General features: G+C 67.2%; 85 protein-coding genes and 2 pseudogenes (1 of these 87 only partly in view). 44 read left to right on the top strand and 43 right to left on the bottom strand.

Going from position 1 to position 115,343, the window contains the following annotated elements:
• Both AC0IZS_RS25920 and msrA read left to right on the top strand, forming a co-directional pair.
• Positions 1–1,289: pseudogene (locus AC0IZS_RS25920) on the top strand (cytochrome c biogenesis protein DipZ) (it extends 503 nt beyond the left edge of the window).
• Between the two features lie 57 nt (positions 1,290–1,346).
• Positions 1,347–2,075, top strand: a complete 729-nt coding sequence (gene msrA / locus AC0IZS_RS25915) for a peptide-methionine (S)-S-oxide reductase MsrA (RefSeq protein WP_471638303.1) — start codon at positions 1,347–1,349, stop codon at positions 2,073–2,075.
• A gap of 10 nt (positions 2,076–2,085) precedes the next feature.
• Here the strand turns inward: msrA and AC0IZS_RS25910 are convergent, their stop codons facing one another.
• The gene (locus AC0IZS_RS25910; RefSeq protein WP_471638302.1) at positions 2,086–5,124 is read right to left on the bottom strand and encodes a PAS domain-containing protein; all 3,039 of its coding nucleotides are present in this window, start codon (positions 5,122–5,124) and stop codon (positions 2,086–2,088) included.
• Between the two features lie 266 nt (positions 5,125–5,390).
• Between AC0IZS_RS25910 and AC0IZS_RS25905 the strand changes: the two genes are divergently transcribed.
• Entirely contained in the window at positions 5,391–6,383 is a 993-nt protein-coding gene (locus tag AC0IZS_RS25905) for a Bug family tripartite tricarboxylate transporter substrate binding protein (RefSeq protein ID WP_471638301.1), read from the top strand.
• Here AC0IZS_RS25905 and AC0IZS_RS25900 read toward each other — a convergent pair.
• The 7 genes from AC0IZS_RS25900 to AC0IZS_RS25870 all read right to left on the bottom strand — a co-directional run bounded on the left by AC0IZS_RS25900 (position 6,380) and on the right by AC0IZS_RS25870 (position 14,861).
• Positions 6,380–7,387, bottom strand: a complete 1,008-nt coding sequence (locus tag AC0IZS_RS25900) for an SDR family oxidoreductase (protein WP_471638300.1) — start codon at positions 7,385–7,387, stop codon at positions 6,380–6,382. The two genes, AC0IZS_RS25905 and AC0IZS_RS25900, sit on opposite strands and share 4 nt — an antisense overlap.
• Before the next feature lie 11 nt (positions 7,388–7,398).
• The gene (locus AC0IZS_RS25895; RefSeq protein WP_471638299.1) at positions 7,399–7,614 is read right to left on the bottom strand and encodes a hypothetical protein; all 216 of its coding nucleotides are present in this window, start codon (positions 7,612–7,614) and stop codon (positions 7,399–7,401) included.
• A 103-nt stretch (positions 7,615–7,717) separates the two neighbouring features.
• Positions 7,718–9,901, bottom strand: coding sequence for a TonB-dependent receptor (locus AC0IZS_RS25890; RefSeq protein ID WP_471639575.1), 2,184 nt, complete (start codon positions 9,899–9,901; stop codon positions 7,718–7,720).
• 33 nt (positions 9,902–9,934) lie between these two features.
• Positions 9,935–11,395, bottom strand: a complete 1,461-nt coding sequence (locus AC0IZS_RS25885) for an ABC transporter permease subunit (RefSeq protein WP_471638298.1) — start codon at positions 11,393–11,395, stop codon at positions 9,935–9,937.
• A 12-nt stretch (positions 11,396–11,407) separates the two neighbouring features.
• Positions 11,408–12,805: an ABC transporter permease subunit gene (locus AC0IZS_RS25880; RefSeq protein WP_471638297.1), complete on the bottom strand. Its 1,398-nt coding sequence runs from the start codon at positions 12,803–12,805 to the stop codon at positions 11,408–11,410.
• A complete protein-coding gene (locus AC0IZS_RS25875) occupies positions 12,802–13,512 on the bottom strand; it encodes an ABC transporter ATP-binding protein (protein ID WP_471638296.1) in 711 nt (236 codons plus the stop codon). The genes AC0IZS_RS25880 and AC0IZS_RS25875 overlap by 4 nt, the downstream gene beginning before the upstream one ends.
• 23 nt (positions 13,513–13,535) lie before the next feature.
• Positions 13,536–14,861, bottom strand: coding sequence for a GTP-binding protein (locus tag AC0IZS_RS25870; RefSeq protein ID WP_471638295.1), 1,326 nt, complete (start codon positions 14,859–14,861; stop codon positions 13,536–13,538).
• Positions 14,862–15,029: 168 nt separating this feature from the next.
• Here AC0IZS_RS25870 and AC0IZS_RS25865 point away from each other — a divergent pair, with 168 nt between their 5' ends.
• Positions 15,030–15,452 carry a Fur family transcriptional regulator gene (locus tag AC0IZS_RS25865; RefSeq protein WP_471638294.1) on the top strand — a complete coding sequence of 141 codons (423 nt, stop codon included), beginning with the start codon at positions 15,030–15,032 and terminating at the stop codon, positions 15,450–15,452.
• A 6-nt stretch (positions 15,453–15,458) separates the two neighbouring features.
• Here AC0IZS_RS25865 and AC0IZS_RS25860 read toward each other — a convergent pair whose 3' ends face one another.
• From AC0IZS_RS25860 to AC0IZS_RS25845, 4 genes are read right to left on the bottom strand one after another with little or no spacing between them, the layout of a single operon-like run.
• On the bottom strand, positions 15,459–16,649 hold the full coding sequence (locus tag AC0IZS_RS25860) for a lipid-transfer protein (protein WP_471638293.1): 1,191 nt from the start codon (positions 16,647–16,649) through the stop codon (positions 15,459–15,461).
• 11 nt (positions 16,650–16,660) lie between these two features.
• The gene (locus AC0IZS_RS25855; RefSeq protein WP_471638292.1) at positions 16,661–18,193 is read right to left on the bottom strand and encodes an AMP-binding protein; all 1,533 of its coding nucleotides are present in this window, start codon (positions 18,191–18,193) and stop codon (positions 16,661–16,663) included.
• A 13-nt stretch (positions 18,194–18,206) separates the two neighbouring features.
• Positions 18,207–19,343: a DUF5938 domain-containing protein gene (locus tag AC0IZS_RS25850; RefSeq protein ID WP_471638291.1), complete on the bottom strand. Its 1,137-nt coding sequence runs from the start codon at positions 19,341–19,343 to the stop codon at positions 18,207–18,209.
• 23 nt (positions 19,344–19,366) lie between these two features.
• Positions 19,367–20,173 carry an SDR family NAD(P)-dependent oxidoreductase gene (locus tag AC0IZS_RS25845; RefSeq protein WP_471638290.1) on the bottom strand — a complete coding sequence of 269 codons (807 nt, stop codon included), beginning with the start codon at positions 20,171–20,173 and terminating at the stop codon, positions 19,367–19,369.
• 195 nt (positions 20,174–20,368) lie between these two features.
• On the opposite strand from AC0IZS_RS25845, the gene AC0IZS_RS25840 reads away from it, so the two are divergent.
• The 9 genes from AC0IZS_RS25840 (at position 20,369) to AC0IZS_RS25800 (ending at position 31,121) form a co-directional block, all read left to right on the top strand.
• Positions 20,369–21,034, top strand: a complete 666-nt coding sequence (locus AC0IZS_RS25840; RefSeq protein WP_471638289.1) for a TetR/AcrR family transcriptional regulator — start codon at positions 20,369–20,371, stop codon at positions 21,032–21,034.
• Between the two features lie 160 nt (positions 21,035–21,194).
• Complete coding sequence (locus AC0IZS_RS25835) at positions 21,195–22,133, top strand: hydroxymethylglutaryl-CoA lyase (protein WP_471638288.1); 939 nt, start codon at positions 21,195–21,197, stop codon at positions 22,131–22,133.
• Positions 22,126–23,328, top strand: a complete 1,203-nt coding sequence (locus AC0IZS_RS25830; RefSeq protein ID WP_471638287.1) for a CaiB/BaiF CoA transferase family protein — start codon at positions 22,126–22,128, stop codon at positions 23,326–23,328. The genes AC0IZS_RS25835 and AC0IZS_RS25830 overlap by 8 nt, the downstream gene beginning before the upstream one ends.
• A 108-nt stretch (positions 23,329–23,436) precedes the next feature.
• Positions 23,437–24,408, top strand: a complete 972-nt coding sequence (locus tag AC0IZS_RS25825; RefSeq protein WP_471638286.1) for a Bug family tripartite tricarboxylate transporter substrate binding protein — start codon at positions 23,437–23,439, stop codon at positions 24,406–24,408.
• 23 nt (positions 24,409–24,431) lie between these two features.
• On the top strand, positions 24,432–25,364 hold the full coding sequence (locus AC0IZS_RS25820; protein ID WP_471638285.1) for an SMP-30/gluconolactonase/LRE family protein: 933 nt from the start codon (positions 24,432–24,434) through the stop codon (positions 25,362–25,364).
• Between the two features lie 132 nt (positions 25,365–25,496).
• Complete coding sequence (locus tag AC0IZS_RS25815; protein WP_471638284.1) at positions 25,497–25,958, top strand: putative pterin-binding protein; 462 nt, start codon at positions 25,497–25,499, stop codon at positions 25,956–25,958.
• Between the two features lie 13 nt (positions 25,959–25,971).
• Positions 25,972–28,998 carry a response regulator gene (locus AC0IZS_RS25810; RefSeq protein ID WP_471638283.1) on the top strand — a complete coding sequence of 1,009 codons (3,027 nt, stop codon included), beginning with the start codon at positions 25,972–25,974 and terminating at the stop codon, positions 28,996–28,998.
• On the top strand, positions 28,995–30,185 hold the full coding sequence (locus AC0IZS_RS25805) for a response regulator (protein WP_471638282.1): 1,191 nt from the start codon (positions 28,995–28,997) through the stop codon (positions 30,183–30,185). Before AC0IZS_RS25810 ends, AC0IZS_RS25805 begins: the two co-directional genes overlap by 4 nt.
• A gap of 3 nt (positions 30,186–30,188) precedes the next feature.
• A complete protein-coding gene (locus AC0IZS_RS25800) occupies positions 30,189–31,121 on the top strand; it encodes a response regulator (protein WP_471638281.1) in 933 nt (310 codons plus the stop codon).
• Positions 31,122–31,185: 64 nt separating this feature from the next.
• On the opposite strand, the gene AC0IZS_RS25795 is transcribed toward AC0IZS_RS25800, so the two are convergent.
• From AC0IZS_RS25795 to scpA, 11 genes are all read right to left on the bottom strand, one after another.
• Entirely contained in the window at positions 31,186–31,989 is an 804-nt protein-coding gene (locus AC0IZS_RS25795) for a hypothetical protein (RefSeq protein WP_145696718.1), read from the bottom strand.
• A 272-nt stretch (positions 31,990–32,261) separates the two neighbouring features.
• Positions 32,262–33,269, bottom strand: a complete 1,008-nt coding sequence (bioB, locus tag AC0IZS_RS25790; protein WP_471638280.1) for a biotin synthase BioB — start codon at positions 33,267–33,269, stop codon at positions 32,262–32,264.
• A gap of 331 nt (positions 33,270–33,600) precedes the next feature.
• Entirely contained in the window at positions 33,601–33,990 is a 390-nt protein-coding gene (locus AC0IZS_RS25785) for a phosphopantetheine adenylyltransferase (RefSeq protein WP_471638279.1), read from the bottom strand.
• Positions 33,991–34,085: 95 nt separating this feature from the next.
• Complete coding sequence (locus tag AC0IZS_RS25780; protein WP_471638278.1) at positions 34,086–34,442, bottom strand: hypothetical protein; 357 nt, start codon at positions 34,440–34,442, stop codon at positions 34,086–34,088.
• 14 nt (positions 34,443–34,456) lie between these two features.
• On the bottom strand, positions 34,457–34,930 hold the full coding sequence (locus AC0IZS_RS25775; RefSeq protein WP_471638277.1) for a VOC family protein: 474 nt from the start codon (positions 34,928–34,930) through the stop codon (positions 34,457–34,459).
• A 39-nt stretch (positions 34,931–34,969) separates the two neighbouring features.
• Positions 34,970–35,791 carry a YdcF family protein gene (locus AC0IZS_RS25770; RefSeq protein ID WP_471638276.1) on the bottom strand — a complete coding sequence of 274 codons (822 nt, stop codon included), beginning with the start codon at positions 35,789–35,791 and terminating at the stop codon, positions 34,970–34,972.
• 25 nt (positions 35,792–35,816) lie between these two features.
• Complete coding sequence (locus tag AC0IZS_RS25765; RefSeq protein ID WP_471638275.1) at positions 35,817–37,865, bottom strand: acetyl-CoA carboxylase biotin carboxylase subunit; 2,049 nt, start codon at positions 37,863–37,865, stop codon at positions 35,817–35,819.
• A gap of 155 nt (positions 37,866–38,020) precedes the next feature.
• Positions 38,021–39,553 (bottom strand): acyl-CoA carboxylase subunit beta, encoded by a 1,533-nt coding sequence (locus AC0IZS_RS25760; RefSeq protein ID WP_471638274.1) that lies wholly within the window; start codon positions 39,551–39,553, stop codon positions 38,021–38,023.
• Positions 39,554–39,584: 31 nt separating this feature from the next.
• Positions 39,585–40,631, bottom strand: a complete 1,047-nt coding sequence (gene meaB / locus AC0IZS_RS25755) for a methylmalonyl Co-A mutase-associated GTPase MeaB (protein WP_471638273.1) — start codon at positions 40,629–40,631, stop codon at positions 39,585–39,587.
• Entirely contained in the window at positions 40,628–41,092 is a 465-nt protein-coding gene (locus AC0IZS_RS25750) for a GNAT family N-acetyltransferase (protein ID WP_471638272.1), read from the bottom strand. Before AC0IZS_RS25750 ends, meaB begins: the two co-directional genes overlap by 4 nt.
• 37 nt (positions 41,093–41,129) lie before the next feature.
• Positions 41,130–43,301, bottom strand: coding sequence for a methylmalonyl-CoA mutase (scpA, locus tag AC0IZS_RS25745; protein ID WP_471638271.1), 2,172 nt, complete (start codon positions 43,299–43,301; stop codon positions 41,130–41,132).
• A 118-nt stretch (positions 43,302–43,419) separates the two neighbouring features.
• Between scpA and AC0IZS_RS25740 the strand changes: the two genes are divergently transcribed.
• On the top strand, positions 43,420–44,055 hold the full coding sequence (locus AC0IZS_RS25740) for a GntR family transcriptional regulator (RefSeq protein WP_471638270.1): 636 nt from the start codon (positions 43,420–43,422) through the stop codon (positions 44,053–44,055).
• A gap of 24 nt (positions 44,056–44,079) precedes the next feature.
• On the opposite strand, the gene AC0IZS_RS25735 is transcribed toward AC0IZS_RS25740, so the two are convergent.
• A complete protein-coding gene (locus tag AC0IZS_RS25735) occupies positions 44,080–45,243 on the bottom strand; it encodes a GGDEF domain-containing protein (RefSeq protein ID WP_471638269.1) in 1,164 nt (387 codons plus the stop codon).
• Between the two features lie 213 nt (positions 45,244–45,456).
• Between AC0IZS_RS25735 and AC0IZS_RS25730 the strand changes: the two genes are divergently transcribed.
• The gene (locus AC0IZS_RS25730) at positions 45,457–47,310 is read left to right on the top strand and encodes an AMP-dependent synthetase/ligase (RefSeq protein ID WP_471638268.1); all 1,854 of its coding nucleotides are present in this window, start codon (positions 45,457–45,459) and stop codon (positions 47,308–47,310) included.
• Positions 47,311–47,630: 320 nt separating this feature from the next.
• Complete coding sequence (gene dusA / locus AC0IZS_RS25725; RefSeq protein ID WP_471638267.1) at positions 47,631–48,662, top strand: tRNA dihydrouridine(20/20a) synthase DusA; 1,032 nt, start codon at positions 47,631–47,633, stop codon at positions 48,660–48,662.
• Here the strand turns inward: dusA and AC0IZS_RS25720 are convergent.
• Positions 48,637–51,450: a bifunctional diguanylate cyclase/phosphodiesterase gene (locus tag AC0IZS_RS25720; RefSeq protein ID WP_471638266.1), complete on the bottom strand. Its 2,814-nt coding sequence runs from the start codon at positions 51,448–51,450 to the stop codon at positions 48,637–48,639. The genes dusA and AC0IZS_RS25720 overlap by 26 nt on opposite strands.
• Positions 51,451–51,691: 241 nt before the next feature.
• Between AC0IZS_RS25720 and AC0IZS_RS25715 the strand changes: the two genes are divergently transcribed.
• The 3 genes from AC0IZS_RS25715 to AC0IZS_RS25705 all read left to right on the top strand — a co-directional run bounded on the left by AC0IZS_RS25715 (position 51,692) and on the right by AC0IZS_RS25705 (position 55,268).
• Positions 51,692–52,756 carry a GTP pyrophosphokinase gene (locus tag AC0IZS_RS25715; RefSeq protein WP_471638265.1) on the top strand — a complete coding sequence of 355 codons (1,065 nt, stop codon included), beginning with the start codon at positions 51,692–51,694 and terminating at the stop codon, positions 52,754–52,756.
• A 218-nt stretch (positions 52,757–52,974) separates the two neighbouring features.
• Entirely contained in the window at positions 52,975–54,564 is a 1,590-nt protein-coding gene (locus AC0IZS_RS25710) for a polyhydroxyalkanoate depolymerase (protein WP_471638264.1), read from the top strand.
• Entirely contained in the window at positions 54,561–55,268 is a 708-nt protein-coding gene (locus AC0IZS_RS25705; RefSeq protein WP_471638263.1) for an RnfABCDGE type electron transport complex subunit B, read from the top strand. Before AC0IZS_RS25710 ends, AC0IZS_RS25705 begins: the two co-directional genes overlap by 4 nt.
• Before the next feature lie 23 nt (positions 55,269–55,291).
• On the opposite strand, the gene AC0IZS_RS25700 is transcribed toward AC0IZS_RS25705, so the two are convergent.
• Positions 55,292–56,779 (bottom strand): methyl-accepting chemotaxis protein, encoded by a 1,488-nt coding sequence (locus tag AC0IZS_RS25700; RefSeq protein WP_471638262.1) that lies wholly within the window; start codon positions 56,777–56,779, stop codon positions 55,292–55,294.
• A 203-nt stretch (positions 56,780–56,982) separates the two neighbouring features.
• On the opposite strand from AC0IZS_RS25700, the gene dapC reads away from it, so the two are divergent.
• From dapC to AC0IZS_RS25640, 12 genes are all read left to right on the top strand, one after another.
• Positions 56,983–58,188, top strand: a complete 1,206-nt coding sequence (gene dapC, locus AC0IZS_RS25695; RefSeq protein WP_471638261.1) for a succinyldiaminopimelate transaminase — start codon at positions 56,983–56,985, stop codon at positions 58,186–58,188.
• Between the two features lie 4 nt (positions 58,189–58,192).
• The gene (gene dapD, locus AC0IZS_RS25690) at positions 58,193–59,026 is read left to right on the top strand and encodes a 2,3,4,5-tetrahydropyridine-2,6-dicarboxylate N-succinyltransferase (protein ID WP_471638260.1); all 834 of its coding nucleotides are present in this window, start codon (positions 58,193–58,195) and stop codon (positions 59,024–59,026) included.
• Between the two features lie 72 nt (positions 59,027–59,098).
• Positions 59,099–60,262, top strand: a complete 1,164-nt coding sequence (locus AC0IZS_RS25685) for a PilT/PilU family type 4a pilus ATPase (protein ID WP_471638259.1) — start codon at positions 59,099–59,101, stop codon at positions 60,260–60,262.
• A gap of 57 nt (positions 60,263–60,319) precedes the next feature.
• On the top strand, positions 60,320–61,495 hold the full coding sequence (gene dapE / locus AC0IZS_RS25680; RefSeq protein WP_471638258.1) for a succinyl-diaminopimelate desuccinylase: 1,176 nt from the start codon (positions 60,320–60,322) through the stop codon (positions 61,493–61,495).
• Entirely contained in the window at positions 61,492–62,394 is a 903-nt protein-coding gene (prmB, locus tag AC0IZS_RS25675) for a 50S ribosomal protein L3 N(5)-glutamine methyltransferase (protein ID WP_471638257.1), read from the top strand. Before dapE ends, prmB begins: the two co-directional genes overlap by 4 nt.
• The gene (locus AC0IZS_RS25670) at positions 62,391–63,443 is read left to right on the top strand and encodes a glycosyltransferase family 2 protein (RefSeq protein WP_471638256.1); all 1,053 of its coding nucleotides are present in this window, start codon (positions 62,391–62,393) and stop codon (positions 63,441–63,443) included. Before prmB ends, AC0IZS_RS25670 begins: the two co-directional genes overlap by 4 nt.
• 3 nt (positions 63,444–63,446) lie before the next feature.
• Positions 63,447–64,901, top strand: a complete 1,455-nt coding sequence (locus AC0IZS_RS25665; protein WP_471638255.1) for a DUF2142 domain-containing protein — start codon at positions 63,447–63,449, stop codon at positions 64,899–64,901.
• Positions 64,902–64,946: 45 nt separating this feature from the next.
• On the top strand, positions 64,947–65,294 hold the full coding sequence (locus AC0IZS_RS25660; protein WP_471638254.1) for a DMT family transporter: 348 nt from the start codon (positions 64,947–64,949) through the stop codon (positions 65,292–65,294).
• Positions 65,291–67,834 carry a DUF7657 domain-containing protein gene (locus AC0IZS_RS25655; RefSeq protein WP_471638253.1) on the top strand — a complete coding sequence of 848 codons (2,544 nt, stop codon included), beginning with the start codon at positions 65,291–65,293 and terminating at the stop codon, positions 67,832–67,834. The genes AC0IZS_RS25660 and AC0IZS_RS25655 overlap by 4 nt, the downstream gene beginning before the upstream one ends.
• Before the next feature lie 384 nt (positions 67,835–68,218).
• The gene (locus AC0IZS_RS25650; RefSeq protein WP_471638252.1) at positions 68,219–70,288 is read left to right on the top strand and encodes an ABC-F family ATP-binding cassette domain-containing protein; all 2,070 of its coding nucleotides are present in this window, start codon (positions 68,219–68,221) and stop codon (positions 70,286–70,288) included.
• A 734-nt stretch (positions 70,289–71,022) separates the two neighbouring features.
• Positions 71,023–71,685 carry a hypothetical protein gene (locus AC0IZS_RS25645; protein ID WP_471638251.1) on the top strand — a complete coding sequence of 221 codons (663 nt, stop codon included), beginning with the start codon at positions 71,023–71,025 and terminating at the stop codon, positions 71,683–71,685.
• 226 nt (positions 71,686–71,911) lie between these two features.
• Entirely contained in the window at positions 71,912–73,069 is a 1,158-nt protein-coding gene (locus AC0IZS_RS25640) for an ABC transporter substrate-binding protein (RefSeq protein WP_471638250.1), read from the top strand.
• Between the two features lie 131 nt (positions 73,070–73,200).
• On the opposite strand, the gene phbB is transcribed toward AC0IZS_RS25640, so the two are convergent.
• The 4 genes from phbB to dnaE form a co-directional block, all read right to left on the bottom strand.
• The gene (gene phbB, locus AC0IZS_RS25635; RefSeq protein WP_471638249.1) at positions 73,201–73,938 is read right to left on the bottom strand and encodes an acetoacetyl-CoA reductase; all 738 of its coding nucleotides are present in this window, start codon (positions 73,936–73,938) and stop codon (positions 73,201–73,203) included.
• Between the two features lie 346 nt (positions 73,939–74,284).
• Complete coding sequence (clpA, locus tag AC0IZS_RS25630; protein ID WP_471638248.1) at positions 74,285–76,633, bottom strand: ATP-dependent Clp protease ATP-binding subunit ClpA; 2,349 nt, start codon at positions 76,631–76,633, stop codon at positions 74,285–74,287.
• Positions 76,634–76,690: 57 nt separating this feature from the next.
• Entirely contained in the window at positions 76,691–77,059 is a 369-nt protein-coding gene (clpS, locus tag AC0IZS_RS25625; RefSeq protein ID WP_322593572.1) for an ATP-dependent Clp protease adapter ClpS, read from the bottom strand.
• Positions 77,060–77,202: 143 nt separating this feature from the next.
• Positions 77,203–80,757, bottom strand: a complete 3,555-nt coding sequence (gene dnaE, locus AC0IZS_RS25620; RefSeq protein WP_471638247.1) for a DNA polymerase III subunit alpha — start codon at positions 80,755–80,757, stop codon at positions 77,203–77,205.
• A gap of 188 nt (positions 80,758–80,945) precedes the next feature.
• Between dnaE and AC0IZS_RS25615 the strand changes: the two genes are divergently transcribed.
• Positions 80,946–81,743 carry an outer membrane protein assembly factor BamD gene (locus AC0IZS_RS25615; protein WP_471638246.1) on the top strand — a complete coding sequence of 266 codons (798 nt, stop codon included), beginning with the start codon at positions 80,946–80,948 and terminating at the stop codon, positions 81,741–81,743.
• A 13-nt stretch (positions 81,744–81,756) separates the two neighbouring features.
• On the opposite strand, the gene AC0IZS_RS25610 is transcribed toward AC0IZS_RS25615, so the two are convergent.
• Positions 81,757–83,796: an ATP-dependent DNA helicase gene (locus tag AC0IZS_RS25610; RefSeq protein ID WP_471638245.1), complete on the bottom strand. Its 2,040-nt coding sequence runs from the start codon at positions 83,794–83,796 to the stop codon at positions 81,757–81,759.
• A 192-nt stretch (positions 83,797–83,988) separates the two neighbouring features.
• Here AC0IZS_RS25610 and AC0IZS_RS25605 point away from each other — a divergent pair, with 192 nt between their 5' ends.
• Positions 83,989–84,834 (top strand): PP2C family protein-serine/threonine phosphatase, encoded by an 846-nt coding sequence (locus AC0IZS_RS25605; RefSeq protein ID WP_471638244.1) that lies wholly within the window; start codon positions 83,989–83,991, stop codon positions 84,832–84,834.
• An 88-nt stretch (positions 84,835–84,922) separates the two neighbouring features.
• On the opposite strand, the gene AC0IZS_RS25600 is transcribed toward AC0IZS_RS25605, so the two are convergent.
• From AC0IZS_RS25600 to AC0IZS_RS25580, 5 genes are all read right to left on the bottom strand, one after another.
• Positions 84,923–85,615 (bottom strand): hypothetical protein, encoded by a 693-nt coding sequence (locus tag AC0IZS_RS25600; protein WP_471638243.1) that lies wholly within the window; start codon positions 85,613–85,615, stop codon positions 84,923–84,925.
• Positions 85,612–86,709 carry a cell division protein ZapE gene (gene zapE, locus AC0IZS_RS25595; protein ID WP_471638242.1) on the bottom strand — a complete coding sequence of 366 codons (1,098 nt, stop codon included), beginning with the start codon at positions 86,707–86,709 and terminating at the stop codon, positions 85,612–85,614. Before zapE ends, AC0IZS_RS25600 begins: the two co-directional genes overlap by 4 nt.
• Before the next feature lie 97 nt (positions 86,710–86,806).
• On the bottom strand, positions 86,807–88,234 hold the full coding sequence (gene lpdA, locus AC0IZS_RS25590) for a dihydrolipoyl dehydrogenase (protein ID WP_471638241.1): 1,428 nt from the start codon (positions 88,232–88,234) through the stop codon (positions 86,807–86,809).
• A 263-nt stretch (positions 88,235–88,497) separates the two neighbouring features.
• The gene (gene odhB, locus AC0IZS_RS25585; protein ID WP_471638240.1) at positions 88,498–89,784 is read right to left on the bottom strand and encodes a 2-oxoglutarate dehydrogenase complex dihydrolipoyllysine-residue succinyltransferase; all 1,287 of its coding nucleotides are present in this window, start codon (positions 89,782–89,784) and stop codon (positions 88,498–88,500) included.
• A gap of 49 nt (positions 89,785–89,833) precedes the next feature.
• Positions 89,834–92,713, bottom strand: a complete 2,880-nt coding sequence (locus AC0IZS_RS25580; RefSeq protein WP_471638239.1) for a 2-oxoglutarate dehydrogenase E1 component — start codon at positions 92,711–92,713, stop codon at positions 89,834–89,836.
• Between the two features lie 259 nt (positions 92,714–92,972).
• Here AC0IZS_RS25580 and AC0IZS_RS25575 point away from each other — a divergent pair, with 259 nt between their 5' ends.
• Positions 92,973–94,040 carry an AI-2E family transporter gene (locus tag AC0IZS_RS25575; protein WP_471638238.1) on the top strand — a complete coding sequence of 356 codons (1,068 nt, stop codon included), beginning with the start codon at positions 92,973–92,975 and terminating at the stop codon, positions 94,038–94,040.
• A 123-nt stretch (positions 94,041–94,163) separates the two neighbouring features.
• Here AC0IZS_RS25575 and AC0IZS_RS25570 read toward each other — a convergent pair whose 3' ends face one another.
• The 4 genes from AC0IZS_RS25570 to hrpA all read right to left on the bottom strand — a co-directional run bounded on the left by AC0IZS_RS25570 (position 94,164) and on the right by hrpA (position 100,125).
• Positions 94,164–94,892, bottom strand: coding sequence for a pentapeptide repeat-containing protein (locus AC0IZS_RS25570; RefSeq protein ID WP_471638237.1), 729 nt, complete (start codon positions 94,890–94,892; stop codon positions 94,164–94,166).
• 36 nt (positions 94,893–94,928) lie between these two features.
• Positions 94,929–95,270: an SMR family transporter gene (locus tag AC0IZS_RS25565; protein ID WP_110537496.1), complete on the bottom strand. Its 342-nt coding sequence runs from the start codon at positions 95,268–95,270 to the stop codon at positions 94,929–94,931.
• A 26-nt stretch (positions 95,271–95,296) separates the two neighbouring features.
• Positions 95,297–95,863 carry a TetR/AcrR family transcriptional regulator gene (locus AC0IZS_RS25560; protein ID WP_471638236.1) on the bottom strand — a complete coding sequence of 189 codons (567 nt, stop codon included), beginning with the start codon at positions 95,861–95,863 and terminating at the stop codon, positions 95,297–95,299.
• 98 nt (positions 95,864–95,961) lie between these two features.
• The gene (gene hrpA / locus AC0IZS_RS25555; RefSeq protein WP_471638235.1) at positions 95,962–100,125 is read right to left on the bottom strand and encodes an ATP-dependent RNA helicase HrpA; all 4,164 of its coding nucleotides are present in this window, start codon (positions 100,123–100,125) and stop codon (positions 95,962–95,964) included.
• Positions 100,126–100,272: 147 nt separating this feature from the next.
• Here hrpA and AC0IZS_RS25550 point away from each other — a divergent pair, with 147 nt between their 5' ends.
• The 4 genes from AC0IZS_RS25550 (at position 100,273) to argA (ending at position 106,240) form a co-directional block, all read left to right on the top strand.
• A complete protein-coding gene (locus AC0IZS_RS25550) occupies positions 100,273–102,156 on the top strand; it encodes a serine hydrolase domain-containing protein (RefSeq protein ID WP_471638234.1) in 1,884 nt (627 codons plus the stop codon).
• Between the two features lie 320 nt (positions 102,157–102,476).
• The gene (locus tag AC0IZS_RS25545; protein ID WP_305745697.1) at positions 102,477–102,722 is read left to right on the top strand and encodes a hypothetical protein; all 246 of its coding nucleotides are present in this window, start codon (positions 102,477–102,479) and stop codon (positions 102,720–102,722) included.
• 8 nt (positions 102,723–102,730) lie between these two features.
• Positions 102,731–104,803: an AAA family ATPase gene (locus AC0IZS_RS25540; protein WP_471638233.1), complete on the top strand. Its 2,073-nt coding sequence runs from the start codon at positions 102,731–102,733 to the stop codon at positions 104,801–104,803.
• A 90-nt stretch (positions 104,804–104,893) separates the two neighbouring features.
• On the top strand, positions 104,894–106,240 hold the full coding sequence (gene argA, locus AC0IZS_RS25535) for an amino-acid N-acetyltransferase (RefSeq protein ID WP_057204284.1): 1,347 nt from the start codon (positions 104,894–104,896) through the stop codon (positions 106,238–106,240).
• Between the two features lie 39 nt (positions 106,241–106,279).
• On the opposite strand, the gene AC0IZS_RS25530 is transcribed toward argA, so the two are convergent.
• Positions 106,280–106,615 carry a hypothetical protein gene (locus AC0IZS_RS25530; protein ID WP_322593590.1) on the bottom strand — a complete coding sequence of 112 codons (336 nt, stop codon included), beginning with the start codon at positions 106,613–106,615 and terminating at the stop codon, positions 106,280–106,282.
• 191 nt (positions 106,616–106,806) lie between these two features.
• Here AC0IZS_RS25530 and AC0IZS_RS25525 point away from each other — a divergent pair, with 191 nt between their 5' ends.
• Genes AC0IZS_RS25525 through AC0IZS_RS25515 form a run of 3 tightly spaced genes read left to right on the top strand, consistent with a single transcriptional unit; the run spans position 106,807 to position 110,048 of the window.
• A complete protein-coding gene (locus AC0IZS_RS25525) occupies positions 106,807–107,946 on the top strand; it encodes an alpha/beta fold hydrolase (RefSeq protein WP_471638232.1) in 1,140 nt (379 codons plus the stop codon).
• A gap of 51 nt (positions 107,947–107,997) precedes the next feature.
• Positions 107,998–108,930, top strand: coding sequence for a bifunctional enoyl-CoA hydratase/phosphate acetyltransferase (locus tag AC0IZS_RS25520; RefSeq protein WP_471638231.1), 933 nt, complete (start codon positions 107,998–108,000; stop codon positions 108,928–108,930).
• Positions 108,927–110,048: an acetate/propionate family kinase gene (locus AC0IZS_RS25515; RefSeq protein ID WP_471638230.1), complete on the top strand. Its 1,122-nt coding sequence runs from the start codon at positions 108,927–108,929 to the stop codon at positions 110,046–110,048. The genes AC0IZS_RS25520 and AC0IZS_RS25515 overlap by 4 nt, the downstream gene beginning before the upstream one ends.
• An 8-nt stretch (positions 110,049–110,056) precedes the next feature.
• Here AC0IZS_RS25515 and bla read toward each other — a convergent pair.
• Positions 110,057–110,948, bottom strand: a pseudogene (gene bla, locus AC0IZS_RS25510) (class A beta-lactamase).
• Positions 110,949–111,045: 97 nt separating this feature from the next.
• Here bla and AC0IZS_RS25505 point away from each other — a divergent pair.
• The gene (locus tag AC0IZS_RS25505; RefSeq protein ID WP_471638229.1) at positions 111,046–111,903 is read left to right on the top strand and encodes a LysR family transcriptional regulator; all 858 of its coding nucleotides are present in this window, start codon (positions 111,046–111,048) and stop codon (positions 111,901–111,903) included.
• Between the two features lie 4 nt (positions 111,904–111,907).
• Here AC0IZS_RS25505 and AC0IZS_RS25500 read toward each other — a convergent pair whose 3' ends face one another.
• Positions 111,908–113,548: an HD domain-containing phosphohydrolase gene (locus AC0IZS_RS25500; protein ID WP_471638228.1), complete on the bottom strand. Its 1,641-nt coding sequence runs from the start codon at positions 113,546–113,548 to the stop codon at positions 111,908–111,910.
• Between the two features lie 91 nt (positions 113,549–113,639).
• Here AC0IZS_RS25500 and trhO point away from each other — a divergent pair, with 91 nt between their 5' ends.
• Positions 113,640–114,620, top strand: coding sequence for an oxygen-dependent tRNA uridine(34) hydroxylase TrhO (trhO, locus tag AC0IZS_RS25495; RefSeq protein ID WP_471638227.1), 981 nt, complete (start codon positions 113,640–113,642; stop codon positions 114,618–114,620).
• Complete coding sequence (locus AC0IZS_RS25490) at positions 114,617–115,303, top strand: glutathione S-transferase (protein WP_471638226.1); 687 nt, start codon at positions 114,617–114,619, stop codon at positions 115,301–115,303. The genes trhO and AC0IZS_RS25490 overlap by 4 nt, the downstream gene beginning before the upstream one ends.
• The last annotated feature ends 40 nt before the right edge of the window (positions 115,304–115,343 follow it).

The raw sequence follows: 115,343 nt of genomic DNA, 5'->3' as shown, positions 1-115,343 counted from the left end.
CCACGTCGATGGCAGCGGCCCTGCTGCTCGGCAGCCGGGTGTTTGCCGCGCTCAAGCGCTCGCTGGGCATGGGGGAATGGGTGCGCCGCGGCCTGGGTGCCGCGATGCTGGCCGGCGTCGCGGCGATTGCGCTGGGGCTGGACACGGGCGTGCTGGCCCGGTTGTCCACCGCATCCACGGGCGGCATCGAACAGGCCCTGGTGAACCGGCTGGGTGGCGAACCCCAGGGCGGCGCCATGGCCATGAGCGGGGGACCGTCGATGACGATGCAGGGTGGTGGCGCCATGGTGGCCGCCAATAGCGGTGGTGCCGGGACCTTGCCCGACCAGGGCGATGTGCCCTCGCTCGACGGTGCCGTGCAGTGGCTCAACTCCCCCGCCCTCACCACGGCCGGTCTGCGGGGCAAGGTGGTGCTGGTGGATTTCTGGACCTATTCGTGCATCAACTGCCTGCGTGCCATGCCCTACGTGAAGGCCTGGGCCGAGAAGTACAAGGACCAGGGCCTGGTGGTGGTGGGGGTGCATGCCCCCGAGTTCGCCTTCGAGCGCGATGCCGCCAATGTGGGCAAGGCCGTGCGCGACCTGGGCATCACCTACCCCGTGGCCATCGACAACAACTACGCCATCTGGCGCGCCTTCCAGAACCGCTACTGGCCCGCGCACTACCTGGTCGATGCCCAGGGCCGCATGCGCTACCGCCATTTCGGCGAGGGCAACTATGCCGAGTCGGAGCGCGCCATCCAGCAACTGCTGCGCGAAGCCGGTGCGGCTGCCCCGCTGCAGGACGGCCTGGCCCAGGTGGCCGCCCAGGGGGTACACCAGCCGGCCGACCTGGGAACGGTGCGCTCGCACGAAACCTACCTGGGCTATGAGCGGGCCGAGCACTTCGCCTCGGCCGAGCCTGCGGTGCGCGACCGGGCGGCCACCTACACCGCACCCGCCCGCCCGGCGCTCAATGCCTGGGGCCTGGCCGGCCAGTGGACGGTGGGCGCCGAGCGTGCCACCCTGGCCGCCGGCAACGGCCGCATCGTCTACCGCTTCCAGGCACGCGACCTGCACCTGGTGCTGGGGCCAGGCACCGGCGGCAAGCCCGTGCGCTTCAAGGTCACGGTCGATGGCCAGGCCCCTGGCGAGGCGCGTGGCATCGACGTGGCCGCAGACGGCACGGGCACGGTGACCGACCAGCGCCTGTACCAGCTGGTGCGCCAGAGCGGAGACATCCGCGAACGCACCTTCAGCATCGAGTTCCTGGATGCCCCTGTCGACGCCTACGCCTTTACCTTTGGCTGAACGCATCCAATCCTGTCCGCATCACACTTCACTCCCCTTCCACAAAGGCGCTCCACCATGACAACAACCTCCTCATCTCCCAGCCGGCGCAGCCTGCTGCAGCTCCTGGCCGGTGGCGCCACGCTGGCCGGCGGCGCCCTGCTGTTCCAGAACCTGGCCCACTCCGCCGAAGAGGCCGTGGTGATCCCGCCTCCCGCCCAGGATGTGCCCGCTGGCAGTGCCAAAGTGGAAAAGGCCATCTTCGCCGGCGGCTGCTTCTGGGGCGTGCAAGGCGTGTTCCAGCATGTCCAGGGGGTACAAAAAGCCGTCTCGGGTTACAGCGGCGGCTCGGTAGCCACGGCCACCTACAGCCTGGTGAGCAGCGGGCGCACGGCGCACGCCGAATCGGTGGAAATCAGCTACGACCCCACGCAGGTGAGCTACGGTGCGCTGCTGCAAATCTTCTTCTCGGTGGTTCACGATCCGACCCAGCTCAACCGCCAGGGGCCGGACACGGGCACGCAGTACCGCTCGGCCATCTTTGCGACCAGCCCCGAACAGGAGAAAGTGGCGCGCGCCTACATCGCCCAGCTCGATGCGCTCAAGGTGTTCAAGAAGCCCATCGCCACGCGCGTGGAAAGCGGCCCGAGCTTCTTCGCGGCCGAGGCCTACCACCAGGATTTCCTGACCGAGAACCCGCGCCACCCCTACATCGTGGTCAATGACCTGCCCAAGGTGGCCCATCTCAAGCGGCTGTTTGCTGCCCGCTACCGTGCCGAGCCGGCGCTGGTCAAGCGCTCCGCCTGAAGGCACCCCGTCAGGCCCGGCGGCCCCGGCCTTGCGCCTTGGCGCGGTAGACCATGGCATCGGCCCGGGCCACCAGGCCTTGCCAGCCCTGGCCGTCATCGGCGCCCTGGGCTACGCCCACGCTGGCACCAATCTCCAGCGTGAGCGTTCCGGCTTGAAAAGGGGTGTGCGCAGCCTCGACCACCTTGTCGGCCACGATCTCCGCATGGGCCTTCTCGCGCACGCCCGACAGCACGATGGCGAACTCATCCCCGCCCAGCCGCGCCACGGCGTCGCTGGGCCGCACGGCGGCCTGCAGCCGCGCGGCGAACTGGCGCAGCACCTCGTCCCCGACCGGGTGGCCATGGGTGTCGTTGATGGGCTTGAAGCGGTCCAGGTCGATGTACAGCAGGGCCAGGCCGGCCGCGCCGCCCTCCTGCACCTTGTGCTGCAGGTAGCGCTCGAACCCCGCCCGGTTGAGCACGCCGGTCAGGGCATCGCGCTCGCTGAGTACCAACAGGCGCTGAGCCTCCTCGCGGTGCTCGGTGATGTCCTGGGCCATGGCCACGAAGCCTTCCACCGCACCCCCATCCACCCGCAGGGGGATGAACGAGATCGCCATGTGCCGGTTGTGCGCCTTGCCGGCGTACTCCTTTTCGAAGCTCACGGTCTCGCCCGCCAGCACGCGCTGCACCCAGGGCAGGCTGCGCCGGTAGTCGTCTTCTCCCAGCACTTCCTGCAGTGACCGGCCCACGACCATTCCGCGCGGCCGGCCGCACCACAGCTCGAAGGCCCGGTTGGCAAAGCGGTAGCAGCCGTCGCTGCCGACCACGGCCACCACGGCAGGGATGGTCTCGGCAATGGAGTGCAGGATGCTGGTCTGCAACTGCAGGTGCTGGCGAGCCTGCACCTCGGCGGAAATATCGCGCATCACGGCCGAGTAGCGCGATATGCGCCCCTGCGCATCGCGGTGCGCAATCACCATGTGGTCTACCGGCACGATGCGCCCGCCCTGCCCCAGTACCGTGGTCTCGCCCAGCCACACCCCGTCCCGACGGACGGCCGGCATGATCTCGTCCTTGTGGCGGCGAAGGGTTTCCTCGGTATTGAACTGTTCGAAATCGTCCCCCCGCACCGGCGCATCGGGCGCCAGGCCCCGGGCGCGGCGCGCGGCAGGATTCATGTACTGCAGCTGCCCACGCCAGTCGATCTGCACGACGAAGTCGGGGGTGTGGTCGAAGATGTCGCCGATCTCACGCAGCGTGCGCTCCGTGGCCTTGCGTTCGGTGACATCGATGCCGATGGTGAAGACACCCTTGGTGCGGCCGTCGGCCCCGGTATCGGGGATGAGCTGGCTCTCGATCGTCCGGGCCTGGCCACCGGCCTCCTCCTTGAACTCGAAGCGCTGTGCCGTGCCGTCGATGGCCGCCTGGAACGCCTGCGCCACGGCGGGGTCGTCGGGGCCGCCCAGCAGCTCGGTGCGCGTGCGCCCGATGATTTCCTCGCGCGGCCGGTCGAAGCGCTCGCATTGGCGCAGGTTCACGAAGCGGTAGCGGCCCTGTGCGTCGAGGTAGGAGATGCGCAGCGGCAGGTTGTCGGTGATCTCGCGCACGAAGCGCTCGCTGTTGGCCAGGCGCTGCTCCAGCGCCTTGCGCTCGGTGATGTCCTGCAGGGCACCCACCAGGCGCCGCGGTTCGCCGTGCTCGTCGTACTCGGCCTCCCCCACGGCGCGCACGCAGCGGCGGCGACCGCTGGCAGTGACCAGCTCCAGCTCCAGGTCGAATGCGTGCTGCTGGCTGCCCTTGCCGACCATGGCCTCCTGCAGCATCTGCGCGGCCTCGGGTTCATAGAACGACAGCACCGAGTCCAGCGTGGGCTGGTAGCCGGGCGCGACATCGTGGATGCGGCGCATCCCGTCCGACCAGCGCACCTGCAGGGTGTGCAGGTCCAGCTCCCAGCCGCCCACCCCCGCCACCCGGCCCGTGCGCGCGAGGAAATCCTCGCTGGCCTGCAGGGCCGCCTCGGCCCGCTTGCGCTCGGTGATATCGCGCCCCACGGAATGCAGAAGGCGCTCGCCGTCAGGCGCCAGTCGCACCCGGTTGGTCCATGCCAGCCATTTCTCGGTGCCGTCGGGCGTGACCATGCGGTTTTCACCGAAGGTGGTGGTGTCGGTTGCCATGATCCGCGCGATGCGCTCGCGCACCACCTCGCGGTCCGCCGGGGCCACGTAGTCGTACAGGCTGGTGCCCAGCATGTCTTCGGTGCTGCGCAGGAAGATGCGGGGGTACGCCGGGTTCAGGTAGACCAGCGTGCCGTCCGCACGGGCCAGTGACACCAGCTCGGCCTGCTCTTCGATCAGGCCGCGGTGCTGGGCCTCGCTCGTGGCCAGGGCCTTCTGGTAGCGGCGTTGCCCGGCCAGCAGCTGCACGATCTGCACCCCGCTGAGCAGCACGAAAAGCAGCAATGCAGCCACCGTCCAGGTGGCCAGGCGCCGGCTTTGGGCACTGCCTTCGGCCACGGCCAGGTTCAGGCGGTCGCGCTCCGCGCGAAGGGAGTCCAGCACGGCGTGGAGGTTGCTGCGCGCCTGGTCCATGTAGCGCGCGCCGGCATCGGTGCGAACCATCGCCAGGGCCTCCTCGGGGGAGCCTGCTTCATGCACCCGCAGTGTTTCCTGCAACTCCGAGAGCTTGAGCCGGATGGCTTCGCGCGCCTGCGCCGTCCGGGCTGGCAGCTGGGCGTCGTTCAGCGGGATGCCGTCCAGGCCCTTGAGCTGGCCAGGAAGGCGCTCCAGTGCGGCATGGTAGGGCGCCAGGTAGCTCGACTGGCCCGTGAGCAGGTAGCCGCGCTGCCCGGTTTCCGCATCGCTGAGCGAAACCAGGACGGTCTGCAGCATGCGCAGGCGGTTGGACAGGTCGGCCTGCAGCGCCGCGCGCAGGCTGTTTTCATCGGCCTGCCGCGAAAAAAGGACGGTGCCCACCACCAGCGCCGCCAGGGACACGGCGAGCGCCGCAGCGGTCAGATAGAGCCACCGGCCGGTCGCGGGCATGCGCGGCTGGAGCGCCAGGTCCATTGCTTCCCACTCCTTGTTGTTGGGCCCTGCCCCATCCTGCAATGTACAGATGGTGGCCTTGTGGTGGGATCGTAGCGAGAAAAGCAGGGGTTGGGCTCAGGTGAAGCGAGGATGGCGCCAATTGGCCACCGTATCCGACGGCTACCGCACCGCCTGTGACGGTTGGGCGCTGAAAACCCATTTGGCACAAGTCGGTGCCGAACAGGCACTCCTGGCCCCGCGCGCGATGCAACCATGGGTAACCCAATTCACCTGCAGGGATGCCCATGGACACGATGATTTTGAAGAAGGTCCGGACCGTTGTTTCAGTGCATGTACTGGCCCTGTCCAGCGTGGCCACCTGGGCGCAGGACTACCCGTGGAAAGCCGTCTCCCTGGTGGTCGGCTACCCGGCCGGCGGCAGTGTGGACCTGGTGGCGCGGGCCATCGCGCCAGGCCTGGCGCGACGCCTGGGCCAACCGGTGCATGTGGAGAACATTCCCGGCACCAGCGGCGCACTGGCGGCGGCCCGGGTGGCCCTGGCCGAACCGGACGGCCACACCCTGCTGCTGGGATCGCCCGCCGAGGTGGGCATCAACCACCTGGTGAGCCGCCGGCGCGACGGCTACAACCCGCTCAAGGACTCCACCCCCATCGGCCTGGTTGGCAGCCAGCCGCTGGTGCTGGTGGCCAGCGGGAAGACGCAGGTGGCCACCATCGACGAATTCCTGCGTGCCACCGCCGAGGCGCCCGCAGCCATGCGCTACGCTTCGTCGGGCATGGGCACGCCGCTGCACCTGGCGGGAGAGACCATCCGCCAGCAATCGGGCGTGCGCATGGCGCACGTGCCTTCACGCGGGGCCGGTGCCATGCTCGCCAACCTGGAAGGTGGTGAGGTGGATTTCGCCGTGATGGTGCTGTCCAGCGCCCTGCCCCACATCAAGGACGGGAAGGTCAAGGCCATTGGCGTGACAAAGCCGGAGCGCTCTGCGGCGGCGCCCCAGATTCCGGCCCTGGCAGAGAATGCGCGGTTCAAAGGGGTGGATGCGGGCGTTTGGTTTGGCCTGCTGGGCCCCGGCAAGCTGCCGCCCGCCACCACCACCCGGCTGCGCGAGGCACTGCAGCAGTCGCTCAAGGAGCCAGGACTGCGCAAGACGCTGGAAGCCGCGGGCCTGACCATGATGGACGGCACGGATTTCGGGTCTTTTCTGCAGGCAGAAATTCAGAAGTTCAGGCGCGTGGTGGAGTTTGCGAACATCCGCAACGGAGCGCAGCCTTAGCCCCCGTCGCCTGCATTGCCGGTGATGGGCAAAACGATGCCGGTGATGTAGCTTGAGCAGCACGGCGCGGCCAGGAACACATAGGCCGGCGATATCTCCTCGGGCTGGGCCGGCCTCCCCATGTGTGTGCTGGCGCCGAACTGGGCAATGTCCTCGGGCGTCTTGTCTGCCGGATTGAGTGGCGTCCACACCGGGCCGGGGGCCACGGCGTTCACGCGGATGCCCTTGTCGGCCAGGTTGTGCGCCAGGGCCTTGGTGAAGGCATGGATCGCCCCTTTGGTGGCCGAGTAGTCGAGCAACTGCTTGCTGCCGCGCAGGCCCGTGACGGAACCGGTGTTGATGATGGCATCACCCCGGTTCAGGTGCGGCAGCGCCGCCTTGGCCATGTGGAAGTAGCCGTAGATATTGGTCCTGAAGGTCTCGTCAAAGCGCTCTTCGCTCAGGTCTTCGAGCGAGCTGGCATGCTCCTGGAAGGCCGCGTTGTTCACCAGCAGGTTGAGCTTGCCAAAGGCCTTGACCGTCTTGGCAACGGCAGCTTTGCAAAAGCGTGCGCTTTTCACATCGCCGGAGATGGCGATGCAGCGCCGGCCTTCCGCCTTCACCAGTTCGGTGGTGCGCTTCGCATCTTCGTGCTCGTTGAGGTAGACGATGGCCACGTCGGCGCCCTCGCGCGCGAACAGCACGGCTACGGCCCTACCGATGCCGGAGTCGCCGCCGGTCATGATTGCCGACATGCCTTCGAGCTTGCCGCTGCCCCCGTAATGCGGGGCCTCGAAGCGCGGCGGCAGCGACATGCGCGCCTCGATGCCGGGCTTGGACAGCGGCTCGCTGGGCAGCGGGATGCCCGGCTCGGCACGGCCAGGGCCAGGTGCTGCGGTCTTTTTCTTGGGCTGCGCAGGCTTTTTGGCCGGGGATGCCTTCTTCTTGCTTGCATCCTTGGCATCCTGCTCGGCCTGGATGCGCTTTTGCTTTCTGGCGGTCTTCTCCGCAGCGGATTTCTTCATGCCTGCCTCCCCTACTTGAGCCATTTGCGCTGTGGTTTGGGTTGCACGGTGACGTCCACCGCCTTGTGCACGCCGGGCTGTCCTGTCGCGGGGTCGGTCTCGACGACGTCCTCCAGGTCGATGTCCTTGACTTCCGAGTTGGTCTCTTCTTCCAGGTCTTCCAGGATGTTGTCGATCTTGCGTTCGGCCTTGTCGACTTCGGCTTTGGGGAGGGGGGTGATGCGCATGGCTGCTGCTCCTAGGGGATTGCACCATTCTTGCCAGCCCACCGCCACCCGCCTGTCATCCATTGCCGACGATGGGCCGCCCTTCTACACCGACAGCGCCGCCTCAGAAGTCGAACTTGGCCGATAGCTCAAAGGTGCGCTGCGGCGCCAGCAGCACCTGGCTGGTGGCCCGCCCGGCATAGTTGGCATACAGCTTGTCCGTGAGGTTGCGGATGCGAAAGGTCAGCAGCGCAGGCTTGATGCGGTAGCTGGCCGCGATGTCCGCCGTGGTGTAGCCGTTGATGCGGATCTGGTTGGCGTTGTCCGTGTACATCTTGCCGGTGTTGTTGATGGACAGCAGCAGGTCGAGCGGCAGGCCCTTGAAGCGGTAGTTGGCGAACAGGTTCACGATGCGCTCGGGCACGTTGGGCGGGGTATTGCCCACGCGCGACACGCCGCCCGCCTCGACCAGCGAATCGAAGCGCGCATCGAGCGCCGCCACGTTGCCCGACAGGGTGAGCTGCTTCGTGGCACGCCAGGCCGCGGAAAATTCCACCCCGCGCGAGGACTGGCTGCCATTGTTCACGGTGAGGTTGGCGTTGTTCGCATCGCGCGAGAGCACGTTGTCCAGGGTGATGTGGTAAGCCGCGGCCGTCCATTCCACCTCGGCCAGGCTCTGCTTGAAACCCACTTCGAACTGCCTTCCCCGGGACTGCGGGAACGGGGCATTGCCCGCCGACAGCAGGAACAGCGAACCCACCGGGATGGTCGCGTTGGTGTACTGCGCATAGACGGAGGATTGCGCAGACAGGTCGTAGACCGTGCCCAGGCGCGCCGAGTTGGCCGTGTATTTCGTGCCGAAGGCGCTGAAGCTGCCCAGGTTCAGGTCGGTCACGCTGCGGTCCACGTCCACCCGGTCGTGGCGCAGGCCGCCCACCAGCGTCCAGGCCCGGGTGAGCTTGAGCGAGTCTTCGGCAAACACCGAGGTGCTGCGCACGTCCGAGGTGAAGTTGGTGCGGTTGCCGCCGCCGGCCATGAGCGCCGGGTCTTCGTTGAAAGTGCCCACGGCCGGGTCGAACAGCGGCACGCGCAGGGCGGCGTTGGTGCTGGCCGAGCCGTTGGAGAAGCGCCGCGTGTTGTCGAAATCGGTCTTGCTGACCTCGCCGCCCACCACGAACTTGTGGGCCATGCCGGCCAGGCGCCCGTCATAGGAGGCGTCGAGCCGGTTGGACAGGTAGCGCTGGTCGTGCGCGATCAGGGTCTGGTCGCGTGTGATGGATGCAGGGGCGGTGAACACCGCGCTCTCCGAATTGCGCCACAGCCGCTCCACCTTGTTGGCCGTGAATTCGTTGCGCAGGGTCCACTCGGGCGTCACGCGGCTGGTGAGGCGCGCGCGCAGCCAGTAGGCCTCGGACTGGTTGCGGTCGTCCAGGATGTTGTAGTTGCTCTGCGCGATGCGTTTGTCCACCACCCGGCCGTCGGGTGTGCTGACGACGCTGGTCGGCTGCGTGGCCAGGTTGCCAGGGATCAGCGGCGTGCCCCAGTAGGCATGCCCTTCGTCACGGGAGTAGTCGAACGACAGGTCGAGCCGCGTGGCGCGCGCCACGTCGAACGCCAGGCCCGTGGTCAGGTGTTCGAGCTTCTCGCTGGTGCGGTCCACGGTGCCCACGCGCGTGTCATTGCGGCTGTAGTCGAGCCGGTAGGCCCCGGTCTCGCCCACGGCACCGCCCAGCCCCACGGCGGCACGGGTCGACCCGTAGCTGCCGTAGGACAGCAGGGCCTCGCGGCCCGGGTTGTTGCGGTCGGGGCGCTTGGTCTGGAAGTTGACGATGCCGCCGATGGCACTGTCGCCCTGCAGCACCGAGGCCGGGCCCTTGAGCACCTCGATGCGCTCGTAGTTCCAGGTGTCCTCCACCCGGTTGGTCACGCCCGCTCCCGACATGCGCACGCCGTCGTACAGGTAGAGCACGTTGGTGAAGCCGCGCAGCGACAAGGTGGTGGGCGACGACGGCGGACCGCCGCCGGCCATGCCGGCGGTGCTGCGCAGCGCCTCGCTCAGGGTGCGCGCTCCGCGCTCCTGCATCAGGTCTTGCGAGAGGATCTCCACCGAGGCGGGTGTTTCGCGCAAGCTGAGGCCCAGGCGTGAGGCGCTGGTGCTCTTGTTGTCGAGCTGCAGGCTGTCGCGGTCCTGCCCGCCCTGGATATGGATGGCCGGCAGTTCGCGTTCGGGGGCGGCCTGCTGGGCCCAGCCGCCTTGCGTGGCGGCGGCTGCCGCGAGCGCCACGGCGGTGCGGGTGAAGGGGGTCATCATGCTCTGAGTCCTCTCTTGAAGGGGGGTGGTCTATGCAATGGGGTAGCGGCGCAACCGCCAGGCGGCGATGCCCAGCAGCACCAGGGTGGGCGCCAGCAGCTGCAGCACCGCCCGCGCGGCCTGGGCCTGGATGGTTCCCGGCGCTTCGTCGCGCCAGTGGAAGGCGGGGATGTCCTTGAAATCGGCCTCGGTGAGGGCCAGGCCGCCATCGATGCGCGGAAAGAAGAAGTCTTTCCACGCCTGGTGGTAGGCCGTGACCTGCGCCATGAACCAGGTGTTGCGGCTGTTCCCGTTACCTGCCAGTGCGGTGATGCCCTCGTAGGCCACCGCCGCGGGCGAGAGGGCGCTCCAGCGTGCCACCAGGGCCTGCTGGCGTGCCTGCTGCGCGTCGAAGCGCTCGAGTTCAGGCTGCAGGGTCTCGTCCACCTGGCGCTGTATGCGGTAGTTGGCCATGGCGCGGCCGCTCATCGCCAGGCGGCCCTCTTTGGGTAGCAGCACCTCGGGCTGGTCCACATGCGCATAGTCGGTGGCCAGCAGCGCTGCGTTCTGCGACATGGCCTGGGCCGTGACCACCCGGGTGCGCGTGGCCAGTTCGGCGCGCGAGGGGGCCGGGCTGGCCTGAGTGACCGCGATGTTGAGCAGCACCGGCACCACGAGCACCAGCACCACCCAGCCGATGATGAGCACCATGGCATTGGTGGCCGAGGACCGGCCGAAGGCGTTGACCGCCACCACCGCCGTGAACCAGAAGAGCGCATAGGCGCCCACCAGCAGCGCCCACCACCCGGTGGCGCCAGGCGCGGCCAGCGCCTCTGCTCGGGCGGCGAGCAGCACCACCAGCGGCACCAGCACGGCCGCCCCGAGCAGCACCGCTGCGCGCACGGCGACCTTGCCCGCCACCAGCGTGGGCAGTGCCAGGGGTTGCGAGAGCAGCAGGCGCAGCGTGCCGTCCTCCTTCTCGCCCGACAGCAGGTTGTAGCTGAGCGCGAAGATCAGGAGCGGCAGCAGGTAGACGATGACGAACGCCAGGTCAAAATGCCCGCTCTGCAGGTGCCAGGGGTTTTCGATGTCGTTGTTGTGCAGGAAGTTGACCTTGCTCTGGTGCGTGACCTTGAACTGCGAGGGAAACAGGTCGGTCTGCCCCAGGGCCACGGGCGCCAGCGCCGCGCTGGGCATCACCGCGTAGTGCGCGCCCAGGCCGCCTGCCATGTTGGCGGGATTGGCCGGGTTGCCGAAAGGCGTGGGCGCCTCTTGGCCGGCCATGATGCGGTTCAGTTGCGCGAGCTGGCCAGTGCGCACCGTGGCATCGGCCGCCAGCAGGGCCGCCTGCGCCCGGTCGCGCTGGGTGGTCTGCAGCATGCCGTTGAACAGCGCATAGGCCACGAGCAGCAGGAACAGGCCGCCCACCAGCCACAGGCTGCGCTCCCTGAGCAACAGGCGCAGCTCTTGCCGCGCGACCATGCGAAAACGTTGGAATTGGGATGCGTTCATGGGTTCTCCTGCCTATATCGCCCGCTGCCGCGCCACGGCAACCCAGGCAAAGGCCACCGCCAGTGCCAGGCTGGCGCACAGCACCAGCGCGCTGGTGCCGCTGCGCGCCAGCGCCCAGCCCACCGGCGGCGCGTGGTAGGCGAAGGCCGGCACGCGCGCCCACAGCGATGGGCTGGCCTGGTAGGCGAAGTGCTGGTGGCCCAGTGGATCGGCGTGGTCCACCAGGTCCTGGCTCACGATGTCCTGGATCACGCGCCGGTGGCGCTCGGCGGCGGTGGTGAAGTCACGGTGGTGCGCGAAGTCGGTGCCGGCCATGGCACTCGAGAAGCTGCGCATGGCCAGCAGCGGCAGCAGCAGGCCGCCGGCTTCCTGCACGGCTTGCTGCTGCTCCCAGGTGTCCCACAGCCGGCCGAAGTGGCGGTCGTACACGGCGTAGCTGGCCTGGTCGTCGAGCTTGAGCGCAATGCCCCATTGGTTCAGGGGCACATCCTTGCTCCAGCGCTCGGTGGTGCCGAAGGCCTGCATCCAGGTGGTGTCGGAAGTGGCCTTGAGGTCGTCACCGAGCGCCTGGTTGAATTCGAGCCGAGTCGGGCTGGGAAACACGGCGCGCGAGAGTTCGGACACCACGCGCGGCGCCACCACGGCATTGGCGATCCACAGCGCCAGCAGCACGGTGATGGCCACACGCGAACTGCGCGATGCGGCCGACACGCCGAGCGTGGCGAACACGAAGATGGCCAGGTACAGCGCATAGCCCAGCGCCAGCCCGGCAAAGCGCAGCAGCGCGTCCAGGCGCTCGCCGCTGCCGGCGGACAGCGCCACGGCCACCGCGGCGATCAGCGCGGCCGGCACCAGCAGCACCGCCAGCGCCATGGCCAGCGCCAGCGCCTTGCCCCACAGCAGGCGCAGCGGCGGCACGCCCAGGCTCAGCGTCTGGCGCAGCATGCCCTGCTCGCGCTCGCCGGCAAAGGCATTGAAGCCCAGCACCACGACCAGCAGCGGCCCCAGCACCTGCAGGATCCAGCCCACCGACAGGTCCCCAAAGCGCTGCAGGCCGGTGGCGTCCTGCGCAGGGCGGAACTTCACCTCGCTTTGCCGGTGCGCCTGCAGCCACACGGTGCTGCCGATGTAGGGGTTGATGCCCGGGTCCAGCAAGGCCAGCGCGGCCTCGGGCTTGAAGGCATGCATGCCCTGGTGCGCCGCGTCGTGCGGGTGGCGCGCGCCCTGGGTCAGCCAGCCCTGGTAGTCGGAGTTCTGGGCGATAGCCTGCTCGGCGCGTGCCTCGCGCTGGTGGCCATGGCCCACGGCAAGCGCCGTGAGCAGCAGCCACGCGACCAGGCCCCCCGCCCAGTACAGCCGCCCGTCGCGCAAGCGCTCGCGCAGGTCCTTGAAGGCGACGAGCCAGATCATGGTGTACCCCGCATGTGCTGCAGGTACAGCGCCTGCAGGTCGGTGTCGCTGATCTGTGCGCCATCCAGGCTCTCGACCAGGCGGCCCTGCTTCATGATGCCGATGCGCGTGGCCGTCTGCCTGGCGTGGAACAGGTCGTGCGTGGTGGCCAGGATGGCCACCCCCGCCTCGCTCGCGCGCTGCAGCAGGCTGGTGAATTCGGCCGCTGCATGCGGGTCCAGGCCCGAGGTGGGCTCGTCCAGCAGCAGGGCCTTGGCCTCCTTGGCCAGCGCCACGGCAATCCAGATCTTCTGGCGCATGCCCTTCGAATATGCGGCCACGCGCTTGTCGGCGGCGCTGGCATCCAGCCCTACTTGCGCCATCAACTCCAGCAGGCGTGCGCGCGAAGGCGGCTCTCCCAGCGCCAGCGCGGCAAAGTAGCGCAGGTTCTCCAGCCCGGTCAGCGTGCCGTACAGGTTCACCTGCTCGGGGATGTAGGCCAGGTACTGCTTGGTCGCCACCGGTTCGCGCGTGACGTCCACGCCATGGATCAGTGCCTGGCCGCCGTCGGGCGCGATGAAGTTCAGGAACAGGTTGACGGTAGTCGTCTTGCCCGCGCCATTGGCGCCCAGTAGGCAATAGATCTCGCCCGGACGGATGCACAGGTCGAGCGGGTGCAGGGCGGTCTGGTCGCCGTAGCGTTTGGTCAGGCCAATGGCTTCGAGCACGGGAGGTCCTTCGGTCGGCGAGGTCAAGAATGGGGGCGCCGCTCTGCGGCGGCACAGGCTGCCGCCCATCCCCCGTGGGGGACAGGCAAAGCCACTGCTGGCGGGGATTTCAGTTCACGCGGGGAGCGGGTGGTCCACCCGCTCCCAGGGGGAAACGGGTCGCTCAGCAGACGCCAGCGATCCGGGGGCAGGCGGCGCTCGGCATCGGTCAGCTGGGCGCTGTACACCGCCTGCTCGATGGCGCCCCGGTCCAGGCCAATGCCGATGAACACGATTTCATTGATCCGGTCGCCCCAGGGTTCTTCCCAGCGCTGGTCGATGGCCCGGCGCTCCGGGCTGCCGGGGGGCGGCAGGTTCTCGGGCGCCGAGGCTGCCCACCAGTGGCCCACCGCCTCCACCGTGGCCCGGTTGCCGGCGCGCGAATAGGCCACGGCCCACTGTGGGCGGCTGGCCAGCCACACATAGCCTTTGGCACGCAGCAGTCCAGGGATAGGCGCTTCGGCCAGCGCGGCGAAGCGCGCCGGGTGGAACGGCGTGCGCGAGCGCAGCACGAAGCTGGCGATGCCGTACTCCTCGGTCTCAGGCGTGTGCTGGCCCGCCAGCTCGCGCGCCCAGCCGGGCATGGCGCTGGCGCGCTCCAGGTCGAACTTGCCCGTGCCCAGGATGCGCGCCAGCGGCACCTGGCCCCGCTGCGCCACGACGATCTCGGCCACCGGGTTCAGCGCCTTCACGGCGCCCATCACGGCCATCAACTGGTCGGCGTCCACCAGGTCGGCCTTGTTCACCACCACCACGTCGGCAAACTCGATCTGCTCGGCCAAGAGGCCCGCCAGGGTGCGCTCGTCGCCCTCCCCCGCCTTCTCGCCGCGCTGGGCCAGCAGGTCGGCGCTCGAATAGTCGGCCAGCAGGTTGGCGGCATCCACCACCGTGACCATGGTGTCGATGCGCGCATGGTCGCTGAGCGACTGGCCGTTCTCGTCCCGGAAGTCGAAGGTGGAGGCAATCGGCAGCGGCTCGCCCACCCCGGTCGATTCGATCAGCAGGTAGTCGAACCGCCCCTCTAGCGCCAGCTTGCGCACCTCCAGCAGCAGGTCTTCTCGCAGGGTGCAGCAGATGCAGCCATTGCTCATCTCCACCATCTTTTCTTCGGTGCGCGACAGCGCTGCGCCCGCGTTGGCGGCACCACGCTCCAGCAGCGAGGCATCGATGTTCACCTCGCTCATGTCGTTCACGATGACCGCCACGCGCAAGCCCTCGCGGTTGGCCAGCACATGGTTGAGCAGCGTGGTCTTGCCCGCCCCGAGGAAGCCGGAGAGAACGGTGACGGGCAGGTGTGGGTTGGTACGCATGGTGCATAAATGATAATGCGTTATCAATATCAATTACAACCAGGTGCAAAAAAAATGCTGCGACCTTGGGTTCAGGGAGTTGCCGGCGCGGGGCACAGGCGCGTGCGCCTGTGCTTTTCACTGATAATTGGTTATCAACAACAAGCCCTGCGGCACCGGCCCCGCTCCATGGAACGATCCACCCGACAACGCGCCGCCATCCTGGCGGCCATTGCAGACGCCCAACGCCCGCTCACGCCCCAGGAGGTGCTGGAGAGCGCACGCGAAGCAGTGCAGGGCCTGGGCATGGCCACGGTCTACCGCAACATCAAGGCCCTGCTGGAGGATGGCTCGCTGCAGGCCGTGCAACTGCCCGGCGAAAGCCCACGCTACGAAACGGCCGAGCACGAGCATGGGCACCACCACCACTTCCAGTGCACGGTGTGCTCACGGGTGTTCGACGTACACGACTGCCCGGGCGACCTGCGCGGCCTGGCGCCCAAGGGCTTCACGGTGGAGCGCCACGAGCTGACGCTGTACGGCCGCTGCGCCGACTGCGCGAAGGCGGCAGCCACCCCGAAGCCCCGGGGCAAAACAGCGGCTACGGCCTGATCGGCTTCAGGCGGACTGGTAGAGCGTGACCACGCAGGCCCCGCCCAGGCCCAGGTTGTGCTGCAGCGCAGTGCGTGCGCCGGGCACCTGGCGATCCTTGGCCGTGCCGCGCAGCTGGTGCGTGAGCTCATAGCACTGGGCCAGCCCTGTGGCCCCGAGCGGGTGGCCCTTGGAAAGCAGGCCTCCCGATGGATTGGTGACCACCTTGCCGCCATAGGTGTTGTCGCCCGCATCGATGAAGGCCGCAGCGCCACCCGGTGGGCACAGGCCCAGAGCCTCGTAGCTGATGAGCTCGTTCTGCGCGAAGCAATCGTGCAGCTCCACCACATCCAGGTCCTCGGGGCCGATGCCGGCCTGCTCGTACACGCGCCGGGCGGCTGCTTCGGTCATGCCGTAGCCCACCAGGCGCATCATGTCGTGGCTGTCGAAGGCGTCCGGGCGGTCGGTGGTCATGGCCTGGGCGGCAATGAACACGTCGGTGCGCAGGCCATGGCGCTTGGCAAAGCCTTCGGACACCAGCACCGCCGCAGCCGCGCCACAGGTGGGCGGACAGGCCATGAGCCGGGTGAGCACGCCAGGCCAGAGCATGGGCGCGTTCATCACATCGTCTACCGACAGCTCCTTGCGCAGCAGCGCCAGCGGGTTGCGCGCGGCATGGCGGCTGGCCTTGGCGCGCACCTTGGCAAAGGCTTCGAGCGGCGTGCCGTGCTTCTGCATATGGCTCTGCCCTGCCCCGCCGAAGTAGCGCAGCGCCAGCGGTAGATCGGGCATGCCGACCAGCGCCTCGGCCTCGCGGTCGAAGTCCTCGAAGGGGCTGGGCCGATCATTGAACACGGTGTCGATGGCGCCAGGGTTCATCTGCTCGAAGCCCAGGGCCAGCACGCAGTCGGCCGCGCCGCTTTCCACCGCCTGGCGCGCCAGGAAGAGCGCTGTGGAGCCGGTCGAGCAGTTGTTGTTGACGTTGAAGACCGGAATCCCCGTCATCCCCAGGCCGTAGACGGCCTTCTGCCCGCTGGTGGAATCGCCGTAGACGTAGCCCACATAGGCCTGTTCGATGGCGCCGTAGGCGATGCCCGCGTCCTGCAGCGCCAGCCGCCCGGCCTGGCCTGCCATCTCCGGGTAGGGTGCGTTGGCGCCCGGTTTGGCGAACGGGACCATGCCCACGCCCGCGATGAATGCCTTGTGTGCCGTAGCCATAGCCTGCTTTCTCAGTGTGCCAGCATGGTGGCGCGGATGTCCTTCTTCATCACCTTGCCCACCTTGGAGCGCGGCAAATCGGGCCAGATCTCGACCTGCTTGGGCGCCTTCACGCTACCGATGCGCGCCTTGGCGAAGGCAATCAGCTCGTCGGGCTGCACGGTGCGGCCTGGGCGCAGCTGCAGCACGGCCACCACCTTCTCGCCCCATTTGTCGTCGGGCAGGCCGATGACGGCGCTGTCCTGCACGTCGGGGTGCTGCATCAGCGCCTGCTCGACCTCGACCGAGTAGACGTTGAAGCCGCCGGTGATGATCATGTCCTTGGCGCGGTCGACGATGAACAGGTAGCCGTCAGCGTCCACCCGGCCGATGTCGCCCGTGTGGTGCCAGCCCCCCTTGCCCGCCTCGGCCGTGGCCTTGGCATCCTGGTAGTAGCCCATCATCACCAGCGAACTGCGCACCACGATCTCGCCGGTCTCGCCTGCTGCAAGCAGCTTGCCGTCGGCATCCATGGTCGCCACCTGCACCAGTGGGCCAGGCCGGCCGGCGCTGGACAGGCGCTCACGCGCCACTGAGCCATCGGCGTGGAAGTGTTCGCGCGGCGCCATCATGGAGATCATCATCGGCGCCTCGGTCTGGCCGAAGAGCTGGGCCATCACCGGGCCAATGGCCGTGAGCGCTTCTTCGAGCCGCGCCGCCGAGATCGGTGCCGCCCCGTACCAGAAGCACTGCAGCGAATCGAGCCGCGTGCTGGCCAGCTTCTCGTGCTGCAGCAGCATGTAGATCAGCGTGGGCGGCAGGAAGGTGTGCGTCACCCGATGCCGTTCGATCAATGCGAGGAAGTCGCCCAGGTCGGGCTTGGGCATGATGACGATGCGCCCACCCAGGGCCATCACCGGTAGGCACAGCACACCCGCTGCATGGGTGAGCGGCGCCAGCGCCAGGTACACGGGCCGGCCGTCGAAGGGATAGCCCATGAGCGTGAGGGCGGACATGGTCTCCAGGTTGCGGCCCGAGAGCATGACGCCCTTGGGCTGGCCCGTGGTGCCGCCGGTGCCGGCGATCATGGCCAGGTCGTCCACGGGGGCGATGGCCACAGGTTCGTCGCTCACGCCCTCCACCCACTGCGCCCAGGAGGGTGCCCACCCGAATGTCGCATCCAGGCAGACGAACTGGCGCACCTTGGGCAGTTGCGCGCGCATCTGCTCCACCATGGGCGCATAGGCGCTGTGGAAGATCAGGCAGCTGCAGTCGAAGGCGTCGAGCACGAAGCGGTTTTCGGAGGCCTCGTTGCGCGGGTTCACCGGGCACCACACGGCACCTGCGCGCGAGATGCCGAACACGCAGGCAAAGGCCAGGGCGTCGTTGCTGGAGAGCACCGCCACCTTGTCGCCAGGCGCGATGCCCGAGCGCTGCAGCGCCCGCGCCACGCGGTGGCTGGTGCGCTGCACCTCGCCATACGAGAGGTCGGCCGTGCCCATGGTCAGACACGGCGACCCTTCGCCCAGCATGGCCCCCTTGTCGAGGTAGTCGATCAGGCGCATGGGGACCGCCCGCTCAGCGCTGTACCGTGAGCACGGGCGGCTGCACCAGGCCGAAGCTGCGCAGCGCGCCCAGCAGTTCGTGGTGGCCGAAGGCCTGGCAGCCCGAGGCAAAACCCACGCGGCGCGGCGCCTGCTGCAGCAGCGAGGCTGCGGCAAACGCCTGCATCAGCCCGGTCTGCTTGTAGTTGCAGTTGCCGTAGATCACGCAGTGGGCGCGCGCCAGTGGCCCCGAGGCATGCACCGAATCCACTGACTTGTTGATGCGCGGGTTCTCGCGCGGCGGCATGGAGCCCATGACGGCGGCGGCCGTCTGCGCCAGGGCGGCGTAGCGGTCCTCGTCGTTCATGCCCTCGGTGGCCTTGAGCGCGGCGGCCACGATCTGCGGCACGCCCAGCATCAGCGGCTTGTTGAACACGCCGCCCAGCACCTTGACGTTGGCCACACGCGGGTCCTTCTTGAACCACACGGGGTGCGAGGTGCCGCCCCAGGGCAATGCCAGCGCCGCCTCGTGCTGGCCCGGAATGGCCAGGCTGTACAGACCGGCGTCGGGCTGCCATTCCACATACTGGTTCTGCTCCAGGTAATAGGCCTTGGACGTGGCGGCGTTGACCAGGATGGTCTGCGTGGAGGCCACCGTGGGGCTGCCGCCCCAGAACACCGCGATGTCCAGGGTATCGAGGCCGGGGGTCTCCAGGCACAGCTGCGCCGCGATCTCGCCCGTGGTGTACATCTGCGCCAGGCCCGGCGACAGCAGCAGGCCGGTGGCTGCGAACTGTGCACCGTACTCGGCCTCCAGCGTGATCAGCCAGTCCTGCTCGCCCGTGGTGTCGGTGTAGTGGCATTTGGCGGCCAGGCAGGCCTGCACCACCTCGTGGCCGAACTTGGCGAACGGCCCCACGGTGTTGAGCACGACCGAAGCGCCGTCGAACAGCGCCGTGAGTGCCTCCAGGGTGTGCGCCACCTCGACCACCTCGTAGCTGGCGGTCTCGATGCCGGGCACGTGCGATTGCATGGCTTCGTCGAGCTTGTCCTTGCTGCGCCCGGCCGCGATGAAGGGGATGTTGTATTCGCGCAGGTACTCGCAGACCAGCCGGCCGGTGTAGCCGGAGGCGCCGTAGACCACGACGGGTTTCTTGGTGTTGTTGGCCATGTTGTTGTCTCCTGGTGTGCTGCTCACATGCCCATGCCGCCGTCGACCGGCAAGCCGGCGCCGTTGATGAAGCGCGCCGCGTCGGAGCACAGGAAGACCACGGCATCGGCCATGTCGGCCACCTCGCCCAGGCGGCCCGAGGGCGTCTGCTCGATGATGGCGCCCACGGCCGCCTCGGGTGACGCGAACAGGCCGGCCGCCACCACGTCGGCGGCCAGCTTCATGCCCATTTCGGTGGGCACCAGGCCGGGGTAGATGCAGTTCACGCGCACGCCGTAGCCGAGCCTGCCCGACTCCATGGCGGCCACGCGGGTCAGCCGGTCCACGGCCGACTTGGTGGCCGAGTAGCCAGCGATCGCCGGGAAGGCAATGGTGGCCGCCACCGACGAGATATTGACCACCGCCCCGCCCTTGCCCGCGCCGCCGCCTGGGCGCATGGCCCGAAACGCGTGCTTGAGGCCGAGCGCCGTGCCCACGATGTTCACGTCCAGCATGCGGCGCAGCGATTCGGGTTCGATCTCGGTCACCAGGGCCGTGACCTCGATGCCGGCGTTGTTGATGAGGATGTCGAAGCCGCCCAGCGTGTCGACCGTGGCCTGCACGGCGGCGGCCCAGTCGGCCTCTTGCGTCACGTCGAGCTTGACGAAGCCGGCCTTGGCCCCGCCGGTCACCGGCAGCTTGCCCGCCGCCTCCTGGCCCAGCGAGGTGAGCACGTCGCCAATCATCACCGAGGCCCCGGCGGCAGCGAGTGCCTGGGCCATGCCTTCACCGAGGCCGCGCGCGCCACCGGTGACCAGGGCCTTGCGGCCGGTCAAATCGAACTTCGTCATGTCTTTGTCTCCTGATGGATAGGTATCGATCGCTGATGCACTGATCGTGTTCTTCGAGGAACGGGATTGATTCTGGGAATCGACTTGACAACTGTCAAGACATTTTCTTGACAGTTGTCATAAATTCAATCGCCCTGCCGTGGCCCATGCATGAAAAGACATGGCAGCGGGCCCGGCACTGCCTACAATGGCGCGATGGAAAGAGCACCCCGCCGTGACAAATACGCCGAACGCCGCGCCGAGCTGGGCGAGGCCGCGCTGCAGACGCTGGCCGACCTGGGCTATGCGCGCACCAGCCTGCGCGAGATCGCACAGAACTCCGCCTTCTCGCACGGTGTGCTGCACTACTACTTCACCGACAAGCTCGACCTCATCCTGTGCAGCGTGCGCCAGTACAAGGCGCGCTGCGTGACGCGCTATGACGAGGTGACGAACAACTCCACTACCTTCGGTGAGCTGGTCGATGGCTTCGTGGCGGTGCTGGGCGAGACGGTGCGCAGCGAAGCGCCCATGCACCGGCTCTGGTACGACATCCGTTCGCAGTCGCTTTTCGAGGACGCCCTGCGCGCCGACGTGGAGGCCATCGACAAGAGCCTGGCCAACATGGTCTGGCGCGTGCTCACGCGCATGTCCGAACTGGCCGGCTTGCCGGTGCGCGCGCCCATCGACCTCACCTATGCCATGTTCGATGGCGTGTTCCAGCAATGCCTGCTGCGGCACATGGCCGGCGACGCCAAGGCCATACCGGTCATGCAGGGCCATGTGCGCCTGCTGGTGGAGCAACTGATCGGTGTGCCTGCCGCTGCGGCAGCACCTGCCAAGGCCATTCGCAAACGCAAGCCGGTCGCAATCGCCGCGTAGCACCTGCACCCCACCCCGGGCTGCGCCCTGCGAAGCCGTTCTGTTCTGCAGAACGGCTTTTTTGTGGGTGCGCGAATGCTTGACCCCAGCAGGGATGCTCCTCATAATTTCATGAGACAGATCCAAGTTCTTTCTTATAGAACAACAAAGGAAATCCCCAGTGCCCCATGCTTTCGATGTTCTGATCAGCGAGGTCGGCCCGCGCGACGGCCTGCAGTCCGTGAAGGCGACCATGCCCACGGCCGACAAGCTGCGCTGGATCGACGCGCTCTACGCCGCCGGCGTGCGCGAGATCGAGGTCGCCTCCTTCGTGCCGGCCCGGCTGCTGCCGCAGATGGCCGATGCGGCCGAGGTGGTGCGCCACGCCATCACCCTGCCCGGCCTCACGGTGATGGCCCTGGTGCCCAACCGCAAGGGCGCGCAGGCGGCACTGGACGCGGGGGTACACAAGCTCACCATGCCCGTGTCGGCGAGTGCGGCCCATTCGCTGGCCAATGTGCGCAAGACGCGCGAGGAGATGGTCGAGGAAGTGCGCGCCATTGCCGACCTGCGCCGCGACATCGCCCCGCATGTGAAGCTGGAGGCCGGCATTTCCACCGCCTTCGGCTGCACCCTGCAAGGCCTGGTGCCCGAGGACGAGGTGATCTGGCTGGCCGCCCAGTGCGTCGAGGCCGGTGCCGACGAGTCGGGCCTGTCCGACACCGTGGGCTATGCCAACCCGGCCCAGGTGCGCCGGCTGTTCAAACGCCTGCGCGCAGAGCTGGGCGACAAGGCCGGCGCCGCCCACATGCACAACACGCGCGGCCTGGGCCTGGCCAACTGCCTGGCGGCGTATGAAGAAGGCGTGCGCACCTTCGATGCCTCGCTGGGTGGGCTGGGCGGCTGCCCCTATGCGCCGGGCGCCTCGGGCAATGTGGTCACCGAAGATTTGGTGTTCATGTTCGAGGCCAGCGGCATCGCCACCGGCATCGACCTGCAGCGGCTGATCGACGCGCGCGCCCCGCTGGTGGCCGGCCTGCCCGGGGAGCCGGTGTACGGCATGACGCCCGAGGCGGGCCTGCCCAAGGGCTTCGTACAACAAGGAGCGCGCCATGTCTGAGGCCGGCCAGAACGACAAACCCCTGCCCTACGCCGGCATCCGCGTGGTGGAGTTCACCCACATGGTCATGGGCCCCACCTGCGGCATGGTGCTGGCCGACCTGGGCGCCGAGGTCATCAAGGTCGAGCCCATCGAGGGTGACAGCACGCGCCACCTGCTCGGCTCGGGCGCGGGGTTCTTCCCCACCTTCAACCGCAACAAGAAGAGCATTGCGCTCGACCTCAAGAAGCCCGAGGGCATCGAGGCCGCGCTGCGCCTGATCGCCACGGCCGACATCGTGAGCGAGAACTTCAAGCCCGGCACCATGGCCAAGCTGGGGCTGGACTACGCCTCCCTGCGCAAGCTCAACCCGCGCCTGATCTACGTGAGCCACAAGGGCTTTCTGCCCGGCCCCTACGAGCAGCGCACCGCGCTCGACGAGGTGGTGCAGATGATGGGCGGCCTGGCCTACATGACCGGGCGCCCCGGCGACCCGCTGCGCGCGGGCACCAGCGTCAACGACATCATGGGCGGCATGTTCGGGGCCATTGGCGCCATGGCGGCGCTGCGCCAGCGCGAGCTGACCGGCGAGGGCTCGGAGGTGCAGTCGGCGCTGTTCGAGAACAACGTCTTCCTGGTGGCCCAGCACATGATGCAGTTCGCCAGCACCGGCAAGGCGGCCAACCCCATGCCCAGCCGCATCTCGGCCTGGGCCATCTACGACGTGTTCACCGTGAAGAATGGCGAGCAAATCTTCCTGGCCGCCGTGAGCGACAAGCAGTGGGCCATCTTCTGCGAGGCCCTGGGCCTGGCTGACCTGCTGGCCGACCCGCGCCTCACAACCAACAACGAGCGTGTGCAGGCGCGCGACTGGATGATGCCGCAGCTGCGCTCCCACCTGGCCAGCCGCAGCGCGGCGGAGCTGGCGGCCATCTTCGAGGTGAACGAACTGCCATTCGCCCCGATCACCAGGCCCGAAGAGCTGTTCGACGACCCGCACCTCCACCAAAGCGGGGGCCTGGCGCCCATCCGACTGAACAACGGCACCGAATCCAGGGTGCCGCTGCTGCCCCTCACCCTGGGCGGCGTGCGCCCCGGCGTGCGCCTGCAGCCGCCGCGCGCGGGTGAGCACACGGCCGCGCTGCTGCGCGAGCTGGGCTACTCCGGCGCCCAGATGGCGGCCCTGCGGACGCGGGGCGCCGTGGCCTTCGACTGACGGCAAATACCCCCCACCTTCCAGCCGGCCCCCGGCCAGGCTGGGCGCCGCTGTGCGCCATGTGCGCGCACTGGTTTGATTTTTGACTACACCAAGGAGACAGACACCATGCATTTGCCCTCTCTCAAAGCCATCCTGGCGGCCACCCTGGCATTCGGCGCGACAGCCGCCCAGGCCCAGGCCGCGTGGCCCGACAAACCGGTGCGCCTGGTGGTGCCTTACTCGCCCTCGGGGACCACCGACTATGCGGCCCGCCAGATCGCGCAGAAGCTCACCGAGCAGACCGGAAAATCCTTCTACGTGGAGAACAAGGTCGGTGCCAGCGGCACCATCGGTTCGGACCTGGTGGCCAAGGCCGCGCCGGACGGCAGCACCTTCCTCATCAACGACACGACGTACGCGATGCTGCCGCACCTGTTCAAGAAGCTGCCTTGGGACCATGCCACCGGACTGGTGCCGGTGACGCGCATCGTCGACACCCCGTTGGTGGTGGTGGTAGGCGCCAATTCGCCCTACAAGACCATGCAGGAGCTGCTCGACGCAGCCAGGAAGAACCCCGACAAGCTCACCTTCGGCTCGGGCGGAATGGGCAGTTCCTCCCACCTGGGCGGCGAGCTGCTGCGCCAGCACGGCAAGATTGCGCTGACCCACGTGCCCTACAAAGGGGCCGGCGAAGCCATGCTGGGCGTGATTTCCGGACAGGTGGACCTGGTGGTGACGGCAGCGCCCACGGCCATCCCGCAGGTCAGGGGCGGCAAGGGGCGTGCGCTGCTGGTGACCTCGCCGCAGCGCCTGGCCGCCCTGCCCGATGCACCCACCAGCGCACAGCTGGGACTCAAGGACTTCACCGCCACCAACTGGTTCGGCATTGCCGCGCCCAAGGGCACGCCCCAGGCCATCATCGACCGCATGCAGGCCGAGGTGAAGAAGGCCGTGGAATCGCCGGACCTGGCCAAGCGCTTCGCGGACCAGGGTGCCAGCGTCGGCGCCATGGCCCCGGCCGAATTCCAGAGCTACGTGCGCAGCCAGACCGAAGACTGGGGCCGGGCCATCAAGGCGGCCGGCGTGCAGGCTGAGTGAGCCCCCCAAAAGGAACAGCCCCCATGTGGAACCTGAGTTTTACCCCGCCCGAAGTCATCGAGGCGACCGTGATGACCCGCCTGCCCGACGCGCTGCGCCAGCCGCGCCGTACCGAGTGGGTGGATGCCAACAAGCCCGGCCATGTGATGGACAGCTTTCTCGAGGGCCCCGTCTTCGACGGCCAGGGCAACCTGTACGTCACCGACATCCCCTACGGCCGCATTTTCCGCATCGCGCCAAACGGCCAATGGCAACTGGTGGTGCAGTACGACGGCTGGCCCAACGGCATGGCCCTGCATGCGGACGGCAGCCTGTGGATCGCCGACTACCGGCGCGGCATACTGCGGCTGGACCCGGCCAGCGGCGAACCTCCGGCCCCGGTGCTCGCGCACCGCAACAGCGAGTCATTCAAGGGCGTCAACGACCTGACCTTCGACGCCGCGGGCAACCTGTACTTCACCGACCAGGGCCAGACCGGCATGCACGACCCTACGGGCCGCGTTTACCGCTACACCCGCGGCGGCCGACTCGACCTGCTGCTGGCCAACGCGCCCAGCCCGAACGGCCTGGCGCTCAGTGCCGATGGCGCAGCCCTGTTCGTGGCGGTGACGCGCGGCAACCAGGTCTGGCGCGCACCGCTGCTGCCCGATGGCAGCATTTCCAAGATGGGCGCCCTGCAGACCTTCTTTGGCACCAGCGGCCCAGACGGGCTGGCCGCCACGGCGGACGGCGGCCTGGTGGTGGCCCACGCCAGCCTGGGGGGCGCCTTTGTACTCAATGCACGGGGTGAGGTGACGCACTTCGTGCGCAGCCCGGCGGGCGCCACGGTGACCAATGTGGCCTTTCGGCCCGGGACGTCCGAGCTGGTCATGACGGAATCGTCCACCGGCACGGTACTCCGGGCCTGGTTGCCTGTCACCGGCGCAGCCGTCGGTGGACATTTCTTGAGTGCATGAATGCGCGCCGGCTGTTATAACTCCACCTAGAAACGGCCGCAAAGGCTGGCGAGGGGGAACACCATGACCGATGCGAAGGGGGCCACTGGCCCGTTGTCACGCCTGGCAGCAGGCGTTCTGGTGGCGGCGTGCATGCTTTTTCAAGCCCAGGCACAGACGCTGGAGAAGCCCGCAGGGCCTGTGGTGTTGACCATCCAGGGGGGCGTCAGCAAGACCAACCAGGGGGAGAAGGCCCAGTTCGACATGAAGATGCTCGAAAAGCTGCCCCAGAAGAGCTTCACCACCCAGACCCCCTGGTACCCCAAACCCGTCACCTTCACCGGGCCGCTGCTGCGCGATGTGCTCGCGGCTGCGGGCGCCAAAGGCAGCAAGATCACGGCGGTGGCGCTCAACGACTACAAGACCGAGATACCGTTCGACGATGCCACGCGCCACGAGGTGATCGTGGCCCGGCTCATGAACGACCGCCCCATGCCGATCCGCGAGAAGGGCCCGCTGTTCATCGTCTTCCCCTTCGATACCAAGGCCGAATTGCGTACCGAGCTGTACTACAACCGTTCTGCCTGGCAGCTCAGCACTCTGCAGATCAACTAGCAGTCTGCTGCCCATGCTGCGCAGCAAGCACCTCCTGCCCCTGATCATCGCCAGCCTGGTGGTGGTGTACGTGTCCATTGCGGCCGTCCAATACCACCAGTACCGCAGCGTCGAAGCCGTGATGCGCCGGGGCGACGTGAACGCCCTGTGGTCCTTCCTGCAGCTCAATGTGGAGCACGAACGGCTGGACCACGCCCTGCACCAGTACGAGTTCGACCCAGAAAGCACCTCGATGGATGCGCTGCAGCTGCGCTACGACCTGTTCCTGAGCCGCTTCAGTGCGCTGGAGAGCGGCACCGCGCGCACCCTCATGCAGAGCGAGCCAATCTACGCCAAGGCCCTGGCAGAGCTGCAGGAATTCGTCGAAGCCGGCGACAGCTATTTTGGCCTGGCCGCCGACGTGCGTACCAGCCAGGCCAACATGCGGCTGCTGCGCGAGCGCCTGGTCGATCTGCGCGCAACGGTGCAGGAGCTATCGCTCAACGCCTCGCGCATCTCGGCCTTGCTGGGAGACCAGCGCAACGCCGAGGTGCAGCACCAGACCCTTTTGACCACCGGCCTCACGGCCTTCCAGGCGGTGCTGACCTTCCTGTTGGCAGTGGCGATGGGCCGGCAGTTCTTGAAGCGCGAAAAAGCCAAGTCGCTGGCCCTGGCCGCGCAGGCCGAGCTGGTGGAGGCCTTGAAGCGCAGCGAAGAGGTGCTCGAAGCCCGGGTGGTCCAGCGCACCGAGGAGCTGGAGCAGGCCAATGCCACCCTGCGCGAGCACGAGGACGAGCTGGAGGTGGCCCGCGCCCGCGCCGAAGACGCATCGCAGATGAAGTCGGACTTTCTGGCCAACATGAGCCACGAGATCCGCACCCCCATGAACGCCGTGATCGGCATGAGCCACCTGGCACTCACCACCGACCTCTCGCCGCGCCAGCGCGACTATGTCGAGAAGATCCAGCGCTCGGGCCAGCACCTGCTGGGGCTGATCAATGACATTCTCGACTTCAGCAAGATCGAGGCCGGCAAGCTGGAAGTGGAAACCGTCGATTTCGGGCTGCGCGGCGTGCTGGACAACGTGGCCAACCTGATCGGCGACAAGTGCTCGGCCAAGGGCCTGGAGCTGATGTTCGACGTGGACCCTGCCCTGCCGGATGACCTGCTGGGCGACCCGCTGCGCCTGGGCCAGATCCTCGTGAACTATGGCAACAATGCCGTGAAGTTCACCGACACCGGCGAGATCGTGGTGCGCGTGCTCGAAGTGGCGCGCGATGCCGATGGCCTGCTGCTGCGCTTCGAGGTGCAGGACACGGGCATCGGCCTCACGCCCGAGCAGCAGTCGCGGCTGTTCCGCTCGTTCGAGCAGGCCGACACCTCCACCACCCGCAAGTACGGTGGCACCGGGCTGGGGCTGGCCATCTCCAAGAAGCTGGCGGGCCTGATGGGCGGCGAGGTGGGCGTGGACAGCACGCCGGGCCAGGGCAGCAGCTTCTGGTTCACCGCCCGGGTGGGCCTCGGCACGCCCTCGGCGCGCCCGCTCATGCCCGAGCCCGACCTGCGCGGGCGCCGCGTGCTGGTGGTGGACGACAGCGAACAGGCGCGCCAGATCCTCTCGGGCCTGCTGGCCAGCATGAGCTTTGCCGTGACCACGGCCGCCTCGGGCGAAGAAGCCATTGTTGCGGCACGCGATGCCGACAAGGCCGGCCTGCCCTGCGAGATCGCGTTTCTCGACTGGAGAATGCCGGGGCTGGATGGCTTTCAGACAGCCGCCCAACTGGCCCTTTTGCCCCACCCGCCGGTACCGGTGATCGTCACCGCGCATGGCCGCGAGGAGGTGTTCCGCGAGCTGGAGAAGGCCGGCATCGCCCTGATGTTGACCAAGCCGGTCAGCCCGTCCCAGCTGTTCGACACGGCCATCCGCGCCCTGGGTGGGGTGCAGGATGCCGGCCTGGCAAGCCGCGCAGCAACGCGGCGGACCACGGCGCCCGACCTCGGCCCCATCCGTGGTGCCCGGGTGCTGCTGGTGGACGACAACGACCTGAACCAGCAGGTGGGCGCCGACCTGCTGGGCGACGCCGGGCTGGTGGTGGAAGTGGCCGAGAATGGCCAGGTGGCGCTGGACATGCTGCAGCAGCGCGCCGCCTACGACATCGTGCTCATGGACATGCAGATGCCGGTGATGGATGGCCTGACTGCCACGCGGCGCATCCGCGAGAACCCCGACTGGCACAAGCTGCCCGTGCTGGCCATGACGGCCAATGCCATGAGCGGCGACCGCGACAGCTGCCTGGCCGCCGGCATGAACGGCCATGTGGCCAAGCCCATCGACCCCGATGAGCTGTTTTCGCAGCTCCTGCAGTGGGTGCCTGCGCGTGCCGGGGCCCCGGCCCTGGCTCCTGCTGCGTCCGTATCGGCGGCGGAGCCTGCATTCGCCCTTGAAGCCCTGGCCCGCATCGAGGGGCTGGACGCAGCCGCCGGCCTGCGCCGGGTGCTGGGCAAGCCCGCTGCCTATGAGAGCCTGCTGCGCAAGTTCGTGGCCGGCCAGGCGGCCGCAGCGCAGAACACCAGCGCCCTCCTTGCTGCCGGCCAGCGTCAGGATGCCTTGCGCGCCATGCACACCCTCAAGGGGACTGCGGGCACCATCGGCGCCGCGCCCCTGGCCCAATTGGCCGAGGTGGTGGAGCACGCGATTGCGGCCGATGCCGATGTCCAGGTGGTGAACACGCTGCTGGAGCCGGTGGACACTGCCTGTCAGGCCCTGGTGGCAGCATTGCGCAGCGCACTGCCCACAGAGGAGGCCACGGCCCAGCAGGCACCGGTGGACGCCGCAGAGGCGCAGCAATTGCTCGCGCGCCTGGAGGCGCTGCTGGCGGACGACGATTCGGACGCCGTGGAACTGTTCAAGGACTCGGGCCCCGCCCTCAAGGCCTTGCTTGGCCCCGTCTACGGCGAGATGAAGCGCGCGCTGGACAGCTACATCTTCACCGACGCACTGGCGCTGCTGCGTGCAGCCCCCCTGCCCGGCCCCGCGATACAAGGAGGACCCACGTCATGAGCAATCCCATGGAAACGAGCGGCAAATGCACCGTGCTGGTGGTGGACGACATGCCCGACAACCTGTCGGTGATGAGCGGCCTGCTGCGCCCGGACTACAAGGTCAAGCTGGCCAACAGCGGCGAGCGGGCCCTGCAGATCGTCGCGGGCGACGGCAAGCCCGACCTGATCCTGCTGGACATCATGATGCCCGAGATGGACGGCTACGAGGTGCTGCGCCGCCTGCAGTTCAACCCCGAGACCGAGGACATCCCGGTGATCTTCCTCACGGCCATGAGCGCATCGGACGACGAGACGGTGGGCCTGGAGCTCGGAGCGGTGGACTACATCACCAAGCCCATCAACCCGGCCATCACCCTGGCGCGGGTGCGCAACCACCTGCTGCTCAAGCGCGCCCGTGACCTGCTGGCGCGCCAGAACCAGTACCTGGAGGAAGAAGTGGCCCGGCGCACGCGCGAGGTGGTGGAGCTGCAAGACGGCACCATTCGCGCCATGGCCTCGCTGGCGGAAACGCGCGACAACGAGACCGGCAACCACATCCGCCGCACGCAGCACTACGTGGAAGTGCTGGCGCGCAAGCTGCAGCACCATCCGCGCTTCAGCGAGGAGCTCACCGAGGCAGCCATCGAGATGATCTTCAAGTCGGCGCCGCTGCACGACATCGGCAAGGTGGGCATCCCGGACCGCATCCTGCTCAAGCCGGGCAAGCTCACGCCCGAAGAGTTCGAGATCATGAAGACACACACCACGCTGGGGCGCGATGCCATCGTGGCTGCGGAGCGTGAAGCCTCGCAGACCAACCCCTTCTTCCGCTACGCCAAGGAGATCGCCTACAGCCACCAGGAAAAGTGGGACGGCTCGGGCTACCCCGAGGGACTGGTGGGCAACACCATTCCCCTGTCCGCACGCTTGATGGCCGTGGCCGATGTGTACGACGCGCTGATCTCCGTGCGCGTCTACAAGGAGGCGTTTCCCCACGAGGTGGCCGTGGAAATCATCCGCGACGGCCGGGGCAGCCATTTCGATCCCGACATGGTCGATGCCTTCCTGGCGCTGTCCGAGGAATTTCGCGACATCGCCCAGCGCTTTGCCGATGGCGAGCAGGCGCTGCACGCCCAAGTGGACCGCATGGCCACGGACCTGCCCGCCGAGCACATCGAACTGACCGCACAAGACACCCCATCCTGAGGCATGCATCCTTCCAAGACCACCGTGCTGCTGGCCGAAGGCGCCAGCGCCATGCGCCAGGCCCTGGCCAACCAACTGCAGACCTTCGGCTTCGGCCAGGTGCTGCAGGCCCGTGACGGCACACGCGCCCTGCAGATGCTGCGCGCCGAACCCGTGCACGTGGTGATCTGCGACCTGGACATGCAGGGCATGGACGGCCTCAGCGTGCTGGAGGCCATGCGCGCCGACCCCAAGCTGGCGGGCCTGCCCTTCATCCTGATGTCGGGCGGGCTGGACCGGGATTCAGCGGCCCGGGCGATCCGCCTGGGCATCGGCGACCTGTTGGTCAAGCCCTTCACGGTGCGCCGGCTGATCGAGCGCATGCAGCGTGTGCTGCAGCGCGACGCCCAATCCCTGGTCTCCGCGCTGGCGCCCCCGCCTGCACTGGAGCCCGCCCCCGAACCTTCCACCGAACCCGAGCGCGCCACCATCCTGGTGGTGGATGACACGCCCGACAACCTGCAGCTGATCGCCGGCCTGTTCCGCGACCGCTTCAAGGTCAAGATCGCGCACAACGGCGAGAAGGCCCTGGCCATCTGCCAGTCCGACGCGCCGCCGGACCTGATCCTGCTCGACGTGATGATGCCCGGCATGGACGGCTTCGAGGTGGCGCGCCGCCTGCGCGAGCACCATGCGTCGGAATGCACGCCCATCATCTTCGTCACCGCAATGACCGACGAGGCCTCACGCCACCAGGGCCTGAGCCTGGGCGCCATCGACTACGTCTTCAAGCCCATCGAGCCCGAGCTGCTGCGCCTGCGGGTCAGCAACCTGATGTACTACGTGGAGCACCGCAAGCAGCTGCAGAAGGATTTTGACCAGATGCATGAGAACAGCCGGTTGCAGGCGGAGGTGGAGCGGCTGAGCGCTGAGGTGAAGAGCCTGCGCAATGGGTGAACACGGCCTGCCTCATCACGAGCTTCTGATGTCAGGCCCGAGTTGCAAGCCCTTTTGCAACAATTCACTTTGTTGGTGGAATGAGCACTGAAGTCAAAAACTTGCTCAAATGGCTGTTGTTAGGGCACATTCTTCGAGTGCTATAGGCGCCCGATTCGTACCAGGGCATTGAGGATTTCTTCCCGATGGCTTTGAAGTAGCCAACTCGCTCGGCCAGCACCTCTTGCGTTCGCAAATCGACAATGGTGATCCGACCACCCGCAATCCAGCGCTTGCGCATTTCTGGCGTGGTGATGTCCTCCGTCTGATATCCGTATCGACTACGCAAGTCTGATACGTAAGTGCTCAGGTTTTTTCCGGGGATTCTGCGCAAGTAGGGTTGAGTCGACTCCCCTGGAGCGGTGCGCTGCTCCAAAAATCGATAGCCGTGGATGCCCGTTCCAATGCTGTTGGATCCCAGCGCAATGCTCGGCCCGCTTCCCGCCAGAGTGCTGTCTGAGTCACCCTGCGCCTTTCCCCAGGGATCCTGCATTCCATACTGATCTCGCCAAATGGCATCTGTCGTGTAAGGCCGGGCCGTCATCTGGAATACGCCCTCGACGTTGTCCACCCTGCGATAGATCTTGTCACCTCCCGACCTGGCACACAACTCCTGTACATAGGCCACGTCGAGGTGGAATTGGCGCTGCTCCCACCACTCCTGAAAACCCAATATGCAAAACACAACGAAGGGGCTGCAGTACACAAGGGCAGATACAACTCCTATGGATTTTTTGGAGCGGTAGGTTCGCACCATGTGAATGCGCAGGATCGATCCCAGCAAATACCACAGGGTGCAGAAGAGCAAGAGGGGGAGAAGGGCTTTCATGTTCGCAGGGCTCTAACGAGCCTTTACGCGTCCATGCGCCGTTATCGCACTGGTGTTTAGCATTCATCCCCCTCTTCTAATAAGCATCAGATCTTGAGGGGTGATGCTATCTGTCCGTCACACGGCACAGAGACGTTTGCATTCACCCAAATGGGGGGGGCGCCAGCCAGTCAGCCAGCGCGGGCGCGGCCTGACCTCATCGAAGCTACTGAGAAATGCGAATCACTTTGCGTCTATTCTGATTGCTCCTGAATGCGCACAGCGCCCTCTTGCTACTGCCCCGTAGCCACCAACCCCAGCTTGCGCAGCAACTGCTCATCAGCCTCCACATCCGGGTTGCCCGTCACCAGCAGCTTGTCGCCATAGAAAATCGAATTGGCCCCGGCCAGAAAGCACAGGGCCTGCACCGCCTCGCCCATCTGCTGGCGCCCGGCCGACAGGCGCACGCGGGCGCGCGGCATGGTGATGCGGGCCACGGCGATCATGCGCACGAAGTCCAAGGGGTCGATGGGGTCGCTGTCGGCCAGCGGCGTGCCAGGCACGCGCACCAGGCTGTTGATGGGCACGGACTCGGGGTAGGGGTTGAGGTTGGCCAACTGGGCGATGAGCCCGGCGCGGTGCACGGGCGCCTCGCCCATGCCCACGATGCCGCCGCAGCACACGCTGATGCCGGCGCTGCGCACGTGCTGCAGGGTGTCGAGCCGGTCCTGGTAGGCGCGGGTGCTCACCACGTCGGTGTAGTACTCGGGGGCGGTATCGAGGTTGTGGTTGTAGTAGTCCAGCCCCGCGTCCTTGAGCGCCAGGGCCTGGTGCGATTGCAGCATGCCCAGGGTGGCGCAGGTCTGCAGGCCCAGGCCCTTGACGGCACCGATCAGCTCGCTCACCTTTTCGATGTCGCGGTCCTTGGGGGCGCGCCAGGCGGCCCCCATGCAAAAGCGCGTGGCGCCCGCGTCCTTGGCGGCCTGGGCGGCGCGCAGCACTTCGTCCACCGCCATCAGCTTCTCGGCCTTCACGCCGGTGTCGAACTCGGCCGCCTGTGGGCAGTAGCCGCAGTTTTCGGGGCAGCCGCCGGTTTTTACCGAGAGCAGCGTGGCCAGCTCGATGTCGCCCTGGGGCCAGTGCTGGCGGTGCACGGTCTGGGCCTCGAACAGCAGGTCCATCAAGGGTTTGTCTAGCAGCGACTGGATGGCCGCGACTGTCCATTCGCCACGCACCACCGGTGCGGAGACGGGGCGGTGAAGCTGGATCGGCTGGGGGGTGGAAAGTGCGGTGTTCACCATGGTGTCGGTCCTTTCATCAAGCGGATCAGGTGCCACACAAGGCGCCACTCCTGTACCTGTGGGAGTGAAGCCTCATGTTGCTATCACCATGATTTTGAAGGAGGTTTTGGTTCAAATGCACCCTCATTGGTCACAAAAAGTGCCACCAAATTCTCGTGAACAACGTCGCTCATTTACCCCTGCATGAAGAGCGTTAAAGCCAGCAATTGGCAGATGTAGACCGCATATTGAAAGCACTCGGAAATCCGTTGTCAGAACATGCCGCCTACTTTCAGTTTCGGCATCCAACGCACATGGCAGGGCACGCCGCGTGCCTCGACGTTAGTGCAAGTTAGCGCGCCCCGGGCGCCCGTTCTGCCAGCGCCAGCGCGCCCGCACCAACCGCCAGGCAGAGCAAAGCCAGCACATCGGCCACGACCACGCGCTGCAGGTGGGCGTTGAACCCGCCGGTGGACCAGGCCAGCCAGAGAAACGAGACCACGCTGAAGCTCCCGAGGACCAGCGCCAGCCACTGCAAGGCGGGTTTCAACGCGGCCAGCACGCACACGCCACCCACGATGCCGAACAGCACAGCGCGGTGGCGCATCAGGATCAGTGCACTGGGGTCGGAAGGCGCAGCCCCATACAGGCGGACCAGGTGTTCCGGCCCGAGCACGCCCGACAAGGGGATCAGATGGATGGCGCCCACGACCAGCAAGGCCAGGGTGGTGAGGATACGCATGGGGCACAACTCCAGGAAGGGACGGAATGTCCCCGTTGTATCGCCCATCGGCTTACGGATCCATGACCCGCCAGGTCATGGGCGCGCCTGCTGGATCAGCGCTTGAGCAGTTTCTCCAGCGCTTCGCGGATGGCGCCCGGCTTGTCCGCCGTGACCTCGAAGGCCGCGCAACTCGGGGCGCGCTCCACCTCGGGGCCGCGTGCGCCCGTCTGCGAGAACAGGCGTTCGCAGTCGCAACGCAGCCGGGCCAGGGTCTGCCGGGTGCGGCGGTTTTTCACCTCGGCCACCCAGCAGCTGTCGGCGCAGCCGCAGGAGCGGTATTCCAGGGTTTCGCCAGGGTGCCGCCAGTCGAGTGGGTAGGTGCCTGTGCCACCTGAGGCCAAGAGGGCAGGACTGGCCAGCGCGAGCAGCAGCGCTGCTGCACCCCGCGTTCGCACCGTGAAAAAAGCCATCGGCTACGGCAGGATCAGCCCAGTGCGGCGATCACGTCCGCCGGCGCCTGCACCAGCTCGATCAGCACGCCCTCACCCGCAATCGGGAATTCGTCGTTGCTCTTGGGGTGCAGAAAGGTGATGTCATAGCCGGCAGCCCCCTTGCGGATGCCGCCCGGCGCAAAGCGCACGCCTTTGGCGGTGAGCCATTCGACGGCTTTTGGCAGGTCATCGATCCACAGACCGATGTGGTTGAGCGGCGTGGTGTGCACTGCGGGCTTCTTGTCGATGTCGAGCGGCTGCATGATGTCCACCTCGACCTTCCAGGCGCCCTGCCCCATGGCCAGGATGTCCTCGTCCACGTTCTCGCGCTCGCTCTGGAAGGTGCCCGTTTGCGTGAGGCCCAGCATGTCCACCCACAGGGTCTTCATGCGCGCCTTGTCGGTGCCGCCGATGGCGACCTGCTGGATGCCCAGGACTTTGAAGGGGCGGGTAGTGGGTGTATTCATGGGTGACGTCTCAAAGAGAATGAATGGCAGGCGAAGGCATCACACCTCGCCCAGGATCCAGCTGCTGGCGGTGGCGAAGTACTCGCGCAGCCAGGCGTTGTAGCGCAGGTAGAGCGGCGTGGGGGCCGCTGCCACCACGGATTGCGTGTAGCCGATCCTGCGGGCGATGCGCTGGGCGCGCACGGTGTGGAAGTCGCTGGTGACCACGGCCACGGGGCTTGCAAGGTCCAGGCCCTTGGCCTGCAGCAGCGGCAGGCTGTAGCGCAGGTTCAGCTCGGTGCTGGTGCTGCGCTCTTCCTGCAGGATGCGCTCGGGGGCCATGCCCCGGGCGCGCAGGTAGTCGCCCATGACCCGCCCCTCGCTCGCGGTCTCGCCAAAATCCACCCCGCCCGAAACCACGACCCAGGCCTCTGGATGGGCGGCGGCCAGCTCGCGCGCCTTGTCCAGCCGCGCCCGCAAGGCCGGCGAGGGCTGGCCGTTGGGCGTGCCGCTGCCCAGCACGATGATGGCCTTCAGGGGCACATCGCCCGCCGCAGCGTTGAAAGCCTGCACCTGCCCGGCCAGGGCATTCCAGAACAGGCCGACGCTGGCCACCCAGACCAGGAACAGCAGCCAGCCTGCACGCCAGACGCGCCGCGTCCACCCTGCTCGACCCAATCGGGCCTGCAGCGGGTGCCAGCCCCAGGCGAGCAGGCACAGGGCCAGCCCCAATGCACCGGGCACGGTGACGCCCATCGAGAACAAGCCCATGGACATCAGTACCAGGCCATCGGCCAGCAGCACGGCGCCCGCCAGCAGGCAGGCCAGGCGCAGCAGCGGCCAGCGCTTGCGTGGCCTGCTCGACCACTCATCCACCGTCACGAACACGGCTGCGTACGCCCCGCGATCATTGGAATTCCAGGATGACCTGGTCCACGGCCAGCGATTCGCCCTTGCCGGCGACGATCTTGCCCACCACGCCATCCTGCGCGGCAAAGAGGATGTTCTCCATCTTCATGGCCTCGATCACGGCCAGCTTCTCGCCGGCCTGCACCTTCTGGCCGGGCTGCACGGCCACGTCCACCAGCAGGCCGGGCATGGGCGAGAGCAAAAAGCGGCTCAGGTCCGGCGGCGCCTTGAACGGCATGAGCTGGTGCAGGCGCGCGCCCAGCGGCGAGAGCACCAGGGCATCGATCTGCGTGCCATTGTGCGCAATGCGCAACGCCAGCGGGTTCTTGCCCGGCCCGCGCTCCACCTGGGCGGTGAACCCGAGGCCATTGCACTGGCCCTGCACGCGCACCTGGCCCAGCGTGGCCGAGCTGCTGATCTTGTAGCTCTTGTCTTCCACCATCACCGCGCTGGAGCCGGACTTGTCCTCGAAGTCCGTGACGGACACGGCGTGGTGGATGTTCTTGCCTTCGGCGCCCAGCGTGACCACCACGAACTGTTCGCCCACCTTGACCTCGTGGCCCGCCAGTTGGCCGCTGATGCCCGAGGCGCGCGCGCGGTAGCGGCGGTTCATGTAGGCGGCCAGCGCCACCAGGAACAGCGGGTCTTCGTGCGGCACGTCCTCGGCGGCAAAACCCTGGCTGTAGTTCTCGGCAATGAAACCGGTGTTGAAGTCGCCCGAGACGAACTTTGGGTGCGCCAGCAGCGCCGCCTGGAAGGGGATATTGCTGCTGATGCCGCGGATCACGAAGCCGTTGAGCGCGGCGCGCATCTTGTGGATGGCGTCGTCGCGGTCGGTGCCGTGTACGATGAGCTTGGCGATCATCGAGTCGTAGAACATGGGGATCTCGCCGCCCTCGTACACCCCGGTGTCCACACGCACGCCGAGCTTTTTGGCCGTGTCGGACTGGAACATGCTCTCCTCCGGCGGCTGGAAGCGCACCAGTCGCCCCGTGCTGGGCAGGAAGTTGCGGAACGGGTCTTCGGCGTTGATGCGGCACTCGATGGCCCAGCCGTCGCGCTTCACGTCGGCCTGGGTCAGCGGCAGCGGCTCGCCGGCGGCCACGCGGATCATCAGCTCCACCAGGTCCAGGCCGGTGATGCACTCGGTCACCGGGTGCTCCACCTGCAGGCGGGTGTTCATCTCCAAAAAGTAGAAGTCCTGGTCCTTGCCGACCACGAACTCCACCGTGCCGGCGCTCTGGTACTTGACGGCCTTGGCCAGTTGCACCGCCTGCTCGCCCATGGCCTTGCGCGTGGCATCGGTGATGAAGGGCGACGGCGCCTCTTCGATCACCTTCTGGTGGCGGCGCTGGATGGAGCATTCGCGCTCGTTCAGGTAGATCACGTTGCCCTGGCTGTCGCCCAGCACCTGGATCTCGATGTGGCGCGGCTGCTGCACGAACTTCTCGATGAAAATGCGGTCGTCGCCAAAGCTGTTGCGCGCCTCGTTCTGGCAACTCGTGAAGCCCTCGAAGGCCTCCTTGTCGTTGAAGGCCACGCGCAAGCCCTTGCCGCCGCCGCCGGCCGAGGCCTTGATCATGACGGGGTAGCCGATGCCCTTGGCGATCTCCACCGCCTGCTCGGGGCCGCTGATGGCGTCGTTGTAGCCGGGGATGGTGTTGACCTTGGCCTCGTTGGCCAGCTTCTTGGAGGCGATCTTGTCGCCCATGGCCGCAATCGAATGCGCCTTGGGGCCGATGAAGGCGATGCCCTCGTCCTCGCAGCGCTTGGCAAAGGCCTCGTTCTCCGACAAAAAGCCGTAGCCCGGGTGAATGGCCTGGGCGCCGGTTTGTTTGGCCGCCTCAATGATCTTGTCGGCCAGCAGATAGCTCTCTCGGCTCGGCGCCGCGCCAATGCGCACGGCCTCGTCGGCCAGCTTCACATGGCGGGCCTCCTTGTCGGCATCGGAATACACGGCCACGGTGGCGATGCCCATCTTCTTCGCGGTGGCAATGACCCGGCACGCGATTTCGCCCCGGTTGGCGATCAATATTTTGGTAAACATAGCGATCTTCTTTTCTAAAAGTACGACCCGGAACTGGTTGGGTTAGGTGCTGGCACAGCCCAGCGAAGCGGTTGAGGCTAGGCGCCGTGCCGCAGGCAGTAGCAGCGCTACGACCAGGCTCGGCAACGACGCCTCAAGGGCTGTGGCAGTGCCGCTCAGAGAGGAATGTTGCCGTGCTTGCGCCATGGGTTCTCGAGCTTCTTGTCGCGCAGCATGACCAGCGAGCGGCAGATGCGCTTGCGCGTCTCGTGCGGCAGGATCACGTCGTCGATGAAGCCGCGGGCGCTGGCCACGAAGGGGTTGGCAAAGCGCTCCTTGTACTCGGCCTCGCGCGCGGCCAGCTTCACCGGGTCGTTCTTGTCCTCGCGGAAGATGATCTCCACCGCGCCTTTGGCGCCCATCACGGCGATCTCGGCGTTGGGCCAGGCCAGGTTCACGTCGCCGCGCAGGTGCTTGGAGCTCATCACGTCGTAGGCGCCGCCATAGGCCTTGCGCGTGATGACGGTGATCTTGGGCACGGTGCACTCGGCATACGCATAGAGCAGCTTGGCGCCGTGCTTGATGATGCCGCCGTACTCCTGGCTGGTGCCGGGCATGAAGCCGGGTACGTCCACGAAGGTGACCACGGGGATGTTGAAGGCATCGCAAAAGCGCACGAAGCGCGCGGCCTTGATGGAGCTCTTGATATCCAGGCAGCCCGCCAGCACCAGCGGCTGGTTGGCGACGATGCCCACGGTCTGGCCTTCCATGCGCGCCAGGCCGATCACGATGTTCTTGGCGTAGTCGGGCTGCAGCTCGAAGAAGTCGCCGTCATCCACCACCTTGGCGATCAACTCCTTCATGTCGTAGGGCTTGTTGGGGTTCTCGGGCACCAGGGTGTCGAGGCTCCGGTCCATGCGGTCGGCCGGGTCGTTGCTCGGGCGCACAGGCGCCTTTTCGCGGTTGTTCAGCGGCAGGTAGTTGTACAGGCGGCGCAGCATCATCAGCGCCTCCACGTCGTTCTCGAAGGCCATGTCGGCCACGCCGCTGCGCGTGGTGTGGGTGCCGGCACCGCCCAGCTCCTCGGCGGTGACTTCCTCGTGCGTCACGGTCTTGACCACCTCGGGGCCGGTCACGAACATGTAGCTCGAGTCCTTGACCATGAAGATGAAGTCGGTCATGGCCGGCGAGTACACGGCGCCGCCGGCGCAGGGGCCCATGATCATGCTGATCTGCGGGATCACGCCGCTGGCCAGCACGTTCTTCTGGAACACGTCGGCATAGCCGCCCAGCGAGGCCACGCCCTCCTGGATGCGCGCGCCGCCCGAGTCGTTGATACCGATCACGGGTGCACCGACCTTCATGGCCTGGTCCATCACCTTGCAGATCTTCTCGGCATGCGTCTCGCTCAGGGCCCCGCCGAAGACGGTGAAGTCCTGGCTGAAGACGAACACCAGGCGACCATTGATCATGCCGTAGCCGGTGACCACGCCGTCGCCGGGGATCTTGTTGTCCTCCATGCCGAAGTCGGTGCAGCGGTGCTCGACGAACATGTCCCACTCTTCGAAGGTGTTGTCGTCCAGCAGCAGCTCGATGCGCTCGCGCGCCGTGAGCTTGCCCTTGGCGTGCTGCGCATCGATGCGCTTTTGCCCGCCGCCCAGGCGCGCCAGGGCGCGCTTCTTCTCCAGTTGCTCCAGGATGTCTTGCATGGTCGCTCTTTCGGTGAAATGGCTGTGGTGATTACGGTATATGGGTACGGGATGCGGCCAGCAGGGTGCGCGCAGCAGTGGATGCTGCGATGCGCCCCGCGGCCACGTCGGCCTGCAGCGCGGGCAGCAGGCCGCGCACCTGCAGATGTTGGCGAAACGCCTGCTTGAGCCCGGCGTCGATGCGCTCCCACATCCAGGCCAGCGACTGCTTTTCGCGGCGCAGGGCCAGGCGGCCGTTGTCGGTCTGCTGGGTGCGGAACTGGGTGACGGCATCCCAGAAGCCGTCCACGCCCTGCCCCAGCAAGGCGCTGATCTGCACCACGCGCGGTTGCCACAGGGCGCCGTGCGTGGCGTGGTCGGGATTGCCGTGCATGCCCAGCAAGCGCAGGCTCGACGTGATCTGCGCCTGGGCCCGCGTGGCGGCATTCTTGTCGATGTCGGCCTTGTTGATGGCCACCAGGTCGGCGATTTCCATCACGCCCTTCTTGATGGCCTGCAGGTCATCGCCCGCATTGGGCAGCTGCAGCAGCACGAACATGTCGGTCATGCCGGCCACGGCGATCTCGCTCTGGCCCACGCCCACGGTCTCGACCATCACCACGTCGTAGCCTGCGGCCTCGCAGACCAGCATGGCCTCGCGCGTCTTCTCGGCCACGCCGCCCAGCGTGCCGCTCGACGGGCTGGGGCGGATGTAGGCCTCCTCGCGCATGGACAGCTGCTCCATGCGCGTCTTGTCGCCCAGGATGGAGCCGCCCGACACCGTGCTCGACGGGTCGATGGTGAGCACCGCCACGCGGTGCCCGCGGTTGATGAGGAACAGGCCCAGCGCCTCGATGAAGGTGGACTTGCCCACGCCCGGCACGCCGCTGATGCCCAGGCGGAAGGCCCGGCCGGTGTGCGGCAGCAGGGCCGTGAGCAGGGCATCGCCCTCGGCACGGTGGTCGGCCCGCGTGGATTCGAGCAGGGTGATGGCCTTGGCCATGGCGCGGCGTTGCACGGGCTGGGTGCCATGCAGGATGCCGTCGAACCACTGGTTGGCCAGAGGCTGCAGTTCGGGCAACGGCAGGGGCGCGTTCATGCCACGCCCTCCCCGGCCCGCCATTCGTAATGCACATCCACCCCTTCTTCGCCGGTCTGCACGAAGCCGTGGCGCAGGTAGAAGCGGTTGGCATCGCTGTGCTGCAATGCGGTCACGCGCAGCACCGCGCCTTCGCTGCGGGCGCGCGCCTGCACCAGGGCCAGCACAGCGGCGCCGATGCCCACCCCTTGCCAGTCGGGGTGCAGGTACAGGTGCTGCAGCCGCAGGGCCTGGCCCGCTTCGGGCAGCACGGTGACAAAGCCCATGCGCTGGCCACCGGGCGAGGCCAGGTGCTGCATGTGCTCTGGCGTGAAGGCAGCGCGCAGGCGCTCACGCGAGCGCTCGGGCGTGTAGCGGCCCACGCGCTCCAGGCTTTCACGCATGGCGGCGGTGCGCAGCGCCAGCATGGGCTCGAAGTCGTCTTCGGCCACCGGGTGCAGCACGAACACGGGTGCAGTCATCGGGCGGCTCCCGTACGGCTCCTGGTCGGGCGCACTGTCATGCGGCAATGGCCTTGCGGATCTGTTCGAGCACGTCCTTGGCGCTGGCCGGGATGGGCGTGCCCGGGCCGTAGACGCCCTTGACGCCGGCCTCGTACAGAAAATCGTAGTCCTGCGCCGGGATCACGCCGCCGACGAAGACGATGATGTCGTCCGCCCCCTGGTCCTTGAGCGACTGGATGATGGCCGGCACCAGGGTCTTGTGGCCGGCGGCCAGCGTGCTCACGCCCACGGCGTGCACGTCGTTCTCGATGGCCTGGCGGGCGCACTCCTCGGGGGTCTGGAACAGCGGGCCCATGTCCACGTCGAAGCCCAGGTCGGCAAAGGCCGTGGCCACCACCTTGGCGCCGCGGTCGTGGCCGTCCTGGCCGAGCTTGGCAATCATCACGCGCGGGCGGCGGCCTTCGGCCTCGGCAAAATCGCTGATCTCGCTCTTGAGCTTGTCCCAGCCCTCGGCCGAGTCATAGGCAGCAGCGTACACACCGGTCACCTTTTGCGTATCGGCGCGGTGGCGCCCGTAAATCTTTTCGAGCGCGTCCGACACCTCGCCCACCGTGGCACGCAGGCGCACGGCCTTGATGGCCAGATCCAGCAGGTTGCCCTCGCCGGTTTCGGCGGCCGAGGTCAGGATGTCCAATGCTTCCTGCACCTTGGCAGAGTCGCGCTTGGCGCGGATGTCCTTGAGGCGCGCGATCTGGCCGTCGCGCACCATCACATTGTCGATCTGCAGGATGTCGACCGGGTCTTCCTTCTTGAGCTTGTACTTGTTGACGCCCACGATCACGTCCTTGCCGCTGTCGATGCGCGCCTGCTTCTCTGCGGCGGCGGCCTCGATCTTGAGCTTGGCCCAGCCGCTGTCCACGGCCTGCGTCATGCCGCCCATGGCCTCGACCTCTTCGATGATCTTCCAGGCCGCATCCATCATGTCCTGGGTGAGCTTTTCCATCATGTAGCTGCCGGCCCAGGGGTCGACCACGTTGGTGATGTGCGTCTCTTCCTGGATGATGAGCTGCGTGTTGCGCGCGATGCGCGAGGAGAACTCGGTGGGCAGGGCAATGGCTTCGTCGAGCGCGTTGGTGTGCAGGCTCTGCGTGCCGCCGAACACCGCCGCCATGGCCTCGATGGTGGTGCGCACGATGTTGTTGTAGGGGTCCTGCTCGGTCAGGCTCCAGCCGCTGGTCTGGCAGTGGGTGCGCAGCATCAGGCTCTTGGGGTTCTTGGCGCCGGTCTCCTTCATGATGCGGCACCAGAGCAGGCGCGCGGCGCGCATCTTGGCCACTTCGAGGTAGAAGTTCATGCCGATGGCCCAGAAGAAGGACAGCCGGCCGGCGAATTCGTCTACGTCCAGGCCCGAGGCGATGGCCGTCTTCACGTACTCCTTGCCGTCGGCCAGGGTGAAGGCCAACTCCAGCGCCTGGTTGGCGCCAGCCTCCTGCATGTGGTAGCCGGAGATCGAGATGGAGTTGAACTTCGGCATGTTGCGTGCCGTGTAGCCGATGATGTCGCCGATGATGCGCATGCTCGGCTTGGGCGGGTAGATGTAGGTGTTGCGCACCATGAACTCTTTCAGAATGTCGTTCTGAATGGTTCCGCTCAACTGGTCCTGGCTCACGCCCTGCTCTTCGGCCGCCACCACATAGCCGGCCAGCACCGGCAGTACGGCGCCGTTCATGGTCATCGACACGGACACCTTGTCCAGCGGGATCTGGTCGAACAGGATCTTCATGTCCTCCACCGAATCGATGGCCACGCCGGCCTTGCCCACGTCGCCGGTCACGCGCGGGTGATCGCTGTCGTAGCCGCGGTGGGTGGCCAGGTCGAACGCCACGCTCACGCCCTGCCCGCCGGCGGCCAGCGCCTTGCGGTAGAAGGCGTTGGATTCCTCTGCGGTAGAAAAGCCCGCGTACTGGCGGATGGTCCAGGGGCGCACGGCGTACATGGTGGCCTGGGGACCGCGCAGGTAGGGCTCGAAGCCCGGCAAGGTGTTGGCGTATGGCAGGTCGGCCGTGTCCGCCGCCGTGTACAGCGGTTTGACGGTGATGCCGTCGGGGGTAACCCAGTTCAGCGCATTGACATCGCCACCCGGTGCCGACTTGGCGGCGGCTTTCGCCCAGGCCTCGAGCGAGGCGGCAGCGAATTCAGGGGGGCTGTTGGGGGGCGTGGCACTCATGGCGAAGCGGTCTCCGAGGAAGCGTTGGACGTTGTCAGGGCTGTTCCCGATGTGGCGGCAAGTTTACATCATTCATAATTATTGATTCAAAATATTCTTCGCGGCTTACAATCCACCCATGTCTGCACTGACCCTCACGCCCCGCGCCCTGTACGAAGAAGTGGCTGAGCAACTGCGCCAGCGCATCTTCCGCCGCGAGCTGGAGCCCGGCAGCTGGATCGACGAGCTCAAGATCGCCGAGGAATTCGGCATCAGCCGCACGCCCCTGCGCGAGGCGCTCAAGGTGCTGGCCGCCGAAGGCCTGGTCACGATGAAGGTGCGCCGTGGCGCCTATGTGACGGAGATGTCGGACAAGGACCTGCGCGACGTCTACCACCTGCTCAGCCTGCTGGAGAGCGACGCCGCCGCCGTGGTGGCCACCAGCGCCACCCCGGCCCAGTTGCACGAACTGCAGGCCCTGCACGCCGAGTTGGAGGCCGCCGCCGGCGAGCGCGAGCGCTTTTTTGCCGTGAACGAGCGCTTTCACATGCGGGTGCTGGAGCTGGCCGACAACCGCTGGCGCAGCCAGATGGTGGCCGACCTGCGCAAGGTGATGAAGCTCAATCGCCACAACTCGCTGCTCAAGCAGGGCCGCATCGAGGATTCGCTGAACGAACACCGCGCCGTGATGGCCGCCCTGGCCCGGCGCGATGGGGCTGGCACCGCCCAGGCCATGCAGGCCCACTTCGCCCAGGGGCTGGAAGCCGCGGCCTGACGCCCTCCCCCAGCAGCAGCTCGCTCAGCCTTCCGCCATTTCCACCCGGTTGCGCCCCCGCCGCTTGGCGGCGTACAGCGCGTCGTCGGCGCGGCGCAGCATCTGGTCCAGACTGGCATCGCCATCGGCCTGTGCCGCGATACCTGCAGAAATGGTGATCGGCAACGAGGTCCCGCCCGTGGTGAATGGCGTCGCCGCCACGGCCAGGCGCAGCCGTTCTCCGGCTGCATGGGCATCGCCATGCTGGGCCAGGTCCAGCAGCACCACGAACTCCTCTCCCCCGTGGCGGGCCACGAAGTCCAGCCCGCGTGCCGTGGCCTGCAGTTGGCCGGCCACATGCTGCAGCGCCCTGTCGCCCACCTCGTGCCCGTGGCCATCGTTGATGGCCTTGAAATGGTCCACGTCGATCAATGCCAGCGCCAGGCGGGCGCCGCCCTGGCGCGCCGTGGCGAAGCGCTTTGCGCCTTCGACGAGCAGGGTGCGGCGGTTGGCCAGGCCGGTCAGGTAGTCGGTGGCGGCGGCCAGCTCCCACTGGCGGCCAATGCGCTGCGAGCACATGAACAAGAAGGCCGTGGTGCCCACCACGGGCAACAGGGCGGTGATGAGCGGGCTGGCCGCGTTGATCCACGCGCCCTCGCCGGTGATGTCGAACGATGGCCCCACACGCCGCACGATGAAGTACGCGGCGCGAAAGGCCACGAACAGGCCGACCAGGAAGAACAGGCCCGCCAGGGCCCTGCGGCTGCGCGCCCGCTCCCCCGTGCCGCCCCGCACCAACTGCAGGGTGCCAGCCATCAGCACGAAGGCCACCACGCCCGACAGCAGCAGGATGCGGCTGGGCGTATCGGGCCGCACGCCCGCGAACCACACCACACCGCCAATGCCCGCCAGGGCCGGCAGCAGCATCCACCAGCGGTCCGGCACGCCATCGAACTGGCGCAGCGCGCGCCAGTAGCCTGTGCAGCCGAGCATCACCATGCCGTTGGCCATGGGCGAGACCAGGCCCAGGGGCAGTTCGTACTGCACGGCATAGAGCACGGCGCTGCCCGCCAGCAGCAAGGTGGCGATGCGCCAGGTTTCGGCGCAGGGCTGCAGGGAGACCGGCAAGTCCTTGTGCATCAGTCCCAGCACCCCGCCATTGGCCAGCATCATCAGCGTCGCGACGATAAAGATGGTGATGGGATCCATGGGCCGGAAGAGCGCAGGCAGGCGGGAGGCAGTGGGAATGGCACGATTGTGGCCGACCCGCGTGCCACCCAAGAACACTCTTTGGCCGCGCGCGAAACAAAGAAGCACAGCTTGTGCCTCCCGGATGGGTATGATTCCGCGGGTTTTCCCCAGGGTGGTGCAACATGGCACCGCCTTGGCACGGCGCACGCCGCCCCGGCACCCAACGACCCGATGACCTCCTCCCTTCCCGACATCGGCAGCGTCCAGACGCTGCCCCAGCTTCTATCCTGGCGCGCCAGCCTGACGCCTGACGCCCCCGCCTTCCGCGCCTTCGATGCCCCCCGCCAGGCATGGACCACCTGGACCTGGGCCGAGACCGCCACCCATGTGGCCCGCTGGTCGCGGGCCCTGGTGGCCCTGCAATTGCCGGCAGGCGCCCGCGTGGCCATCCTGCTGCCCAATGGCCTGGACGCCATGTGCGCCGACCAGTCCACCCTGGCCAGCAGTTGCGTACCCGTGCCGCTGCATGCCATCGACAACCCCGGCAGCATCGCCTACATCCTGGCCGACTGCGAGGCTTCGATGCTCATCGTGGGCAGCGCCCAGCAGTGGGAGAAGATCCGCGCCGCGGACACCGACTTCCCGGCGCTGCGCGCGGTGATCGTGACCCAAGTGGACGCCTCGTTCACCGCTACCCCGCCTTCGGCACATGGCCCCGCCGTGGGTTCGCTTGCGCAATGGCTCGAAGGCGCCGCCCAGGCGGTGGAACAGGCCCCGCCGCAGGCACCCGGCCCCGAAGACCTGGCCGCCATCGTCTATACCTCGGGCACCACCGGCAAGCCCAAGGGCGTGATGCTCACGCACCGCAACGTGGTGAGCGACGTGAAGGCCGTGCTCGAACGCATCGCGCCCACGGTGGACGACGTGTTCCTGTCCTTTTTGCCGCTCTCGCACACCTTCGAGCGCACGGGCGGCTACTACCTGCCGATTGCGGCCGGCAGTTGCGTGGCCTATGCCCGATCGGTGCAGCAACTGGCCGAGGACCTGCAGACCATCCGCCCCACGGTGCTGGTTTCGGTGCCGCGCATCTACGAGCGCATCCACGCCAAGCTGCTCGAAAAGCTCTCGCCCTCGCCCTGGAAGATGCAGCTCTACGAGGCTGCCCAGGCCCGCGGCTGGCAGCAGTTCTGTGCAGCGCAGGGCCTGGCCCGGCCCGAGGACGACCAGGCCGGCGGCTGGATGGCCGCCCTGCCCTGGGCACTGCTCCAGGCCCTGGTGGCCAAGCCCTTGCTGGCGCAGTTCGGCGGCCGCGTCCGCGTGGCCGTGAGCGGCGGTGCGCCGCTGTCGCCGACCATTGCCAAATGCTTTCTGGGCCTGGGCCTGCCGCTGGTGCAGGGCTACGGCATGACTGAGACGGCGCCCGTGGTCTCGGTCAACTCGCTCAACGACAACGACCCGGCCTGCGTGGGCCGGGCGCTGCCGGGCGTGGAGGTGCGCATCGGCGAGAACCGCGAGCTGCAGGTGCGCGGCCCCATCGTGATGCAGGGCTACTGGAAGCGCCCCGAGGACACGGCCCGCATTCTGTCGGCCGATGGCTGGCTGGGCACGGGCGACCAGGCCGACATCGTGGACGGGCGCATCTACATCCGCGGCCGCATCAAGGAGATCATCGTCACCTCCACCGGCGAGAAGGTGCCCCCGGGCGACCTGGAGCTGGCCCTGCTGGCCGACCCGCTGCTGGAGCAGGCCTTCGTGGTGGGTGAGAACCGCCCGTTCATCGCCTGTGTGGCCGTGCTGCGCAGCGACGAGTGGCAGCGCCTGGCCGGCGACCTGGGCCTGTCCGCGCAGGACCCCGACAGCCTGAACCACCCCGCCGTACACCGCGCCGTGCTGGCGCGCATCGAAAAGAGCACCGCCAGCTTTGCGCGCTACGCCGTGCCGCGCGCCGTGCACCTGACGCTGGCGCCCTGGAGCATCGAGAACGGCTTCATGACGCCCACCCTCAAGCTCAAGCGCGCGCCGCTCATGGCGCATTTCGGGCAGGCCATCGAGGGCATGTACCAGCAAAAACCAGGGGCGCGCTGAGAGCGCGCATGCACGGCGCGGCACGGCGCACTCGCCCCGGTGAAGCCCCTGCCCCGCCCAAGCCAGGCAAGAACTGAGAAAATACCCGGCTTGCGCGGGCCTCGCGCCCACCGCCCGGTCTGCGTGCCTGGCTTGATAGGAGCCTTTCGGACTTGGAAATCGTCGGCTGCAAATCGGCCGCAGCGGTCCATTTTTCACCACCTTTTTGCCCCATGGCCTGGCTATGGGGCTGCAAATCCGGCAAAAACTGTCCTCGCTGAGGCCGATTTTCGCTTTCGACGCTCCAAGTCCGACAGACTCCTAGAACACCGGTTTCAGTTTTGGAAAACAACCCCGAATCCCTCCCAGCGCCCGCAGCACCGCGCGCCGAACTCAGCCCCTGGCGCATGTCCGTCGCCCCCATGATGGACTGGACGGACCGCCATTGCCGCTACTTCCACCGCCTGCTGACCCGCCAGACCCTGCTGTACACCGAGATGGTGAACGCGGGCGCCATCATCCATGGCGGCACGGAGCGGCACCTGCGCTTCAACGCCGAGGAGCACCCCGTGGCGCTGCAGCTGGGCGGCAACGAACCCGAACTGCTGGCGCAGGCCGCCCGGCTGGGTGCGCAATGGGGCTATGGCGAGATCAACCTCAACTGCGGCTGTCCGAGCGACCGGGTGCAGCGCGGTGCCTTTGGCGCCAGCCTGATGAAGGCGCCCCAGCTGGTGGCCGATGGCGTGAAGGCCATGAAGGACGTGGTGGACGTGCCCGTGACGGTCAAGCACCGCATCGGCATCGACAAGGGCGAAGACTACGGCTTCGTGCGCGATTTCGTGGGCACCGTGGCCGATGCGGGCTGCTCGGTGTTCATCGTGCATGCGCGCAATGCCTGGCTGCAGGGCCTGTCGCCCAAGGAAAACCGCGACATCCCGCCGCTGCGTTACGAGGTGGTGCACCAGCTCAAGGCCGATTTCCCGCAGCTGACGATTGCCATCAACGGCGGCATCCAGGCCGACGAAGTGGTGCTGGAGCAACTGGACCACCTGGACGGCGTGATGATCGGCCGCGAGGCCTACCACAATCCCTGGTGGCTGGCGCGCTGGGACCCGATCTACTACGGCGGCGAACCCTGCGCGCTGACGCGCGAGGAAGTCGAGCTGGCCATGGTGGACTACATGGAGCGCGAGGCCGCGCTGCATGGCACGCCCTGGCCCCACATCGCGCGCCACATGCTGGGCCTGCGCCACGGCCTGCGCGGCGCGCGCCTGTGGCGCCAGGTGTGGAGCAACCACCTGCTCAAGGACCGGCCGGCGCGCGAGGTACACGCCTTGGCGCTGGCAACTACCCTGGTGCCTGAACCCCTTTGACGCGGTCCAGCCAGCCGGCCAGCGGCTCGGGCCGCCCGAACAGGTAGCCCTGCAGGCAGTCGCATTGGCTGGTCGCCAGGAAGTCGGCCTGGGCGCGCGTTTCCACGCCTTCGGCCACCACGCGCAGGCCCAGGTGGCGCGCCACCGAGATGATGGACTGCACGATGGCGGTGTCGCTCGGGTCGCCGGGCGTGTCCTGCACGAAGCTCTTGTCGATCTTGAGCTCGTACAGCGGCAGCCGCTTGAGGTAGGCCAGGCTCGAATAGCCCGTGCCGAAGTCGTCGATGGAAAAGCGCACGCCGAGCTGCACCAGCTCCGTCATGCGGGCGATGGTGTCGTCCAGGTTCTCGATGAGCAGGCTTTCGGTGACCTCCAGGATCAGGCAGGCCGGCGTGGCCCCGGTCTGGGCCAGCACGTTGCGCACCCGCTCGACAAAGTCGTCCTGCCGGAACTGGCGCTGGCTGACGTTGACCGAGATCGACAGCGGCTCCTGCGTGCCGCCCCGGGCCAACTGGGCGGCCTGCAGCTGCGCAATCGCATCGCAGGCTTTCTCGATCATCCAGGCGCCCATGGGCAGTATCAGCGCCGAGGACTCGGCGATCGGGATGAAGCGCGCCGGCGGCACGCTGCCGCGCACCGGGTGGCTCCAGCGCATGAGCAGCTCGCCGCCCACCACCACGCCTTGCGCATCCACCTGCGGCTGTACGAAGGCGGCCAACTGCCCCTCGGCCATGGCCTTCTTGAGGTCTTGCTCCAGTGCCAGGCGCTCCTGCACGTCGGCCTGCATGGCCGCCTCGTAGAAGCGGATACGGTTGCGGCCCAGGTCCTTGGCGCGGTACATGGCGGTGTCGGCTTCGCGCAGCAGGTCCTCCACCGCCTCGGCGCGCTTGGGGAACAGGGTGATCCCCAGGCTGCCGGTGCTGCTGTAGAGGTGGGTGTCGATGGCATAGGGCTGCTCCAGCGCCTCGCGCACGCGCTCGGCCACGGCCAGGGCCTGGCGCCCTGCGGTGGCCATGTCGGCGGCAATGCCCTGCAGCAGCAGCACGAATTCGTCGCCGCCCAGGCGGGCCACGGTATCGCCCGGGCGCAGCAGATGCGTCAGGCGCCGGGCGACCTCCACCAGCAACTGGTCCCCCAGGGTATGGCCGCGTGCATCGTTGATCTGCTTGAAGTTGTCCAGGTCCACGAACAGCACCGCCCCGACCTGGCCGCTGCGGCGGGCGGCGGCCAGCGCCAGCCCCAGGCGGTCCAGCAGCATGCGGCGGTTGGGCAGGCCCGTGAGGGCATCGAAGTAGGCCAACTGGTGGGTGCGCTCCTGGGCCTGCTGGCGCTCGGTGATGTCGCGGGCCAGGGCCACGAAGCGCGGCCCCTCACCAGGGTGGGTGCTTTCCTTGCGCGCGATGGACAGCTCGTACCAATGCGTCTGGCCGTCGATCTCCAGGTGGTACTGGTGGCCTGCGGAGTGTCCGCCCGCGAGTGCGGCCTGCAAGGCCTGCGTACACCCGGCGGCCTCTTCGGGGGGCACGATGTCCTGCAACCGGTGCCCCACGAACTGCGCGGGCGCCAGGCCGGACTGCGGCATGCGCGCAGAGCGGCAGTGGTGGATGCGGCCCTCGGCATCGAGCTCGAACAACAGGTCCGGGATGGCGCTGAGCGTGCTCTCCAGGTCATCGCGCGCACCCCGCAGCTCGGCCGTCATGCGGCGGGCCAGCGCCACGGCACGCTCACGCCCGGTGGCCAGCACCCAGGCGAACCAGCCCAGCAGCAGACCCAGGAACAACCCCATCACCCCCACTATGTGGTGGCCCTCGTCTTCGTGGCGCAGGTCGAACGCCGGCAATGGCGCCATCAGCAGCGTCCACGACCGCCCGCCCATCTCCAGCCGGCGGCTGACCTGCAAGGCGCCCCGCGCAAGGGCCTGCGTCTGGAGTGCCGGATCGCCATACAGCAGGGCAGCGGGCAGCGGTTCCTCGCCATCGTAGATGGCCAGGGCGATGTCCGGATCGAACTCCCGGGACAGCCCTCGGACCACGTCGCCCACACGGAAAGGGGCAGCCACCCATCCCCGGATGGCGCGACGGCGGCCCGACAGGGACTCGGCCTCCAGCAGCGTGGAATACACGGGCAGGAACAGCCCTACCTCGCCCTGGGCCGGCGTGCCCGGGGGCAAGGGGCCCAGCAGGCCGGACAGCGCCAGCCGGCCGGAATCGCGGGCCCGCTCCAGGGCCTCGCGCGCCAGCGGCAGCGTGAGCGCGTCCAGGCCCAATGCCTGCAGGTTGCGGCCCTCCAGGGGTTCGATGTGGGTGATGGGGGCGTACTGCGCGCGCTCGCCAGGTGGATGCACGGTATAGCCGGAAAAGCCGCGGCCCCGCATGTCGGCCAGATGGGCTGCCAGGCCGCCGCCCTGCACGAACATGACGAGCGAGATACCTTGCAGGCCAGGGCGCGTCTGCTGCATCTGCAGTGCATCGACATAGGACTGGAACTCTCCCCTCTCGATGCGCTCGGAGCCGTCCACATAGCCCTGCACGCCCCGCAGCATCACCTCGTAAGTGGACATGCGGTCGCGCAGGTTGTAGGCAATCTGCTCGGCCGCCGCATGGAGGTTGCGCCGCCGCTTGTCGAGCGACTCGCTTTGGGCCTGGTACCAGTACAGGCCGGTCACCCCGAGCATCATCAGGGCCATCAGCGGCGGCAACACCAGCACCAGCCAGCGCTGGCTGGCGGGTGTGTCCTGGAGTGTCCCGGACTCCGTGGATGCGGGGACCTGGTGTTGTTCTTGTGTCATCGCATGGGGCAGGCTGCAAGGGCTGCGCCCCAGCGGGGCGCAGGTAACGTGCGGCCCCATTATCAGGTTTCACGCGGGCCTGCCAAGGGAGATCACCCGATGCATCGCACAGGCGCCATGCGCGTGAACTGGTGCCGGGAGTGCGGCATCCGCTGACATCCCGACCGGCAGAATGGAGGTATCGTTCGCGTGGCACTTATTTCGCATTCCCGGCACCACCCGCCCCTTTGCAGACCCAACCATGGCATCGCTTGATTTTGAACGGGAAGAGTCCCGCTTCCGTGCGTTCTACGCAGCCCAGAAACCCGTGCTGGAGGAGGCCTGCGCGGCCTTCACCGCCGCCATCGCCGGGGTGGTGGGCGATGCCCGCAGCGTGGACGTCTCCAAGGTGGAGGGGCGCGTGAAGGACGTGGACGAATGCATCCGCAAATTTGCGCGCAAGTACCGGCCCGGCCTGGAAGAGAGCAACACCCCCTACGAGATCCAGCACTGGATCACCGACCTGGTCGGCGTGCGCGTGGTCTGCCTGTACGAGGACGAGCTTGAAAAGGTGGCGCAGATCGTGCGCAGCCATTTTGCGGTGATCGACGTGACCGACAAGGCTTCGGCCGTGGAAAGCACCGAGGCCTCCTTTGGTTACAAGGGCCTGCACCTGGACCTGCGCCCCGGCCAGCGTGACCTGCCGGCGCTCGCTGCGCATGCCGACCAGCCATTCGAGTTGCAGGTGCGCACCATCATCCAGGACTCCTGGAGCGTGCTGGACCACAAGATCAAGTACAAGAAGTCCATCCCCGGCCAGCTCAAGCGGCGCATCAACGTGCTCTCGGCCCTGTTCGAGCTGGCCGACCGCGAGTTTCGCCAGATCCGCGACGAGACGGCCGCCGAATTGCTGCAGGCCCCCGACGAGACGGTGGAGACCGGCGCGGAGCCGGACGACGGCGCCGCCATGGCACCCAAATACTCCTCCCTGGGCAGCGAACTCAACGCCTTCACCTTCCTCAAGATCGCCACGCATTTCTTCAAGGACTTCGAGTTCGACCCCTCCAAGGTGGACAGCTTCGTGGACGATATCCAGGCCTGGTCGCCCGGCATCACGCGCGCACGCTTCAACACCTTGATGCGGGAGACCGTCGGCACGGTCAAGCGCTACAAGCAGCACTTCGAGGAGCAGAACCCCCAGGGCAGCTTCAACCCTTACACGGTGATACGGCACTGCCTGTACCTGGCCAACCGCACGCAGTTCCGCCCCGCACTGCGCAATGTGGCGCGCGAAGCCTTCGAGTCCTGGCTGGTGGACAACGGCTGAGCGTTGCCACCCGCGGCGCGGACAGGGGCCCGGTTGCGGGCAGGGTTTTTCTGAACAAAAGCATAGCAGCGACGCTTTTCGCTGCAATGCCGCCACGGCCCTTGTCCAGTGGTTGGACAGCGCTGTCACCAAAGCGACTGGGCCTAGGTGGTTTTCCCGCATGCAGAGGTAACCAAGTGCTGCTATATTGCACTGCAACATAACGGAGTTTCGCCCCCATGCTCTACCAGATCTACGAAACCCAGCGCTCCCTGATGGAGCCGGTCACCGACTTTGCGCAAGCTGCGGCCAAGCTCTTCAGCAACCCCATGTCCCCGCTGAGCCAGACGGCGTTCGCGCAGCGCATGTCCGCTGGCTACGATCTGCTGTACCGCCTGGGCAAGGACTATGAAAAGCCGACTTTCGACATCCACACGGTGGACGTGGATGGCGTGGGCGTGGCGGTGCATGAAAACATCGAACTGGACAAGCCCTTTTGCGAACTGCGCCGTTTCAAGCGCTTTTCGGACGACACCGATACCCTGGTCAAGATCAAGGCCCAGCCCGTGGTGCTGATCGTGGCACCGCTGTCGGGCCACTACGCCACGCTGCTGCGCGATACCGTGCGCACCATGCTCAAGGACCACAAGGTCTACATCACCGACTGGAAGAATGCCCGTCTGGTGCCGCTGTCCGAAGGCGAATTCCACCTCGACGACTACGTGAACTACGTGCAGGAGTTCATCCGCCACCTGCAGGCCACCTATGGCAACTGCCACGTGATCAGCGTGTGCCAGCCCACGGTGCCGGTGCTGGCCGCCGTGTCGCTGATGGCCAGCCGTGGCGAGAAGACCCCGCTGACCATGACCATGATGGGCGGCCCCATCGATGCGCGCAAGTCGCCCACGGCGGTGAACAACCTGGCCATGAACCGCAGCTACGAGTGGTTTGAGAACAACGTGATCTACCGCGTGCCCGACAACTTCCCAGGCGCAGGCCGCCGCGTGTACCCGGGCTTTCTGCAGTACACCGGCTTCGTGGCCATGAACCCGGACCGCCACGCCACGAGCCACTACGACTACTTCAAGGACCTCATCAAGGGCGACGACGCCAGCGCCGAGGCCCACCGCAAGTTCTACGACGAGTACAACGCCGTGCTGGACATGGATGCGGACTACTACCTGGAAACCATCAAGACCGTGTTCCAGGACTACAACCTGGTGCATGGCACCTGGGACGTGCGTTCGCCCGAGGGCAAGGTCGAGCGCGTGCGCCCGCAGGACATCACCACCACCGCCCTGTTCACGGTGGAAGGCGAGCTGGACGACATCTCCGGCTCGGGCCAGACCGAGGCCGCGCACGACCTGTGCACCGGCATAGTGCGCAAGGAGCAGCGCCACCTGGAAGCCAAGGGCGCCGGGCACTATGGCATCTTCAGCGGCCGGCGCTGGCGCGACATCGTGTACCCCGAGGTGCGCAAGTTCATCCTCTCGCACGAGGTTCCCCAGAAAAAGGCACCCCGCCCCGTCGCCGTGACTGAAATGCCGGACGACAACCCGCCCGCGCCACCGAGCAAGTCAGCAAGCGCTACAGCCAGGGCCAGCAAGGCGGCGGTGAAGCCGGCAGCCAAGAAGGCAACAGCGGCCAAGCCGGCACCGGCGGCCAAGGCTGCCACCAAGGTGGCGCCTGCCAAGGCCGTGCTGCAGGCCGTTCCCGCCACGGGGGCGGCTGCTGCACCCGAGCCGGAAGCCGCGCCAGCGGCCAAGGCCGCCGTCACGGCAGCCCCGGCATCGCGCACCCGCCGCACCACGGCGGCACGCAAGGCTTGAATCCGCAGGACGCCCGCACGACCACCCCTTCATCGACTGCAGGGCCGGCCGCGCATGCGCTGGCGGCCCGCATCGACGCCGCGCTGCCGCAGACGCAGTGCACCCGCTGCGGCTACCCGGACTGCGTGGCCTACGCGCAGGCCATCGCTTTCGAGGCGGCGCCCATCAACCAGTGCCCGCCCGGCGGTGCCGAAGGGGTTGCCCGGCTGGCGGCCATCACCGGCCAGCCGGTGCTGCCACTGAGTGCCGACCATGGCCTGGAGGCGCAGCGCACCCTGGCCGTGATCGACGAGAACTGGTGCATTGGCTGCACGCTGTGCATCAAGGCCTGCCCCACGGATGCCATCCTGGGTGCCAACAAGCGCATGCATACCGTGATCGAGCCGCATTGCACCGGGTGCGAGCTGTGCATTCCCGTGTGCCCGGTGGACTGCATCAGCCTCGAAACCGTGAGCGGCCAGGCCACTGGGTGGGCCGCCTGGAGCCCGGTACTGGCCGACCATGCGCGCGGGCGTTATGCGCTGCACAAGGCCCGGGTGGCTGCCGGCGCGCCCGAGGAGCCGGACGACGAAGACAGCGCCGCACCCGCCGATGCCTCTGCGCCTCCCGACGGTGGTGCCGAAGCGGCCGCCCAGACCCGCAAGGCAGCCATTGCCGCGGCCATGGCCCGCGCACGGGAACAACGCGCCGGAACGCAGCGCTGAGCCAGGCGCGGCAAGGCGCCGCGTCAGCGCGCGGCCAGTGCCTTGTACACGCCGCAGCCCAGGTACAGGTCTCCCACACGTTCCACGAACGACATCTTGGTCTGCACCGCACCGCTGGCCGGGTTGGTGATGTCGTACTCCACCCAGCCCGGACCGATGTCTGCCTGGGCCGCGATTTCCGCCATCAACCGATCACCGTCAATGCCGGGAATGTCCTGCACCCGGGTGCCCACCTTGGCCGGGTTGCCACCGAAGGCGCGGTAGGTGCCGCCGGCATCGAGCACGAAGACATACATGTCCCGGTCGTTGAAGGGCTGGCTCTTGTCGGTGATGCGCGCCAGGAACTGGTCGCGCGAGCTGCCCTTGTGCAGGGCCGCGGCGCGCTTGACCAGGGCCACCGCCTCCTCGGCCGTGCCCTGCTGCAGGCGAAACGCCGACACCGCGCGCGACAGGGTGGAGGCGCGGCTCTCCAGCGCCTCGGCCTGCCCCACCGCCTGGCCCACCATCTGCGCGTTGCGCTGGGTGATCTGGTCAAGCTGCTGCACGGCACTGCTGATCTCGCGCAGGCCCGTGCTCTGCTCGGCGCTGGAGCTGGATATCTCGGACATGCTGGCCGCCACGCTGCGCATGCCGCCGGCCATCTCGGTGATGCCTTCGCCGGCGGTGCGGATCAGGCCGGCACTGGCCTCCACCTGCGTGACCGAGGCATTGATCAGCTCGCGGATCTCGTGCGCCGCGTCGGCCGAGCGCTTGGCCAGCATGCGCACCTCGGATGCCACCACGGCAAAACCGCGGCCCTGCTCGCCGGCGCGCGCCGCCTCCACCGCCGCGTTGAGCGCCAGGATGTTGGTCTGGAAGGCGATCGAGTCGATGGTGCCGATGATCTCCGTCATGCGGCGCGCCCCCTGCTGGATGGCCTGCACCGACTGCACGGCGCGGCCCATGGCCTCGGCCCCGGTGTCGGCAGCCCGGCGCATCTGGCCGGCGCGCTGGTCCGCGCCTTGCGCCGTCTGGGCATTGTTCTGCACCGTGGACGACAGCTGCTCTACGCTGGCGGCGGTTTGCTCGAGATTGGCGGCCTGCTGCTCGGTGCGGTCGGCCAGTTCGCGGTTGCCGTGGGCCAGGCTCTGGCCGGCATGGGCCACCAGCGCGGCGTTGCTGCGGATGTCGGCCACCATGGACGAGAGCCGCAGCACCATGGCGTCGAGCGCCCGGGCCATCTGCGCCATCTCGTCGCTGCCGCCCGTGGCGGCATGCACGCACAGGTCGCCATCGGTGATGCGCGCCATGGCCCCGGACAGGGCCGCCATGTCGTCCACCAGGCTCAGGTACAGCGCCAGCAGCGCATACAGCACCACCACACTGCCCGCCAGAGCTACCCACCAGGGCGCTCCCAGCAATGCGGCGGCCAGCGTGCAGGCGATGGGCATGGCCAGCGTGGCCAGCTTGCCTGCAAGGTGCAGCCGGCGCATCCACCACAGGCCAGGCCGCAATGGAAGGAATCCTGCCATGTTGTCTCCGATATCGTTGTGGTCCCGGGCCATGATCGCGCTCCGGGGCTTTGCAACCATACTAGGCATGGGCCTTACGCCGGATTGACAAGCGGTGCCACCCAAGGGTTTGCGATAGGGGATGTGCCCGGGGGCACATCAGCAGTGCGACCGGTCGGCCGCCTGTGAGGCAGCGGGTACGGCATCACCCATAATGATGGCCCATGAACCCCCTGCTCTCCCACCTGCAGCCCTACCCGTTCGAACGGCTGCGAAAGCTTTTCGCCGCGGTGGTGCCCCCGGCCCAGTATTCCCCCATCAGCCTGGGCATGGGGGAGCCGCGCCATCCTACTCCGCAGTTCATCAAGGACGCACTCAGCAACAACCTCAATGGCCTGGCGAGCTACCCGGCCACGGCGGGCGAGCCGCGCCTGCGCGAGGCCTTCACCACCTGGCTGCGCAAGCGCTACGCGCTGACGCTGGACGCAGGCAGCCAGGTGCTGCCCATCAATGGCTCGCGCGAGGCGCTGTTTGCCTTTGCCCAGACCGTGGTCGACCCGACGAAACCCGACCCGGTGGTGGTCTGCCCGAATCCGTTCTACCAGATCTATGAAGGCGCGGCCCTGCTGTCGGGCGCTACGCCCTACTACGCCCCGAGCGATCCGGCGCGCAACTTTGCGGTCGACTGGGACAGCGTGCCGACGGAGGTCTGGAAGCGCACGCAGCTGCTCTTCGTGTGCTCGCCGGGCAACCCCACGGGGGCCGTCATGCCCCTGCTTGAATGGCAAAAACTCTTCGCGCTGAGCGAGCGGCATGGCTTCATCATCGCCTCGGACGAGTGCTACAGCGAGATCTACTTCCGCGACGAGCCGCCGCTCAGCGGGCTGCAGGCCGCCGCGCAGTCGGGCCGCCCCGATTTCCAGAACCTGATCTCCTTCACCAGCCTGTCCAAGCGCAGCAATGTGCCCGGGCTGCGCAGCGGCTTCGTGGCCGGTGATGCGGCGCTGATCAAGGCCTTCCTGCTGTACCGCACCTACCATGGCAGCGCCATGAGCCCCATCGTGCAGGCCGCCAGCATCGCGGCCTGGGGCGACGAGCAGCACGTGACCGAAAACCGCGCGCTCTACCGCAAGAAATTCGCCCAGGTCACGCCGCTGCTGGCCGGCGTGATGGACGTGGCGCTGCCCGACGCCGGCTTTTATCTGTGGGCCAAGGTGCCCGACGCCCTGCGAATGACCGACGCCGAGTTCGCCCGCGAGCTTCTGGCTCAATACAATGTCACCGTGCTGCCGGGCAGCTACCTGGCCCGCGAGGCTGGTGGCTTCAACCCCGGTGCCCAGCGCGTGCGCATGGCCCTGGTGGCCGAGGCCGAAGAATGTGTGGAGGCCGCAATGCGCATCGTCCAATTCATCCAATCCCGTACTGTCTGAAACCATGACCCAACAACTCCAGAACATCATCGACGCCGCGTGGGAAAACCGCGCCACCATCTCGCCCGCCGCAGCCCCCAAGGAAGTGGCCGAGGCCGTCGAACACGTGATCGCCGAACTCAACAACGGCACCCTGCGCGTGGCCACCCGCCAGGGCGTGGGCCAGTGGACCGTACACCAGTGGATCAAGAAGGCCGTGCTGCTGTCGTTCCGCCTCAAGGACAACGAAGTGGTCAAGGCCGGCGACCTGGGCTTTTATGACAAGGTGCAGACCAAGTTCGCCCACCTGAACGAAGAACAGATGAAGGCCACCGGCGTGCGCGTGGTGCCTCCCGCCGTGGCGCGCCGCGGCAGCTTCATCGCCAAGGGCGCGATCCTGATGCCCTCGTACGTGAACATCGGCGCCTACGTGGGCGAAGGCACCATGGTCGACACCTGGGCCACCGTGGGTTCGTGCGCACAGATCGGTGCCAACGTACACCTCTCGGGCGGCGTGGGCATCGGCGGCGTGCTGGAACCCCTGCAGGCCGGCCCCACCATCATCGAGGACAACTGCTTCATCGGCGCCCGCTCCGAAGTGGTCGAAGGCGTGGTCGTCGAAGAGCACTCGGTACTGGGCATGGGCGTGTACCTGGGCCAGAGCACCCCGATCTTCAACCGTGCCACGGGCGAGATCAGCTATGGTCGCGTGCCCACGGGCTCGGTGGTGGTCAGCGGCAACCTGCCCAAGACGGCGGCCAATGGCGCCCCCTACAGCATGTATGCTGCCATCATCGTCAAGCAGGTGGACGCGCAGACCCGCTCCAAGACCAGCATCAACGACCTGCTGCGCGACTGATTCCAGTCCCGCAGCCTACCAGCACGCACGGCCAGCGCCGGCCGACAGACCGACAATGAGAGGGGAAACACCATGAGTACGATGGAGCGGATTCTTCGCCTGATGAGCGAAAAGAAGGCATCGGACGTCTACCTGTCGGCCAACGCCCCGGCGCTGATCAAGATCAACGGCGAGTGCGTGCCGATCAACAACCAGATCCTGCCGCCGGATGCGCCGCGCAACCTGCTGTCCGAGATCATCACACCCGACCGCATCGAGGAGCTGGAAGAGACCGGCGAACTCAACATGGGTGTGCCGCTCTCGGGTGTCGGGCGCTTTCGTATCAGCGCCATGCGCCAGCGCGGCAGCTATGCGGTGGTGATCCGCTTCATCTCGCAGCAGATCCCCGAAATCAGCAGCCTGGGCCTGCCCCCCGTGCTGACCGAACTGATCATGGAAAAGCGCGGCCTGATCCTCATGGTGGGTGCCACGGGCTCGGGCAAGAGCACCTCGCTCGCCTCCATGATCGACAGCCGCAACGAGGTGCTCACCGGCCACATCCTGACCATCGAGGATCCGGTGGAATACCAGTTCCGCAACAAGAAATCCATCGTCAACCAGCGCGAGATCGGCAGCGACACCCAGTCGCTGCAGACCGCCCTGAAGAACGCGCTGCGCCAGGCCCCCGACGTGATCCTGATCGGCGAAATCCGCGACCGCGAGACCATGTCCGCGGCCATCGCCTATGCCCAGTCAGGCCACTTGTGCCTGGCCACGCTGCACGGCAACAACAGCTACCACGCGCTCAACCGTATCCTGTCCTTCTACCCCGTGGAAGTGCGCCCGACCATGCTCGGCGACCTGGCCTCGGCGCTCAAGGCCGTGATCTCGCAGCGCCTGGTGCGTACCCTGGATGGGGGCCGTCTGCCGGCCGTAGAGGTCATGCTCAACACCAAGCTGGTGTCCGACCTGATCGAAAAGGGTGACTTCGGCGGCGTCAAGGAGGCCATGGAGAAATCCATGGCCGAAGGCTCACAGACCTTCGAGGAAGACCTGGCGCGCATGATCATCGACAAGCGCATCGACAAGAAGGAAGGCATGGCCTTCGCCGACTCGCCCACCAACCTGATGTGGCGCCTGCAGAACGATTTCTCCCTGGCCGCCAACGCCGCCAAGGCGCAGAAGGAGTCGCGCGACGCGCCCGATGACATGCCCTCGTTCACCGAGATCGTGCTCGACGTGAAGCCTGCGGCCTGAGGCGGGGGCGCGCAGCGCCCCCATGTTCTTTTTGTCTTTGTCTTTTATTTGCCTGCGATGTCCCGTACCCTGCACCTGGCCGAACAGCTGATCTCCCTGCCCTCCATCACCCCCGACGACGCGGGCTGCCTGGAGGTGCTGGCAGCACGGCTGGCACCGCTGGGCTTTGAATGCGAGCGCATCGACAGCGGCCCCGACAACTTCCGCGTGAGCAACCTCTGGGCGCGACGCCCCGGGGTGGGCGGCGCTGCAGCCAAGACCCTGGTGTTTGCCGGCCATACCGACGTGGTGCCCACCGGCCCGCTGGAGCAGTGGAGCAGCAATCCCTTCGTGCCCACGCACCGCGATGGCAAGCTCTTTGGCCGCGGCGCGAGCGACATGAAGACCTCCATCGCCGCCTTCGTGGTGGCCGTGGAGGACTTTCTGGCCGCCACGCCCGAGCCGCATGTCACCCTGGCCCTGCTGCTCACCAGCGATGAGGAAGGTCCCTCGGTCGACGGCACCAAGGTCGTGGTCGAGCAGCTCAGCGCCCGCGGTGAGCGCCTGGACTACTGCATCGTGGGCGAGCCCACCTCGGTGGAGCGCACCGGTGACATGATCAAGAACGGCCGGCGCGGCACGCTCTCGGGCAAGTTGGCGGTGCGGGGTATCCAGGGCCACATCGCCTACCCGCAGCTGGCGCGCAACCCCATCCACCAGGCCCTGCCGGCGCTGGCCGAACTGGCCGCGACCGAATGGGACCAAGGCAATGCCTTCTTCCCACCCACCAGCTGGCAGGTCAGCAACGTGCATGGCGGCACCGGTGCCACCAACATCATTCCCGGCGAGGTGGTGTGGGACTTCAACTTCCGCTTCTCGACCGAATCCACGGCCGAGGGCCTGAAGCAGCGCGTACACGCCGTGCTCGACGCCCATGGCCTGGACTATGAGCTGCGCTGGACCCTGGGCGGCCAACCCTTCCTGACCACGCCGGGCGAACTCGTCACGGCCGTGCAGCAGGCCATTCTGGCCGAGACCGGCATCACCACCGAACTGTCCACCACGGGCGGCACCAGCGATGGCCGCTTCATTGCCCAGGTCTGCCCCCAGGTGATCGAGATGGGGCCGCCCAACGCCACCATCCACAAGATCGACGAGCACATCGTGGTGGCCGACATCGAGCCGCTCACCAATATCTACCGCCGTACCCTGGACAACCTGCATGCCCAGGCCCTCGCGGCGGTGCCGGCATGAGCGCGGCGTTGACCGGAGGCACCGTGGGTGCCGTGGTGGAATCCGCCGCCGCCCTGCTGGCATCGGCCGGCCTCGCGTTCGGCCATGGCACGGCCAACGCGCACGACGAGGCTGCCTGGCTGGTGCTGTGGCGCCTGGGCCTGCCACTGGACAGCGACCTGTCGGACGCGCCTGGCGCGGTGAGCGCCCAGGGCGTCTCGGCCGAGCAACTGGCGCAGGTGCAGACCCTGCTGCAGGAGCGCATCGACACCCGCAAGCCCGCCGCCTACCTCACGCGCGAGGCCTGGCTGCAGGGCGTTTCCTTCTATGTGGACGAACGCGCCATCGTGCCGCGCAGCTTCATTGCCGAGCTGCTGGCCGATGGCAGCGTGGATGAATTCCTGGGCGACCACACGCACCGCGTGCTGGACCTGTGTACCGGCAACGGCAGCCTGGCCGTGCTGGCCGCCATGGCCTGGCCCGAGATCACCGTGACTGGCGCCGACATCTCGCCCGACGCACTGGCAGTGGCCCGCATCAACGTGGATCGCCATGGTTTGCAGGATCGCATCACGCTGCAGCTGTCGGACGGCCTTGCCGCGCTGCCCGGCCCCTGGGACCTGATCCTGTGCAACCCCCCCTACGTCAACGCCACCAGCATGGCCAAGCTGCCGGCCGAATACCGGGCCGAGCCCGAGCTGGCGCTGGCCGGTGGCGCGGATGGCATGGATTTCATCCGCCAGTTGCTCCGGGATGCGCCCGCGCGCATGGGCGAAAACGCCGTGCTGCTGCTGGAGATCGGCAACGAGCGCGAGCACTTCGAGGCTGCCTTTCCGCGCCTGCCGGTGTACTGGATCGATACCAGCGCCGGTGAAGACCAGGTGCTGCTCATCACGCGCGAGGCGCTGCTCCAGCCATGAACAGCATTTCCTCCCCCGTGGCCCTTGCAAGCCTTGCAAGCTCTCTTTCCTCCCCGGCCCCTGCGGCGCCTGCCCGCGTTGCCGTGGTCATTCCCTGCTACAAGGTCACTGCCCATGTGCTGGGCGTCATCGAACGCATCGGCCCCGAGGTGCAGGGCATCTTCGCGGTGGACGACAAGTGCCCGGTCAACTCCGGCGCCTTCATCCAGCAGCACTGCACCGACCCGCGGGTGCAGGTGGTCTTCAACCCCGAGAACCTGGGCGTGGGCGGCGCCGTGATGCATGGCTACCGCTGTGCCATCGCGGCCGGCTACGACATCATCGTCAAGGTCGATGGTGACGGCCAGATGGACCCGCGCCTCTTGCCCGGCTTCATCGCCCCCATTCTGAGCGGCGAGGCGGACTACACCAAGGGCAACCGCTTCTTCGACCTCGAAGAGATCCACCAGATGCCGCGCATGCGCATCTTCGGCAATGCCGCCCTGTCGTTTTTGACCAAGATCTCCTCGGGCTACTGGCAGGTGTTCGATCCGACCAACGGCTACACGGCCATCCACGCGCGCGTGGCCAGCCATCTGCCATTCGACAAGATCAGCCGCCGCTACTTCTTCGAGACGGACATGCTGTTTCGCCTGAACACCCTGCGCGCGGTGGTGGTGGACGTGCCCATGAACGCCCACTACGCCGACGAGGAAAGCAACCTCAAGATCAGCAAGATCCTGCCGGAGTTCACGGTCAAGCACCTGCGCAATTTCAGCAAGCGCATCTTCTACAACTACTACCTGCGCGACATGTCGCTGGCCTCCATCGAGCTGCCGCTGGGGCTGTTGATGCTGCTGTTCGGCACGGTCTTTGGCGTGCTGCACTGGATCAATGCCAGTGCGCAGCAGGCCTATTCGTCGGCCGGCACGGTGATGCTGGCCGCCCTGCCCGTCATTGCCGGCCTGCAGTTGCTGCTGGCTTTCATCGGGCACGACATCGCCTCGGTGCCCCAGAGGCCGCTGCACAAGGTGCTGCACAGGAAGATCGATCTCGGCAAGAACGGCTGAGGGATGCGTGTTTCTGTCCAGGCCACCGCTGCGCGCACCGGGACGCGCCACCTGAAACCCCGCTTCGACCTGCGCACGGCAGGCCTGCCTGCGCTGGCGGGCGGCTGGCTGCTTGCGCTCCTGGTGGCATGGTGCCTGATGCGGCTGGTACCGGCCTTCCAGTCGCCCGACGAGAATGTGCATCTGCTGCGTGCCGACATGATCGCCCACGGCCAGTGGACCCTGCGCAAGGATGAGCCGGACGAAGTGGGCAACCAGGGCGGATACGTGGACCGCAACTTCATGGCGTTCACGTCGCGCATGCGGGTGCTCTCCGGCACGGAACGCGACTACACGGCTTCGGCCAGCGCACTCATGGCCCAGGCCTCCGGGGAGCGCTGGGCGCACAAGGACATGTTCGTCAACGCCGTGGGCACGGGCTACTACGCGCCCTTCATCTACCTGCCCCATGCGCTGGGCCTGCGCGCCGCGCGCGCGCTCGACCTGTCCATGCGCGCAAGCTATGAGCTGACGCGCCTGCTGGTGGCGGCCACAGCGCTGGGCCTGATAGCGTGGGCGTGGCGGCTGTTCACGCCCAATCTGCTGGTGCGTGCGCTGGTGCTGATGCCCATGGCCATGTTCCAGATCATCTCGCCCACCATCGACGGGCTGAGCATCGCCGCGGCGCTGCTGCTGGCGGCGCTGTTCTCGGTGCGCTGCATGGCCCCCCGCAGCGACGCGAACCCGCTGCAGGAATATGCGCTCTATGCCTGCACCCTCCTGCTCGTGACGTCCCGCGTCAATCTTGCCCCCCTGCTGCTGCTGCCCCTGTGGCTGCTGGTGCGCAGGTTTTCGGCTGCGCACCTGCTGGCCTGGATCGCGCTGTGCGCGGCCTGCGCCGGCTGGACGCTCTACGGCATCGCCACCACGGCGGACGCCCGCCTGGTGCGCAACCACGCGACCATCGAGATACTGGCGATCTATCTGCAGGATCCGCTCGGGTTCATCCGCCTCGTCCTCGGTACGCTGCTGGATGGCGATACCGGGTACTTCTACGCCTATTCCTTCGTCGGCATGATGGGCTGGCTCGACGCGGCCGTCACCAAGGACGCGATGAAGGCCGTCTGGTACGGCCTGGCGGTTGCGCTGGCCGCGACCGTTGGATCGGCGCGCTGGCTGCGGCGCGATGCGGCTGCCCGGGCGCTGCTCCTGCTCGCGGCGCTGGCCAGTTGCGTCCTGGTCTTCCTGGCCCTGGCCATCAGCTGGAACGACTACCCGGTGGCCATCATCAGCGGCGTCCAGGGCCGCTACTTCATCGTGCCCGCCCTGCTGGGCGCCTCGGCGCTCGGCCCCATGGGCCAGGTGGCCTCGCCCACCCTCCGGACCGCGGCCAACGTGCTCACGGCCACCTTCGCCCTGGTCTCGCTCTACATCATGGCCACGACCCTGTCCGAGCGTTACGCCCTGCGGCTCCTTTAACATCGCCGGGCCCTGCCCGATCCTTCCCACCCGAGATCCTGATCCATGTACGTCTATCTTCTGACCATCCTTTGTGTGGTGGGCATCGCCATCGGCCAGATCCTGTTCAAGGTCAGCGCCAATTCCATGAACAAGACCGGCAGCTTCTTCGCCATCGAAACCCTGGCCGTGTTCTTTGCCACCATGGTGCTGTACGGCATCACCTCCATCGGCTGGGTGCTGATCCTGCGCAAGGCTGAGCTGGGCAAGGTCTATCCCTTCATGGCCCTGGCCTTCGTCATCGTGCCGCTGGCCAGCCGCTTCTTCTTCGGTGAGCGCTTTGCCCCCACCTATTTCATCGGCACCGCCCTCATCATGTCGGGCATCGTGGTCACGGTGGCGGCCTCCCGATGAAGTCCGACTTCGGCGGGCGGCCCGGCGCACCATCGGCCGGCGCATGGCTGGTAGCCGCCTGGGGAATGCTTCTGGCGCTGGCGCTGCTGCTGCCCGTGGGTGCATGGGCACAGCAGCCGCTGCCGCCCGGAGCCTACGGCTTCGTCGATACCGTGGAATACGACGCCACCAAGGGCATGGTGCGCATCACCGGCTGGTGCTACGACTCGCAGAACCAGCGCCTGCCCAAGGACTTCCTGGTGCGTATCGGCGATGCCGAAAAGCGCATCGCCGTGCCCGAACGCAAGACCCGCCCGTCCGTCGGGGTCTACTTCCAGGACGGGGACCGCATCGCCCTCGAATTCACGCTCGAGCTGCACTACCCGCGCTACCTGGCGGGGGGCGAGCAGCCGGTCTCGGTGATCGCTCGGTTCGAGGATGGCGCCCGTTTCGACGTCCAGGCCTCCTCTCCCGCAGCCGGCAAGGTCCTGGGGCCGGACACCCCCGAGCGGCACTGGCTGATCGCGGCCGCCGTGGCTGGCGCCATTGCGCTGCTGCTGCTCCCCGGCTCCGGGCGCCTGCAGGCGCGCCTGGGCACCTGGGTCGGTGGCCACCGCCGGGCGGTGGCGGGTGGCATCGCGGGCATCTTCCTGGTGTTGGTGGGCATCGGTGCCACGGGCTCGTCGCTGGAGCTGCTGCTGGGCCGCACGGACCAGGGCCCGCACCCCTTCCTGTCGCAGGACAGTGCCATGACCCATGTGGCGGGCCAGCCGCGCAGCGTGCGCTCCGACGACTGGATGGTGATCACCGCCAGCGCCCTCGCACAGGCCAACCACGAACCGCCCTTTCCCGTCGTGAACCGCCATCTGGGCCTGGACGGCCAGAACATGATGGTCATCGGCATGACAGGCGTGCCCGTGTGGCACGTCTCGGCCCTGGCACGCCCGGCGACCTGGGGTTTCTTCGCCCTGCCGCTGGACAAGGCACTGGCCTGGTACTGGTACTTCCCGTTCTTCGCCTGCCTGCTGGCGCTGTGGTGGTTGCTCGAGGTGCTGGCGCCCGGGCGCCCGGGCCGCAGCCTGGCGCTGTCGGCCGTGTTCTGCGTGGCGCCCTACGCGGCGGGCTGGTCCCACTGGCCGCTGTACGTGGTGTTCTTCCCCTCGGGGGCCCTGGCCGCCACGCTGCTCATGCTGCGCCACAAGTCCGGCGCCCGCCTGTGGTGGCTGGCACTGGCGCTGGGCTGGTTTTTGGCCGGGTTCGCGCTGGTGCTCTACCCGCCCTGGCAGATCACCGTGGCCACGCTGTATGCACTGGTGCTTGCGGCCTGGCTGGCCGACAACCGCCGGCAGATCGCCTGGAGTCGCCTCACGCCGCTGGCATTTGCGCTGGCCGTGGCGGTCATGGCGGCCGTGCTCTACTTCTGGTGGCAAGATTCCCGCGAAGCCATCGCTGCCATGCGCAACACGGTCTATCCGGGCCAGCGCGCGGCGCTGCGCGGCGGCGACCTGTCCCTGCTGGTGCTGCTGCGCGGCTTCGGCAATGCCGATACCCTGTCCAGCCTCCAGCGCAGCGTCTTCAACGAGAGCGAATTTGGCTCCTACATCCTGCTGCTGCTGGCCACCTGGTTCCTGTGCCTGCGGCATGCGCGCAGCCAGGGGCCCCACCGCTGGATGGTGGCGGCCTGCGCGCTGTTCACGGTGTTCACGGTGGTGTTCGGCATCTGGGGCATACCGCTGGCCCTGTCCAAGGCGATGTTCTGGCACTATGTGTCGTCGTCGCGCATCGACCTTTCGCTGGGCCTGGCCTGCCTGCTGGTGGCGGCCTGCCTGCCCACGCCCGCAACTGCGCAGGGGCGCACTGCACCGGTGGTGCTGGGCCTGCTCAGCGCTGTGGTGGCTGCCCTGGCCATGGCAGGCATCCCCGAAGACTTCCATCCCGGCCTGAGCACCACCCTGCTGGCCAGCATGGCCGTGGCCGCCGGGCTCATGGCCTACTGGCTGGTGCAGGGCAAGGTGGCGCATTCCATCGCGCTCATGGCCGTGGTGTATGGGGCCGCCACGGTTGACTTCAACCCCGTGGGCCTGGCTCCCTCCCGCGTGGCACTGAACGACACGGTGCAGCGCTATGTGATGGGCCCCGCCGGGCCAGATGGCAAGGCCCAGCCAAGGCGTGTGCTGGCATTGTTCCCCAGCACGTCCAATGCCATGGCCCTGGCGGCCGCTGGCGTGCCCCTGGTGAATGGTGTGTTCTATTACCCCCAGCCCAGCGTCTGGCGCGGCATGCATTTGCCGGCGGGGGACCAGGATACGGTGAACCGCTACCAGCACCTGACCTTCGTGCAGGAAACCATGGCGGCCCCGGCTGCCTACCGCGTGATCAACCCCACGCCCGACAGCGTGCGCGTGCTGGTCGATCCGCGGCGCTTCGACTTTGCCCAGACCGGCGCCCAGGTGGTGATGGGCAATGACCAGATCTTCGAGCTGGGCGAAAACCCCCGCCTGCGCCTGCTGGGCAAGTACCAGGGATGGGCCTGGTACGAGGTCGCTGGCGCGGCGCCCTAGGAGGCTGTCGGACTTGGAGCGTCGAAAGCGAAAATCGGCCTCAGCGAGGACAGTTTTTGCCGGATTTGCAGCCACATAGCCAGGCTACGGGGCAAAAAGACGGTGAAAAATGGACCGCTGCGGCCGATTTGCAGCCGACGGTTTCCAAGTCCGACAGCCTCCTATGGCCGTCCTACAGGGTTTGCCCGGTATCAGCGACAATACGGGGTTGCTTGCCCGCACAGTGCGGCGGCCGCCGCCGCGTGGCAACCGCGGCATCGCCCATGGGCTCGCGCCGATGCGATGCGGGCCCGCCGCCCCTTTTCCGGGATCACCCGATCCCCCACCTGGAATACCCGGGCCTTGCGCTGCACGACGCAGCCGGGGTGCCTGATTGAGTTTTGCATGATCAACCTGAAGAACATCGTCCTGCGCCGCGGCGCCAAGGTGCTGCTGGACAGCGTCTCCGTGACCCTGAACCCGGGCGAGAAAGTCGGCCTGGTGGGCCGCAACGGCGCCGGCAAATCCACGCTGTTCGCGCTGCTCAATGGCAGCCTGCACGAGGACGGCGGCGACTTTTCCATTCCCCGCCAGTGGCGCATGGCGCAGGTCGCGCAGAACATGCCTGAGACCGATGAAAGCGCCACCGCCTTCGTGCTGGCCGGCGACACACGCCTGGCTGAACTGCATGCCCAGCTGGCGCAGCTCGACCAGAGCGATGCCGCGCACGACGATGCCGACCACGGCATGGCCATCGCCCAGGTCTACACCGACCTGGCCGATGCCGGCGACCACGACGCCGTGCCACGTGCCCAGGCGCTGATTCTGGGCCTGGGTTTCCAGGCCCACGAGCTGGAGCGCCCGGTGAACAGCTTCTCGGGTGGCTGGCGCATGCGCCTGCAGCTGGCGCGTGCGCTGATGTGCCCGTCGGACCTGCTGCTGCTCGACGAACCCACCAACCACTTGGACCTGGACGCACTGGTCTGGCTCGAAGCCTGGCTCAAGAAGTACGCCGGCACCATGATCGTGATCAGCCATGACCGCGAGTTCCTGGACGCCGTCACCAACGTCACCTTGCAGATCGACAGTGGCAAGCTCACCCGCTACGGCGGCAACTACAGCAAGTTCGAAGAGTTGCGCGCGCAGCAGATGGAGCTGCAACAGGCCGCCTTCTCCAAGCAGCAGGACAAGATCGCCCACCTGCAGAAGTTCATCGACCGCTTCAAGGCCAAGGCCAGCAAGGCCAAGCAGGCGCAAAGCCGGGTCAAGGCGCTCGAGCGCATGGAAAAGATCGCCCCGCTGCTGGCCGAGGCCGAGTTCACCTTCGAGTTCAAGGAGCCCGTGAACCTGCCCAACCCGATGCTGGCGATCAGCGACGCGGCGTTCGGCTACACGACCGACGACGAGATCAAGACCATTCTTACCGGCGTGAGCAAGTCGGTGCTGGCCGGCCAGCGCATCGGCATCCTGGGCGCCAACGGCCAGGGCAAGTCCACCCTGGTCAAGACCATCGCCCGCGAGATGGCGCCCATTGCCGGCACCGTGACCGAAGGCAAAGGCCTGTCCATCGGCTACTTCGCCCAGCAGGAGCTGGACGTGCTGCGCCCCGGCGAGAACCCGCTGGAGCACATGATCCGTCTGGCGCGCGACATGGGCGCTGCCGCCCGCGAGCCCTCGCGCGAGCAGGACCTGCGCAGCTACCTGGGCAGCTTCAATTTCAGCGGCGACATGGTCAAACAGGCCGTGGGCACCATGAGCGGCGGCGAAAAAGCCCGCCTGGTGCTGGCCATGATGGTCTGGCAGCGCCCCAACCTGCTGCTGCTGGACGAGCCCACCAACCACCTGGACCTGGCCACGCGCGAGGCACTGTCCATGGCGCTCAACGAGTTCGAGGGCACCGTCATGCTGGTCAGCCACGACCGCGCGCTGCTGCGCGCCGTGTGCGACGAGTTCTGGCTGGTGGGCCGCGGCGTGGTCGGCCCGTTCGATGGCGACCTGGACGACTACCAGCGCTACCTGCTCGAAGAGGCCAAGCGCCTGCGGGAGTATTCGCGCCAGGCCGAAGCCGCTGCTGCGAAAACGGCCGCTGCGGCGGCTGCCGTCGCAAGCGCTCCTGCCCCCGCTGCGGCACCGGTGGCGGCGCCACCCGCCGTGGCGGCCAAGGCCCCCGCCCCTGCAACAGCGCCCGCGGCAGGCCGCGACCAGCGCAAGCTCGACGCGCAAAGCCGCCAGCAACTGGCCGAGAAGACGCGGCCCCTGAAAAAGGAGCTGGAACAGATCGACAAGCGCCTGGCGGCCCTGTCGGCCGAGCGTGCCGACCTGGAGCACAAGCTCACCCAGCCCCTGCCCCCGGCCGAGATCGCCGAATGCGGCCGCCGGCTGAAAGCCGGCAATGACGAGACCGCGCAGCTGGAAGAGCGCTGGCTGGAAATTTCATCGGCGATCGAAGAAATTTCGACGACGGCCGGCGCCTAAGTTGTAAAACCCTGTAATTCATTGCCTATGTTTCAAGTCTTTACATTAGGCCGGTATTGAATTAATTGCTATCTTTTTCGAAGCTCTGAGGGCCGGGAATTTTTTTGATTTTGGGTTGCATTTTTTTGTGAAACGCTGTCAACCGAGGGGCAAGTGAACGCGTTGTTGGTACATCACAGGAGTTTTCCAGTATGAATACCACCGCAATCATGTCCGCCTGGCCCGAAGACGAACGCGACCGCAAGCGCGCCCCGGCCCGCTTCTGAGGGTGTGGCAGCCCCGGGTTCCACCCGGGCCGCCCCTTCTTTTCACTGTTCAACCCACTCCAGCAGGAAAGCCCCGCCACCGCGGGGTTTTTTGCGTCCCGCGCAGACCGCCGCCGCCTTGGCCGCGACGGTGTCTGCAAAGCGGCTCCATAGCCCGCCTTCGCCGTTCCAGGCCAGCCTCTCCCCTCCTCCCCTCCCGCCACTTCGGTTCGCCCTCCGCCATGAGGGGGCCGACGCCGCCAGCGGTCTGATCGCGCGCCCCGGCAGCCGCGCCCGCCGCCCAGTGGACACATTGTCAAGCGCCCGAGAGCGCTGGTGGACAAGGCGGAGAACGCCCGCCCTGCCCAGGCGCAGAACAATCCATGCATTGCTCCCCCCGGTGCGCCGGCCCTCCCGCTGGACAGGAGGGCGGCCCCGGCGAGTTCCTCGTCGGCACCGGGATTCAATCCATGGAAAGGAAGACCACCAATGCGGATACACCATCACAGCCTGGGAATCACGGCGCATACCCGGCACTCCCTGCGTTTCGCCTGCGCCAGCCTGGTGCTGGCGGCCCTGGGCGGCCTCGCGCCGTCCGAGTCCGGCGCCCAGACGCGCTACACCTGCCGGGACGACAACGGCAACAACTACACCTCGTGGCGCGCCTGCCCCCAGGGCATGAAGACCACCTCGGTATCGGCCGGCCCCACGGCGAGCGAGTACCGCAGCAGCGAGCGCTCGCCCAGCCGCCCGGCCCCAACGTCGCCCGCACCGGACCACCAGCAGTACATGAGCGAACGCTGCCGCACACTGAGCGACACCCTGCGGTCGGCCTACTCCCGGGGCATCAAGGCCGACGTGCAGGAGGGCATGCGCCGCGAATTCGAGCGCGACTGCCGTGAAGAAGAAAGCGAGGCCTCGTCCCGGCACCACCGGGAGCAGCGCGACGCACGCCGGCAACGGCGCGACGAAGACCGCCAGCAGCAGATGGCACAGCAGGCTTCGCAGGCCGACGAGGCCCGCCGCGGCCAGCAGTGCGCCGAATCGCGCCGCATCCTGCACCTCAAGAAGGCGCGCACGGACCTCAGTGAGGGCGAGCGAAGCGACCTCAAGCGTTTCGAGGACGCCTACCTGGCGCGTTGCGCACGCTGAGCGGGCCCTGCGGACCCGTGGACCAGCGGCCAGGCGATGCGCGTCCGTCGCTCCACACGGGCCGCTTGTCCTTTGCCCCGAAACGCTTTTTGACGTTTGTCACGATTGATCGGTAGAATCAGGGTTTTCCCTATGGTTGCGCTATCCGTGCGGCCGGGGACCCCTGGCCACCACGGTATCCCGTGGCAGCGCCCTCTTCCGCCTTCTTCGATCCATCGCTCCTTCCATGCAACGTCGCCAGTTCACCCAGTCCCTTCTTGCCACCGCCACCGGTCTCTCGCTCGCCCATCCCTCGGCATGGGCCGGCCCCCAGGACCCCATCGACGCCAAGGCGGTCACCATCGGTTGCTCGCTGGGCCTGACAGGTCCCCTGGCCAGCCTGGGCAAAGAGCTCAAGCAGGGTCTGGACGCCGGCATCGCCCAGGCCAACGCCCGCAGCGGCGGCACGGGCGGGCGTGAGCTGCGCCTGCTGGCGCTGGACGACGGCTACGAGCCTGCCCGCTCGGAAGAGAACGTGCGCAAGCTGATCGCCGACGGCAACGTGGCGGCCCTGCTGTCGTGCATGGGCACGCCCAACAACCAGCGCATCATGCCGCTGGTCGACGAAGCGCAGATCCCCTACGTGGCACCCCAGAGCGGCGCCTCGTCGCTGCGCAAGGCCGAGTACCGCTCCGTCTTCCACGTGCGCGCCGGTTACTCCGACGAAGCCCAGCGCCTGGCCAAGAAGCTCGTGGCCATGGGCATCACCGACCTGGCCGTGGTGTACCAGGACACGGTGTTCGGCCGCGAATTCCTGGCCGATGTGAACAGCGCCCTCAAGGCCGTGAACCAGCCCGCACCCAAGGCCTTCAAGCTCGACGCCAAGGGTGAGCAGGTGCCCCAGGTGGTGCAACAGGCCCTCGCGGCCAAGCCGATGACCGTGCTGCTGGGCACGGCCGGCGACGTGAGCGCCGCTCTGGTCAACGAATTCCGCAAGGTCTCGGCCAGCACGCCACTGGCTGCCACCAGCGTGGCCTTCAGCGGCGAAAACATCCGCCAGCTGGGCGCCAAGGCCGGCGGCCTGGCCGTCTCGATGGTGATGCCCGATGCCACGCGCACCAGCGTGGCCCTGGTGCGCGACTACCAGCGCGCCATGCGCGCGGTGAACCAGCTGGAATTCTCCTCGCGCAGCTTCGAGGGCTATGTCAACGCGCGTGTGCTGGTCGACGGCCTGGACCGCGCCGGACGCGACCTCTCGCGCGCCAAGCTGCGCTCCGCGCTCGCGGGCATGCGCAACAACGACATGGGCGGCTTCCTGGTCGACTTCGCGGGCGGTACGCCGTTCGTGGGTTCGAAGTTCATCGATCTGGGGATCATGGGATCGAATGGGCGTTTTGTGGGCTAAGGCCTGAACAAAGCGGTTCTGGCGCCGTTGCTGCGTCTGGCCAGAACCGCTGCGCTGAAAGCGAAAAAACAAAAACCCGCCGAGGCGGGTTTTTGCGTTCCGGGCGACCGCGGGGTCACTGGGCGGATGGATCAGCCCATGTGCAGGCCGCCGTTGACCGAGAAGTCGGCACCGGTGGCGTAGCCGCCCTCTTCCGAGGCCAGCCAGGCGATGATCGAGGCGATCTCGCTGGGCTCGCCCAGGCGCTTGACGGGCACGGTGGCGACGATCTTTTCGAGCACGTCGGGGCGAATGGCCTTGACCATGTCGGTGCCGATGTAGCCCGGGCTCACGGTGTTCACCGTCACGCCCTTGGTGGCCAGCTCCTGCGCCAGGGCCATCGAGAAGCCGTGCATGCCGGCCTTGGCGGCCGAGTAGTTGGTCTGGCCGGCCTGGCCCTTTTCGCCGTTCACGCTGCTGATGTTGACGATGCGGCCCCAGCCCTTTTCCACCATGTCGGCCACCACCTGCTTGGTGACGTTGAACATGCTGTTCAGGTTGGTCTCGATCACGGCGTCCCAGTCCTCGCGGGACATCTTGAGGAACATGCGATCGCGCGTGATGCCGGCATTGTTCACCAGCACGTCGATGGTGCCGTGTTCGGTCTTGGTCTTGGTGAAGGCTTCCACGGTGGAATCCCAGTCGCCCACATTGCCCACCGATGCGTAGAACGTATAGCCCAGCGCCTTTTGTTCCGCCAGCCACTTGGCATGGTCGCGGGTCGGGCCGCAGCCCGCAATGACCTTGAAGCCTTCCTTGTGCAGGCGCTGGCAGATAGCCGTTCCGATGCCCCCCATGCCCCCGGTGACGTACGCGACTTTCTGGCTCATGTAATTACTCCTTATGTAGTGATGCGCTCCATGCCACTCTACCCAAGAAATACGGCCCTTCCCTGGAGGAAAACACTGAGCGGCCTTTCTTTTTGGTGAAACAAAGCGTGTGATAGCCTGCAGGGTTGCGGGCCCGCCGATGCCCCGCAAGCCAGGCAGGGCCTTGCTCTGCGCGGTGTTGCACTGCAATGGGGCATGCCGGCGCCATGCGCGCGCCACGCACGTGGCATGCAGTCATTGCATGCGCAGCACCACGCTGCTGCCCAGGCCAGGCAATCACACCCACGCATCATGAAAAAAGCCCGCAGCGGGTGCTGCGGGCTTGGGCGATACAAGGGTGCCGGACTCAGTCGGCCGTGGCTTCTTCCGGCTCTGCGGGCTCCGATTTGGCCGAGCGCTCTTTCTTGGGAAGGGGCTGGATATCGAGCAGCACTTCCGGCGTTTCCACGCCCTTCTCGTCGGCCTTCATCTCGATGTCCACCGTGAGGCGGCCACCTTCGGTCAGGCGGCCGAACAGCAGTTCGTCGGCCAGCGCGCGGCGGATGGTGTCCTGGATCAGGCGCTGCATCGGGCGCGCACCCATCAGCGGATCGAAGCCCTTCTTGGCCAGGTGCTTGCGCAGCGTGTCGGTGAAGGTGACCTCCACCTTCTTCTCGGCCAGCTGGGTCTCGAGCTGCAGCAGGAACTTGTCCACCACGCGCAGGATGATCTGCTCGTCGAGCGCCTTGAAGTTGACGATGGCGTCCAGCCGGTTGCGGAACTCGGGCGTGAACAGGCGCTTGATGTCGCCCATTTCGTCGCCCGCCTGGCGCGGGTTGGTGAAGCCGATCGTCGCCTTGTTCATGGTCTCGGCGCCGGCGTTCGTCGTCATGATGATCAGGACGTTGCGGAAGTCGGCCTTGCGGCCGTTGTTGTCCGTCAGCGTGCCATGGTCCATGACCTGCAGCAGCACGTTGAAGATGTCCGGGTGCGCCTTCTCGATCTCGTCGAGCAACAGCACCGCGTGCGGCTTCTTCGTAATGGCTTCGGTCAACAGGCCACCCTGGTCGAAACCGACGTAGCCCGGAGGCGCACCGATCAGGCGGCTCACGGCATGGCGCTCCATGTACTCCGACATGTCGAAGCGCAAGAGCTCGATGCCCATGATGTAGGCCAGTTGCTTGGCGGCCTCGGTCTTGCCCACGCCCGTGGGGCCGCTGAACAGGAACGAGCCGATCGGCTTGTCACCCTTGCCCAGGCCCGAGCGCGCCATCTTCACCGCGCTGGCGAGCACTTCCAGGGCCTTGTCCTGGCCGAACACCACGCTCTTCAAGTCACGTTCGAGCGTCTGCAGCTTGCCGCGGTCGTCGTTGGAGACGTTGGCCGGCGGAATGCGCGCGATCTTGGCCACGATCTCTTCGATCTCGGCCTTGCCGATGGTCTTCTTGCGCTTGCTCGGCACCATGATGCGCTGGGCAGCACCAGCTTCGTCGATGACGTCGATCGCCTTGTCGGGCAGATGGCGGTCATTGATGTACTTGGCGCTCAGCTCGGCCGCAGCCTGCAGGGCGGCCGCTGCGTACTTCACGCTGTGGTGCTCTTCAAAGCGCGACTTGAGGCCCTTGAGGATGTCGATGGTTTCCTGCACCGTCGGCTCGACCACGTCCACCTTCTGGAAGCGGCGCGACAGCGCTGCGTCTTTTTCGAAGATGCCACGGTATTCCGTGAAGGTGGTCGCGCCGATGCACTTGAGCTGGCCGCTGGAGAGCGCCGGCTTGAGCAGGTTGGATGCATCGAGCGTGCCGCCCGAGGCGGCACCGGCGCCGATCAGGGTGTGGATCTCGTCGATGAACAGGATGGCATTGGGCTTGTCCTTGAGCGACTTGAGCACGCCCTTCAAGCGCTGCTCGAAATCGCCGCGGTACTTGGTGCCCGCCAGCAGTGCGCCCATGTCGAGCGAGTACACCACGGCCTCGGCCAGGATCTCGGGCACGTCGTTCTGCGTGATGCGCCAGGCCAGGCCCTCGGCAATCGCGGTCTTGCCCACACCGGCTTCACCCACCAGCAGCGGGTTGTTCTTGCGGCGGCGGCACAGGATCTGGATGGTGCGCTCCACCTCGTAGTGGCGCCCGATCAGCGGATCGATCTTGCCATCCTTGGCGGCCTGGTTCAGGTTCTGCGTGAACTGCTCCAGCGGCGAGGCCTTCTCGTTGCGCTCGGCAGAAGCGCCCTCTTCGCCCTCGGCCTGGTTCTCGGCCTTGGCGGGCTCCGGCGGCTCGCCCTTCTTGATGCCGTGGGCGATGAAGTTGACCACGTCCAGGCGCGTCACGCCCTGCTGGTGCAGGTAGTACACGGCGTGCGAGTCCTTCTCGCCGAAGATGGCCACCAGCACGTTGGCGCCGGTGACTTCCTTCTTGCCGTTGCCGGTGGACTGCACGTGCATGATGGCGCGCTGGATCACCCGCTGGAAGCCCAGCGTGGGTTGCGTGTCCACCTCGTCGGTGCCGGCCACCTGGGGGGTGTTGTCCTTGATGAAGTTCGACAGCGACGACCGCAGGTCATCGATGTTGGCCGAACACGCGCGCAGCACTTCGGCTGCGCTGGGGTTATCGAGCAGTGCCAGCAGCAGATGCTCCACGGTGATGAACTCGTGGCGCTGCTGGCGGGCCTCAACAAAGGCCATGTGCAAGCTGACTTCCAGTTCTTGGGCAATCATGTGAACTCCTTTGTGCTTGCGTGGAAGAGATAACTGTAGATCGGGACGAAAAACCTGTTATTCAACAGGTTCACTGACACATTGCAGCGGGTGCCCGGCCTTGAGGGCCGCATCCAGCACCTGCTCGACCTTGGTGGCGGCCACGTCGCGGGAATACACGCCGCAGACGCCTTTGCCGTCGAGGTGGATCTTGAGCATGATCTGGGTGGCCTGCTCCCGGTCCTTGCTGAAAAACTCCTGCAGCACCACGATCACGAACTCCATGGGGGTGTAGTCGTCATTGAGCATGACCACCTGGTACATCTGGGGGGGCTGGGTCTTTTGCGTGCGTCTTTCCAGCACGACCGAACCGCCGTCATCCCGCGCAGGCCTGGTGACAGGCGGCGCGGTTTTGGGAGAAGGTGGTTTTGTTGCCATGAATTTCATTCTAGCGACCCGCGCGTACCGCTGCCGCAGGAGAAATCTGATGTTCATCCGTTTTTTTTCAAGGCTGCCTTGAGCAATATTCTTGCCAGGCCATATCCGGCCTGGAAAAACACCCTTTGGATGAATATGGAACAGCAGCTTTTCTAGTCATAGACAACCGTTGCGGAGCCTGCTCCGACCTGGGCACTCCAGGCGGCCAGCGCGGCATCGCTGGGATAGAAGCGGCTGCTGTCGGACAGTTGGATCTCGGCGACGGCAGTGGTGCTGCCGGCCGCCCCCTGGGCGGTGCCCGTGCAGCGCAGCCCCATGCGCACGCGCAGGCCGTGCAGCAGGTCGCCCTCGGGCGCCTCCTCCCGGCGCGGCGGAAACTCGCGCAGCAGCCTTTGCACCTCGGGCGCCTTGTCGCTGACCACCACGTGCAGGTATTTGCCGAAGCGCGCGCGCGCGCCCGCCAGGTCCCAGACCTGCTGCACCTTCACGCGCAGGCCACCGCTGAAGTGGTCCAGCTGCAGGCGGCCCATCATCACCACGAACTCGTCCTCCTTGAGCTGGTTCTTGTAGGTGTTGATCAGCGCCTCGTCGGCCGAGGCCTCGATCACCGCCGACTTGTCGTCGAGCTTGAACAGCGCGAGCTTGCCGCGCTGGCCGTTGATGACCCGGAAATCACTGATGATGCCGGCCAGGATCTGCGGCTCGCGGCTGTCCAGCAGCTCGTCGATCTGCGTGCGCACAAAGCGGCGCACCTCGGTGGCCACCTCGTCGAACAAATGGCCCGAGAGGTAGAAGCCCACCGCCGTCTTCTCCAGCGTCAGGCGCTCCTTGATGCCCCAGGGTGTCACGTCCACCAGCTCGGGCTCCTGCGTGCTCGATCCGTGGGCGTCATCGCCCATCATGTCGAACAGGCCGCCCTGGTTCACGTTGGCCAGCGAGGCCGCTGCAAAGTCGAAGGCCCGGTCGATGGAAGCCACCAGCGAGGCCCGGTTGAGGTTGAGCGAATCGAAGGCGCCGGCCTTGATCAGTGCCTCCACCGTGCGCTTGTTCATGCGCGCGCGGTCCACGCGCAGGCAGAAGTCGAACAGGCTCTTGAAGGGGCCCTTGGTGGAGCCGTTGGGCCCCTCGCCGCGCCCTTCGCGCGCCGCCACGATGGCCTCAATGGCCGCCTGCCCACCGCCTTTGACGGCCCCCAGGCCGTAGCGGATGACCTTGTCCGTCACCGGCTCGAAGCGGTACATGCCGCGGTTCACGTCGGGCAGCTCGAAGTTCATGTCGAAGTTCTTGCGCGCGTCCTCGAACAGCACCTTGAGCTTGTCGGTGTCGTCCATTTCCACCGTCATGTTGGCGCAGAAGAACTCGGCCGTGTAGTGCACCTTGAGCCAGCCGGTGTGGTAGGCCAGCAGCGAGTAGGCGGCGGCGTGCGACTTGTTGAAGCCGTAGCCCGCGAACTTCTCCATCAGGTCGAACACCTCGTCGGCCTTGGTCTCGCTGATGTCCTGCTTGGCGGCGCCGGCGCGGAAGATCAGGCGGTGTTCGGCCATCTCCTCGGCCTTCTTCTTGCCCATGGCACGGCGCAGCATGTCGGCACCGCCCAGGCTGTAGCCGCCCAGCACCTGGGCGGTCTGCATCACCTGCTCCTGGTAGACCATGATGCCGTAGGTTTCGGCCAGCACCTTCTCCACCAGCGGGTGCGGGTACTCGACCACTTCCTTGCCGTGCTTGCGGTTCACGAAGCTCGGGATCAGGTCCATGGGGCCCGGGCGGTACAGCGCGTTCAGCGCGATCAGGTCTTCCAGCCGGCTCGGGCGCGCCTCGCGCAGCATGCCCTGCATGCCGCGGCTTTCAAACTGGAACACGGCTTCGGTCTTGCCGTCCGAGAACAGTTTGTAGGTGGGCCCGTCGTCGAGCGGAATGGCCTCGAAGGTGAAGTTCTCCTGGCCCTTGTGGCGCTTCATGATGAACTCGCGCGCAATCTCCAGGATGGTCAGCGTGGCCAGGCCCAGGAAGTCGAACTTCACCAGGCCGATGGCCTCCACGTCGTCCTTGTCGTACTGGCTCACGGCCGATTCGCTGCCGGGCTGCTGGTACAGCGGGCAGAAGTCGGTGAGCTTGCCCGGCGCGATCAGCACGCCCCCGGCGTGCATGCCGATGTTGCGCGTCATGCCTTCGAGCTTTTGCGCCATCTCGATGACGGTCCTGACGTCCTCTTCCTTGGCCACGCGCTCGGCGAGCATGGGTTCGAGCTCCAGCGCGTAGTTGTTCTTGTCGCCCTCCTTCTTGACGGCGGGCGGGTACTGCAGCGTGTAGGACATGCCTGGCTTGCCCGGCACGAGCTTGGAGATGCCGTCGCAGAACATGTAGCTCATGTCCATCACCCGGCCCACGTCGCGGATCGCGGCCTTGGCCGCCAGCGTTCCGAAGGTGGCGATCTGGCTCACGGCGTTCTTGCCGTACTTGTCCTTCACGTAGTCGATCACCCGGTCGCGGTTGGACTGGCAGAAGTCGATGTCGAAGTCGGGCATGGACACCCGCTCGGGGTTCAGGAAACGCTCGAACAGCAGGTTGTATTCGAGCGGGTCGAGGTCGGTGATCTTGAGTGCATAGGCCACCAGCGAGCCGGCACCCGACCCCCGGCCCGGCCCCACGGGGCAGCCGTTTTCCTTGGCCCACTTGATGAAGTCGCCCACGATCAGGAAGTAGCCCGGGAAGCCCATCTTGAGGATGGTGCCGATCTCGAACTCGAGCCGCTCCACATAGCGCGGGCGCTGCGCATCGCGGTCGGCCTCCTTCTTGAAGAGCATCTTCAGCCGCTCCTCCAGCCCTTCGAACGAGGCAAAGCGGAAGAACTCGTCGATGGGCATGCCGTTGGGCGTGGGAAAGTCCGGCAACTGCGGCTTGCCCAGCACCAGCGTCAGGTTGCAGCGCTGGGCGATCTCCACCGTGTTGGCGATGGCCGAAGGGATGTCGGCGAACAGCGCCTGCATCTGGGCCGACGACTTGAAATACTGCTCGCGCGTGAAGCGGCGCACCCGGCGCGGGTTGGCCAGGATCTCGCCCTCGGCGATGCATACGCGCGCCTCATGGGCCTCGTAGCCCTCGGCATCGGCGAACTGCACCGGGTGGGTGGCCACCACGGGCAGGTGCAGGCGGGCCGCCAGTTGCGCGGCGGCCACCACGTGGGCTTCATCGTCCGGCCGGCCGGCGCGCTGCAGCTCGATGTAGAAGCGGTGCGGAAACAGGCCCGCCAGGCGCAGCGCCAGGTCCGCGGCTCCGGCGTCGTCGCCCTTGAGCAGGGCTTGCCCCACGGGGCCGGCCTGGGCACCCGATAGCACGATCAGCCCCTCGGACAGCTCCTGCAGCCATTCCCAGGTGCAGACGGCCAGGTTCTTGACGATGTTGCGCGTCCAGGCTCGGGCCAGCAGTTCCGACAGGCTCAGGTAGCCCTGGCGGTTTTGCACCAGCACGATCATGCGCGAGGGCGCAGAGTTGCCCTCCCCCTCCAGGAAGATTTCGGCGCCCAGCAGGGGCTTGACGCCCTTGCCCCGGGCTTCCTTGTAGAACTTGATGGCGCCGAAGAGGTTGTTGAGATCGGTGATGGCCAGGGCGGGCTGGCCATCGACGGCGGCGGCCTTGGCCACCTCGTCGATGCGGTTGGTGCCGTCGACGACGGAATATTCGGTGTGCAGGCGCAGGTGGACAAACATGGGCTCCATTGTAGAAAGCCCACTGCACCTCGTAACCGAAACGTTTGCGACAGGGGGATTCAAGGGGCAAATGCGGCCGGTACAATGCGCGCTCGGGTTCCCCCCTGGATTGCACCCGGTGACGCCAATGCCCACCGCCCGCCCCCGGGAACATCCCGTTTCCTCTTTTTGCCTGAAAGCTGCTTGCGATGCTTCGTGCCCCACTGCCGTTTATCTCCGCCCTGCTGGCCGCAGGGGTCCTTGCCGGGTGCTCGACCACCACGGAAGACAAGACCGCCAACTGGAGCCCGAACCGCATCTACTCCGAAGCCAAGGACGAAATGAACTCGGGCGGCTACGACAAGGCCGTGCCGCTGTTCGAAAAGCTCGAAGGCCGTGCCGCTGGCACCCCGCTGGCCCAGCAGGCCCAGCTGGACAAGGCCTATGCCCACTTCAAGGCGGGTGAAAAGGCGCAGGCCGTGGCCACGCTCGACCGCTTCATGAAGCTGCACCCGGCCAGCCCCGCGCTGGACTACGCCCTGTACCTCAAGGGCCTGGTCAATTTCAACGACAACCTGGGCCTGTTCTCGTGGCTGTCGCGCCAGGACCTGTCCGAGCGCGACCAGAAGGCGGCCAAGGATTCCTTCGAATCCTTCAGCGAGCTGACCACGCGTTTCCCCGATTCGCGCTATGCCCAGGACGCGCGCCAGCGCATGACCTACATCGTCAACTCGCTGGCCCAGTACGAAGTGCATGTGGCACGCTACTACTACCAGCGCGGTGCCTATGTGGCCGCCATCAGCCGCGCCCAGGTGGCCGTGGCCGACTACCAGGGCGTGCCTGCGGTCGAAGAAGCGCTCTACATCCTGATGCAGTCCTACGACGCCCTGGGCATGGCCCAGCTGCGCGACGACACCCGCCGCGTGATGGACGCTTCGTACCCGCAAAGCGAGTACGTGCGCACCGGGCTCAAGGGCAAGACGGACCCGTGGTGGAAGTTCTGGTAAGCCTCTGAACGGGTCAGTCCGTTGCTGAACGGGCGCCCATCAGATCATCCAGCGCGGCATCGAAATCCTCCGCGGATTCCAGGCGCCGCATGGGCGGCAGCGCGCGCAGCAGCCGCTTGCCATAGCCCATGGTGGCCAGACGCGTGTCGCCGACCACCAGCACCCCGCGGTCCGACTCGCGTCGTATCAGCCGGCCGGCCCCCTGCTTGAGCGCCACTGCCGCCTCGGGCACGGCGTACTGCTGGAATGAACTGCCCCCTGCCTCCTCGATGCGCTGGCTGCGTGCCTCGACCAGCGGATCGCCCGGCGGCGGGAAGGGCAGCTTGTCGATGATGACCAGTTGCAGCGCGTCGCCCGGCACATCGAAGCCCTCCCAGAACGTGGCCGAGGCCACCAGGATGCAGCCCGCCGCTCCATGCCCGCTGCCCTCGCGAAAGCGCTCCATCAGGCGGCGTTTGGGCCACTCGCCCTGTACCAGCACCGACAGCGACTGCCCGTCGCCGAACCGGCGCTGCAAGGCATCACCGATCGTGGCCAGGGCCTTGAGCGTGGTGGTCAGCACCAGGGTGCGCCCGCCGATGCGCGCGGCGGCATCGCCGGCCAGGCGGGCAATGGCGGCGCTGTGGGCCGGGTCGGCCGGCTTGGGCAGGTGGCGCGGCACGTACAGCGCGGCCTGCGTGGCGTAGTCGAAGGGGCTGTCCACGCGCAGGATCTCGGCGCCATCCAGGCCGCAGCGCTCGACGAACCAGGTCAGCCCCTCGTCGGCGCCCAGGGTAGCCGAGGTGAAGATCCAGGCGCGTTCGCGCTCGCCCTCGGGGTCGGGCCATTCATCGTCACGCGCGCTGTGGGTGGGCTGGGTCAGCAGGCGGGTGCGCATGGCATGCGAGATATCGAGCGGCGACTCCACCAGCCGCACCTGGGTGCTCCCCAGGTCGATCCAGCGCACCGCGTCCTGGCCGCAGGGCCCGCCGAACCGCGCCAGCCGGGCCAGCAACTCGGTGCTGCGTTCGTACAGGCGCTCCAGGTCGGGGGCGGTCTCGCTGAGCTGGTCGAGCGCCTCCTGGGCCTGGGCGCAGGCGGTCGACAGCCTGCGCAGCGCAGCGCCCCAGGCTTCGCCTTCGGCGCCCTGGGGTGCGGGCCCCGTCCAGCCGCGCTTGCCCTGGGCGCTGGCGCTGCCGCCGGCCATGCGCAGGTCGCCCACGGCCTGCTCCACCCGGCCGGCCAGGACCACCCAGTCGGCCAGACCCCGTGCATGGTGCAGGCCCGCGGCCAGCAGGTCGCGCGCAAAGTCGAGCAATTGGCCCGAAGACAGCTGCAGCCCCAGGAACTGCACGCCGGTCTCGCTGATCTGGTGGGCTTCGTCGAACACCACCACGCGCACCGTGGGCAGCAACTCGGCCACGCCGGATTCGCGCACGGCCATGTCGGCGAAAAAAAGGTGGTGGTTGATCACCACGATATCGGCCGCCAGGGCCTCGCGCCGGGCGATGTTCACATGGCATTCGCGTGCCCGCGGGCAGCTTGCGCCCAGGCAGTTCTCACGCGTGGAGGTCACCAGGGGAATCACCGGCGAGCGCTCGTCCAGGCCGGTGAGCTCTGCCAGGTCGCCGCTGCGCGTGCTGCGCGACCAGTCTTCCACCTTGGCCAGTACGCGCACGACATTACGATCTGTTACCGCGCTGTCCTGCCTTGCCTGCACCATGCGGTGCAGGCACAGGTAACTGGCCCGGCCCTTGAGCAGGGCGGCCCGCACCGGCACGCCCAGAACATCCGCCAGCAGCGGCAGATCGCGCGCGAACAACTGGTCCTGCAGCGCCTTGGTGGCCGTGGAGAGCAGCACGCGCTCGCCGCTGAGCAGGGCGGGAACCAGATAGGAGAAGGTCTTGCCCACGCCGGTACCGGCTTCCACCACCAGCTTGCCACCCTCTTCCATGGTGCGGGCCACGGCGGCCGCCATGCGGGTCTGGCCTTCGCGCGGGCGAAACTGGGCATCCGCCCGCGCCAGCAGCCCGCCGGGCGCGAACACCTCCTGCACCATCTCGGCCAACGGCATCAGGCAGGCTCCCGGGTTTGTAGCAAGCGCTCCATGCGCAGCACGAACGGCTGCCGCAGGGGCAAGAGGTGGATGGATTTCAAAAGGGGGCGCGCGGCAGTCATGGCAAAAATGCCACAGGCGGGCGGATAATACGCGCTCCAGAGCACCCAAACGACTGACAGGCCCGTTGGCACACCCACAATCACCAGCATGACCACCAAAGCGTTCCGCCTTATCGCCTCCACCGGCATCCACAAGGGTGACCGCGAGTACCAGCAAGACCAGGTGGCCCTGATCGCGCACGAACGGCACAACGGCTGTGTCCTGGGGGTCGTGGCCGACGGCATGGGGGGACGCAGCGGCGGCCGCAAGGCGTCCGACCAGGTCATGATGACCGCCCGCCAGCTGTTCGAGCGCTACTCGCCCGAGACCGACGACCCGGCCGCCATGCTCAAGAGCATGGTCGAAGAGGCGCACATCGTCATCCGCCTCACGGCCATCTCGGCCGAGCAGGAGCCGCACAGCACCATCGCCGCCTTCCTGATCAACCCGCGCGGCGACTGCCACTGGGTGCATGCCGGCGACTCGCGCATCTACCACTTCCAGGGCGGGCGCCTGGCGCACCGCACCAGCGACCACTCCTACGTGCAGGCCCTGGTGGACCGGGGCGAGCTGACCGAGGCCGAGGCCAACAACCACCCCCATTCGAACATCCTGGTGGGCTGCCTGGGCACCGAGAGCGACCCGCCCATCACCACCCACATGATTCCCCAGCTGCACCCGGGCGACACGCTCATGGCCTGCAGCGACGGCGTGTGGCACTACTTCTCGCCCACCGAGCTGGCCTCGGTGGTCGAATCGCTCTCGCCGCGCGAGGCCACGGAGTTCCTGATCGAAAAAGCCCGCACCCGGGCACGCGGGGGTGGCGACAACCTGTCGCTGGTCGTCGTGAAGATCGAGGCCCTGGTGGAAGAGAAGAAGACCGTGCAGGGCATGGGCATGGGGATTCATCCGTCCACGGCCACCGTTCCCGCAGGCGCCACCAGCAAAGCCTGATCGGCGGCACAACAGACGCAGGGCTCTGGGCACCACGCACTGCCCTCTCCCCTGGGGGACATGCGCAGCGCAGTCCCAGGCCGGTGCTTCAGGGTGCCGGCGCGGGCAGCGGCGCAGCCGGCTTGCGGCCCGATGCCGCAGCAGCGGCCTGGTCGCGGGCCACGCGGGCGCGGCGCGCCTCGGCGGCCTTCAATTCCTCGGCATGGCGCTCGCGGGCACGGCCCGCACGCTGGGCGGCTTCGGCGGCGCGCTGGGTCTGCTCGGCCTCGCGCTGCTGCATGTCCTGCGCGCGCGGTGTGGGCACCACCGGGGTCTTGGGTGTGCGCGGCGTGCGGGGGGCCTGCACGCGCGGCTGGCCGCGCACGCCGATACCGACTTCCGGGGTCTCCTCCGGTGGCCCGGGTTGGGCGGCCTGCTTTTGCGCAATGCTGCGGCGCCGCTCGGCAGCCTTTTCCTTGCGCTCGGCATCGTTGATCTGCATCTCGCGCGAGCGCAGGCCGGCTTCGGCCTCGCGCGCCCGGTTGCGCTCCACACGCAGGCAGTCTTCCACCGCAAAGAGCTTGTAGCACTCGGTCTCGGCCGCCAGGCGCCGGGCGGCCACGGCCTTGCGCTCGTCCGCGATGTGCGCGCGTTCGGCGGCCCGGTGGGCATGGGCTGCCTTGCGCTCGGCCGACTCGGGCTCGGCTGCGGCCTGGGCCAGGGCATGCGAGGCCATGCCCATCTGCGCCAGCAGGCACAGTGCAGGGAGGATGAGGAGCTGCCGCATTGTCCTGGTCTTCATGTCAAGCCTGTATCCACCATGCGGCGCTCGAGCGCCAGAAATTCCTTGGACTGCATCTCGTTCAGGCGCGACACCGTGCGCGGGAACTCGTGTGCCAGGGGACCTTCCGTGTACAACGCCTCGGGCGGCACCGCCGCCGACATGATGAGCTTCACGCGCCGGTCGTACAGCACGTCCACCAGCCAGGTGAAGCGCCGCGCCGGTGAGGCCATGGCCACCGGCAGGTAGGGTACATCGGACAGCAGCACGGTGTGGAACTGCGTGGCGATCTCCAGGTAGTCGTTCTGCGAACGCGGCCCGCCGCAGAGTTCACGAAAATCGAACCATACCACCCCGCCAGCCTTGCGCTTGGCGCGGATCTCGCGTGCCTCGATGTGCAGCACCGGGTCTTCGTCGTGCACCTCGGCCAGCTGGTTGAAGGCCTCGTTCATCTGCGCATCGGCATCGGGCCCCAGGGGCGTGTGGTAGAGCTTGACCTGCTCCATGGTGCGGCGCCGGTAGTCGGTGCCGTTGTCCACGTTCACCACCTCCAGCCGCTCATTGAGCAGCGCGATGGCGGGCAGGATGCGGTCGCGGTGCAGGCCGCCCGGGTACAGGTCGTCAGGCTTGAAGTTGGAGGTGGTGACAAAGCCCACGCCGTTCTCGAACAGCGACGCCAGCAGGCGGTGCAGGATCATCGCGTCGGTGATGTCCGCCACGTGGAATTCGTCGAAGCAGATGAGCTTGTAGCGCTTGGAAATGCGCTCGCCCAGTACATCCAGCGGGTTCTGCGTGCCCTGCAGGCCCGCCAGCTCGCGGTGCACCTCGCGCATGAACTCGTGGAAATGCAGGCGCACCTTGCGTTTCAAGGGCACGGCGTCGAAGAAGCATTCCATGAGGAAGCTCTTGCCGCGCCCCACCCCGCCGTACATGTAGACGCCGCGCGGGATGTCCGGGCGGTTGATGAGCTTCTTGAACGCGTTGGAGCGGCGCTCCTTGTAGGTGGCCCACTCGTCGGCGCAACGCTGCAGCGCGTCCACGGCGCGCAGCTGTGCAGGGTCGCTCTGGAAGCCCTTGGCTTCGAGTTCGGCCAGGTAGGTCTGTTTGACAGTCACTGTGCGCTCGCCCAGATGGAATGGATGGATAGATAAGGCACAAGGCGCCGACACCCTTTGCAGGGCGACGGCGCCATCATTCTCCGGCAGGCGGAGATCAGAAGTTCAGCGTGCGCTTGTCCACGGCCAGGGCCGCTTCCTTGGTGGCTTCGCTCAGGCTGGGGTGGGCGTGGCAGATGCGCGCGATGTCTTCGCTGCTGGCCTTGAACTCCATGGCCACGACGGCCTCGGAGATCAGCTCGCTGGCCTGCGGGCCGACGATGTGTACGCCCAGGATTTCATCGGTGTCGGCATCGGCCAGCATCTTCACCATGCCGGTGGTGTCGCCCAGCGCGCGTGCGCGGCCGTTGGCCAGGAACGGGAAGCTGCCGGCCTTGTACTTGACGCCGTCGGCCTTGAGCTGCTGCTCGGTGCGGCCCACCCAGGCGATCTCGGGGCTGGTGTAGATGACCCAGGGCACGGTGTTGAAGTTCACGTGGCCATGCTGGCCGGCAATGCGCTCGGCCACGGCAACGCCTTCTTCCTCGGCCTTGTGCGCCAGCATCGGGCCGCGCACCACATCACCCACTGCCCACACGCCGGGCAGGTTGGTCTTGCAGTCGGCATCGACCACGATGGCGCCGCGCTCGTCCAGGGCCAGGCCCACGGCTTCGGTGTTCAGGCCGATGGTGTTGGGCACGCGGCCGATGGAGACGATGAGCTTGTCCACGTCCAGCGCCTGGGCTTCGCCCTTGGCGTTGGTGTAGGCGATGCTCACGCCCTTCTTGCCGGTCTTGATCTCGCCGACCTTCACACCGAGCTCGATCTTCAGGCCCTGCTTGTCGAAGGCCTTTTTGGCTTCCTTGGCGATCTGCTCGTCCACCGCGCCCAGGAAGGTGGGCAGGCCTTCGAGGATGGTGACTTCGGCACCCAGGCGGCGCCACACCGAGCCCATTTCCAGGCCGATCACGCCCGAGCCGATGAGGCCCAGCTTCTTGGGCACGGCGCCCACGCGCAGCGCGCCGTCGTTGGACAGCACGAACTCTTCGTCGAACGGCGTGCCAGGCAGCGCACGGGCGTTGGAGCCGGTGGCGATGATGATCTGCTTGCCCGTGATCGACTCTTCGGCGGCGCCGGCCACCTTGATCTCGTAGCCACCTTCGGCGGCCTTCACGAACGAGCCGCGGCCGTGGAAGAAGCTGACCTTGTTCTTCTTGAACAGGTACAGGATGCCGTCGTTGTTCTGCTTCACGACGGTGTCCTTGCGGGCCAGCATCTTGGCCACGTCCATCTTCACGCCGGTGGCCGTGATGCCGTGCTCGGCAAAGTGCTTGTTGGCGTGCTCGAAGTGCTCGGACGATTGCAGCAGTGCCTTGGACGGGATGCAGCCCACGTTGGTGCAGGTGCCGCCCGGTGCGGGGCCGCCCTTGTCGTTCTTCCACTCGTCGATGCAGGCCACGTTGAAGCCCAGCTGGGCGGCGCGGATGGCGGCAATGTAGCCGCCAGGGCCGCCACCGATGACGATCACGTCGAATTGTTTGCTCATGTCGGTCTCAATCACTTGTTCATTGGAAAAAAGACCCACCGGCGGGCCTGGCACAAGCCAGTCGCACATGTGGGTCAATACGATGCATATGAAGGGCGCTATGCGCCAACCCCATCAGCCTACGAGACGCGCTGGGCCCTGCCAGCGACCGCCGCGCAAGGGCCGCCCCGCCGCGCTGGCGGTGTCCCCCTTCCCGAATTGCGCAGCAATTCGAGGAGAAGGGGGAAGGCGCGAAGCGACTCAGGGGGTTGTCGCCTCATTCTTCAGATGTCGAACAGCAGGCGCGATGGGTCTTCCAGCGCTTCCTTCATGGCCACCAGGCCCAGCACGGCTTCGCGGCCGTCGATGATGCGGTGGTCATAGGACATGGCCAGGTAATTCATCGGGCGGATCACGATCTGGCCGTTCTCCACCACGGCGCGGTCCTTGGTGGCGTGTACGCCCAGGATGGCCGACTGCGGCGGGTTGATGATGGGCGTGGACAGCATGGAGCCGAAGGTGCCGCCGTTGCTGATCGAGAACGTGCCACCGGTCATCTCTTCAATGCCCAGCTTGCCGTCCTTGGCCTTCTGGCCGAATTCGGCGATCTTCTTCTCGATGTCGGCAAAGCTCATCTGGTCTGCGTTGCGCAGGATGGGCACCACCAGGCCACGGGGCGAACCCACGGCGATACCGATGTCGAAGAAGCCGTGGTAGACGATGTCGTTGCCATCGACCGAGGCATTGAGCACGGGGTACTTCTTCAAGGCATGCACGGCCGCCTTCACGAAGAAGCTCATGAAGCCGATCTTCACGCCGTGTTCCTTGGTGAATGCGTCCTGGAACTTCTTGCGCATGTCCATCACCGGGGCCATGTTCACTTCGTTGAACGTGGTCAGGATGGCGTTGGTCGATTGCGACTGCAGCAGGCGCTCGGCCACGCGGGCGCGCAGGCGGCTCATGGGCACGCGCTGCTCGGGGCGACCGCTCAGGTCTTCCTTGGCGGCCGGTGCCGACACCTGGGGCAGTGCCTTGGTGGGCACGCCCGTGGGGATGGCGCTCGGGGCTGCCACAGCAGCCTTGGCGGCACCACCAGCACCACCGGCGACCGCGCCGAGCACGTCGCCCTTGGTCACGCGGCCATCCTTGCCCGTGCCGGCCACAGCCGATGCGGACAGGTTGTTCTCGGCCAGCAGCTTGGCAGCCGCAGGCATGGCCACGTCGCCCTTGGAACCACCGGTAGCCGCTGGTGCGGCTGCAGGGGCCGAGGCCGTGGCAGCAGCGGGGGCTGCCGCAGCGGCGGCGGCGGGAGCAGCTGCGCCGGCCTTGCCTTCGGTGTCGATCTTGGCGATGAGCTGCTCGGCCACGACGGTGGCGCCGTCGCCCTGCACGATTTCAACCAGCACGCCAGCCGAGGGGGCAGGCACTTCCAGCACGACCTTGTCGGTTTCGATCTCGATCAGGATCTCGTCCACTGCGACCGCTTCACCGGCCTTCTTCTTCCAGGTGAGCATGGTGGCTTCTGCCACGGACTCGGACAGCTGGGGGACTTTGACTTCTACGATAGCCATATCAATTCTTTCGGAATGGGGTTCTGTTCTGTGTTTGGGGTTGCCGGCCTTACTTGGTCAGGACAAAACCCTTGAGCTTGCCAAACGCGCCATCCACCAGCGCCTTTTGCTGTTCCTGGTGCAGGTGCGAGTAGCCGACGGCAGGCGATGCGGACGCCGCGCGGCCGGAGTAGCCCAGCTTCTGGCCGTCGAGCATGTTCTCGTGGATGTAGTGCTGCACGAAGAACCAGGCACCCTGGTTCTGTGGCTCGTCCTGGCACCACACCACGTCCGTGGCGTTGGGGAAGCGCTTGAGTTCGTTGGCGAAGGCCTTGTGCGGGAACGGGTAGAGCTGTTCGACGCGGATGATGGCCACGTCGTCGTCTTCGCGCTCGGTGCGCTTCTTGACCAGGTCGTAGTAGACCTTGCCCGAGCAGGCGATCACGCGCTTGACCTTGGCGGCCTTCTTCACGATGGCTTCGTCCTGCTCCGGGATCACCGTCTGGAAGCTGCCCTTGGTGAACTCGGACAGCGGCGAGGTGGCGTCCTTGTTGCGCAGCAGCGACTTGGGCGTCATGATGATCAGCGGCTTGCGCAGATCGCGCACCATCTGGCGGCGCAGGATGTGGAAGATCTGGCTGGCCGTGGTGGGTTGCACCACCTGCATGTTGGCATCGGCCGACAGTTGCATGAAGCGCTCCAGGCGCGCCGAGCTGTGCTCCGGGCCCTGGCCTTCGTAGCCGTGCGGCAGCATCAGCGTGATGCCGTTGACACGGCCCCACTTGACTTCACCGGAGGCGATGAACTGGTCGATCACGACCTGCGCGCCGTTGGCGAAGTCGCCGAACTGGGCTTCCCAGATCACCAGGGTGTTGGGGTCGTTGGATGCGTAGCCGTATTCGAAGCCCAGCACCGCCTCTTCGGACAGGATGGAGTCGATGACGACGAACGGAGCCTGGTTCTCGCTCACGTTCTGCAGCGGCACATAGGTGCCGATGTCCCACTTCTCGCGCTTTTGGTCATGGATGACCGAGTGGCGGTGCGTGAACGTGCCGCGGCCGCAGTCTTCACCCGACAGGCGCACCGGGAAGCCGCTGGCCACCAGGGAGGCAAACGCCATGTGCTCGCCCATGCCCCAGTCCACGGGGATGTCGCCACGGCCCATGGCGGCGCGGTCGTCGTACACCTTCTTGACCAGTTGGTGCGGCGTCACGCCTTCGGGGATCGTGGTGATCTTTTCGGACAGGCGCTTCCACTCGGCCAGAGGGATGGCGGTGTCGCCCGCGTCGGTCCACTTCTTGCCCAGGAACGGGCTCCAGTCCACGGCGTACTTGCTCTTGAAGTTGGTCAGCACCGGATCGACCGTGTGCTTGCCGGCGTCCATGGCGGCGCGGTAGGCCTTGACCATGTCGTCGCCCAGGGTCTCGCCCAGGCCTTGTGCGGCCAGCTTGTCGGCGTACAGCTTGCGCGTGCCGGGGTGCTGGCCAATCTTCTTGTACATCAGCGGCTGGGTCAGGGCAGGCGTGTCCTGCTCGTTGTGGCCCAGCTTGCGGAAGCAGATGATGTCCACGACCACGTCCTTCTGGAATTCCATGCGGAATTCGAGGGCCAGCTGGGTGGCCAGCACCACGGCTTCGGGATCGTCGCCATTCACGTGCAGCACGGGCGACTCGATCATCTTCACGATGTCGGTGCAGTACAGCGTCGAGCGTGCGTCGCGCGGATCGGAGGTGGTGAAACCGATCTGGTTGTTGATGATGATGTGCACCGTGCCGCCCGTGGAGTAGCCACGGGTCTGGGCCAGCGCCAGGGTTTCCTGGTTCACGCCCTGGCCGGCAAAGGCCGCGTCGCCATGCACCAGCACGGGCAGCACCTGCTTGCCCAGCGGGTCGGCACGGCGGTCCATGCGGGCGCGCACCGAGCCTTCGACCACGGGGTTCACGATTTCCAGGTGCGAGGGGTTGAACGCCAGCGACAGGTGGACCGGGCCGCCGGGGGTGGTCACGTCGGAGCTGAAACCCTGGTGGTACTTCACGTCACCCGAGGGCAGCTCTTCGGGTGCGGTGTGATCGAACTCGGCGAACAGGTCCGCAGGCATCTTGCCCAGGGAGTTGACGAGCACGTTCAGGCGGCCGCGGTGGGCCATGCCGATCACGATTTCCTGCACGCCCTTGGCGCCGGCGGACTGGATCAGCTCGTCCATCGCGGCGATGAAGCTTTCGCCCCCTTCCAGGGAGAAACGCTTCTGGCCAACGTACTTGGTGTGCAGGAAGCGCTCCAGGCCTTCGGCGGCCGTCAGGCGGTCGAGGATCTGCTTTTTCTTCTCGGCACCGAAGCTGGGCTTGCTGCGGATGGTTTCCAGCTTTTCCTGCCACCAGCGCTTCTGGTTCTGGTCGGTGGCGTACATGTACTCGGCACCGATGGAGCCGCAGTAGGTTTCGCGCAGGGCATTGATCAGCTCGCGCAGCGGCAGGGATTCCTTGCCGAAGAAGGTGTTGCTGATGTTGAAGACGGTTTCCTGGTCTGCGTCGCTGAAGCCGTAGAACGAGGCTTCGAGTTCGGGGATCGCAGGGCGCTCGGTGCGCTTCAGGGGATCGAGGTCGGCCCAGCGCTGGCCCACGTTGCGGTAGGCGGCGATCAGCTGCTGTACGGCGGTGCGCTTGCGGCCCAGTTCCGAATCGGCACCGGTGGCGACGACGACCTTGGTGCCGCCCTGCTTTGCGCGCTCGGCGAAGGCATTGACGACGGGAAGGTGGGGGACGTCCTTGGCATTGGAGCCATCGACGGCAGGCACGTGCTGCAATGCGTCGAAGTACTCGCGCCAGGTGTCAGGCACGCTGCCGGGGTTGGCGAGATAGTTCTCGTACATCTCTTCGACATAGGGCGCATTGCCGCCGAAGAGGTAGGTGTTGCCTTGGTAGGCTTGATAGACGGACGTCGTATCGCTCATATTCCGCTGACCTCCGCTTCCCTGAGGGAAGCATTAGCTGGTTGAGAAACCTTCCGCGGCACGGCTGGACCGGTTGGCGGATGCGACTGTGGCTGGGGAAGGGCCTTGGTACGGGCTGCATTGTGCCACTGATCTGCGTCAAGGCCCAAAAGCACGGGCCATATGTATCCGGGCCCCATGGAAATGCAGGGCGCCGCAGCACCTCGCGTACATTGCGGGTACACGCGATAGGGCGGGTATACGTTCTCAACAGGTTCCAATGAGCCCCAACACACTCCAAGACAAGACTTTCCTGCTGCTACTGGTGCTGGTCACCGTGGCCTTCGGCGCCATCCTCTGGCAGTTCCACGGTGCGGTGTTCTGGGGCATGGTGCTGGCCATCCTGTTCGCACCGCTGCACCGCAAGGTGCTGCGGCGCCTGCGCCCGCGCACCAACCTGGCGGCCCTGGTCACGCTGGGGCTGTGCCTGGTGATCGTGATCCTGCCGGTGGCCTTCCTCACCATCTCGCTGGTCCAGGAGGCCACGGCCATCTATGAGCGCACGCGCTCGGGGCAGCTCAACTTCGGCCTGTACTTCCAGCAGGTCATCGCCGCCATGCCCCAGTGGGCAGTCAACCTGCTGGACCGCTTCAACCTGACCTCGGTGGCACAGCTCCAGGAGCGGCTGTCGTCCGTGGCCGTGCAGGCCAGCCAGTTCATCGCCACCCAGGCGGTCAGCATCGGCCAGAACACGCTGGAGTTCCTCGTGGGCTTTGGCATCATGCTGTACCTGCTGTTCTTTTTGCTGCGCGATGGCGCGGCACTGGGCGCGCGCATCGGCCGCGCCATCCCCCTCGAGACCGAGCACAAGCGCCAGCTGGTCACCAAGTTCACCACCGTGATCCGCGCCACCGTCAAGGGCAACATCGTGGTCGCCGCCTCGCAGGGCGCCCTGGGCGGGCTGATCTTCTGGATTCTGGGCATCCAGGGCCCCGTGCTCTGGGGCGTGCTGATGGCCTTTCTGTCGCTGCTGCCCGCCGTGGGCGCAGGCCTCATCTGGCTGCCCGTGGCCATCTACTTCCTGGCCACCGGCGCCGTGTGGCAGGGTGTCGTGCTGATCGCCTACGGCATCGGCGTCATCGGCCTGGTGGACAACGTCCTGCGCCCCATCCTGGTCGGCAAGGACACCAAGATGCCGGACTACGTGGTGCTGATCTCCACCCTGGGCGGGCTGGGCTTGTTCGGCCTGACGGGCTTCGTCATCGGCCCGGTGATCGCGGCGCTGTTCATGGCGACCTGGGATCTGTTCTCGCCGGAGCCGGACCAGATCCACCGCGATCCGAGCTGACCCTGTGCCGGGGAGACCCATACGGACTTGCATTTGACCGTATAGCTAGGCGGGAAGCCGCAGACAGTGCTGTAGCACGGCAAGGCGAACCAACGACGCTAGACGGTCGAAGGCAAATCCGTATCACATCACCCGCACGCCCAGCTCGCTGACCAGCGCCGCCGCCTGGTCCTGCGAAATCACGGCCCCCTTGAAAAACTGCGCGACATTGGCGATGCGCAGCCCCGCCAGGTCCACCGCGCGCAGGTCGGCGCCGTCGAAGCGGGCGTTCTTGAGGTTGGCGTCGCGCAGGCTACCGCCTTCGAACACCGCATCGCGAAAATCGCAGCCGCCCAGGTCGGCGTCCGACAGATCCAGTTGGCCAATGGTCTGCTTGCGAAACGACATGCCGCGCAGATCCGCACCCACCAGCAGCGAATCGTGAAATGCGAGGCCCAGCGTGTGCGCCTCGCGAAAGCCCGCGCCGGTGAGCTTGACCTCGGCAAACACCGTGGAGCCGAGCTTGCTGCGCACCCAGCTGGTGTTGTTCAGGTCGCAGCGGTACCAGCGCGCATCGGTCAGGTCCGCCAGGTGGAAGTTGGCCAGCCCGGCCCGGCAGCCCAGCCAGCGGCTGTCGGTGAGGTTCGATTTTTCAAAAGACGCCTCGGCCAGCACGCACTCGGTGAACTGCACCCCGCGCAACTCCAGCCGCGACAGGTCTGCCCTCTCGAAGTCGCATTGCTCGAAGTGCAGTGGCCCTGGCCCACGCTCCAACAGGGCCAGCACATCCGCCCGCGACAGGGTCTGGCCCGTGATGGGCGGCACCGCAGGCAATGTGGCGGACGACGAAGAGCAGGTATAGGAGGCGGTCATGGCATCACCAGGAAAAGCGGGAGAAAGAGAGCGTGCTCAGTGGCCGACGCTCTTGGAAAACAGGTTCACGACCAGCACCCCTGCAATGATCATGCCCAGGCCGATCACCGCTGGCAGGTCAAGCTTCTGCCCGTAGACCACCCAGCCCACGGCCGAGATCAGCACGATGCCCACGCCCGACCAGATGGCATAGGCAATGCCCACGGGAAGGGTCTTGAGCGTGAGCGACAGCAGGTAGAACGACAGGCTGTAGGTGACCACCGTGATGGCGCTGGGCCCCAGGCGCGTGAAGCCCTCGGAGGCCTTGAGCGCCGAGGTGCCGATCACCTCGGAGACGATGGCAATGCCCAGCAATGCGTAGGCGGTGGTGAGATTCATCGGGTACTCGCGTTTCAACAGGGGAATCAGTTACACAGGTCCAACAGGGTTTTCAGCACGCGGGCCTTGCGCGCTTCGTCCATCGGGTACACATCGAGCATCTGGCTGAACCAGTAGCCGTCGGCCGCCATGCGGCAGGCCAGCAGGCGGTCGGCCACCTGCGGGTCATCGCCATCCTGCGCAAGGGCGGCCTGCATCGTGGCGCTCCACTGCTCCCGGCAGTGGGGCAAGGTCAGCGCCAGCAGGCCGATGGCGCGCTGGGCCTCCACCCGGTTGCAATCAGTGCCTTCGTCGAACGCCGTGCGGATGTAGGCCCGGGCATGCCGGCCCGGCCTGCCCTCCTCCTCCCGGGCCAGTGCCTGGGCATAGCCTTGCTGGAATTCTTCGAACAACTGGTCACTCAGCGCATCGAGCAGCGCCTGCTTGCTGCGAAAGTGGTGCTGCAGCCCACCCTTGGTCACCCCGGCGCGGGCCGAGACGGCATCGAGCGTGACGGCATGGGGCCCCTGCTCGACCAGTAGCGTGCGCACCACGGCCAGCAACTGGCTGCGAACCAGTTCAGGGTGCTTCTGGCGGCGGTGGGCTTCGGTCATGACAGCTAACAAACCATCTGGATGGATTGTTTATTGTAGCGCACCTCCATGCTGCAAACCTGCCGACCCGAGATGCCGGACCGGCAGATCCCTTTGCATCAGCTATTCACCTGCGCCCACAGCTTCTCCAGCCGTTTCACACTCACCGGCTGCGGCGTGCGCAGCTCCTGCGCGAAGAAGCTCACGCGCAGTTCCTCCAGAAGCCAGCGCAGCTCCTGCATGCGGCTGTCCACCTGGCCCTTGCGTTCGGCCACCAGTCGCCAGTAGCGCTGCTCCTGCGGGCGCAACTCGGCCAGCTTGGCGGCGTCGCGCGCAGGGTCGGCGCGGTACTTGTCCAGGCGCAGGGTGATGGCCTTGAGGTAGCGCGCGTAGTGGGCCAGTTGCGTCCAGGGCGCGATGGCGATGAAGTTCTTGGGCATCAGGCGGGCCAGTTGCTGCTGGGCGTCCTGCGTGGCCTCGGGGGCGTTCTTGGTGTCCTTGATCTTGCGCGCGGCCGCTGCGAACTCGATGAGGATGGTGCCCGCCAGGCGCGCCACCTCGTTGGCGATCAGGGTCAGGCGACCCCTGCCCTCCTCCAGCCGGCGCTTGAAGGCGTACTCGTCGGTGGGCAGCGGGTCGAGCAGGAAGGCGCGGTCCAGCGCCACGTCGATGACCTGGCTGCGCAGTTCCTCCTGTGTGCCGCCGCCGGTGCCATCGGCGTTGCGGCCCACCTGCATGTAGGCCACGGCCATCTTCTGCAGGTCGGGGATGTTCTTTTCGAGGTACTTGAGCGCATCCTTGATCTGCAGCGCGAACAGGCGGCGCAGGCCGGCGCGGTGCTTGGCAGCGGCCACCTCGGGCTCGTCGAAGACCTCGATGGTCACCGCGTCGCCGCCGTCGATCAGGGCCGGAAAGCCGATCAGCGTCTGCCCGGCCTTCTTGATCTCCATCAGCTCGGGCAGCTCGCCGAAGGTCCAGGCGGTGTAGCGCTGGCCTGCAGGTGCAGCGGGCTTGGCTGTTGGCTGTGCCGGCGCCGGGGGCTGCCCTTTGCCCGATGCCGGGGCCGCAGCAGACTCGCTTTTGGCTGCAGGCGCCGGTACTTCTGGCTGCGGCGGCACACCTGCGGCCAGCTTGAGCCCTGCCAGCGCCTGGAAGGCGCCGCGCGCTTTGGCGCCCCATTCGGCCTTCAAGGCGCCCAGGTTGCGGCCATGGCCGAGCTGGCGGCCGTGCTCGTCCACCACGCGGAAGTTCATGAACAGGTGCGGGCTCAGCATGTCGAGCTTGAAGTCGGCGCGCTTCACGTCCAGCGAGGTCTCGTCGCGCACCTGCTTGAGCAGCACGTCGGTCAGGCTGCCCAGGCCGAAGCGCTCGGGCGTGCCCAGCAGGCCGGCCAGGCGCGTGGCGTTCTCGGGCAGCGGCACGAAGCGGCTGCGCGGGCGCTGGTGCAGGCTCTTGAGCAGGGCCTGGATCTTGTCCTTGAGCATGCCGGGCACCAGCCACTCGCAGCGCTCGTCGTTCACCTGGTTGAGCACGAACAGCGGTATGGTCACGGTGACGCCGTCGCGCGCGTCGCCGGGCTCGTGCAGGTAGGTGGCGGTGCAGTCCACGCCGCCCAGGCGCACCGTCTTGGGAAAGGCGTTGCTGGTGATGCCTGCCGCCTCGTGGCGCATGAGTTCTTCGCGCGTGAGCTTGAGCAGCTCGGGCTGCTGGCGCGAGGCCTCGCGGTACCAGGCCTCGAAACCGTGGCCGCTGCACACGTCGGGCGGCAGCTGCTGGTCGTAGAAGGCGTAGATCAGCTCGTCGTCCACCAGCACGTCCTGGCGGCGCGACTTGTGCTCCAGCTCCTCCACCTTGGCGATGAGCTTCTGGTTGGCGGCCAGGAAGGGCAGCTTGCTCTCCCAGTTGCCGCCCACCAGCGCTTCGCGGATGAAGATCTCGCGTGCCGCATGCGGGTCGATCTTGCCGAAATTGATGCGCCGGCCGTTGTAGACCACCAGGCCGTAGAGCGTGGCGCGTTCCAGCGCCGTGACTTCGGCCGACTTCTTCTCCCAGTGCGGGTCGAGCAGTTGCTTCCTGAGCAGGTGGCCGCCCACCTCTTCGAGCCACTGCGGCTCGATGGCGGCGATGCCCCGCCCGAACAGGCGCGTGGTCTCCACCAGCTCGGCCGCCACGATCCAGCGGCCGGGCTTCTTGGACAGGTGGGCGCCCGGGTGCTTGTAGAACTTGATGCCGCGCGCGCCCAGGTACCAGTCTTCCTCTTCGCCCTTGGCGCCGACGTTGCCCAGCAGGCCCGCCAGCATCGACAGGTGCAGCTGCTCGTAGCTTGCGGGCTGGCTGTTGATGGCCCACTTGTGCTCGGCCACCACGGTGAGCAACTGGGTGTGGATGTCGCGCCACTCGCGCAGGCGGCGGATGCTGATGAAGTTCTGCCGCAGCAACTGCTCGTACTGGCGATTGCTCAGCTTGTGCGTGGGCGTGTGCGTCTCGGCATTCGCCACGGCAGGCGCGGGGGCGACCGCCGCCACCGTGCGCTGGGCCACCGGCAGAAAGGCCTGCGAGGGCGCACGCTGGTTGGCCATGGCTTTCTGCGCACGGGCCGACGGCAGCGTGGGCGCCCCGCCCCGGGCCTCGTTGATCCATTTCCACAGCTTGAGGTAGCCGCTGAATTCGCTTTTCTCGTCGTCGAACTTGGCATGCGCCTGGTCGGCCTGCTGCTGGGCCTCCAGCGGGCGGTCGCGCACATCCTGCACGCTCAGGGCGCTGGCGATCACCAGCACCTCGTCCAGCGCCTTGCGGTCGCGCGCCTCCAGAATCATGCGGCCCACGCGCGGGTCGAGCGGCAGGCGCGACAACTCCACGCCCATGGGCGTGAGCTCGTTGGCCTCGTCCACCGCGCCCAACTCGCCCAGCAACTGGTAGCCGTCGGCGATGGCGCGGCCCGAGGGCGCTTCGATGAAGGGGAACTGCACCACGTCACCCAGGTGCAGCGACTTCATGCGCAGAATGACGCCGGCGAGCGAGCTGCGCAGGATTTCCGGGTCGGTAAAGCGCGGGCGGGCGTTGAAGTCGGCCTCGTCGTACAGGCGGATGCAGATGCCGTTGGCCACCCGGCCGCAGCGGCCGGCGCGCTGGTTGGCCGCTGCCTGGCTGATGGGCTCGACCAGCAGTTGCTCCACCTTGCTGCGAAAGCTGTAGCGCTTGACGCGGGCCGTGCCGGCGTCGATCACGTAGCGGATGCCCGGCACCGTGAGCGAGGTCTCGGCCACGTTGGTGGCCAGCACCAGGCGGCGGCCGGTGTGGCCGTCGAAGATGCGGTCCTGCTCGGCCTGCGACAGGCGGGCGAACAGGGGCAGCACCTCGGCATTGCGCATCACGGGCTGGTGGGCCAGGTGCTTGCGCAGGTGGTCGGCCGCCTCGCGGATCTCGCGCTCGCCGGGCAGAAAGATCAGGATGTCGCCTGCGGCATTGCCCTGCCAGAGTTCGTCCACGCCGTCTGCGATGGCTTCGTTGAGGCCGTAGTCGCGCGTGTCCTCGAACGGCCGCCAGCGCTGCTCCACCGGGAAGGTGCGGCCGGACACATAAATGATCGGCGCCGGCCCCTTGGCCGACTCGAAGTGCTTGGCAAACCGGTCCGCATCGATGGTGGCCGAAGTCACCACCACCTTCAGGTCCGGCCGGCGCGGCAGGATCTGGCGGATGTAGCCCAGCAGGAAGTCGATGTTCAGGCTGCGCTCATGCGCCTCATCGATGATGATGGTGTCGTAGGCCTTGAGCAGTGGGTCGGTCTGCGTCTCGGCCAGCAAAATGCCGTCCGTCATGAGCTTGACCGAGGCGTCGCGCGAAAGCCGGTCCTGAAAGCGCACCTTGAAGCCCACCACGTCGCCCAGCGGCGTCTTGAGCTCTTCGGCGATGCGCTTGGCCACGCTGCTGGCCGCAATGCGGCGCGGCTGGGTGTGGCCGATCAGCTGGCCCTTCTGCCCTGCCGGCGCATTGCACTTGCCCCGGCCCAGGGCCAGCGCGATCTTGGGCAACTGCGTGGTCTTGCCCGAGCCGGTTTCGCCGCAGACGATGACGACCTGGTGCTGGCGGATGGCCGCCATGATCTCGTCGCGCTTGCCCGAGACGGGCAGGGATTCGGGGAACTCGATGTGCAGCTTGGCAGGGGGCCTGGCGGGCGGGACGGGTTTGGCGGGCTGGACGGGCTGGGAAATGGGAGGCGTGGAGTCGGTCATGAAGCCCGCATTATCCGAGGCTGGGCGTTGGCCTTGTGCAACACCGGCCATGCGCGAGCGGCCAGGGGGTACGCGGCCGCCCCATCGGGCCGCTATTTCTGTGTGAAACGACCGCCGGACCGGGCGATTTTCAGGATGTAATCACCCCATCACCATCCGGCCCTGTCGTCCCGCCGCGCGCCCCCTCTCCTACCCAGAATGCCCCCGCAGACATCTGCCTCCCTGCTCTCCCTGGACGAACGCCTCCCCACGCCATCGCGCCGCGCATGGCTGGCCTGGACCGGCACCGCGGCCCTGGCGCCCTGGCTGCCCGGCTGCGGCGGCAGCGGCGCCCCCGCGCCCAACCTGGATGCCACCATGGCCTGGGGCCGCCGCCAGATCCGCCAGGCCATGCAGGCCAGCGAGACACGGGCCGCCTCGATTGCGATGATGTATGGCGACCGCATCGTCTGGCAGGAGGCCTTCGGGGTGCTGCGCGATACCTCTGCCAACCCGGCCGCCCCGGCCGCCCCCGCCACGCCCGAAACCCGGTTCAACGTCGGCTCGGTCAGCAAGGTGCTCGCGGCGCTGGCCGTGATGATCCTCGTGGACCGCCAGCTGGTGCAGCTCGATGCGCCGGTGGTGCGCTACCTGCCGCAGTTCAGCATGCTCTCGCCCGGCTACCGCGACATCACGGTGCGGCACCTGCTGAGCCACGCCTCGGGGCTGCCCGGCACCTACCTGCGCAACATGTTCGCGTTTGCCCCGCTTGCGGGGTATGCGGCCGGGGTGGAGGCCGCGCTGGCCGACATGCACCTCAAGCACGCCCCCGGGGCCATGGCGGTCTACTGCAATGATGGCTTCACCCTGGTCGAGCGCATCGTGCAGGCCGTCACGGGCCAGAGCTACCCGGCCTTCGTGCAGTCCGCCATCCTCACCCCGCTCAGCATGGGCCGCTCGGGCTTCACGCTGCAGCCCCTGCCCGAAGGCAGCTTCGCGCCGGGCTACATCGGCCAGGCCCGGCAAGGCCAGGAGTTCGTGATGGGCTACGCCACGAGCGGGCTGTGTACCACCCCCGGCGACATGATGCGGCTGGCGGCCCTGCTGATCCAGGGCGGAGAACAGGATGGCCAGCGCGTGGTCTCGAAAGCCGGCGTGGCGGAGATGGGCCGCGACCAGAACCGGGGCCTGCGCATCGACCTCACCCCCGACTGGCACTGGGGCCTGGGCTGGGACAGCACGCAGCAGCCGGGCCTGGGCGCCGCCGGCGTGCGGGCCTGGCAAAAGAGCGGCAGCACGGTGTTCTGCGCGAGCGACTTCTATGTGCTGCCCCAGGCCGGCATGGCCTTGCTGCTCACGGGCAACGCACCGGGCTTTCGCCCTGGCCCCATCGCCGAAGGCATCTTGCTGCGGGCCTTGCAGGAGACCGGCCAGCTGCAGGCCCTGCCTTCCAGGGTGAGTGCCACCGTGCCTTCGGTGGCCACCTCATCCACCACCGACGTCGATGCCGTGCTCGGCATCTATGGGCGAGCGTCCAGGCCGCTGAAAGTGGTTTCGCCCGACAGCCAGCAGATCGACCTCTCGGTGTGGTCCGCGGCGCTCAAGGACTGGGAGCCGCTGTGCGAGGGCCTGCGCCTGCGCAGCGATGGCTGGTGGTGGGCGGATGCAAAACCCGGCATGCACTACCGCTGGGAACAGGCCGATGGCCGCCGCTACTTGCTGTCGCGTGAGCCGGCCCGCGCCGGGCACTACTGGGTTACCACGCCGATGGCGCAGCAGATGCCGCGCGCAAGCGCCCCGCTGCCCGCCGCCTGGGCCGACCGCCTGGACACCACCTGGATCCAGGCCAACGAAGCGCCGGAATCGATCCTGCTGGCAGCCGGCAGCATGGCCACCGCCACCCTGAGGGAGTTGCCCGAGCTGCGCGGCTACCTGTTCTGGGACGATCGCCAGTTCCTGCTTCCCCTGTCGGCAGACCGCGCCGGCATGGCGGTCCAGGTGCCCCTGCACGAAGGCCGCGACCTGGTCGAGCTGGTCGTGCAGGTGCAGGACCAGCAGGAGTGGTTGCACGCGGCGGGCTGGGTCTACCGCCAAGGGGATTGACCTGGCACGCGCCATTACCACTGTTCCTTTCACGCGACAGTCGCTCGCTTTTGCCACGGCCCCGGCTTGCCACACGCTGCGAGGCTCGCCACAATGGCGCCTTCTTTCTGCAACGCATGGCCATGTCGGCCACCGCTGAAAGCCCTGGAGGTCACCGCTATGTTTGTTCCCTTGTTCGCTCCTGCCTGACCACAGTCCACCGCCCCGGCTGGACTGTGCATTCACGAGTCCAGCCACGGCAAACAAGCGCACCTCGCACCCTGTGCGGCGCTCCACAAGCCCTGGCTACCTTGCCGGGGTTTTTTGTTTGTGGAGTGCACATGAGTGCCCAAAAATTGTCCCGAGCCTACGCCCAGGGTGAAATCAAGAAGCTGCGCCGCATGAAGCAGCCCCTGGTGCTGAAGCTCGAAGCCTCGGGCCCGCCCCGAAATCCTGTGGCCACCGCGCTGGCCCAGCGCAGCCTGTCCAGCGCGGCAGGCAAGCACATACGCAGCCGCGGGGCCCAGCGCCGCGCGGACAACGTCGCCCTGCGCAAGGCGATCCAAGGCAAGCTACAGAACGATTGATTGACGATATGAATCCATTCACCAACGACGTGCCGCCGCAGCCGCGGCACACCCTGCACCCCACGGCGGCCCTGGCCGCAGGCGGGGTGCCTGCCACCGCACCGCATGCCGCACCGGCCCCCGTGCATGCCCATGGCGACATGGCGCCCGCTGCCGTCAGCGCCGCCGAGCTGGCCGTGCGCCAGCAGGCGCTGGCCCAGGCGGCCGCACAGCTCAAGGCCGAGCTCTTCGGCATCGACGACGTGATCGACCGCGTGATCGATGCCGTGCGCGCCTGGTATGTGCTGCCCCAGCTCATCAGCCGCCCGGTCATCGTCTGCCTGTGGGGCCTCACGGGCACGGGCAAGACCCAGCTCACGCGGCGCCTGGCGCAGCTCTTGGGCTTTTACGACCGCTTCGTGGAAGTGCAGATGGACGGCTTCAGCCACGGCGCCAGCTACCGCAGCTCCACCATCTCGGGCATGCTGGGCGACTCGGGCATCACCGAGGCTGCGCCCGGCATCCTGGTGCTCGACGAATTCCAGCGCTTTCGCACCATGGACCGCAAGGGCGAGGACGTGAAGGTCGAGCGCTACCAGGACGTGTGGACCCTGCTCTCCGACGGGCGCCTGCCGCCCGCGCTGAGCGCGCTGTCCAACATCGAGCGCAAGCTGGCCGATGCCCACTACGAGGCCGAGCGCGCCGAGACCGACGACGAAGCGCGCGCCGGCAAACCGCCCCTGCGCTTTCAGCTCGATGCCTGGGACGCGCAGGAACTCAAGCGCATGCTCAAGCTGCAGGAGCCGCTGGCCGAGATCATGCAGTGGCCGCCCGCCAAGGTGCAGGCGCTGTTCACGCGCTTTCAGCAGTCGCACCACTCCTGGGAGACCGACTACAGCAAGCTCTTGGTCTTCGTCTGCGGCAACCTGGACGAGATGTACCACGAGACCGCCCAGCGCGTGGAGGACTGCGATACCGACGCAGACATCTTCCACCGCCTCACGCGCAAGCTCTCGCTGATCGACGTGAAGAAGGCCCTGGGCGAGCGCTTCAAGCCCGAGCAGATCGCACGGCTTGGCAACGGGCACATCATCTACCCCTCGTTCAGCAAAGCGACCTACGAGCAGCTCATCCGCAACCTGTGTACGCGCTACGTAGACGACATCGCTGCGCAGTGCGGCGTGCGCTTCGCCATCGGGCAGGACGTGCTCGACGAGCTGTATGCCAATGCCGTCTTCCCGGCCCAGGGCACGCGGCCGCTGTTCTCGTCGGTGCACGCCATACTGAGCGCCAACCTGGTCAACGCGGCGCTGTGGGTCATGCAGGAGCAGTTGCCGCTGGCGCAGGAGTTCGCCATCGGCCTGGCTGCGGACAAGCGCCACCTGCTGGTGCAGGGCCAGGGGCCGCAGGGGTTTGCACAGACCACCTTCCCGGTGGTGCTGGAGCTCAACCGCCTCAAGCAGCGTGCCAATGCCGACTTTCGCGCCCTGCTGGCGGTGCACGAGGCCGGCCACGGCCTGGCGTACTGCGTGCTGTTCGGCCATGCCCCGCAGGAGGTGAAGATCAACATCGCCTCGTTCGAGGGCGGGTACAACAGCTTCTCCAGCCTCAAGGCCACCACCCGGCAGAATGCGCTGGACATGATGTGCGTGGGGCTGGCCGGCCGCGTGGCCGAGGAGCTGGTGTTCGGCGAGATGGCCTGCACCACCGGCGCCGAGCAGGATTACAAGCAGGTGACGGCCGAAGCCGCGCGCTACATCCGGCACCATGGCTTCGGCGCGCGCCTGGCCCGCACCGACGTGACGGTGGAGATGGACAACCACGTCAACACCGACGTGGGCCCGAGCAACGAGGCCATCGAAGCGCTGATGCAAGAGCAGTACCGGCGCGCCCAGGAACTGCTGCAGACCCACCGCGAGGCCCTGGGCCGCACGGTGGACGCGCTGCTGCGCCAGGGCACCATCGCCCCGGTGGAAATGGTGGCCCTGCTCCGGGACTGCGGCATTGCGCTGGCGGCGCCGGCACAAGGCGGCCTGCCCGACGAAGGGCTGGTGCTGGAGCCGTTTGCGGCCAAACTCGGCGCGTTCCGCCAGGCGGTGTGAACCGGCCCGCAGCGTGGGGCGGGGTACGCCCTTATGATGCCGGCCTGCCAACGCATTCTTATTGTTCGGTCGCCCCACCCCTCGCTGCCCATGTCCGCCGTCTTCAATTTCACCTTCGTCCCCTGGTTCCGCTCGGTGGCGCCCTACATCCACAAGTTTCGCAACCAGACCTTCGTGATCGGGCTGACGGGTGAAGGCATTGCGGCCGGCAAGCTGCACAACATCGCGCAGGACCTGGCGCTGATCCAGGCCATGGGTGTGAAGATCGTGCTGGTGCACGGCTTTCGCCCGCAGGTCAACGAGCAACTGGCGGCCAAGGGGCATGAGGCCAAATACTCGCACGGCATCCGCATCACCGACTCGGTGGCGCTCGACTGCGCCCAGGAGGCCGCCGGCCAGCTGCGCTACGAGATCGAGGCTGCCTTCAGCCAGGGCCTGCCCAACACGCCCATGGCCGGCGCCACGGTGCGCGTGATCTCGGGCAACTTCCTCACGGCACGGCCGGTGGGCATCATGGATGGGGTGGACTTTCAGCACTCGGGCCTGGTGCGCAAGGTGGATGTGGCTGGCATCCAGCGCACGCTGGACATGGGCGCGCTGGTGCTGCTCTCGCCGTTCGGCTTCTCGCCCACGGGCGAGGCCTTCAACCTGAGCATGGAAGAAGTGGCCACCAGCGTGGCCATCGAGCTGCGCGCCGACAAACTGATTTTTCTGACCGAGGTGCCCGGCATCCGCATGCTGCCCGGCGAGCCCGAGGGCGATGACAACCCCATCGACACCGAACTGCCGCTGGCGGCGGCCCAGGCCCTGCTGGCCACGCTGCCCACCGCGCAGCAGCCCACCGACACCGGCTTTTACCTGCAGCACTGCGTCAAGGCCTGCAAGGCCGGCGTGGAGCGCAGCCACATCCTGCCGTTCGCGGTGGATGGCTCGCTGCTGCTGGAGGTGTACGTGCACGATGGCATCGGCACCATGGTGATCGACGAAAAGCTCGAGGAGTTGCGCGAGGCCACCATCGACGACGTGGGCGGCATCCTGCAGCTGATCGAGCCGTTCGAGAAGGACGGCACCCTGGTCAAGCGCGACCGCACCGAGATTGAGCGCGACATCTCCGCCTACACCATCATCGACCACGACGGCGTGATCTTCGGCTGCGCGGCGCTGTACCCCTACCCCGAGGCGAAGACGGCCGAGATGGCCGCCGTCACCGTGTCGCCGCAAAGCCAGGGCACGGGCGATGGCGAAAAGCTGCTCAAGCGCATCGAGCAGCGCGCCCGCGCCGCAGGCCTGGACAGCATTTTCGTGCTGACCACGCGCACCATGCACTGGTTCATCAAGCGCGGCTTTCAGCCCGCCGACCCCGACTGGCTGCCCGAGGCGCGCAAGCGCAAGTACAACTGGGACCGGCGCAGCCAGGTGCTGGTCAAGAAGCTTTGATCGGGCCGGGCCTGTAGCGCAAGACCAGGCGATCGCCCCTCATTCCCCCTCTTTGGGCGCGTCCAACTGGTGGCCGATGCGCGGAGCAAGGTGTTCGCGCACGTGCTCGGCGATGGCCACCGTGGCATCGCCGCCCAGCTCGTCGATCATCTGGCGGGTGACGGCGTAGTGCATGGCCAGCAGGCCGCGCAGCTTTTCGAAGGCAGCCGGGTTGTCGTGCCGGGCCACCAGCCGGTCGCGTGCCAGCACGCGCTCTGCGGCGCCGGGGGCGGCCAGCGGCACCTGGCAGACGATGGCCATCTGGTCGACCTCCAGGTCGATCTGCTGCAACAGTTCTTCCCAGTGGCCGGGGGTGAATCGCTCTTCATGGTCCATGCGAAGGTTCTCCGGTGGTCGGGCGGGGCCCGGTCGTCTATGGCGGTCAAGGCATTTGCCAGCCGATTATGGCCAGCAGCGGCAAGCCCGCCCACCACAAAGGGGTGCAACAAAAGTGCATGGGGCACATGCTAAGCTGGATATTGCACTGCAGCAGATGAAATTCTGGCATCCCTTTTTCGGAGCTTTCCATGGCTGAGCACGGCACCCTCTCGCGCACCGCATCGGCGGCGCCGATCCCCTCGGAACACAGCGTTCCCCTCTTCTGGCCGATGGCGGCCGCCTGGCACCTGGGCGAGCAGGCGCTGTCGCTGATGCAGCGCAGCGCGGATTTCGCCACCGAGGCGGCCATCATCGACCACCCGCCCCAGCCCGAATGGGCCACGCCCAACCAGGTGCGGCTGGAACTGGCCACCATGCGGCTGCGCGAGTTCACCGATAGCACGGCCAAGGGCATCCCGATACTCGTCGATGCCCCGTTCGCAGGGCACAGCTCCACCATCGCCGACTACGCCCCTGGCCAGAGCCTGGTGCAGGTCCTCATGGCTGCCGGCGCGCCGCGCGTGCTGGTGACCGACTGGAAGAGCGCCACGCCGGCCATGCGCTATTTCGACATCGACACCTACCTGGCCGAGCTCAACGTGGCGGTGGATGACCTGGGCGGCCAGGTGCATCTCATCGGCCTGTGCCAGGGCGGCTGGCTGAGCGCCATGTTTGCGGCGCGCTTTCCGGGCAAGGTCAAGAGCCTGGTGCTGGCCGGCTCGCCCATCGATACCGATGCCGGCGATGGCCCGATCAAGCGCCTGGCGCACAGCCTGCCGCTGCAGACCTACCAGGACATGGTCGACATGGGCCAGGGCCTCATGCGCGGCAGCCTGATGCTGGCGGGCTGGAAGAACATGCACCCGGCCGAGCAGTACGCCAACAAGTACGCCACGCTGTACCGCAACATCGAGGACAAGAGCCAGGTCGCCCGCACCGAGCAGTTCGAGAGCTGGTACGAGAACCCGGTGGACCTGCCCGGCGCCTACTACCTGCAGGCCATCGAGCAGCTGTTCAAGGACAACCGCTTTGCCAAGGGCACCTTCGTCGGGCTGGGCAGGACGCTGGCGCTGCGCGACATCAAGATCCCCACCTACCTGCTGGGCGGCGAGGCGGACGACATCACCACGCCCGAGCAGGTGTTCGCCGCGGCCGACCTGATCGGCACGCCGAAACACGAGATCGTGCGCAAGCTCGTGCCCGGCGGGCACATCGGCCTGTTCATGGGCAGTGGCACACTCCAAAGCGCCTGGCCAGGCATTGCCGAGTGGGTGCTAGGCCACGGCTGAGGCCCGGCCCCTTCCCCCTTTTCCTCCGTTCTGCAACCCTGGTGATTCTTGATGAACAGTTTTGATGCCGACACCCTGCTGGAGCATTGCCGCACGCTCGCGCCAGCACGCACCGCCATCGTCCATGCGGTCAGCGCCAATGTGCTGCAGGCCGCGCAGGAGGCGCAGCAGCAAGGGCTGATCACGCCTGTGCTGGTAGGGCCGGCCGCGCGCACGCGCGAGGCCGCCGAAGCGGCCTGCGTGGACATCTCGGCCTGGCAGTTGGTCGATGCCGAGCACAGCCACGATGCGGCCGCGAAAGCCGTGGCCCTGGCCGCAGCGCGCGAGGTCGATGCACTGATGAAAGGCTCGCTGCATTCCGACGAGCTGATGGCCGCCGTGGTGAAGAGCGACGCCGGCCTGCGCACCGAGCGGCGCATCTCCCACGCCTTCCTGATCGACCAGGAGAGCTATTCCAAGGCCTTCATCATCACCGACGCGGCGGTGAACATTGCGCCCGACCTGGCCACCAAGGTCGACATCGTGCAGAACGCCGTCGATCTCTGGCATGCGCTGTTCGGCGCCGACATCCTGCCCAAGGTGGCGGTGCTGGCGGCGGTAGAGACCGTCAACCCGAAGATGATCGCCACGCTCGATGCCGCTGCCCTGTGCAAGATGGCCGACCGCGGCCAGATCACGGGCTGCCTGATCGACGGGCCGCTGGCCTTCGACAATGCGATCAGCGCGGAGGCGGCCCGCACCAAGGGCATCGTCTCGGAGGTCGCGGGCAACGCCGACATCCTGCTGGTGCCCAACATCGAGGCGGGCAACATGCTGGCCAAGCAGCTCATCTTCCTCAGTGGGGCGGAGGCCGCCGGCATCGTGCTGGGCGCGCGCGTGCCCATCATCCTGACCAGCCGGGCCGACAGCCAGCGGGCACGCCTGCTGTCCTGCGCCGTGGCGCTGCTGCTGGCCCATGCCCGCAGCAAGGGGCTGATCAAATGACAGCGGCCACCCCCGTGCTGCTGGTGCTCAACGTCGGCTCGTCCAGCATCAAGTTCCAGGTGTTCGAGCGGGAGTCGCTGTCGGTGCTGATGGCCGGCAAGGTGACCGGCATCGGCACCAGCGCGCAGCTGTCGGCCACCCTGGCCGGGGCCGATGCCCCGCTGCGCAAGCCGCTGCCTGCGGCCGACCACGACACCGCCATGGCGGCCGTGATCGCGCTGATCGACCAGCACGACGACGGCTGGCACCTGGCGGCCGTGGTACACCGGGTGGTGCATGGCGGTGCGGATTTTCGCGCGCCGGTGCTCGTCACGCCCGAGATCGTGGCCCGGCTCCAGGCCCTCGCCCCGCTGGCGCCCCTGCACCAGCCGCACAACCTGGCCGGCATTGCGGCATCGGAGCGCCTGGCCAGCCATGCGCTGGACATCGCTTGCTTCGACACGGCCTTCCATGCGCACATGGACCCGCTGTTCCAGACCTTTGCCCTGCCCGAGAGCGCTCGCACCCGGGGGGTGCGCCGCTATGGCTTCCATGGCCTGTCGTACGAATGGCTGGCGCACGAAATCGCCCGCACCCGCCCCGACCTGGGGCAGGCCCGGGTAGTGGCGGCCCACCTGGGCAACGGCGCCAGCCTGTGCGCCATGCAGGCGGGCCGCAGCGTGGACACCACCATGGGCATGACCGCCCTGGACGGCCTGCCGATGGGCACGCGCAGCGGCGCCATCGATGCCGGCGCCGTGATCTACCTGCAGCGCGAACTCGGCCTGGATACCGCGCAGATCGAGCACATGCTGTACCAGGAGTCGGGCCTCAAGGGCCTGTCCGGTGTCAGCAGCGACATGCAGACCCTGCTGGCCAGCACCGACCCGCAGGCGGCCTTTGCAGTGGACTACTTCGCGCTGAAGGTGGCGCAGTACACGGCCATGCTGGCAGTATCGATGGGCGGGCTCGATGCCCTGGTGTTCACCGGTGGCATCGGCGAGAACGCCGAGCCGGTGCGCGCCGCGGTGCTGGCGCGCCTGCCGATGCTGGGCGATTTCGAGACCCTGGTCATCGCCGCCAACGAAGAGAAGATGATGGCCCTGCACGCCAAGCAACTGCTGGCACTGCAGGGCTAACCCTCTCCCTACGCTGCCAGGGCCCACTGCGCCACCAGCGCGCCGATCTCGGCCATGGCCGCATCGCGCTGCTCGGGCGGCGCCTCGCCCCCGGTCAGGTAGCAGCTCACCACGATGGGCTTGCGCGCTGGCGGCCAGAACACACCTGCATCGTTGCTGGTGCCGCGCGATGCGGTGCCGGTCTTCTCCCCGGCCTTCCAGCCCTCGGGCAGGCGGGCGCGCAGGCGCTTGTCACCCGTTTTGTTGCCCAGCAGCCAGCTCTGCAGCTTCTCGCGCGAGGCCGGCGACAGGGCTTCGCCCAGGGCCAGCGCCTGGATGCAATGCACCATGGCCACGGGCGTGGTGGTGTCGCGCGGGTCGCCAGGCTTGGCCTCGTTGAGTTCGGGTTCGATGCGGTCCAGTCGCGTGATGCTGTCGCCCAGCGAGCGCACATAGGCCGTGAGCGCGGGTGGGCCGCCGTTGCTGGCCAGCAGCAGGTTGGCGGCGGTGTTGTCGCTCAGGGTCATGGTGCCGGCGCACAGTTCTTCCACCGTGAGGCCGGCGCCATCGGCGTGCGGTTCGGTCACGGGCGAGTAGGTCACCAGGTCTTTTTTGGTGTAGATGACGCGGCGGTCCAGCTTGTCGTGGCCCTGGTCCACGCGGCGCAGGGTCTGCGCGGCCAGCAGCAGCTTGAAGGTGCTGGCCATGGGAAATCGCTCTCCCCCGGTGCGCGATCTGCCGGCCGGTATGGGTGTCGAGCGCGGCCACGCCCACGCGGCCGCCCACGCTGGCCTCGATGCGTTTCAGGTCTGCCAGCCAGGCAGCGTCGGCTGCAGCCCCACTGTTTTTCTGCGGGATGGTCTGGGCCAAGGTAGCCAGGGGGATCAAGCCGAAAGCGGCTACGAAATCTCGTCGAATCATCATTTACCTCTGTCGTTGAACGGAATAGCCGCAACGATACCGATTCGACGCGCAGCGCACCATCGACAATAATCGACCCGAGACCCAAGAAAAACTTATGCACCTACCGCTCAACGCCCTGCGCGCCTTCGAGGTGTCGGCCCGCCACCTGAACCTAACGCGCGCCGCCGACGAGCTCAACGTGAGCCAGACGGCCGTGAGCCAGCACATCCGCAACCTGGAGGACCGGCTGGGCAAGCCACTGTTTCGCCGCCTGCCCCGGGGCCTGGCCCTCACGGACGAAGGCCAGGCGCTGCTGCCGGTGCTCAGCGATGCCTTCGAGCGCATAGAGGCCGCACTGGAGCACATGAGCGATGCCCGCCCGCGCGAGGTGCTTACCGTGGGCGTGGTCGGCACCTTTGCCGTGGGCTGGCTGCTGCCGCGGCTGCGCGACTTTCAGCAAGCCTGCCCCTTCGTGGACCTGCGCCTGCTCACGCACAACAACCGGGTGGACATGGCCGGCGAGGGCCTGGACTACGCGATCCGCTTTGGCGACGGCGCCTGGCACGGCACCGAGGCGCAGTGCATATTGCACGCCCCCATGACCGCCATGTGCGCCCCGGCCCTGGCCCACCACCTGCGCCACCCGGCCGACCTGGCGCGCCAGCCACTGCTGCGCACCTACCGCGTGGACGAATGGGTGGCCTGGTTCGAGGCGGCCGGTGCGCCCTGCCCCGTGGTGCGCGGCGCCGTGTTCGACTCGTCCCTGACCCTGGCCGAGGCGGCCGTGCAGGGCGCGGGTGTGGCCTTGCTGCCGGTGAGCATGTTCACACGCGAGCTGCAGCAGGGCCGGCTGGTGCGCCCGTTTGCGCTGGAGCTGCAGCGTGGCGCCTACTGGCTCACGCGGCTGAAATCACGCGTGCCCAGCCCGGCGATGGAGGCCTTCCACCAATGGCTGATGGCGCAAGTAGCGTGAGACGTTAGCCGACGAGTGCCTTGGCAATCACCTCAGGGGGAATCTCGTCCACCTGCGCGGGCTCCAGAAATTCCTTGCCATAGCGCGCATAGACCCCTTCGCGCACGAACACCTGGAACAGGTCGGGGTCGATGTGGCCGTTGTCGCGCATCTTGCACATGATGGTCAGCGCCTGCGACAGCGTCATGCCGCTCTTGTAGGGCCGGTCGGCGGCCGTGAGCGCCTCGAAGATGTCGGCAATGCCCATCATGCGCGCCTGCACCGACATCTGGTCGCGCGTGAGGCCGCGCGGGTAGCCCTTGCCGTCCATGCGCTCGTGGTGGCCGCCCGCGTACTCGGGCACGTTCTTCAAATGGCGCGGCCAGGGCAGCGTCTCCAGCATCTTGATGGTGGCAACGATGTGGTAGTTGACGGTGTCGCGCTCGGCCTGGGTGAGCGTGCCCGAGCGGATGGTCAGGTTCTCCACCTCCTCTGCCGTGAGAAAGCTGGTCTGCACGCCCTGCGGGTTGCGCCACTGGCGCGCGGCCGAGATGTCGCGCACGCGCTGCTGGTCTTCGGCGCGCATGGCCTCGGCGCCCTGGTTGCAGCGGCGCATGAACTCGCGCTCCTCCTCCAGCGCCTGGATGCCCTGCTGCAGGCCCTGCAGCTCCTGTGCCTCGGCCGCTGCGTCCACCACGGGGCGCAACGCCAGCTGGCGGCGCAGGGCGGCCAGCTCGGCGTCGCGCTTGAGCACCTCGAAGCGCGTGTCCACTAGGCCGATGCGGTCGTACAGGGTCTGCAGCTTGGTGGCCTTGTCCACCACGTGTACGGGCGTGGTGATCTTGCCGCAGTCGTGCAGCAGGCCGGCCATCTTGAGCTCGTAGCGGTCGCGCTCGCTCATGGTGAAGTCTGCCAGCGGCCCCTCCTGCGTGGTGTTCACTGCCTCGGCCAGCATCATGGTCAGGGCCGGCACGCGCTGGCAGTGGCCGCCGGTGTAGGGCGATTTTTCGTCGATGGCCAGGTTGATCAGGTTCACGAACGACTCGAACAGGCGTTCGAGCTGGGTGATCAGCAGCCGGTTGGTCAGCGCAATGGCGGCCTGCGAGGCCAGCGACTCGGCCAGGCTCTGGTCGGCCGCCGAGAACTCGGTAACTTCGCCGGTGACGGGGTCGCGCGCATTGATGAGCTGCAGCACGCCGATAAGCTCGCGGTCATGGTTGCGCATGGGCACCGTGAGGAAGGACTGCGAGCGGTAGCCGGTGCGCTGGTCGAACAGCCGCGTGCCCGAAAAGTCGAAGCCCTCTTCGCTGTAGGCATCGGCCACGTTCACCGTGCGGTCGTGAATGGCCGCATAGGCCGCCACCAGCGTATCGTTGGGCGAGCCATCGGCATTGCGCAGCGGCAACTGGGGAAAATCGATGGGACGGCCCGTGGTGCCGCCCAGGCGGATGTCGAGCGAATCGGTGCGAACGATCTCGAAGCGCAGCGCGGTTTCGTCCTCGGTCACGCTGTACAGCGTGCCGCCATCGGCCCCGGTGATGGCCTTGGCGGCCTCCAGGATGTTCTCCAGCAGCCGGTCGATGTCGCGCTCGCGCGAGAGCGCGGCACCGATGCCGTTGAGCTGCTCGAGCCGGCGAAAAAGATGGACGGTGGATTCCTTGCTCATGGCGACCTTGGCTGCGGCGTTGGCGACCACCCATCGTAACCAAAAGTGACCGCTATCATCAGCCCTTCTGTCCTGTTTTACACCCGCCTCCGTGCAGTCCGACACGCCCCGCATCCTCACCGCCGCCCTGTACCAGTTCGTCGACCTGCCCGACTTCGCGGATCTGCGCGACCCTTTGCAGGCGTTGTGCGACGCCCACAGCGTGCGCGGCATGCTGCTGCTGGCGCCCGAAGGCATCAACGGCACCATTGCCGGCCCGCCCGAAGGCGTGCACACGGTGCTGGCCTGGCTGCGCAGCGATACCCGCTTTGCCGCCCTGCAGCACAAGGAGGCCCTGGGCGAGCGCCAGCCCTTCTACCGCATGCGCGTGCGCCTCAAGCGCGAGATCGTGACCCTGGGCGTGCCCGGCCTGAACCCCGCGCGCAACGCCGGCACCTATGTGAAGCCCGAGGACTGGAACGCGCTGATCGCCGACCCCGCCGTGGTGGTGGTGGACACGCGCAACGACTACGAGGTGGGCATCGGCAGCTTCGAGCGCGCCATCAACCCGCACACCAGGAGCTTTGCGGAGTTTCCGGCCTGGGTGGCCCAGCAGTCCGCCCCCGGCGGCGTGCTCGAAGGCAAACCCCGCGTGGCCATGTTCTGCACCGGCGGCATCCGCTGCGAAAAATCGACCGCACTGCTCAAGTCGCAGGGCTTCGGCGAGGTGTACCACCTTGAAGGCGGCATCCTCAAGTACCTGGAGACCGTGCCCGAGGAAGACAGTCTGTGGCATGGCGACTGTTTCGTCTTCGACGAGCGCGTATCGGTGGGCCATGGCCTTGCGCCCGGCCACCACCAGCTGTGCCGATCTTGCCGCATGCCCCTGGGCGAGGCGGAACTGGCCTCACCCCACTATGTGGCCGGCGTGAGCTGCCCGTATTGCCACGGCACGCGCACGCCCGAGCAGGAGCAGGCCCTGGCCGAGCGCGAGCGCCAGATGCAGCTGGCCAAGGCGCGCGGCGAGGAGCACATCGGCGCCCGCCAGCCGGGTACGCCGCCCCGCAGCGGGGACGAAGGCGGGCCTGCATGAGCGCCCTGCCCGTCCTCTACTCCTTTCGCCGCTGCCCCTATGCCATGCGCGCCCGGCTGGCCCTGGCCGTAAGCGAGCAGGCCTGCGAACTGCGCGAAGTGGTGCTGCGCGCCAAGCCCCAGGGCCTGCTGCAGGCATCGCCCAAGGCCACGGTGCCCGTGCTGGTGCTGCCGGATGGGCAGGTACTGGAGCAGAGCCTGGACATCATGCGCTGGGCGCTCGCCAAAAACGACCCCGCCGGCTGGCTTACGCCAACCCATGGCACCGAGGCAGCCATGCTGGCGCTGATCGCCGAATGCGACGGCCCCTTCAAGCAGGCGCTGGACCGGTGCAAGTACCCGAGCCGGTATCCCGACGCCGATGCGGCCCAGGCGCGTGCGCAGGCCGTGGAGTGGCTGCAGGGGCTGGAGGTGCGGCTTGCTGGCCAGCCGTTTCTGTTTGGTGACCACGCTGCGCTGGTCGATATGGCGATTGCGCCCTTTGTGCGGCAGTTTGCGGGCATCGATGGCGACTGGTGGGCGGCGCAGCCCTGGCCCCGGCTGCAGGCCTGGCTGGCACAGTGGCAGGCAAGCCCCTTGTTCGAGAGCGTGATGCACAAGCTGCCGGCGTGGGCGCACGGGACGGAAGGGGTCGTGTTTCCGAGCCTCGAACAGACATTGGGGCAAAGTGGGCGCGTCAGCTGAAACGCGCTGGATGGCTGGCCACAGTGCCGCCTTGGCGGGG

The organism is Acidovorax sp. AC410, assembly GCF_979253235.1.
The sequence above is the reverse complement of the archived record's forward strand: the minus strand, read 5'-3'. Positions and strand labels throughout refer to the sequence as shown.

Bases quoted from the DNA above. Each gene is read 5' to 3' on its own strand.
- msrA (WP_471638303.1), top strand. From the start codon at position 1,347: ATGACAACAACCTCCTCATCTCCCAGCCGGCGCAGCCTGCTGCAGCTC.
- AC0IZS_RS25910 (WP_471638302.1), bottom strand. From the start codon at position 5,124: ATGGACCTGGCGCTCCAGCCGCGCATGCCCGCGACCGGCCGGTGGCTC.
- AC0IZS_RS25905 (WP_471638301.1), top strand. From the start codon at position 5,391: ATGGACACGATGATTTTGAAGAAGGTCCGGACCGTTGTTTCAGTGCAT.
- AC0IZS_RS25900 (WP_471638300.1), bottom strand. From the start codon at position 7,387: ATGAAGAAATCCGCTGCGGAGAAGACCGCCAGAAAGCAAAAGCGCATC.
- AC0IZS_RS25895 (WP_471638299.1), bottom strand. From the start codon at position 7,614: ATGCGCATCACCCCCCTCCCCAAAGCCGAAGTCGACAAGGCCGAACGC.
- AC0IZS_RS25890 (WP_471639575.1), bottom strand. From the start codon at position 9,901: ATGACCCCCTTCACCCGCACCGCCGTGGCGCTCGCGGCAGCCGCCGCC.
- AC0IZS_RS25885 (WP_471638298.1), bottom strand. From the start codon at position 11,395: ATGAACGCATCCCAATTCCAACGTTTTCGCATGGTCGCGCGGCAAGAG.
- AC0IZS_RS25880 (WP_471638297.1), bottom strand. From the start codon at position 12,805: ATGATCTGGCTCGTCGCCTTCAAGGACCTGCGCGAGCGCTTGCGCGAC.
- AC0IZS_RS25870 (WP_471638295.1), bottom strand. From the start codon at position 14,861: ATGCGTACCAACCCACACCTGCCCGTCACCGTTCTCTCCGGCTTCCTC.
- AC0IZS_RS25865 (WP_471638294.1), top strand. From the start codon at position 15,030: ATGGAACGATCCACCCGACAACGCGCCGCCATCCTGGCGGCCATTGCA.
- AC0IZS_RS25860 (WP_471638293.1), bottom strand. From the start codon at position 16,649: ATGGCTACGGCACACAAGGCATTCATCGCGGGCGTGGGCATGGTCCCG.
- AC0IZS_RS25855 (WP_471638292.1), bottom strand. From the start codon at position 18,193: ATGCGCCTGATCGACTACCTCGACAAGGGGGCCATGCTGGGCGAAGGG.
- AC0IZS_RS25850 (WP_471638291.1), bottom strand. From the start codon at position 19,343: ATGGCCAACAACACCAAGAAACCCGTCGTGGTCTACGGCGCCTCCGGC.
- AC0IZS_RS25845 (WP_471638290.1), bottom strand. From the start codon at position 20,173: ATGACGAAGTTCGATTTGACCGGCCGCAAGGCCCTGGTCACCGGTGGC.
- AC0IZS_RS25840 (WP_471638289.1), top strand. From the start codon at position 20,369: ATGGAAAGAGCACCCCGCCGTGACAAATACGCCGAACGCCGCGCCGAG.
- AC0IZS_RS25830 (WP_471638287.1), top strand. From the start codon at position 22,126: ATGTCTGAGGCCGGCCAGAACGACAAACCCCTGCCCTACGCCGGCATC.
- AC0IZS_RS25825 (WP_471638286.1), top strand. From the start codon at position 23,437: ATGCATTTGCCCTCTCTCAAAGCCATCCTGGCGGCCACCCTGGCATTC.
- AC0IZS_RS25820 (WP_471638285.1), top strand. From the start codon at position 24,432: ATGTGGAACCTGAGTTTTACCCCGCCCGAAGTCATCGAGGCGACCGTG.
- AC0IZS_RS25815 (WP_471638284.1), top strand. From the start codon at position 25,497: ATGCTTTTTCAAGCCCAGGCACAGACGCTGGAGAAGCCCGCAGGGCCT.
- AC0IZS_RS25810 (WP_471638283.1), top strand. From the start codon at position 25,972: ATGCTGCGCAGCAAGCACCTCCTGCCCCTGATCATCGCCAGCCTGGTG.
- AC0IZS_RS25805 (WP_471638282.1), top strand. From the start codon at position 28,995: ATGAGCAATCCCATGGAAACGAGCGGCAAATGCACCGTGCTGGTGGTG.
- AC0IZS_RS25800 (WP_471638281.1), top strand. From the start codon at position 30,189: ATGCATCCTTCCAAGACCACCGTGCTGCTGGCCGAAGGCGCCAGCGCC.
- AC0IZS_RS25795 (WP_145696718.1), bottom strand. From the start codon at position 31,989: ATGAAAGCCCTTCTCCCCCTCTTGCTCTTCTGCACCCTGTGGTATTTG.
- bioB (WP_471638280.1), bottom strand. From the start codon at position 33,269: ATGGTGAACACCGCACTTTCCACCCCCCAGCCGATCCAGCTTCACCGC.
- AC0IZS_RS25785 (WP_471638279.1), bottom strand. From the start codon at position 33,990: ATGCGTATCCTCACCACCCTGGCCTTGCTGGTCGTGGGCGCCATCCAT.
- AC0IZS_RS25780 (WP_471638278.1), bottom strand. From the start codon at position 34,442: ATGGCTTTTTTCACGGTGCGAACGCGGGGTGCAGCAGCGCTGCTGCTC.
- AC0IZS_RS25775 (WP_471638277.1), bottom strand. From the start codon at position 34,930: ATGAATACACCCACTACCCGCCCCTTCAAAGTCCTGGGCATCCAGCAG.
- AC0IZS_RS25765 (WP_471638275.1), bottom strand. From the start codon at position 37,865: ATGTTTACCAAAATATTGATCGCCAACCGGGGCGAAATCGCGTGCCGG.
- AC0IZS_RS25760 (WP_471638274.1), bottom strand. From the start codon at position 39,553: ATGCAAGACATCCTGGAGCAACTGGAGAAGAAGCGCGCCCTGGCGCGC.
- meaB (WP_471638273.1), bottom strand. From the start codon at position 40,631: ATGAACGCGCCCCTGCCGTTGCCCGAACTGCAGCCTCTGGCCAACCAG.
- AC0IZS_RS25750 (WP_471638272.1), bottom strand. From the start codon at position 41,092: ATGACTGCACCCGTGTTCGTGCTGCACCCGGTGGCCGAAGACGACTTC.
- scpA (WP_471638271.1), bottom strand. From the start codon at position 43,301: ATGAGTGCCACGCCCCCCAACAGCCCCCCTGAATTCGCTGCCGCCTCG.
- AC0IZS_RS25740 (WP_471638270.1), top strand. From the start codon at position 43,420: ATGTCTGCACTGACCCTCACGCCCCGCGCCCTGTACGAAGAAGTGGCT.
- AC0IZS_RS25735 (WP_471638269.1), bottom strand. From the start codon at position 45,243: ATGGATCCCATCACCATCTTTATCGTCGCGACGCTGATGATGCTGGCC.
- AC0IZS_RS25730 (WP_471638268.1), top strand. From the start codon at position 45,457: ATGACCTCCTCCCTTCCCGACATCGGCAGCGTCCAGACGCTGCCCCAG.
- AC0IZS_RS25720 (WP_471638266.1), bottom strand. From the start codon at position 51,450: ATGACACAAGAACAACACCAGGTCCCCGCATCCACGGAGTCCGGGACA.
- AC0IZS_RS25715 (WP_471638265.1), top strand. From the start codon at position 51,692: ATGGCATCGCTTGATTTTGAACGGGAAGAGTCCCGCTTCCGTGCGTTC.
- AC0IZS_RS25710 (WP_471638264.1), top strand. From the start codon at position 52,975: ATGCTCTACCAGATCTACGAAACCCAGCGCTCCCTGATGGAGCCGGTC.
- AC0IZS_RS25700 (WP_471638262.1), bottom strand. From the start codon at position 56,779: ATGGCAGGATTCCTTCCATTGCGGCCTGGCCTGTGGTGGATGCGCCGG.
- dapC (WP_471638261.1), top strand. From the start codon at position 56,983: ATGAACCCCCTGCTCTCCCACCTGCAGCCCTACCCGTTCGAACGGCTG.
- dapD (WP_471638260.1), top strand. From the start codon at position 58,193: ATGACCCAACAACTCCAGAACATCATCGACGCCGCGTGGGAAAACCGC.
- AC0IZS_RS25685 (WP_471638259.1), top strand. From the start codon at position 59,099: ATGAGTACGATGGAGCGGATTCTTCGCCTGATGAGCGAAAAGAAGGCA.
- dapE (WP_471638258.1), top strand. From the start codon at position 60,320: ATGTCCCGTACCCTGCACCTGGCCGAACAGCTGATCTCCCTGCCCTCC.
- prmB (WP_471638257.1), top strand. From the start codon at position 61,492: ATGAGCGCGGCGTTGACCGGAGGCACCGTGGGTGCCGTGGTGGAATCC.
- AC0IZS_RS25670 (WP_471638256.1), top strand. From the start codon at position 62,391: ATGAACAGCATTTCCTCCCCCGTGGCCCTTGCAAGCCTTGCAAGCTCT.
- AC0IZS_RS25665 (WP_471638255.1), top strand. From the start codon at position 63,447: ATGCGTGTTTCTGTCCAGGCCACCGCTGCGCGCACCGGGACGCGCCAC.
- AC0IZS_RS25660 (WP_471638254.1), top strand. From the start codon at position 64,947: ATGTACGTCTATCTTCTGACCATCCTTTGTGTGGTGGGCATCGCCATC.
- AC0IZS_RS25655 (WP_471638253.1), top strand. From the start codon at position 65,291: ATGAAGTCCGACTTCGGCGGGCGGCCCGGCGCACCATCGGCCGGCGCA.
- AC0IZS_RS25650 (WP_471638252.1), top strand. From the start codon at position 68,219: ATGATCAACCTGAAGAACATCGTCCTGCGCCGCGGCGCCAAGGTGCTG.
- AC0IZS_RS25645 (WP_471638251.1), top strand. From the start codon at position 71,023: ATGCGGATACACCATCACAGCCTGGGAATCACGGCGCATACCCGGCAC.
- AC0IZS_RS25640 (WP_471638250.1), top strand. From the start codon at position 71,912: ATGCAACGTCGCCAGTTCACCCAGTCCCTTCTTGCCACCGCCACCGGT.
- phbB (WP_471638249.1), bottom strand. From the start codon at position 73,938: ATGAGCCAGAAAGTCGCGTACGTCACCGGGGGCATGGGGGGCATCGGA.
- clpA (WP_471638248.1), bottom strand. From the start codon at position 76,633: ATGATTGCCCAAGAACTGGAAGTCAGCTTGCACATGGCCTTTGTTGAG.
- clpS (WP_322593572.1), bottom strand. From the start codon at position 77,059: ATGAAATTCATGGCAACAAAACCACCTTCTCCCAAAACCGCGCCGCCT.
- dnaE (WP_471638247.1), bottom strand. From the start codon at position 80,757: ATGTTTGTCCACCTGCGCCTGCACACCGAATATTCCGTCGTCGACGGC.
- AC0IZS_RS25615 (WP_471638246.1), top strand. From the start codon at position 80,946: ATGCTTCGTGCCCCACTGCCGTTTATCTCCGCCCTGCTGGCCGCAGGG.
- AC0IZS_RS25610 (WP_471638245.1), bottom strand. From the start codon at position 83,796: ATGCCGTTGGCCGAGATGGTGCAGGAGGTGTTCGCGCCCGGCGGGCTG.
- AC0IZS_RS25605 (WP_471638244.1), top strand. From the start codon at position 83,989: ATGACCACCAAAGCGTTCCGCCTTATCGCCTCCACCGGCATCCACAAG.
- AC0IZS_RS25600 (WP_471638243.1), bottom strand. From the start codon at position 85,615: ATGAAGACCAGGACAATGCGGCAGCTCCTCATCCTCCCTGCACTGTGC.
- lpdA (WP_471638241.1), bottom strand. From the start codon at position 88,234: ATGAGCAAACAATTCGACGTGATCGTCATCGGTGGCGGCCCTGGCGGC.
- odhB (WP_471638240.1), bottom strand. From the start codon at position 89,784: ATGGCTATCGTAGAAGTCAAAGTCCCCCAGCTGTCCGAGTCCGTGGCA.
- AC0IZS_RS25580 (WP_471638239.1), bottom strand. From the start codon at position 92,713: ATGAGCGATACGACGTCCGTCTATCAAGCCTACCAAGGCAACACCTAC.
- AC0IZS_RS25575 (WP_471638238.1), top strand. From the start codon at position 92,973: ATGAGCCCCAACACACTCCAAGACAAGACTTTCCTGCTGCTACTGGTG.
- AC0IZS_RS25570 (WP_471638237.1), bottom strand. From the start codon at position 94,892: ATGACCGCCTCCTATACCTGCTCTTCGTCGTCCGCCACATTGCCTGCG.
- AC0IZS_RS25565 (WP_110537496.1), bottom strand. From the start codon at position 95,270: ATGAATCTCACCACCGCCTACGCATTGCTGGGCATTGCCATCGTCTCC.
- AC0IZS_RS25560 (WP_471638236.1), bottom strand. From the start codon at position 95,863: ATGACCGAAGCCCACCGCCGCCAGAAGCACCCTGAACTGGTTCGCAGC.
- hrpA (WP_471638235.1), bottom strand. From the start codon at position 100,125: ATGGCCGGTGTTGCACAAGGCCAACGCCCAGCCTCGGATAATGCGGGC.
- AC0IZS_RS25550 (WP_471638234.1), top strand. From the start codon at position 100,273: ATGCCCCCGCAGACATCTGCCTCCCTGCTCTCCCTGGACGAACGCCTC.
- AC0IZS_RS25545 (WP_305745697.1), top strand. From the start codon at position 102,477: ATGAGTGCCCAAAAATTGTCCCGAGCCTACGCCCAGGGTGAAATCAAG.
- AC0IZS_RS25540 (WP_471638233.1), top strand. From the start codon at position 102,731: ATGAATCCATTCACCAACGACGTGCCGCCGCAGCCGCGGCACACCCTG.
- argA (WP_057204284.1), top strand. From the start codon at position 104,894: ATGTCCGCCGTCTTCAATTTCACCTTCGTCCCCTGGTTCCGCTCGGTG.
- AC0IZS_RS25530 (WP_322593590.1), bottom strand. From the start codon at position 106,615: ATGGACCATGAAGAGCGATTCACCCCCGGCCACTGGGAAGAACTGTTG.
- AC0IZS_RS25525 (WP_471638232.1), top strand. From the start codon at position 106,807: ATGGCTGAGCACGGCACCCTCTCGCGCACCGCATCGGCGGCGCCGATC.
- AC0IZS_RS25520 (WP_471638231.1), top strand. From the start codon at position 107,998: ATGAACAGTTTTGATGCCGACACCCTGCTGGAGCATTGCCGCACGCTC.
- AC0IZS_RS25515 (WP_471638230.1), top strand. From the start codon at position 108,927: ATGACAGCGGCCACCCCCGTGCTGCTGGTGCTCAACGTCGGCTCGTCC.
- AC0IZS_RS25505 (WP_471638229.1), top strand. From the start codon at position 111,046: ATGCACCTACCGCTCAACGCCCTGCGCGCCTTCGAGGTGTCGGCCCGC.
- AC0IZS_RS25500 (WP_471638228.1), bottom strand. From the start codon at position 113,548: ATGAGCAAGGAATCCACCGTCCATCTTTTTCGCCGGCTCGAGCAGCTC.
- AC0IZS_RS25490 (WP_471638226.1), top strand. From the start codon at position 114,617: ATGAGCGCCCTGCCCGTCCTCTACTCCTTTCGCCGCTGCCCCTATGCC.